The sequence below is a fragment of the Arthrobacter sp. GmRoot5-12 genome, from assembly GCF_059739365.1.
Map to the genome: position 1 here is coordinate 3228106 of NZ_AP046056.1, position 115343 is coordinate 3343448.

The following is a 115343-nucleotide window of genomic DNA, read 5'->3' on the forward strand; positions in this document are numbered from 1 at the left end:
GAGTCAGCTGGACTTCACTATTATTCGTGGAGCCGCCGATGTATGGCCTGGCGCTTGGAGGGATCAACTCGACAACGGTGATCCAGAGGCCTCCCGAAACCACAAGAACGAGCAGACCGAAACAGCTGGTTCGCAATTTTGTCCGCCACGCACCAGGCGCGCATACACTGAATGCTAGGGCCAGTGCAGGAAGGCACATTAATGCCTGAAGTTGCTTCGTCATGAAACCGAGCCCCAGCAGTAGCCCTGCACATGCGAGATGTCGGATCCGACCCGACTCAATTGAGCGGATCGTAAAGAGCGCTGCACCCACCATAAGTAGCAGCATCAACGGATCGGGATTGTTGTACCGAGAGAGCAACGTGACTATAGGGGTCGTGGCAAAAACGGCCGATCCCGTCAGCGCTGCAGTCGCCGAAAAGCCCCTGCGCATGAGCAAGTAGATCAAAAATGTCGTCATAACACCCATTGCTGCCTGCGGGGCGAGAACACTTTCGGGTGACCATCCAAAGATTCGGACCGAGAAGCCCATAATCCATAAACTCAGCGGCGGTTTATCGACCGTGATCGCGTTGCCCCAGTCAGATGAACCAAAGAAGAATGCTACCCAGTCCTTGGAACCTGACTGGACCGCTGCGGAGTAGAAAGAGTTAGCCCAACCGCTGCCTCCAATGTTCCCAAAGTAGAGAATCGAATTGGCCAGTAATAGCAACAGCAGCGTTGGCCGTTCCCACACAGGATCTTTCGGGCGACCACGAAGCGCCCACTTCCCCGCCCTCAAAATGCGCTGGCGGAAGCGGGTGCCAACGATGTTTTCCAGTTCGAGTTGATCGCTACGAGTACCGAAGGTCATAGATTTGAACACCGTCAACGGTCTGCTCCTTGAAGTTGTTTTTGACCCAGTGCGATATATCGATGGTGTCCTGGCTCAGTTCACCCCTATCCAGCAAGTCCTGCTGCCAAATGAAATAGCCAATTCGGTTCTGCGCCACCAATTCTTTGAATTGGTCGAAACTAGGTGCTGGGTCGGTGCCGAGCCAGCCACCAACAGGGATGACCGGGACTGCCGAATCGAGTTGGTAGAGCGCCGCGTTCTCGGCCGAATAGGTCGCCGCGCCCCACGTTTGATGGCCCCGCGTCTGGAGAAGCAAGTTCACCACAGTCGTTGAGGGCGGAGCGCCATAGGCCGTCTGCAGTGCCCAGGCAGGCGTTCCGCTTCTGGCTGCGAATAGGAGGCGCGTCATGGCCATGGGGTCGTTTGCTATGGGGCCCGACTGGGGGTTCGTACCGTTTTGGGCAATGTTCTGGGTGTAAAAGTTGGCCCCGATCGGACCTATCAGCAATCCCAAGGCCACGACGAGTGCCGTGATTCGTCGCAAATGGAAAGATGATGCCCCCAGCCAGCCTGTAGTGGCGACTATGCCGGCCACCAGAACGGCAGCGCGAAACCACATGGGCCATTCGTCGCTGTAATTGAGAACCTTGAGGGTCATAAAGGTGGCCGAGCCCACGATGACAGCGCCAATGAGACGGACGACCAGCCGGTCTCTCCCTCGCCAAAGTGTGGTCAGCCCAATAGGTATAACTAGAGAAACGGGTGCCGCCAGAGAAAAGGTGTAGTACGTGTGGACCATCGAGCCCATGAAGCAAAGCAGTAAGAAAGCAGTGGCAAACCAAACGAGCGAAAGGAGAATAAGCCTCTTCTCTGTTTCGGTGAACGCTAAACTTCGCTGGAGGACCACAAGCACGATAGTTATGGCGATGGCCGGGAAAAGGAGCCATGCAATTTCCGGAGCGAAATTGCCGTCAAAAAGTCGAGAGAAGCCTCCGTTGTATGGCGCCAGATCATCCGTTGACGTGGAACGCCCACCGGTCGTATTTAGCGGAAGCTGAATAAAGCGGGCGAGGCCGTTGTAGTCCAATGTCAATTCGATGGCACTGTTTGTAGTTGAACCTCCGATATACGGCCTGTCAGAAGGTGGAGTGAGCTCCACAGCAACAAGCCACCCGGCTGAAGTGACCAAAAGTGAGCCTGCTGCGATGAAAAGTTGCCGCATACGAGCAGCAATGCTTCCCTGACTGAAAATGAGAACGACGACGAAGAGGGACGGGACCACCACGAAGGCCTGGATCTGTTTGGCCATGAAGGCCAAACCCAGGAGAAATCCTGCTGTCGCAAAAAGCCCAGACTGGCCCTTATTGATGGCCTTCATGGTTACTACAACTGCGCTGAGCGTCAGTAAGCCCATTAGTGGCTCAGGGTTGTTGTACCGGGACATCAGGAACACGACCGGCGTTGTCGCATAGACGGCCCCGCCCAGCAAAGCTGGGGCGGTGCCAACTCCGGTTTTCAGCAGTCGATAAATGAGGTACGTGGTGGCCACTCCCATAAGGGCTTGCGGAACGAGGATTGACCAACTGTTAAGACCAAACAACCTGATGGACAGTGCCGCTACCCAAATGCTGAGGGGAGTCTTGTCCACCGATATGAGGTTGCCCCACTCAAACGAGCCGAAGAAGAAGGCTTTCCAGTCATGCGATCCCGCCAGGGCAGCAGCCGAGTAATAGGGGTTCGCCCAACCATTCCGATCGAGTCCCCATAGAAAGGATGTGGCTGTTGCTAGCAACAGGACAGGTAGTCCCGCTTTATCCCATGGAAAACGTCGTAGGACCGCACCTAAACCGCGGGGGACGGCGAGTATTGGGGCTTCTGCAAGGCTCATCGTGATACTCCGCCTAGTGGTGTCAGCGTCAGCACGCCGGCCACCCGATCCGCACGTTGTACCCGGAAGACCCACACACGGAGCAAAACAAAGCGCATCAAAGTTGCAAACACATTTGCCGCCGTAAGTGTGAGCAGTTCAGTGCTCGGAAGTGAGTCCGGGTTGACGGCATGCAGGACGATAAGGGAGGAAGACGTGATAGCCCACGCCAGCAGGAAGACGATCAATCCTTGAATCTGCTGCATAAACAGCCTTGAGGGCCCGCTTATGCCAAAGGTGAACCGGCGGTTGGCTGCAGTATTCCCAACCGCTGTCACCAGCAATGCCAGGAAATTGGCCTCCTGAGAGCTGAATGGCCCTTGAAGCACCAAATACAGCAAGGCGAACGCAATCGTTGATATAGCGCCTACGAGGCCGAACCGGATCACTTGACCGAAGAAGCTGGGACGGTCTGGAGGAACCATCGGTCGCCGTCCGAGCTCGGCGTAGATCGCCTGAACAGGAATTGTCCCCTTAACTAATGAGCCGGCCACTCGCACCATCCCCCGCAAATCTTCCAGGGCGGTCTGCGTGATGTCGACACGGCTGTCCGGGTCATCCACCCAGTCCACCGGGATTTCGTGGATACGAAGTCCCGAACGTTCCGCGATAATCAACAGTTCGGTGTCAAAAAACCAACCGTTGTCTTCTACATGGGGAAGCAAGCGCTTGGCCACGTCCGCGCGTATCGCCTTGAATCCGCATTGCGCATCAGAAAAACGCACTTGCATTGTCCGGCGGAGTAAGAAGTTATACGACCTGGAAATGAATTCACGTTTGGGGCCCCGGCTCACGCGGGAACTCTGCCCAAGCCTCGTGCCTATGGAGATATCCGAGTGGCCGGACAATAACGGAGCGACCAGCGGGGGCAAAGCTGCAAGGTCGGTGGACAGGTCCACATCTAAGTATGCGAAGACTTTGGCCTCCGAAGCGTTCCAGGCATCCCTGAGGGCATATCCTCGTCCTTTAACCTCAAGGCGGCGGTATGCAACGTTGGGCATGTGCTCGCTGAGGCGAGCGGCAATCACCGGGGTCCTGTCGGTGCTTGCATTGTCGGCGATGGTAATTTGCCATGTCGACGGCATTTCCTGCGTCAAGTATTCGGAGAGCCTTAGGATGCTGTTTTCCAGTACCGCTTCTTCGTTGTAGACCGGTACTACAATTTCGAGCGCCAAGCCCCCATAGCTAGGTGTCATGAATGGATCGTAGGGGCCGCCGAACAGGCGTGGCGAGGGTTCTGAGCAAAGACAGGTAGCAGCGGAAAAAAGCAGGTAGTCCCAGTAATTGGAGGAGGCAACAGGCAGGTACTGCACAAGTAGATCCGGGCCCGGGAGGGGTCGCCCTACGCAGATCTTGAGCAGACCATCCTCTACACTTGACCGGTGTCTAGATTATTTGGAACTGATGGTGTCCGGGGGCTGGCCAACGGCCTGCTGACAGCAGAACTGGCCCTGCAGCTGGCCCAGGCGGCCGCCGTCGTGCTCGGCCACGACCGCAACTCCAACGGCTCCCGGCCCCGCGCCGTGCTGGCCCGCGACCCGCGCGCCAGCGGCGAATTCATCGCCGCAGCCGTGGAAGCCGGGCTCTCCAGCTCAGGCATCGACGTCTATGACGCAGGGGTCCTGCCCACCCCCGCGGCCGCTTACCTGGTGGCGGACCTGGACGCGGATTTCGGCGTCATGATCTCCGCCTCCCACAACCCGGCACCGGATAACGGCATCAAGTTCTTCGCCCGCGGCGGCCAGAAGCTGCCCGACGAGGTGGAGGACGCCATCGAAGCCCAGATGGGCAAGGAAGCCGTCCGGCCCACCGGCGCCGACGTAGGCCGCATACAGCGCTTCTCCGACGCAGAGGACCGCTACATCGTCCACCTGCTCCGGACCCTCCCGCACCGCCTCGATGGCCTCACCGTGGTCCTTGACTGCGCCAACGGTGCGGCCAGCGGCTGCTCGCCCCAGCTCTTCAAGGACGCCGGAGCTGACGTGGTCGTCATCGGCGCCGATCCGGACGGACTCAACATCAACGACGGCGTCGGCTCCACCCACCTCGGCCCGCTCAAGGAAGCCGTGATCAAGTACGGTGCCAACCTGGGAATCGCCCACGACGGCGATGCCGACCGCTGCCTGGCCGTGGACCACGAAGGCAACGAGGTTGACGGCGACCAGATCATGGCCATCCTCGCCGTCGCGCTCAAGAACTCCGGCAAACTCAAGGATGACGTCCTGGTAGCCACCGTCATGAGCAACCTCGGCCTGAAGATCGCCCTCCGCGAAGCCGGCATCACCATCGTGGAAACCGCGGTGGGGGACCGCTACGTGCTGGAGGGCATGCGCGACGGCGGCTACAACCTGGGCGGCGAACAGTCCGGCCACGTCATCTTCGCCGACCACGCCACCACCGGCGACGGCCTCCTCACCGGCCTGCAGCTCGCCGCACAGGTGGCCCTGACCGGGAAACCGCTCAAGGAACTCGCCACCGTGATGACCAAGCTCCCGCAGGTCCTCATCAACGTCAAGGGCGTGGACCGCACCCGCGTGGGCAGCAGCGATGTCCTGGCCCAGGCCGTGGCATCGGCGGAAGCAGCGCTTGGGGAAACCGGCCGCGTCCTGCTCCGCCCATCCGGCACAGAGCCCGTGGTCCGCGTCATGGTGGAGGCCGCCGAGGAGGAGACGGCCCAGTCCATCGCCGAACACCTGGCCCAGGTGGTCCGCACCGAACTCGCGCTGGAGCTCGCCTCCAACTAGCCGGCGCGGCTCAAAACAACCGCAGCAAAAAGAGTGGCCCGCCTCCCAACAGGGAGACGGGCCACTTTGCGGTTGGAAAGGCTTAGACCCGGTCCTTCAATGCATCCCGGATCTCGGTCAGGAGCGCAACCTGCGGATCCTCTGCAGCGTCCTTCTTCACATCCTTGTTGATCCCAAGCCGGCGGTTGCGGCGCTCAATCATGATGTTCATCGGCATCACCACCACAAAATAGATGGCCGCCGCAATCAGCAGGAAGTTCACCACCGCGGTCAGCAGCACCCCGAACTCGATGGCGTTGCCGTTCAGCTCCACCCTTCCAAAGCTGTCGAAGTTGGGTGCACCCACCAGGCCTGAGACGAAGGGCATCAGCACTTTGTTGACCAGCGCCGTCACCACGGCGCCGAAAGCAGTACCCATGACGACGGCGACCGCAAGGTCAACCACGTTGCCCTTCATAATGAAGTTTTTGAATCCACTAAGCATGGAAACCAACCTAGCGCACCGGCATTACAGGTACGCCGGTGCCGCCTCCAGGCCGAAGTATTCCTCCAGCGTGCCAATGCCCCGGTTCAGCATGTCCGTGGCCGCCTCCACGCCCACGTACCGCAGGTGCCACGGCTCGTAGTAGTACCCAGTGATGGGGTGCAGCATCCAGGGATACCGCACCACGAATCCGAAGCGGTGGCCGTTGGCTTTCGCCCAGGACGCCGCTGGCTGGTCGGCAAAGCACGGCTGGAAGCTGCAGGCGCCCCCGCCGTCCGCGATGTCGAACGCCCACCCCGTCTGGTGCTCCGAGTGGCCGGGCCGGGCACTGGCCGTGTCGGCATCGGCTTGACCGCGCGCCGCGACGTACCCGTTGTAGGTGGTCACCTGCGTGCTGTACGAGCGGTAGCCGCTGGCCAGGACCAAAGCCACGCCATCCTGCGCGGCGGCCGCGAACATCGCTTCGGCCGCCGCAGCCGTCGTGCTGTTCAACAGCGCCGCCTCGCCCGCGGCGGAAATGGCGACGGCGGGACGCACCAGGTCAGCCGGCACAAAGTCCGCCGGCTTCAGGGGCCGGTGCTTGTTGACGATGACCCACTGGCTGGCCGGGTCATCAAGCGAAAACTGACGCGCCAGGGCCGCCGACGGCGACGGTGACGGTGCGGGGGACGGCACCTCCGGTGACTGGCCCACCGTGGCGGCTTCCGCCGTCGGGCCCGCTGAAGCGGTGACCGCAGCAGGGGAGGGGGCTGCGGAAGAAGCAGCGGACGACGCCGGCACGGCCTTGGGTGCCTCAGGCGTGCACGCTGAGAGGACAGTCAGCCCGGCCCCCGCTGCGAGGAACCGGGTGAAGCTGCGCCGGCTGGGGGACCCGCATTGGTAGCACACCTGTGCTACACCTTCCGGAGGAGCATGCGGCGAATGGAGTGGTCCGCTTCTTTGGTCAGCACCAGCTGCGCCCGCCCCCGCGTGGGAAGGACATTCTCCTCCAGGTTGGGCTCGTTGATCCGCTTCCAGATGTCGCGTGCCGTGGTTTCGGCTTCCTCGTCGGACAGCGTGGCGTAGCGGTGGAAGTAGGACTCCGGCTGCGCGAACGCGGTGCTGCGCAGCTTCCGGAACCGGTCCACGTACCACTCCTCAATGTAGGAGGTCTTGGCATCGACATAGATGGAGAAGTCAAAGAAGTCGCTCAGTGCCAGCCCCTGGCGGCCGTCATGCCGGGGCCGTGCCGGAGCCAGGACGTTCAGGCCCTCCACGATGAGCACGTCCGGGCGGCGGACCACAACTTCCTTGCCGGGCACGATGTCGTACGTGACGTGGGAGTACCAGGGCGCGCGCACTTCCTCGGCGCCGCCCTTGATCTCGCTCACGAAGCGCAGCAGCGCCCGCCGGTCGTAGGACTCCGGGAAGCCCTTCCGGTCCAGCAGCTGCCGGCGCTTGAGTTCGGCCAGGGGGTAGAGGAAGCCATCGGTGGTGATGAGTTCCACGTTGGGGGTGCCCGGCCAGCGGCGGAGCATCTCACGCAGCACGCGGGCGATGGTGGACTTGCCCACGGCAACCGAACCGGCCACGCCGATCACGAACGGGGTGCGCTGGGTCTGCTCGCCCAGGAACGTGGTAGTGGCCGCGTGCAGCTGCCCCGCCGCCTCAACGTACAGGTGCAGCAGCCGTGACAGCGGCAGGTAGACATCCCTGACTTCATTGATGTCCAGGGGGTCACCGAGCCCGCGAAGGCGCAGCACATCCTCTTCATTAAGGGGCTGTTCCATCTGGGCTGCGAGCCGGGACCAGGTTTGCCGGTCCAGCTCCACGAACGGCGAGGCACCCTCCCCGTTCGCTTCATTGCGTTGCGAAGTCACGCTAAAGATTCTGCCCCGCGCCCGGCCCATCACGAAATGAGCGCCCTGCTCAGCGCGGCGGAGCCCGTCACGCAGGCCCCCGTAAAAGCCCCGCCGGGTGGGCCGCCGGTTTAGAGCAACAGGCACGCTGCCGATAGTCTTGTGCCTATGTGTGGAATCGTGGGATACGTAGGCCGTCCGGTTGACGGTGCAATTAACGGTCACAGTGCCCTGGATGTTGTCCTTGAAGGACTGCGCCGCCTGGAGTACCGCGGTTATGACTCTGCCGGCGTGGCAGTGGTGTCCAAGGGCGCCATTGAGTCGCGGAAGAAGTCAGGAAAGCTGAGCAACCTGATTGCCGAGCTGGAGGCCCGCCCGTTGCCTGAGACGGTGACCGGGATCGGACACACCCGCTGGGCCACGCACGGCGGCCCGACGGACCGCAACGCGCACCCGCACCTGGCTGACGGCGGCAAGCTGGCCGTGATCCACAACGGCATCATCGAAAACTTCGCCGAGCTCAAGCTCGAGCTGCTTGAAAAGGGCGTCACGTTCCTGTCCGAGACGGACACCGAGGTCGCTGCCGCGCTGCTGGCCGACATCCTCCGAAACAAGCTGGGCGGGGACACCGCGAACGGTGGCCTGACCCGCGCCATGGAGCTGGCCTGCCAGCGCCTGGAGGGCGCCTTCACCCTGCTGGCCGTGCACGCGGACCAGCCCGACGTCGTCGTGGCCGCCCGCCGCAACTCACCGCTGGTGGTGGGCCTGGGCGAGGGGGAGAACTTCCTGGGCTCGGACGTGTCCGGGTTCATCGACTACACCCGCCGCGCGGTGGAGCTGGGCCAGGACCAGATCGTGACCATCACCGCGGACACGGTGGAGATCACCGATTTCTACGGCAACCCGGCCCAGGGCAAGGAATACCACGTGGACTGGGACCCGGCCTCCGCGGAAAAGGGCGGCTTCTCCTCCTTCATGGAGAAGGAAATCCACGACCAGCCCGACGCCGTGGCGCAGACCCTGCTGGGACGTTCGGACATCAAAGGCAAGCTGACCCTGGACGAGCTGCGGATTGATCCGGAACTGCTGAAGCAGGTCAACAAGATCATCGTGCTGGCCTGCGGCACCGCCGCCTACGCGGGCATGGTGGCCAAGTACGCCATCGAGAACTGGTGCCGGATCCCCACGGAAGTGGAGCTGGCACACGAGTTCCGCTACCGGGACCCGATCCTGGACCAGAACACCCTGGTGGTCTCCATCAGCCAGTCCGGCGAGACCATGGACACGCTGATGGCAGTCCGGTACGCCCGCGAACAGGGCGCCAAGACCATCTCCATCTGCAACACCAACGGCTCCACCATCCCGCGCGAATCCGACGCCGTGCTGTACACGCACGCCGGCCCGGAAATCGCGGTGGCGTCCACCAAGGCGTTCCTGGCGCAGATCACCGCCGCCTACCTGCTGGGCCTGTACCTCGCCCAGCTGCGCGGAAACATCTTCTCCGGCCAGATCAAGGACGTCCTCGCGGACCTGAACAAGATCCCCGCGAAGATCCAGACCATCCTGGACAACGCCGGGCCGCTGCGCGAACTGGCCCGCAGCATGGCGAACGAGAAGTCCGTGCTGTTCCTGGGCCGCCACGTGGGCTACCCGGTGGCCCTCGAGGGCGCGCTGAAGCTCAAGGAAATCGCGTACATCCACGCGGAGGGCTTCGCGGCCGGTGAGCTCAAGCACGGCCCCATCGCCCTGATCGATGAAGGCCAGCCGGTGTTCGTGGTGGTCCCGTCCCCGCGCGGCCGCGACTCGCTGCACGCCAAGGTGGTCTCCAACATCCAGGAAGTCCGCGCCCGCGGCGCCCGCACCTTGGTCATCGCCGAGGAAGGCGACGAAGCCGTCAAGGCCTACGCCGAGTACGTCTTCTACGTCCCCGAAACCCCCACCCTGCTCATGCCCCTGCTGACCACCGTCCCGCTGCAGATCTTCGCCGCGGAACTCGCGGCAGCCAAGGGCTACGACGTGGACCAGCCCCGCAACCTCGCCAAGAGCGTCACCGTCGAGTAACAGCCAGCCAATGAACAGCTGAAAGCCCCGGGCCCACTGAACCAGTCAGTGGGCCCGAGGCTTTCACCTTAACCCTGCCGTGCCAAAACCAGGTGTTTGCGCTGATGGCGGACAACCGCAATTTCCGGGGTCAAACCGCACCCTGCACCCGCTTCCGGCCAGGCGCGCCCCCGTAGAATGAAGCGCATGATCGTTGGCATCGGGGTAGACGTAGTAGACATCGAGCGGTTCGGCCGCCAGCTGGAACGGACGCCGGGCCTGAGGGACCGCCTGTTCGTGCCGGCGGAACGGGAACTGAACACCCGCTCCCTGGCAGCCAGGTTCGCCGCGAAGGAAGCCGTGGCCAAGGTCCTTGGTGCGCCCGCCGGCATGAACTGGCAGGACTGCTGGATCGGCCTCGACCATAACGGACCCACCGTCCAGGTCAAGGGGACCGTCCTTGCGGTTGCCGAGGCCAAAGGCGTCAAGCGCTGGCACCTGTCCATCAGCCACGACGGCGGCATCGCCACCGCCACGGTCCTGGCCGAAGGCTGACCAGGCAGCCGCCGCATGATCAACGCCTACACCGGAACGCAGGTCCGGGCCGCCGAGCAACCCCTCCTGGCCACCGGCCTGGGGGACGTGCTCATGCAGCGCGCCGCACACGGCCTGGCCGGCGCCGTCGTCCAGGAACTCAAGTCCCGGGGCCGCCGCCTGAGCGGTGCCCGCGTGGTGGTGCTGGTTGGCAAGGGCAACAACGGTGGCGATGGCCTGTTCGCAGCCGCCTTCCTTGCCGCCCGCGGAATGCGCACGACGGCGGTACTCACCGGCGATTCCGCCCATCCGGCTGGCCTTGCGGCATTCGAGCGCGCCGGCGGCCGGGTGCACCGGCTCACTGAATCTGCAATCCCGGGACTGGCGGCGGAAGCTGCCGCGGCCGACGTCGTCATTGACGCCGTGCTGGGGACCGGAGCGAAAGGCGGGCTGCGGGGCAGCGCTGCAGACCTGGTCCAGGCTGTCAGTGACGGCATCAGGAGCGGTTTGGTGGTGGCCTGCGACCTCCCGAGCGGCGTGGACGCCGATACCGGCGAGGCAGCCGGGCCGGTCCTTTCCGCTGACCTGACCGTGACGTTCGGGGGAGCGAAGGCCGGCCTGCTGGCGGACCCGGGCGCGGACCATGCTGGACGCGTCCTGGTGGTGCCGATCGGGATCGAGGAGCACCTGCCGCAGCCGTCCCTTCGCCGGCTGGAGGATGCCGAACTGGCCCACCTCCTGCCCCGTCCTGCACGGCGGGCCCAAAAGTACTCCCGCGGAGTGCTGGGAGTGGTGGCCGGATCCGAAGACTATCCCGGCGCCGCAGTCCTGGCGTGCCGGGGCGCCCTGGCCGCAGGAGTCGGCATGGTGCGGTACCTCGGTCCGCCGGCCGTGGCCGACCTCGTCCGGCAGTCCTGCCCTGAGGTGGTGTGCAGCACCGGGAGCGTGGCCGACAACCGGGTGCAGGCATGGCTGGTGGGCTCGGGCATGGGCCCGCAGGACCATGACCAGTTGACGCGTGCCCGCGATGCCATCGCGTCCGGACTTCCCGTCGTTGCCGACGCCGGCGCGCTGCCCGCGTTGCCGGCCATGCTCGCCCCGCACATGGTGCTGACCCCGCACGCCGGCGAGCTGGCGTCGCTGTTCCAACGCCTGGGCGGTGGGGAGGACCGGGCAGCCGTGGAAGCCGGAACCCTCGCCGCCGTACGCCAGGCCGCCAACCGTACGGGAGCCACCGTCCTGCTCAAAGGCGCCACCACACTCGTGGCGGCACCCTGGGGAGAGACCTTCAGCCAGGCGGACGGTACGCCCTGGCTCGCCACTGCAGGCAGTGGGGACGTCCTGGCCGGGGTCATTGGTGCGCTGCTCGCCCAGGCGGGGCCCGACGTCGGCCGCTTCAGTGAGGTGGGCATAGCGGCGGAGGGGCGGTGGGCCGCCATTGCCGCACTGGGCGCCGCGCTGCACGGGCGGGCAGGGCTGGCGGCGTCGGAGGCGGTGACAGGTGGTCCGATCACGGCAGGCGGCGTCGCGAATGCCATACCCGAAATTTGGGGTAAAGTCAGCATGCTTAGTAAATATGGAGCCTGGAAACGTAATAGTCACAGCCAACCACTACGGTAGGCATTAGTTCGCACCAGCAGCGGGGCGTTCCGATGCCCTCTGCTGCTGACCACAAAATGAGGAGCACGATGGAAGTCTGGCCTGGAACTGCCTATCCGCTGGGAGCGACCTTTGATGGCACCGGCACCAATTTCGCCCTGTTCAGCGAACGGGCCGAGCGGGTCGAACTCTGCCTCCTGGCTGATGACCTGACCGAAACGCGCATCGAACTGACCGAGGTGGACGGCTATGTGTGGCACTGCTACCTGCCGCACATCCAGCCCGGCCAGAAGTACGGCTACCGCGTGCACGGTCCCTACGACCCCGCCAGCGGCAACCGCTTCAACCCGAACAAGCTGCTGATGGATCCCTACGCCAAGGCCATCCAGGGCCAGATCGACTGGGACCCGGCCCTCTTCTCCTACGAATTCGGCGACCCCGACTCCCGCAACGACGCCGATTCCGCCCCGCACACCATGCACGGCGTGGTCATCAACCCCTTCTTCGAATGGGACGGCGACCGCCAGCTGCGGATCCCGTACCACGAGTCGGTGATCTACGAAGCCCACGTCAAGGGCCTCACCGAGCTCCACCCGGAAATCCCGGACGAACAGCGCGGCACCTACGCCGGCGTGGCCCACCCTGCGGTCATTGAGCACATGAAGAAGCTCGGGGTCACGGCCATCGAACTCATGCCCGTCCACCAGTTCGTCAACGACGGCACCCTGGTGGAAAAGGGGCTCAGCAACTACTGGGGCTACAACACCATCGGCTTCTTCGCCCCGCAGAACACCTACAGCGCCACCGGCGACGTGGGGCACCAGGTCCAGGAATTCAAGGCCATGGTCCGCGACCTGCACCGCGCCGGCATCGAAGTGATCCTCGACGTCGTCTACAACCACACTGCCGAAGGCAACCACCTGGGCCCCACGCTGTCCTTCAAGGGCATCGACAACCAGGCCTACTACCGCCTGGTGGACAACGACCTCAAGCACTACATGGACTACACCGGCACGGGCAACTCCCTGAACGTCCGACACCCGCACTCGCTGCAGCTGCTCATGGACTCCCTGCGCTACTGGGTCACGGAGATGCACGTGGACGGCTTCCGCTTCGACCTTGCCTCCACCCTGGCCCGTGAGTTCTACGACGTGGACAAGCTCTCCACCTTCTTCGAACTCATCCAGCAGGACCCGGTAGTTTCCCAGGTGAAGCTGATCGCCGAGCCGTGGGACGTGGGCCCGGGCGGCTACCAGGTGGGCAACTTCCCGCCGCAGTGGACCGAATGGAACGGCAAGTACCGCGACACCGTCCGCGACTTTTGGCGCGGCGAGCCCTCCACGCTTGGCGAGTTCGCCTCCCGGCTAACCGGCTCCGCCGACCTCTACGAAAGCTCCGCCCGCCGTCCAGTGGCCTCAATCAACTTCGTCACCGCCCACGACGGTTTCACCATGCGGGACCTGGTCTCCTACAACGAGAAGCACAACGAGGCCAACGGCGAGGGCAACAACGACGGCGAATCGCACAACCGCTCCTGGAACTGCGGCGTTGAAGGCGACACCGACGACGACAAGGTCCTGACCCTGCGCGCCCGCCAGCAGCGGAACTTCATCGCCACGCTGCTGCTCTCCCAGGGCGTGCCCATGCTGCTGCACGGCGACGAGCTGGGCCGCACCCAGCAGGGCAACAACAACACCTACTGCCAGGACTCCGAGCTCAGCTGGATCCACTGGGAAGCCATGGACCAGCCGCTGGTGGAGTTCACCGCCTTCGTGAACAAGCTCCGCCACGACCACCCGACGTTCCGCCGCAGCCGCTTCTTCGACGGCCGGCCGGTGCGCCGCGGCGAAGGCGAAAAGCTGCCGGACATCGTCTGGCTCAAGACGGACGGCACCGAAATGCTGCCGGAGGACTGGGGGAGCGGCTTCGGCCGCACCATCGGCGTGTTCTACAACGGCGACGGCATCCAGGAACAGGATTCACGCGGCCGGCGCATCACGGACGACAGCTTCATCATGGCCTTCAACGCCCACGACGATGCCGTGGACTTCTGCCTTCCCAACGAAGAGTACTCACAGTACTGGGAGGTCCTGATTGACACCGCGGCCCAGGCTGACGCGTATGAACCGCTCAAGGCGAAGGCAACGCTGACCCTGGACGCGAAGTCCATGGTGGTGCTGCGCGCCTACTCCGGCCCGGAAGCTGAAGTGGACACGTCCGCTGCCGCTTCACTGGCGTCCAGGGTAGAGCACGAGGAAGCCCAGGAGGAGATGGTGGAGGCCCAGACCAAGGCCGCGGAAGCGAGCGAGGCAAAGGCCGAGGAAACCAAGGCAGCCAAAGCCGAGGACGCCAAGGCTGCGAAGGCGGAGGAGACCAAGGCTGCGAAGGCAACCGAGGCATGAGGACGCCCGTCTCCACCTACCGTTTGCAGATCCGCAGCAGCTTCACCCTGTTCGACGCCGCCAACCAGGTCCCGTACCTGAAGGACCTCGGCGTGGACTGGGTGTACCTTTCGCCCATCCTCACTGCGGAAAAAGGTTCGGACCACGGCTATGACGTGACCGACCCCTCCGCCGTGGACCCGGACCGCGGCGGCCCTGAAGGGCTGCTGGCCCTGTCCAGGGCAGCGCGCGAGCACGGCATGGGCGTCCTGGTGGACATCGTGCCCAACCACGTGGGCGTGGCATCCCCTCCGCAGAACCCGTGGTGGTGGTCCCTGCTCAAGGAGGGCCGCGAATCACCCTACGCGGAAGCTTTCGACGTCGACTGGGACCTGGGCGGCGGAAAGGTCCGGCTCCCCATGCTGGGCTCCGACGCCGACCTGGACAAGCTGGAGGTCAAGGACGGCGAACTCCGCTACTACGATCACCGGTTCCCCCTGGCCGAAGGCACATACAGCGACGGTGATTCCCCGCAGGACGTGCACAGCCGCCAGCACTACCAGCTGATGGACTGGCGCCGCGCCGACGCCGAGCTGAACTACCGGCGCTTCTTCGCGGTCACCACGCTCGCCGGAATCCGCGTCGAAGAACCCTCGGTCTTCCAGGAAGCGCATGCCGAGGTGGGGCGCTGGTTCACCGAGGGCCTGGTGGACGGGCTCCGCGTGGACCACCCGGACGGCCTCGCCGATCCCACCGGCTATCTCCGCTGGCTGAAGGACCTCAGCGGCGGCGCCTACGTCCTGGTGGAGAAGATCCTGGAACCGGGCGAGGTGCTGCCGCAGGAGTTCGCGTGCGAAGGCACCACCGGATACGACGCGCTGGCGGACGTGGACCGGGTCTTTGTGGACCCCGCGGGGCAGCAGGCACTGGACGCACTGGACGCCAGGCTGCGCGGCTCCTCAGAGCCCGCGGACTATGCCGCAATGATCCGCGGCACCAAGCGCATGATCGCCGACGGCATCCTGCGCTCGGAAGTGCTGCGGCTGGCCCGACTGGTCCCGGAGTCCTACGGCCTCGCCCTGGACCAGGCAGCCGACGCCATCGCGGAGATTATCGCGTCCTTCCCGGTGTATCGTTCGTACCTGCCCGTGGGCGCCGATGTCCTCAAGGAAGCATGCGAATCCGCGGCAGCCCACCGGCCGGACCTGGAAGTGGCGGTGGGAACCCTCCTTCCGCTGCTGCTGGATCCGGCCAACGCCATCGCCATCCGGTTCCAGCAGACCTCCGGCATGGTCATGGCCAAGGGCGTGGAGGATACGGCGTTCTACCGCTACACCCGCCTTGGAACCCTGACCGAGGTGGGCGCTGAACCCACCGAGTTCGCCGTGGACCCGGAGGAATTCCACCAGCGGATGCAGCGGCGCCAGCAGGACCTCCCGCTGTCCATGACCACCCTGTCCACCCACGACACCAAACGCAGCGAGGATGCCCGGGCACGGATCTCGGTCATCGCCGAGCTGCCGCAGGAGTGGGCCGAAACGCTGGAGAGCCTTCGCGGCCTGGCGCCCATCCCGGACGGCCCGTACGAGAACCTGCTGTGGCAGGCAATCATCGGTGCCTGGCCGGCAAGCCGGGAACGGCTTCAGGGATACGCCGAGAAGGCGGCCCGGGAGGCCGGGAACTCCACCACCTGGACCAATCCCAATGAGGACTTCGAGGCCGCGGTGAAGGCCGCCGTGGACGCAGTCTTCGACGACGCCAAGGTCGCCAACGTGGTGACGGACTTCGTGGCCCGCATCGACTCCTTCTCCGCCGCCAACTCGGTTTCCGCCAAGCTGGTCCAGCTGACCATGCCCGGCGTGCCGGACGTGTACCAGGGCAGCGAGTTCTGGGAACGTTCGTTGACGGACCCGGACAACCGCCGGCCGGTTGACTTTGGTGCCCGGCAGGCTGAGTTGGCAAAGCTCGACGCCGGCACCTTGCCGGACGAGGGCACAGAGGCCAGCAAGCTCCTGGTCACCTCACGGGCACTCCGCCTGCGCCGGGACCGGCCGGAGCTGTTCCAGGGCTACACGCCAGTCCCAGCCACCGGCGCGGCTGCTGGGCACCTGCTCGCATTCACCCGCGGAACCGATGCCTCCTCCGGCGCCCTCACGCTTGCCACCCGGCTCCCCGCCGGACTGGAAGCCGGCGGCGGGTGGCGGGACACCGCCGTCGACCTTTCCACTGCCATGCGCGACGAACTTACGGGAGCCAGCTACGGGCCGGGCCCGGTTTTGGTGGCAGATGTGCTGGGTACCTACCCGGTGGCCCTACTGGTACCCGAAGATGGAGAGAAGGCATGACCCTGGTCAACGTTGGACCTGAGCGCTTCGATGTCTGGGCGCCGGACGTTTCATCGGTGGTTTTGTTGGCCGATGGCCGGCAATATCCCATGCAGAAGAAGGACACGGCGCCGGGATCGGAAGGGTGGTGGACGGCCCCCGACGCGCCCGCGGACGGCGACGTGGACTACGGCTACCTGCTGGACGGGGACACCACCCCCGTCCCGGATCCCAGGTCCCGCCGGCTTCCCGCCGGCGTGCACGAGCAATCCCGGACCTACGATCCCGCCGCCTATGCATGGCAGGATTCCGGCTGGCGCGGCAAGGACCTGCAGGGTTCCGTCATCTACGAACTCCATGTGGGCACCTTCACCCCCGAAGGAACCCTGGACGCCGCCGCGGAGAAGCTGGGCTACCTGGTGGACCTGGGCATCGACTTCGTGGAGCTGCTGCCGGTCAACGGATTCAACGGCACGCATAACTGGGGCTACGACGGCGTCCAGTGGTACACCGTGCACGAAGGCTACGGCGGGCCGGCCGCGTACCAGCGATTCGTTGACGCCGCCCATGCCGCCGGACTGGGCGTCATCCAGGACGTGGTCTACAACCACCTTGGCCCCAGCGGAAACTATCTGCCCAGGTTTGGCCCTTATCTGAAGCAGGGGGACGCCAACACCTGGGGCGACTCGGTGAACCTGGACGGGCCCGGCTCGGACGTGGTCCGCGAATACATCCTGGACAACGCCGCTCTCTGGCTGCGCGACTACCACGTGGACGGGCTCCGCCTCGATGCCGTGCACGCGCTGCGGGACGAGCGCGCGGTGCACATCCTGGAGGACCTGGGGGCTTTGGGCGACGCGATTTCAGCCGGGACCGGGCTGCCCAAGACGCTCATCGCGGAATCGGACCTCAACAATCCGCGCCTGCTCTACCCCCGTGACGTCAACGGGTACGGACTGGCCGGGCAGTGGAGCGACGACTTCCACCATGCCGTGCATGTCAGCGTCAGCGGCGAGACCACCGGCTACTACTCCGACTTCAAATCCCTGGCCGTGCTGGCCAAGGTGCTGAAGGACGGGTTCCTGCACGACGGCAGCTACTCCAGCTTCCGCGGACGCCACCACGGCCGGCCCATCAACGCCGCCCTGGTGGACCCCGCGGAACTGGTGGTCTGCAACCAGAACCACGACCAGATCGGCAACCGGGCCACGGGGGACAGGCTCTCGCAGTCCCTGTCCTACGGGCAGCTCGCCGTGGCCGCGGTCCTCACGCTGACCTCCCCGTTCACCCCCATGCTGTTCATGGGCGAGGAATACGGCGCCACCACACCATGGCAGTTCTTCACCTCCCATCCCGAACCGGAGCTCGGGAAGGCCACCGCGGAAGGGCGCATCAAGGAATTCGAGCGCATGGGGTGGGATCCCGCCGTCGTGCCTGACCCGCAGGACCCGGAAACCTTCCGCCGGTCCAAGCTGGACTGGGCCGAGGCCATCTCTGGCGACCACGCGCGGCTCCTGGAGCTGTACCGGGCGCTGACGGCGCTGCGGCGCGGGCATCCGGAACTGGCGGGGCTTGGCTTCGGCGGGACGGAGGTTTCGTTCGACGACGACGCGGGCTGGCTGCGGTTCCGGCGCGGATCCGTCGAGGTCCTGGTGAACTTCGCGGACTCGAAGGTCCGGCTGGACGAGGCCGCCGGCAGCGTGCTGCTGGCCACGGACAACGGAACCACACTGGACGGCGGGTCCCTGGAACTGGCGCCCTGGAGCGCTGCGATCCTCAAAGCCTGAACCGACGGAAGAGAGAAACTGATGACGTACATTGCAGCAGGCGACCGCTACGAATCCATGCCCTACCGCCGGGTGGGCCGCAGCGGCCTGAAGCTCCCGGCCATCTCGCTGGGACTGTGGCACAACTTCGGCGACGACAAGCGCTTCGAGGAACAGCGGGACATCCTCCGCCGCGCCTTCGACCTGGGCGTCAACCACTTCGACCTCGCCAACAACTACGGGCCGCCGGACGGGTCCGCCGAGACCAACTTTGGCCGGCACCTGCGGGACGACTTCAAGCCCTACCGCGACGAACTGGTCATCTCCACCAAGGCCGGCTACTACATGTGGCCCGGTCCCTACGGCGAATGGGGCTCGCGCAAGTACCTGATCTCCAGCCTGGACCAGTCGCTGCAGCGCATGGGACTGGACTACGTGGACATCTTCTACAGCCACCGGCCCGACCCGGAAACACCGATGGAGGAGACCATGGGTGCCCTGGACTACGCCGTCCGTTCCGGCAAGGCACTGTACGCGGGCATTTCCTCCTATACGCCGGAGCAGACCCTCGAGGCCGCCCGTATCCTCAAGGAACTGGGCACGCCGCTGCTGATCCACCAGCCCAGCTACTCCATGCTGAACCGCTGGACCGAGGACGGTTCACCCAACCTGTACGAGGTACTGGACCAGGTGGGCGCCGGATCCATCGCCTTCTCGCCGCTGGCGCAGGGCATGCTCACCGACCGATACCTCCACGGCATTCCTGACGACTCGCGGGCAGCCAAGGCGCGCTTCCTCTCGGAGGACTCCATCACCGAGGAAAAACTGGACCGGGTCCGCGGGCTGCGGAAGATCGCCCAAGGCCGGGGGCAGACCCTGGCTCAGATGGCCATCGCCTGGATCCTGCGCGACCAGCCCAAGGGCTCGCCCGTCACCTCGGCACTGGTTGGCGCCTCCAGCGTCCAGCAGTTGGAGGACACACTGTCCTCCATCAACAACCTCAGCTTCTCGGATGAAGAGCTGACCGCGATTGACGAGTTTGCGGTTGAGTCGGACATCAACCTCTGGAAGCAAAACGCCTGACGGTGATTCTCTTTACGCAGTGGGACCGGGTGCACTGCGCCCGGTCCCGCTGCGTTGGGTAGTATGAAAAGGCGCCGCGCGGCGCCGAGCCAGCCGGCCGCCGTCGTACTGTCTGCGAAGCAAACCCGGCCGGCTGACGTTTGTCCCCAAAGGAGTTCTGTGTCTTCACATCCCATCCGTGTTGCAATCGTTGGCGTGGGCAACTGCGCCGCCTCGCTGGTGCAGGGCGTCCAGTACTACAAGGATGCCGATCCCGCAGAGACTGTTCCGGGCTTGATGCATGTTGAGTTCGGGCAGTACCACGTGGGTGACGTTCAGTTCGTCGCCGCGTTTGATGTTGACGGCAAGAAGGTCGGCGTTGACCTTGCCGACGCCATCACGGCCAGCGAAAACAACACCATCAAGATCGCCGACGTCCCGCCCACCGGTGTCACCGTCCAGCGCGGCCACACCCTGGACGGGCTGGGCAAGTACTACCTCGAGACCATCGAGGAATCCACTGAAGAGCCCGTGGACGTGGTCCAGGCCCTCAAGGACGCTGCCGTTGACGTTATGGTCTGCTACCTGCCCGTCGGCTCCCAGGAAGCGGCCGAGTTCTACGCGCAGGCCGCGATCGACGCCGGCGTGGCGTTCGTGAACGCGCTGCCGGTCTTCATTGCCGGAACCAAGGAGTGGGCGGACAAGTTCACTGCCGCGGGTGTTCCGATCGTGGGCGATGACATCAAGAGCCAGATCGGCGCCACCATCACCCACCGGGTCATGGCGAAGCTGTTCGAGGACCGGGGCGTGACCCTGGACCGGACGTACCAGCTGAACGTTGGCGGCAACATGGACTTCAAGAACATGCTGGAGCGTGACCGGCTGGAGTCCAAGAAGATCTCCAAGACCCAGGCCGTGACCTCCAACGTTGAGGCCGAGCTGGCTGCCAAGGACGTGCACATCGGTCCGTCCGACTACGTCCAGTGGCTCGATGACCGCAAGTGGGCGTTCGTCCGCCTGGAGGGCCGCAACTTTGGCGACGCCCCCGTGTCGCTGGAGTACAAGCTGGAGGTCTGGGATTCCCCGAACTCCGCAGGTGTGATCATCGACGCGATCCGCGCCGCGAAGATCGGCCTGGACCGTGGCATCGGCGGCCCGCTGCTGTCCGCGTCGAGCTACTTCATGAAGTCCCCGCCGGAGCAGTTCAACGACGACCTCGCCCGCGAAAAGGTGGAAGCCTTCATCCGCGGCGACGTGGAGCGCTAGAACTCCACACCTCGTTGCCGGCGCTCCCTCACCCTCCGGGGTGGGGGAGCGCCGCCATTTAAAACGCCCCATCACTTCCTGCAGTTTTTCTGGCGACGCCCGCTCACTTTTGGCGGATTTTTCTACGACGCCCGCTCACTTTTGACGACTATTCTGGGGACGCCCGCTCGCATCTCACCGGCAAACGTTCAGTCGATCCCAGCTGAAAGTGAGCCCCGTTCAACTAGTCCCCGTTTGCGAACCCCGACGCCACCGTCGCATCCGCCACAGAGTTCTTCACGGCTCGCCTGATCTTTCTGATAGCGGCAGCGAAGCTGTCCTTCTGATCGGCCTTGTCGACGATGATGACAGTCCACCCGGCCGCTTCGAAGGCCTTGTCCCTGCGCCGATCGCTTAGTCGCTGGGCTTCCATAAGGTGATGGCCGCCGTCGTACTGGATAGCAATTCTTCGCTGCCGAAATCCGAGGTCGGCAGACGACGATCGAGGGTCTCCAGGATAAAGTGCCAGCTGCAGCTCTGGCTCCGGGAGACCAGCGTCAAACATGGCCAACCGGAGGAAGGTCTCGGGCGCGGAGTCCGATCCAACCCGCGCCAAGTCCAGTGCCTGCCGGGCACGCACAACCCCTTGAAGGTTTGGATGACGGGCAACCATGTTCCGTAGTTCCTCAATTGTTGAGTAGGCGCCCTCCCTGCCCTCCAGTTCAGGCCGGGGCAGCCGTACCAGTTGGTCCGCCATAGCCACCAAGTCTGCCAACGGCAGTAGCCGTGACATGTCCAGCCATGTCCGTGCCCGTGTGCTGATCCATATCCCCTCGACGAACTCCACCTCGCCAGGCTTCACAATGAGCCGGTGGCCGTGAATTCCTTTCCTGCGGGCTCCCGGAAGCAGCGTGGGCTTGCTTAGGTGAAGTTCATTGGAGTCGGACAACCAAGCGGGCAGGAGCGAACTCTGGAGGCGCGCCGCTGTCACATGGGAAATCCATGCGCCGGGCGTCGCCTCCGACAATGCGCGGGCAGCATGCTCGAGGCAGAAGTCCCATGCAGCAGGGCGGTAGAGGCCCCGGCTGATGTGTTCGACGTCGTTGTGACGCAGGCGGTTGTGGTCCAGTCCGGCGCTTCTTGAGCTTTCAAGCGTGAAGGGTCTGCCAGCCAGATGCACAGGCAAGGGAAGGCGGGATCGCATACTGCATTGTCATGCATATGTCGGATACCCGTGTTGAGTTATCCACAGGCCGTGCCGGTTCGCCGTTTTGCCCGACGCTCGCCGCGGAAGGGGGTGAGCGGGGGTTTGGTTTTGTGCTGCCAAAGGTGAGCGGGGGTTTGGTTTTGTGCTGCCAAAGGTGAGCGGGGGTTTGGTTTTGTGCTGCCAAAGGTGAGCGGGGGTTTGGTTTTGTGCTGCCAAAGGTGAGCGGGGGTTTGGTGTTGTGCTGCCAAAGGTGAGCGGGCGTGTCAGGTGAGGCCTACCGGGTTGCCGTCCGCGTCCACGTCCATGCGCAGGGCTGCCGGGACGGCGGGGAGGCCGGGCATGGTCATCACCGCGCCGGTCAACGCCACGATGAAGCCCGCACCTGTCTTGGGCAGGAGGTCCCGGACATGGATGGTGAAGCCCTTCGGGGCACCGAGCCGGGAGGCATCGTCCGTGAACGAGTACTGTGTCTTGGCCATGCAGACCGGGAGCCCGCTCCAGCCGTTCCGCTCGATATCGGCCAGCCGCTTCAACGCCGGAACCGAGAAATCCACGCCGTCGGCGCCGTAGATCTCCTGGGCAATGGTCCGGATCTTGTCCTCCACCGGCAGTCCCAGGGCGTAGAGGTGCCGGAAGCTGTTGGGCCCCTCCGCAGCCTGGAGGACCAACGCTGCCAGTTCGTCGCCGCCGTCACCGCCGCCGCCGCGACCCCACACGTCCGCCACGGCCGCCGCCACGCCTTCGGCAGCACACCAGGCCAGCAGCCAGTCCAGCTCCTCCTGGGAATCGGAGGAGAACCTGTTGATCGCCACCACCGGGGTGACCCCGAACTTCTCCACGTTGCGCACGTGCCGGCGCAGGTTGGCCACCCCTGTTTCGAGGGCCGCCAGGTCCGGCTGGGCCAGCCGGTCCTTGGCCACCCCGCCCTGCATCTTCAGCGCCCGCACCGTGGCCACTACCACCACGGCCGACGGCGCCAGGCCCCCGTACCGGGCCTTGATGTCCATGAACTTCTCGGCCCCCAAATCCGCGCCGAAACCGGCCTCCGTGACCACGATGTCCGCCAGCCGCCGGGCGGTCTGGGTGGCAATCAACGAATTACAGCCGTGCGCGATGTTGGCGAACGGGCCGCCGTGGACCAGGGCCGGGGTGCCGGCGATGGTCTGGACCAGGTTGGGTTTGACCGCCTCCTTCAGGAGCAGCGTCAAGGCGCCCTGCACCCCCAGGTCCGCCACCGTTACGGGTACCCGGTCGTAGGTGTAGCCGAAGGTGATCCGGCCCAGCCGGGAGCGCAGGTCCGCCAGATCCTTGGCCAGGCAGAAGACGGCCATGACCTCGGAGGCCACGGTGATGTCGAACCCGTCCTGCCGCGGCACCCCCTGCGAAGGCCCGCCCAGGCCAATGACCACTTCACGCAAGGCGCGGTCGTTCATGTCCAGCACACGCTTGAACGTCATGCGGCGGGGATCGATATTGAGCGCGTTGCCCTGGTAGATGTGGTTGTCCACCAGCGCCATCAGGGCGTTGTTGGCCGAGGTGATCGCATGGAAGTCGCCGGTGAAGTGCAGGTTGATCTCATCCATGGGCAGCACCTGCGAATAGCCGCCGCCGGTGGCGCCGCCCTTCATCCCCAGGACCGGACCCAGCGAGGGTTCCCGCAGCGCGATCATCACCTTCCGGCCGGCCCTGGCCAGGGAATCCGCCAATCCCACGGTGGTGGTGGATTTGCCCTCGCCGGCGGGCGTGGGGGACATGGCCGAGACCAGCACCACTTTGCCGTAGGGAGCCGGCGCATCGAGCTTGGCCGGATCGATCTTGGCCTTGAACCGCCCGTACTGTTCCAGGGCTTCCGGATTAACCCCCGCGGCAGCCGCGATGTCCGCAATGGGACGGATCCGGGCAGCCCGGGCTATCTCGAGATCAGAAGGGAGAGCAGACATCGTTGTCCTTTCCTGCGCAGCTTCATCCTGCCCAGTCCATTCCGGCGCCGGCAGGCGCCGGAGGCCTGCCCCTAAGCTAACAGCACCCGGGGCGCCCGCGAAGGAAAAGGAAAAGCCCATGACAGAAAAGCCGGGCGGGAAACCAGGGCAGGAACGTCACGAAGCGGGAACCACCGGGGCCAGGCGCCGGCCCACAAAATTCTCGACGGCGGCATGGTAGCTTTCCAGCGTGATGGCGGCTGTGCGCTGCCAGCCGGAGTTCTGGGCGCGGATGGCGGCGGCGCGGCCCAGTTCTTCGCGGGTGGCGGGGTCGTCGTACAGGGCTTCGAGGGCATCGGCCCAGTCGGCGGCATGGTGGCCATCCACCAGGAGCCCCGTCCGGCCGTGGAAGATGGCGCGGGACAGCCCGCCGACGCGGGTGGCCACGACGGGCGTACCGCAGGCCTGGGCCTCGAGTGCCACCAGCCCGAAGGATTCGCTGAAGGAAGGCATCACCACCACGTCCGCCGCGCGGAACCAGGACGCCAGCTCAGGTGCCTTAACCGGCGGAAGCTGCGTGACGACGTCGTCCATTCCTGCCTCCGCAACCAGGCAGCGCAGGTTGAATTCCTTGTTGCCGCTCAGGGCGCCCAGGATGGTGACGCGCAGGTCGATGTCCGGCCGGCGTTTGCGCAGCAGCGCCGCCGCCTTGACCAGGACCTGCGGGCCCTTCAGCCGTTGGATGCGGCCGGCGAACACCAGATGGAAGGTGTCCGGGCTGATGCCGTGCCGGGCCCGGGACCGCGCCCGGAATGCCGGCGTGAAGGTGGCCAGGTCCACTCCGGGCGGGGCGATGTCGATGCGGTCGTAGGTGGCGCCGTAGTGGGAAACGAGCTCGGCTGCCTCGGAGCTGGTGTTGGCGATCAGCCGTGCCGCGCCGTCCACGATGCGGTGCTCGCCCACCTCGCGCCGGCGCGGCTCCGGCTGTTCGCCTGATTCAAGGAGCAGGTTCTTGACCTTGGCCATGGTGTGCATGGTGTGCACCAGCGGCACGCCCCACAGTTCGGACAGTTCCAGCCCGGCGATCCCGGACACCCAGTAATGCGAATGGATGACGTCATAGCGGCCGTGGGGCTGCCGGCGGCGGATCTGTTCGATCTCGGCCACCATGGCGTGCAGCAACCCCGGCAGCTCCTCTTTGGGGATCTTCTTGGGCGGCCCGGCCAGGACATTGTGCACGCAGACGCCGGGATCGGGATGCTCGACAGCGGGCTGGTCGGCTGAGGTGGCGCGTGTGAAGATCTCCACTTCCACGCCCGCCTCGGCCAGGGCGGAGGCCAGCTCGCGGATATAGACGTTCATTCCGCCGGCGTCACCGGAGCCCGGCTGTTCCATGGGGGAGGTGTGGAGGGAGAGCAGCGCGACCCTGCGGATCAGTGCCACGGGACCTCCTTCCGGCCGCCGGCGGGTATCAGGGGAGCCGGCTCAGTGCGCATTCGATAAAACATTACTCCTTCCCCTAACGCCCGCCGCCCTCCCAGATCTTCCCCAAAGCCGGGAAAGCCTGCTCATAACCAGCCAGAAGCTTCGCGGCGAGGTCCGGCGAATCCACGAGCGGGTGCCGGGCGAAGGCTTCAAGGGCTGCCTCGCGGGCTCCGGTGCCGGCGGCCCGGACCACGAGCCGTTCCACCTCTTTGACCCGCTGGAGCAGCCGCAGCTGCGGGCCGTCCGGCGCCTGCTGTGGCAGGGGCACGGCGCCCCTGGCCGTCACCGTGCAGGGAACCTCGACGACGGCGTCGGCGGGGAGGCCTGGAATGGCAGGCTGGGGCGCGGGCGGGGCAGCCGTGGCGGAGGCGGGTGGGTGGCCTTCAGGTGTCCCGGCGGGTGCCGCCGTGTTCCGGGTGTTCAGGACCAGTTGGGTCTCCCCGCGGCCGGCCAGGGCCCGCATGGCCGCCAGCGCCACCCGCTCATAGCCGCCCCCGGCCAGGTCCTCCTCGGCGCGGCGCTCGCCGTCGTGCCGGGCCTCGGCCAGGTAGCCCTCTTCGCGGGAGCGCCGCGCCTCCTCCCACAGCCGGTAGGCGTCCGGCCCGGCAGCAGCCAGCCGCGGGTAGAGCTCCCGCTGCTGGCTGTGGATGGTCTCGCCCCGGGTCTGCGCCATGGCCTGCATCGCCTGCCGGGCTGCGTCGCGCTGGTAGTAGTAATACAGGTACTCGTTGGGAAGCATGCCCAGTTGGGCCAGGAACGGCTGCGGGAAAAGGCGGCCTTCCTCGAACGACTGCAGTGCGCCGGCATCCGCCAAAAGGCCACGCAGCACGTCCCGGCCGCCGGACTCCAGGCGGTACAGCCAGCCCAGGTGGTTCAGCCCGTAGTAGCCCACGCCGTCGAGCCTTCCCTCCGGCAACTGCACCCCGGCAGCGGCCGCCGCCCGCTGCACCAGACCGCCGGCAGAATCGCAGATCCCGATGACCCGGTGGCCCAGGACGGGAAGCAGCGCCTCAGTGACCATCCCGGCAGGGTTGGTGAAGTTGACCAGCCACGCGTCAGGGCAGTGCTCCCGCATCAGCCGGGCAAGGCCAAGCATCTGCGGAATGGTCCGCAAAGCGTACGAAATTCCCCCGGCCCCCGTGGTCTCCTGGCCCAGCAGCCCTAGGTCCTGCGCCACCTTCTCGTCCGCAACGCGCCCCGCTGTACCGCCCGGCCGGATCGCGGCGAACACCACGGTGGTGCCGGGCAGTGCTTCGGCAGGATCGGTGGTGGCGTGGACCGGAAGACGGGCACCATCACCCACCGGCATGCTCTCCAGCACGGCGGTGACGGCATCAAGGCGCGCGGGATCGACGTCGTACAGCACCAGCTCGGTGACCAGCCCGGCAAAGCGGCCGGACACCAGGGCCCGGTATATCAGCGGCACCCGGAAACCCCCGCCGCCGGCAATCAGAAGCCGCATACCATGCAGTGTAGGCGGGGTGTCCCGCGGCCTGTCCACGCCCGACCAAGGCCCCTACCGCAGCGGTGCGGCACGGCGTATCCTGCGCACTATGGACGCCATCCCAGCACGCCCCTACGACCCCTTGGCTGCCGTCCGTTCACCCGCCGAACCCGGATTCGACCTCTTGCTGGCCGGGACCGTGTTCCAGGACATCATCTTCACCGGCCTGCCCCACGGGCCCGAACCCGGCACGGAAATCTGGAGCGACGGCATGGGCAGCTGCCCCGGCGGCGTGGCCAACCAGGCCATTGCCGCTGCCAGGCTTGGGCTGCGCACCGGGCTGGCAGCTGCTTTCGGCGACGACGGGTACGGGGACTTCAACTGGAAGATCCTTTCCGGCCAGGAACACGTGGACCTCAGCCTTTCCCGACGCGTCCCGGGCTGGCACTCCCCGGTGACCGTGTCCCTCTGCGTGGACCAGGACCGCTCCCTGGTGACCCACGGGCACTCCGCACCGGTGACAAATTCCGAGCTGATCGGAGACCCGCCCAAGGCCCTCGCCGGAATCGCTGAGGTGGGCCTGGAAGTGGAGCCGTGGGCCCACGCAGCCCACGCCGGCGGGGTAAAGCTGTTCGGCGATGTTGGATGGGACCCCAGCGGGGAATGGGCGCCCGTCAGGCTCGACAACCTGCAGTACTTCTACGCCTTCCTGCCCAACCAGCGCGAGGCCATGGCGTTCACGGGCAAGGACAATCCGTGGAGCGCCTTGTACGCGCTGGCGGACCACGTTCCGGTGGCTGTCGTAACCCTGGGCCCGCAGGGCGCCATGGCCGTGGACTCGGAAACGGGCGAGGAAGAATGGGTCCCGTCGCTTCCGGTCAAGGCGCACGACCCCACCGGAGCCGGCGACTGCTTCGATGCAGCCTTCATCGTGGGCACCCTGGCCGGGTGGCCGCTGGGGGACCGGCTGCGCTTTGCCAACCTGTGCGCGTCCATGGCGGTGCAGGAGGTGGGCGGCTCGCTGGCGGCGCCGGGTTGGGGCGACATTGCCGACTGGTGGAGACGCGCCAACGCCCGCCCCGAACGGCAGACGAGCCAGTGGCTGCGGCGCTTCGGGTTCCTCGCTGACATCATCGACGACGTGCCGCTGTCAGCCCAGCGCAGGGCGGCCGCCACCATCGCGCACTTGTCGGATGCTTAGGCGGCGTTGGAGGCCCTGATTATTCGGCGCGAAGTGCCCGCACTAGAATCACTTAGGTGACCTACCCCGCAACAACCGGTGAATTCAGCGCTGCCTCCGGGCCGGACCCCCGCCACGAGCGGTCGGCCGTGATCGACCTGGACGCCATCCGGCACAACGTCCGCCGGCTTGCCGCCGCTGCCTCCCCCGCGAAAGTCATGGCCGTCGTCAAGGCGGATGCATACGGGCACGGCGCCTTCCCCGTGGCCCGCGCAGCCCTGCAGGCCGGCGCGGCCTGGCTCGGCGTGGCCCACATTTCCGAGGCCCTGGCGCTGCGCGCCGCCGGCATCGACGCGCCGCTTCTCGCCTGGCTGCACACCACGGACAGCAACTTCGGTGCCGCGGTGGCCGCCGGCGTCGACATTGGCTGCTCAGGGTGGGAGCTGGAACGCATCGTGGCCGCGGCCCGTGAGCAGGAGCGGCCGGCACGGGTGCATCTCAAGGTGGACACCGGGCTGGGACGGAACGGAGCCACCCCCGAGTCCTGGGACCGCCTGGTGGGGGAGGCCGTGGAATACCAGGACCAGGGCCTGCTGCGCGTAGTTGGCATCTTCTCCCACCTGGCCGTGGCCGACGAACCGGAGCGGCCCGAAACGGACCAGCAGGTGGCCGCGTTCCGGGAGGCGCTGGCCATTGCCGAGGACGCGGGCGTGGATCCCGAGGTCCGTCACCTTGCCAACACTCCCGCCACCCTGTCCCGCCCGGACACCCACTTCGACCTGGTCAGGGTTGGCCTGGGCATCTATGGGCTGTCGCCGTTTGACGGGCAGACTTCAGCAGAACTGGGACTCCGGCCCGCCATGACGCTGCGCACCCTCGTGTCGCAGTGCAAGGACGTGCCCGAGGGGCAGGGTGTCTCCTACGGGCTGCATTACCGCACCAGGACGGCGAGCACGCTGGCCCTGATTCCGGTGGGCTATGCCGACGGCGTCCCCCGGGTCGCCACCGGTGGACCCGTCCGCGTCGCAGGGAAGACCTATCCCGTGGTGGGCCGGATCGCGATGGACCAGATGGTGATCGACCTTGGGCCCGAGGCATCCGGAACTGACCTGCAGGGCGCGGAAGCGGAACTGTTCGGGGACGGCGCCGACGGCGGGCCCACCGCGGAGGACTGGGCACGCGCCGCGGGGACCATCAACTATGAAATCGTGACCCGCATCAGCCCCCGTGTTCCGCGCCGCTTCATCAACGAGGACCAGCCGGCGGGCACCGGCCACGCGGGTAACGGCCACGGCCTGGTGGGCGCGCCCGGCTCGGCGGGGGCCGCATGAGCGCGGCCGGACAGTTGGCTGCCAACTGGGAAAAGACGTTCACGGCGACGACGGCGGAACAGACGCACGCGTTCGGCGCACGTTTGGCGGAGGTGCTGCGGGCCGGGGACCTGCTGGTGCTTTCCGGTGAGCTGGGTGCCGGGAAAACCACCTTCACCCAGGGACTGGGCGAGGGGCTGGGTGTCCGCGCAGGCATCATCTCACCCACCTTTGTGCTGGTCCGGATCCACCCGAACCTGCCGGATGGTCCGCGTCCCGGCGGCCCCGACCTTGTGCACGTGGACGCCTACCGGCTGGGTTCCGCAGCGGAGATCGACGACATCGACCTTGAAAACACCATGGACTCGTCCGTGACCGTGGTGGAGTGGGGACAGGACCGGGTGGAGCACCTCAGCGAGAGCCGGCTGGAGATCGACCTCCTGCGTGCCATCGGGCTGGATGCCGCCGGCAGTGGAGGTGGAAGCTTGGACTTCGACGGCGAAGACACCGACGAGCCCCGCACCATCGTGATGCGCGGCTACGGGCCGCGCTGGGCAACTGCCCCCGAGCTGGGTGCCCCGGAACTGGGCGGGCCGGAGCTGGGTGGACCGGAAGGAAACGCCCCATGCTGATCCTCGCGATTGACACTTCCGCGGTGGCCAGCGCCGCGCTGGTGTCCGATGCAGCCCCCGAAGGCGTGGTGGCCAGCTTCTCCACGGAGGACACCCGCAGCCACGCCGAGGTGCTCGCTCCCGGCATCCACACCCTGCTGTCCGAAGCCGGCGTCACCGGGCAGGACATCGATGCGCTGGTGGTGGGCGTAGGCCCCGGCCCCTTCACCGGGCTGCGCTCGGGCATTGCCACCGCCCGGACGCTGGCGTTCGTCTGGGGCAAGCCGCTGCACGGCCTGATGAGCCTGGACGCGGTGGCCCTGGAGGTAGCCGAATCCACCGCCGCCGTCCCGGAGTTCCTGGTGGCCACCGACGCCCGCCGGAAAGAGGTCTACTGGGCGCGCTACAGCCTGGGTGACGGGCAGCTGCCGCTGCTGGAGGACGGCCCCCATGTTGGTTTCGCCGCCGACCTGCCGGACCTGCCCGCCTTCGGCGCGGGCGCAGGTCTCTACGCCGACGTCCTCCAAGCCGATCCCGAGTTCGCGGGGGAGCAGCCCGACGCCCTGTATCTTGGCCAGTTTGCCCTGGCGCGGCTGGCTGCCGGGGAGGCCCTGCTGGACACCACACCCCTGTACCTGCGCGAATCAGATGCCCAGGTACCCGGACCACGGAAGCGTGCACTGTGAGTACCACCCCGGAACCCCACATGGCAGGCGTCACCGTCCGCGACATGACCCTGGGCGATGTACCCGCCGTCGGCGCCCTGGAACACAAGCTCTTCCCCATCGACGCCTGGCCCGTGCAGATGTTCCTGGATGAACTCTCCCAGCCGGAAACCCGCCGCTACCTTGTGGCGGAGACCACCGACGGCATCGTGGGCTACGCCGGGCTGATGTGCATCGAGCCCATCGCCGACATCCAGACCATCGCCGTCGTTCCTGATTACGAGGGGCGGGGCATCGGCAGCAGGCTGCTCACCCAACTCATCGCCGAGGCCAGGCACCGCGGTGCCGCCGATGTCCTGCTCGAGGTCCGCGCCGACAACCCGCGGGCCCAGCAGCTGTACGTGCGGTTCGGCTTCGAACAGATCCACATCCGCCCCCGCTACTACCGCGACGGCGTGGATGCGCTCATCATGCGGCTCCAGCTGGCCGCACCGGAAACTGATGGCCACCAAGCAACGGAAGCAGGCCGGCAATGAACCGCTCACAGCCCCTGGTGCTGGGGATCGAATCATCCTGCGACGAAACCGGCGTGGGCATCGTCCGCGGCACCACCCTCCTGACCAACACCGTCTCCTCCTCCATGGACGAGCACGTCCGCTTTGGCGGCGTCATCCCCGAGATCGCCTCGCGCGCCCACTTGGACGCGTTCGTCCCCACGCTCGATCAGGCGCTGGCAGACGCAGGCGTGAGCCTTGACGAGGTGGACGCCATCGCCGTCACATCCGGGCCCGGGCTGGCCGGCGCACTCATGGTGGGTGTCTGCGCTGCCAAGGCGCTGGCCGTCGCCACCGGGAAGCCGCTGTACGCGATCAACCACCTGGTGGCGCACGTGGGCGTGGGGCTGCTGGATGACCGCGCCAACGGCCGGAAGCAGGAGCTGCCGGAGAACCTGGGCGCCCTGCTGGTGTCCGGCGGCCACACCGAAATCCTGCGGATCAGGACCATCACCAGCGACGTGGAGCTCCTGGGCTCCACCATCGACGACGCCGCCGGCGAGGCCTACGACAAAGTGGCACGCATCCTGGGTCTTGGCTACCCGGGCGGCCCTGCGATCGACAAGGTGGCCCGCGGCGGCAATCCCAAGGCCATCCGCTTTCCCCGCGGCCTCACCCAGCCCAAGTACATGGGCACGGCGGATGAGCCGGGGCCGCACCGGTATGACTGGTCCTTCAGCGGCCTCAAGACGGCAGTGGCCCGGTGCGTGGAGCAGTTCGAGGCCCGCGGCGAAGAGATCCCCGTGGCTGACATCGCGGCCGCCTTCCAGGAGGCCGTGGTGGACGTGATTTCGTCCAAGGCGGTGCTGGCCTGCCGCGAGTACGGCATCAAGGATGTCCTGCTGGGTGGGGGAGTGGCGGCCAACTCGCGGCTGCGGGAACTGACCGGGCAGCGGTGCGCGTCCGCCGGCATCCGGCTGCACGTGCCGCCCCTGGACCTCTGCACGGACAACGGCGCCATGGTGGCCGCCCTCGGCGCACAGCTGGTGATGGCCGGCGTCGAACCCAGTGGAATCGCCTTCGCCCCGGACTCGTCAATGCCCGTTACATCGGTGTCGCTGCCGGCCTGACGGCAGAGCGCCGGGGGAAAGCGAACCGTCGCGGGGCACTTTGGCGGGCTCCGCCGTCGTACATCACGATGGCGGCCGGCGTGTCCGTGCCGAAGTGCCCTACTTCGGCAGGAGCACGTTACGCGGTGGGGCCGTTCCGCATCTGCTTGACCAGGTCCAGCACCACGGCCTGGAGGTTCCCGCCATTTTCCTCGGCCACGCGGCGCTGTCGCTGGTACCCGGCGCCGCGGCGGATGATCTTCTCGACGTCGGCAAGCTCGTCGGCGCAGCGCAGCTTGGCCGCCACCGGCTCCAGCCGGTTCAGCGTCTCCAGCAGGTGCTCGGTGACCAGCTGTTCCCGCCCTGCGGCGTCCAGGATGATGATGGCGTCCAGGCCGTACCGGGCGGCGCGCCACTTGTTCTCCTGCACGTGCCAGGGCGGCATGGTGGGAATGGTGCCGCCGTTGTCCAGGGTGGTGGAGAACTCGTCCACCAGGCATTGGGTGAGGGCCGCAATGGCACCCACTTCCTCCAACGTGGCCAGGCCGTCGCAGATGCGCATCTCGATGGTGCCAAGCGCCGGCACGGGCCGGATGTCCCAGCGGATCTCAGAGATGGTGTCGATCACGCCGGTGGTGAACATGTCCTGCACGTAGGACTCGTATTCCTCCCAGGATTTGAACTGGAAGGGCAGGCCGGCGGTGGGAAGCTGCTGGAACATCAGGGCCCGCTGGGAGGCGTAGCCGGTATCCTCGCCGCCCCAGAAGGGGCTGGATGCGGAGAGCGCCTGGAAGTGCGGGAAGTAGTTGACCAGGCCATCCAGGACGGGGAGTGCCTTGTCCCGGCGGTCCAGTCCTACGTGCACGTGAACGCCGTAAATGACCATCTGCCGGCCCCACCACTGGGTGCGGTCGATGAGTTTGGCGTAGCGGGCCTTGTCCGTCACGGGCTGCAGCTGCGGCGGGCTGAACGGGTGGCTGCCGGCGCAGAAGAGTTCCACGCCCATGGGATCGGTGATTTCGCGGACGGCGGCAACGGACCGGCTGAGGTCTTCCTTGGCCTCGGCAGCTGTTTCGCAGATGCCGGTGACCAGTTCCACGGTGTTCAGCAGCAGTTCCTGCTTGATGTGCGGATGTTCGTCGTCTTCGTTGAGTTCCGGGTGGCGGGAAGCAACTCCGCGGAGCACCTGGTTGGCCACGGATGCGAGCTCGCCCGTCTTTCCGTCCACCAGGGCAAGCTCCCACTCAACACCGAGGGTTGACTGCCTCGATGGGGCGAAGTCGATCTTCACACGTTTCCTCACTGTCCGGTTTGCCGCTGGCTGATGCCGCTCACAGGCTGCTGCCGGCAGGCGAACGGGTGGTTCAAGTCTAGTGCAGGGGTAGCATCGTATTGATGGCCCCGTTCCCCACGCGTCACAGACCTGCCAAAACCACTCCCGCCAAATCCTTCCCGCTCCTCCTGGCCCTGTCGGCCCTGGCGCTGGCCTCCTGCACAGCCTCCCCAACCGCAGCCCCGCCGTCGTCGTCCTCCGGGCCCACCGGGGCCCCTTCGGCATCGGCAAGTACGACGACGGCGCCTCCCACCGCTTCTGCCTCACCTGACGCAGGCTCCAGCCCCCTGGGGTGGGGCCCGGAGCAGCGCGACCAGGACGCCGCCGTCGCGGCCGTGGCAGCCATGACTCCGGAGGAGAAGGCCGGGCAGGTTCTGCTCCCGTTCTTCAAGGGCAACCAGGTGGAGGCGCACGCCGCGCTCATCCAGCGGCTGCACCTGGCCGGATCCATCATCATGGGCGACAACGTGCCACGCGATCAGCAGGGGAACGTGGACGTTGCCGCCATGGGCGCGGTGAACCAGCGGCTGCAGCAGGCTGTCGCCGCCGGCGGCCGGCGGTGGCCCGGGATCATCGGCGTGGACCAGGAAGGGGGCGCCGTGGCACGCCTGGGGCAGCCCCTGACTGAATGGCCCACGCCCATGAGCTACGGAGCGGCCGGCAACCCGGCCCTGACCCGGGAAGCAGGAAAGGGCCTCGCCGGCGAGCTGGTGCCGCTGGGATTCGACCTCGACTTCGCGCCGGATACCGACGTGACCATCGGGCCCAGCGACCCCACCATCGGCGCGCGCTCCATGTCCGCGGATCCTGCCGCCGCCGCAGCCCACGGGGTCGCCTTCGCCCAGGGCATGCTGGACGCCGGCGTGCTTCCCACCGTCAAGCACTTTCCCGGCCACGGCTCGGTGACCGCGGACTCCCACCTCAGCCTCCCGGTCCAGCCGGCCGGCATCGACCAGCTCCGGGCCCGGGACTGGAAACCCTTCCAGGCGGCCGTGGCCGCGGGCCTGCCGGTCGTCATGACGGGCCACATCGCTGTGCCTGCGCTGGAGCCCGGTGTGCCGGCGTCGCTCTCCGCACCGAGCTACGCCGCGATGAGGGAGCTCGGATTCAAAGGTGTAGCCGTGACGGACGCCCTCAACATGGGAGCCGTGGACAAGCAGTACCCCGCCGGCGCAGCAGCCGTAAAGGCTTTGGGAGCCGGCGCCGACCTGTTGCTGATGCCCGCGGACGTGGAACAGGCGCACGCCGCCATCCTCCAGGCCCTGGCCGCCGGCACGCTTCCCGCCTCCCGGCTGGATGAGGCCGCGCAGCGGGTGGCCACCATGATGATCTGGCATGCCCGGACCACGCCGCCTGCCGGAACAGCCGGCACAGGTGCCCCGGCCGGAAGCGGTGCGGCGTTGTCGGCGCGGGTCTCGGCGTCGGCCGTGACGGTTGTCTCCGGTCCCTGCAGCGGGCCCCTGGTGCCCGGTGCGGTGCGCGTGGCCGGCGGGGGACCGGGGGACCGGGAGAGCTTCGAAGCCGCCGCCGCACGTGCCGGCCTCGCAGTTGGATCAGGACCGCTGGTGAACCTCATCGGCTTCGGCGGGAATCCAGCGGCCGGGGACATTGCCGTGGCCCTGGATGCCCCCTGGCCGCTCCAAAACTCCACGGCTCCGGTGAAGCTGGCGCTGTACGGCCGCACCGACGCCGCCTTTGATGCGCTGGTGGCCGTGCTGGCAGGAAAGGCGCCTGCTCCCGGGAAGCTGCCCGCCGGCGTCGGGCCTTTCCCCGCGGGAACCGGCTGCCCCTGACCTCTGACTCCTGCCCCGGACCGGGGACCCCGCACGATGGCTGGAACGCGTTTAATGGTCTGGTGCCCATTCTGAATAAAGACATGACCCTCTGCATCTCGCTGTCGGCCCGCCCCAGCAACAACGGGACCCGCTTCCACAACCATCTGTACGGGCAGCTGGGCCTGAACTGGATCTACAAGGCGTTCGCGCCCACCAACCTGGAACAGGCCATCGCCGGAGTGCGGGGCCTGGGCATCCGCGGCTGTGCCATCTCCATGCCGTACAAGGAAGACGTCATCGCGCTGGTGGACGAGATGGACCCGTCCGCCAAGGCCATCGACTCCGTGAACACCATCGTGAACACCGACGGCCACCTCAAGGCGTACAACACCGACTACACGGCCATTGAGCAGCTGCTGGCATCCAACGGGGTCCCCACCGACTATTCCGTGCTGGTCCAGGGGGCGGGCGGGATGGCCAAAGCCACCGTCGCCGCGCTCCGGGACGCCGGTTTCAAGGACGTCACCGTCATCGCCCGGAACGAGGCCGCCGGGCGTGCGCTCGCAGGCCAGTACGGTTTCCAGTGGCGTGCAGCGCTCGACGGCGGGACGGCGGACATGATCATCAACGTCACCCCCATCGGCATGGCGGGCGGCGCCGAAGCGGACAGCCTGTCCTTCCCCGCGGAGGCCATCGAGGCCGCACGCGAGGTCTTCGACGTGGTGGCACTGCCCGCCGAGACGCCGCTGATCCGGGCCGCCCGCGCGGCAGGCAAGCACGTCATCACCGGTGCGGAGGTTGCCACCATCCAGGCCCTGGAACAGTTTGTGCTGTACACGGGAGTGCGCCCCACCGCGGAACAGGTCCGGGCAGCCGAGGAGTTCATGCGCGCCCAGTAGGCGTTTACACCGGTTCCACCACGATGGCCACGCGGTCCTCGCCGATGCGAGTCAGGACCAGCGTGGCCGTCCTGGCGGAACCCTTTTTGGCGGCGCCCTTGCCCTGCGGGAGGAGCTGCTTCCGCAGCTCTTCCGGGGTCACCGCTGTGCCGCGCTTCTTGATGTCCAGCACGGTGATCCCCTCCTCCTTCACCCAGGCCTTGAGTGCCTTGACGTTGTAGGGCATGACTTCCAGGACCCTGTAAGCCTTGGCGAACGGGGTGTCCAGAAGTTCCGCGGCACAGATGTAGGCAATGTGTTCATCCACCAGGTGCCCGCCGAGCTGCAGCGCCACGTCGGCAACCAGCCCGGCACGGATCACGGCGCCGTCGGGTTCGTACAGGTAACCCTCCACGGGTCCCACCGGAGCGGCCGGGCCGGCGCCGAATTCCTCTGCGCTGGTCAGCTCGGCGGGCCCCTGGGACCCCAGGACCAGGGCCGCCCGGCGGACCCCGGGCCTGCGCACGGCGTTGAACCAGAGGGTCACCTCGGTCACGTCCCCGGCAACCGAAACCCACTGGGCTTCGCATCCCGTGGGCACGGACTCGTGGGGCATGCCGGGGCCCATCTTCACGCCCACCGCCTTCCCCCCGGCCGCCAGCGACTCCACGAAGGACAACGGCGGTGAGAACGCCTCCGGGTCCCAGATCCGCTTGGTCCCCGACGTGGAAGTGACGCGGCGTGCCGGATCCAGCCAGACGCCGTCGATCCCCTCCAGCGGGACCGATGCCGCGTCCGCGTGGACCACCGTGGCATTGGGGAAGGGGATGAGGTTCATGGTGGCGCAGGCGGCGGTGGTTTCATCCATCTCCACGGCGGTGACGGTGATGTCCAGGGAAGCCAGGGCCATGGCGTCGGCACCAAGACCGCAGCCCAGGTCCGCCACGTGCCGGATCCCGGCTGCGGCGAACCGCTGCGCGTGGTGTGCGGCGACGTTCAGCCGGGTGGCCTGCTCAAGGCCTGCCTGGGTGAAAAGCATCTGGCGGGCGAACTCACCAAACTTCGCCTCGGCCCTGGTCCGCAGCCTGGACTGCGTCAGGACGGCGGATACAAGTTCGCCCGGGTGGCCGGCTTTCCGGAGCGCCGAATTGAGCTCAAACGCGTCCTCTTCGCGGTAGGGGCCCAGCGATGCCAGCAACTCCCAGCCTTCGGGGGTCAACAGGGGTGCGATCTGGTCCTGGGGAGCGTGGGGCATGGTTTCCAGCCTAGTGGAGGACGGCTGCCGGGATGCGGATACTGTTGAAACCATGGATGACAGCGCAGCCCCAGGGGAGACCGGCGAACATCGACCCAGGGACCGCGGTGTGGCTAGGTTTGCCCGTCCAGCCCTGATCGCCGCGGCCGTGGTGGCCGTGGTGTGCATCGCCCTGTTGGTGATCATTTTCCTGCTGGACACGTTCAACGCCACCGTTTATTCGGTGGGCGGCAACGACATCCACGACAACACGCAGGAGGCGCGGGACATCCGCGGGTTGTACGACGGCGCACGGGCCGGGAGCATTTTCTTCCTCGTTGTTGCCGTACTCACCGCAGCCGGGGCCGGTTGGGTGCTCTACCGGAAACGTCAGCAGGGAGGCGGCGAGGCCGACGGTGGCGAGGACGTGGACTTCGACGACCTGGGCCGTTAGGGAAGCATGTTTGCCGGCCGGATCCGCCGTCGGCCGGAGCCCGAAAGGCTTACGCCGATGACGAAACGTTGGCACTCACCTTGACCGAGTGCTAACCCTTACATAGAGTCTTCATTAGCACTCTCCCTAGGAGGGTGCTAACACATGAAGAGCTGCCAGCCAGGCTGCTGCCGGCACCGCGACGACGGTTTGCCAGCCACGGCGGAAAGCTTTCCAGTCCACGAATTTTGCTGACGAAAAGGAGAGGTCCGAGTGTCGGTCTCTATTAAGCCTCTTGAGGATCGTATTGTTGTCCGCCCGCTCGAAGCCGAGCAGACCACGGCTTCAGGCCTGGTCATCCCGGACTCCGCCCAAGAGAAGCCGCAGGAAGGCGAAGTTGTTGCAGTAGGCCCCGGCCGCTTCGAAGACGGCCAGCGGGTTCCGGTTGACGTTGCCGTTGGCGACGTCGTCATCTACTCCAAGTACGGCGGAACCGAAGTCAAGACCGGCGGCACCGAGTACCTGGTGCTGTCCGCCCGCGACGTCCTGGCTGTCGTCGTCAAGTAACTCTTCCGGATCCCCGTGCCGCCGGCCATGCTCATGCTGGCCGGCAGTGCGGGGTTTCTGTCTTTGAAAGGACAAAACCATGGCAAAGCAGCTTGCGTTTAACGACGCTGCCCGCCGGTCCCTTGAGGCCGGCATCGATAAGCTCGCGAACACCGTCAAGGTGACGCTCGGCCCCCGCGGCCGCAACGTCGTCCTGGACAAGAAGTGGGGCGCCCCCACCATCACGAATGACGGCGTCACCATCGCCCGTGAAGTGGAACTTGACGATCCCTACGAGAACCTTGGCGCGCAGCTGGCCAAGGAAGTAGCCACCAAGACCAACGACGTTGCCGGCGACGGCACCACCACCGCCACGGTCCTGGCCCAGGCCCTGGTCAAGGAAGGCCTGCGCAACGTTGCTGCCGGCGCCGCTCCCGGCCAGATCAAGCGCGGCATCGAAGTTGCGGTTGAAGCCGTGGCTGCCCGCCTGCTCGAAAACGCCCGCCCGGTCGAAGGCACCCAGGTGGCTAACGTTGCCGCCATCTCGGCCCAGAGCGACGAAATCGGCGAACTGCTCGCCGAGGCCTTTGGCAAGGTGGGCAAGGATGGCGTCATCACCATCGAAGAGTCCTCCACCACCCAGACCGAACTGGTCCTCACCGAGGGCATGCAGTTCGACAAGGGCTACCTGTCCCCGTACTTCGTCACCGACGCGGAACGCCAGGAAGCAGTCCTCGAGGACGCCCTTATCCTGATCAACCAGGGCAAGATCTCCTCGATCCAGGAATTCCTGCCGCTGCTGGAAAAGGCACTGCAGGCTTCCAAGCCGCTGTTCATCATCGCCGAGGACGTCGAGGGCGAGGCCCTGTCCACGCTCATCGTCAACCGCATCCGCGGCACCCTGAACGTTGTTGCCGTCAAGGCTCCCGGCTTCGGCGACCGCCGCAAGGCCATGCTGCAGGACATCGCCACCCTCACCGGTGCGCAGGTTGTCTCCCCGGAGCTGGGCCTGAGCCTGGACACCGTTGGCCTGGAGGTGCTGGGTACCGCCCGCCGCATCACCGTCACCAAGGACAACACCACCATCGTCGACGGCGCAGGCTCGGCCGAGGACGTGGCCGCACGCGTTGCCCAGCTGCGCGCCGAGGTTACCCGCACCGATTCCGACTGGGACCGCGAAAAGCTCCAGGAGCGGCTGGCCAAGCTGGCCGGCGGCATCGGCGTCATCAAGGTGGGTGCCGCAACCGAGGTTGAGCTGAAGGAAAAGAAGCACCGCATCGAGGACGCAGTGTCCTCCACCCGCGCTGCCCTCGAAGAAGGCATCGTGGCCGGCGGTGGCTCGGCCCTGATCCACGCCCTCAAGGCACTGGATGAGGATGCCGCCGTCAACGCCCTCGAAGGCGACGCTGCCGCGGCCGTCGGCATTGTCCGCCGCGCACTGGTCCAGCCCCTGCGCTGGATCGCCCAGAACGCCGGCTTCGACGGTTACGTGGTCACCTCCAAGGTTGCCGACCTGGAAATCAACAACGGGTTCAACGCCAAGTCCGGCGAGTACGAGGACCTGATCGCTGCGGGCGTCATCGACCCCGTCAAGGTCACCCGTGCAGCCCTCCGCAACGCGGCCTCCATCGCCGCGCTGGTTCTCACCACCGAGACCCTTGTCGTGGAGAAGCCGGCCGAAGAAGACGAGCACGCAGGCCACAGCCACTGATCCTGCCCGTCTTCACATACAGAAAACCGGTCCAGCACCAGCTGGGCCGGTTTTCTGTGTTCCGGGTGCTACGTAGCCGCCATCTCGGCGGTTTCGACTCCGCCCGCAGGCTCGTAGACCAACGACACGGCTCCCTTGGGGTAGCTGCGTACCGGCTCGGCGAGGCGGAATGTTGAGGGGACCGTCCCGGCGTCGAAGAGCCGCTTGCCCTGCCCCAGGGTGACCGGATACAGCCAGAGATGAAGGCGGTCCAGCACTTGCGCCTCCAGCAGGGACCGGATGAGGACGCCACTGCCGAACATGTGCACCTGCTGGTACTCGTCCCGGAGCCCGCCCGCCGCCGCGGCATCCGGCAGCACGGTGGTGCCGGCCCATACCGGATCGGACAAGGAGCTTGACACCACAAACTTGGGTATCCGGTTGAGCGTGTCCGCGATGTCCCCGGACTGCTGGGGCCAGTAGGCGGCAAAGATGTCGTAGGTCTTCCTGCCAAGGAGCAGGGCATCCATCCGCGCTATTCCAGCCGCAATGGCGGCGCCGGATTCGTCGTCGGAGACGGGTGCCTGCCAGCCGCCAAGGTTGAACCCGCCTTCGCTGTCTTCCTCGCGGCCGCCGGGCGCCTGGTAGACGCCGTCCAGGGTGATGAACAGGTTCGCGACGATGTTGCCCATCCACCAAGTCTGGAACGGGGCTCCGGCCCTGTCCAGTGCCATGGCAGGATGGTGCCATGCTGCTCCTTGAGCTCGTCAACACCGCGGAGGCCGTCACCTCCACCCGCTCCCGGCTGGCCAAGGTGGATGCGCTGGCCCAGCTGCTGGGCCGGCTTGAGCCGGCGGAAATCCCGACGGCGGTGGGCTGGCTGGTTGCCAAGCCCCGCCAGGGACGCGTGGGCGTCGGATGGAGTGCCATGGCGGCGGCCAAGGAGGAACCCGCCGTCGAACCAACCCTCACCCTGGCCGACCTCGACGCTGCCCTGGACCGGCTGCTTGCCACGGCGGGTACCGGATCGGGCGCGGGGCGCGCGGCCACCCTCCGGACGCTGATGGCGGCAGCCACTGCTTCTGAGCAGGCCTTCATTGCAGGTGTCCTGCTTGGCGAGCTGCGTATAGGAGCCCTGGAGGGAGTGCTGACGGATGCCGTTGCCCGCGCTGCCGGGAAGCCCGTTGCCGCCGTACGGCGCGCTGCGATGCTTTCGGGCGACCTGGGCGGAACAGCCCTGCTGGCCATCACGGGCACCGAAGCCGAGCTGGACGCCGTCGGCCTGGTGGTTGGCCGCCCCGTGCAGCCCATGCTGGCGGCCACCGCGGCCAGTCCCAGCGCAGCCCTGGAGGCGACCGGGGAGGCCTCGGTGGAATACAAGCTCGACGGCGCCCGCATCCAGGTGCACCGGTCCGGCGACGACATCAGCATCTACACGCGCAACCTCGCCGACGTCACCCACCGGCTCCCCGAGGTGGTGGACCTGGTTCGCGGGCTGCCGCTGCGGGACGTGATCCTTGACGGTGAAACCCTGGCCCTGGACGAGGAAGGCGGCCCGCGGCCGTTCCAGGAAACCATGGCGCGCTTCGGTGCGGATGCCGCGCGTGAGACGGTGCTGCATCCCTGGTTCTTCGACGTGCTGCATATCGATGGGCGGGACCTGCTTGATGAGCCGCTGTCCGCCCGGATCAGTGAGCTCGAGCGGATCGCGCCGCAGCACCGGATACCGGGGGAGGTCACGGCCGATCCCGCCGTTGCGGAACGGGTGTCACAGGAGGCGCTTGCCGCAGGCCATGAAGGCGTTGTGGTGAAGGCGATCGGTTCCACCTACGCGGCCGGCCGGCGCGGAGCCAACTGGGTGAAGGTCAAGCCGGTGCTGACGTACGACCTGGTGGTGCTCGCCTGCGAATGGGGGTCCGGGCGCCGCACCGGGATGCTGTCCAACCTGCACCTGGGCGCCCTTGACCCCGCTGGGGAGTTCGGAGAACCCGGCGGCTACGTGATGGTGGGCAAGACCTTCAAGGGCCTCACCGACGAACTGCTGCGATGGCAGACGGAGAGGTTCCAGGAGCTTGAGGTGCGGCGCACGGCCGGCACGGTGTGGGTTGAGCCGGTCACGGTGGTGGAAATCGCCATCGACGGCGTGCAGCAGTCACCGCGCTATCCCGGCGGCATCGCCCTGAGGTTTGCCCGGGTCAAGCGCTACCGGGATGACAAGGCTGCGGCCGAAGCAGACACGATCCAGACCCTGCGCGCCCTGCTGCGGCCGTAGCGCACCGTGAATGCGGAGGCTCCTTAGTTGCGGGCCCCGCTCCGCTGGCGCCTCAGGTTCCGTGCCACCCCGTGCGGCACGCGCCTGGAAACCATGCGGTAGAAAAGCAGTACCGCGAGGGCGGCCACCACGATGCCCACGAGGTTGAGCAGCAACTGGAGCGCCGAGCCCGCAGCCTTCTGGTATTCCCCCAGGACCAGGGCCACCGCAACGTACCCTGCCGCCGGAACGGTGGTCACCGAGATGAAGACCCCGATCAGGGCCGCGGAGCGCCGGCCGATGATGGAGAGCATTCCCGCGATGCCGGCCAGGACGGCAACAATCAGCGAATACGGGCCCGGATGGTAGATGAATTCCACCGCGGAACCCTTGTCCAGGGCATCCCGCGGGAAGAGACCGAGGGGCACCGACAGCCACGCCGTCAGTGCCGCCAGCAGCATGGCCACGGGGAACCCGATACCCAGGGCAATGGCAGCACGGCGGCCAAGCTTCCACTGCCGGGTGGCAAGCGAGACGGCGAGGGCGGCCAGCGGTCCGAACTCGGGACCTACCGCCATGGCTCCCACAATCGCGATGGGGGAGTCCGTCACGATGCCGATCCCGGCAAGCTGGGTTGCGAGCACCAGGAAGGCGAGGAAGTTCCATGTCAGGCGGGAGTCCTCTCCGGTTTGCCGCGTCACGTCGTCCCAGATCACTGCGTCCGCACCGTCCCCGGGGGCGGCCCGTTCCGCCCGGTCGGCTTTCTTTGACAGGACTAATTCCGGCGTGGACATGGCAATGGATCCAACGTCCTGGACCTTCAGGATCTCCAGCTTCTCGAGGAGTTCCTCCACTGACTCCCGGGCGATCAGGACCTCGATAACGTCGCCTTCCGGGACCACCGACGCACCCGCAACCAGCGCAACCTCTGCCGCGCCCCGCTGGTCCCGGCACGTCTTCAGCGTCACGGCGGACAGCTCGCCGGGCACGCAAATCCGCAGTTGGACAACCACGCCGTCTCCCTTCGATGATTGGGCCCAGCATAGTCCGAACAGGTGCGTTGATTGGCCGTTGCTGACCGGCTTGGCTAGGCTTGATGCTTTGGCTGGTGGGCGTCCTGAGAGGTTCTAGTGTCGATTACGGAAACGTCGAAGGCACCTGAACCCCCGTGCAGTGCCGCGAACAGGAAACAGTCCAGTGCCGCGAACAGGAAACGGAAGCCCACTTTCCGCCCCGAGGTCCAGGGGCTCCGGGCCCTGGCTGTCCTGATGGTGGTGGCGTACCACGTGTGGCTGGGCCGCGTGTCCGGCGGCGTGGACATCTTCCTGCTGATCTCGGCGTTCCTGCTCACGCTTTCCTTCGTCCGCAAAGCCGAATCCGGCCACCCTTTCAAGCTGATGGCGCACTGGCTGCACCTTTTCAAGCGACTGCTGCCGGCCGCCGTCGTGGTGATCCTTGGAGTGCTGGCAGGCACCTGGCTGATCCTGCCGCAGGGCCGCTGGCCACAGGTGCTGGACCAGGCCTGGGCGTCCCTCCTTTACCGGCAGAACTGGCTCCTGGCAGACAATGCAGTGGACTACTACGCGCAGGACCACGCCGGAGCCAGTCCGCTGCAGCACTTCTGGTCCCTGTCCATCCAGGGACAGGTCTTCATCCTGTGGCCACTGATCTTTGCCGCGACCGCTGCGTTGCTGAACCGGCTGCGCCGGGTTCCCCGCCTGCAGGGGCTGACCTACCGAGGGTTGCTCGGCGCAGTCTTTGGAACGGTTTTGGCGGTGTCGCTTGCCTACTCCATTGACCAGACCGCCGGCAACCAGGCCTACGCCTACTTCGATACGCGCGCCCGGCTTTGGGAGTTTGCGTTGGGATCGTTGCTGGCACTGGTGCTGCCCTACGTCAAGCCCGGCCGCGTGGTGCGAGTGGCCCTGGGCTGGGCCGGACTGGCAGCCATGGTGTCCTGCGGGCTGGTCCTGACCGTCGACCGGTCCTTTCCCGGGTACGTGGCGCTCTGGCCCACACTGGCCGCGGCGGCCATCATCATCGCAGGGCAAACCGGCAGCCGGTTCGGCGTGGACCGGCTCCTCAGCAGCCGCCCCGCCGTCGCCCTGGGTGACAACTCCTACGCCCTCTACCTCTGGCACTGGCCGGTCCTGGTGCTGGCGCTCGCGGCCACCGGCGTGGAGGCACCCAACCTCAAGCAGGGACTGGGCATCGTCGCTGCCTCCATCGTGCTTGCTGTCCTGACCACCCGCTTTGTTGAAAAGCCGCTGCGCGACTGGCATTGGCCCAAGCTTCGCGCCTGGCGGACCGCCGTCGTCATTGTTGCCTGCGGTGCCTTGCTGGCTGGTCCCGTGGCGGTTTGGCAGACATCGCTCACCGCAGAGGAAAGCGCGACGGCGGCACAGCCCCGTGAGCTGACGCCGGGGGCCCTGGCGCTCACGCCGGAGAACGAAAGCACGCCCGCGCCCAGGGCCAGGACCATCCCCGGGCCCACCGCCCTGGACAACGACTGGGCCGGGATCGACTCGCCCTGCACAGGTGCCAACGCCACGGGCGATCCCATCCTGGAGGGGTGCCGGCAGGAGCTTCCGGAGGAACCGTCCACCCGGCGCATCGTGGTGCTGGGCGACTCCCATGCCCAGCAGTACCTGGCAGCGCTGGCTCCCGTGGCGGCCGCGCGTGGGTGGGAATTGGTCACCCTCCTGATGCCCGCATGCCGGTTCGGCGCCGAATCGGAGACCAGGAATGCCGAATGCAACGCCTACAACAAGGCCAGCTCCGCCTACGTCCTGGAACACCGCCCGGATGCGGTGTTCACCGTGGCAACGCTGACCCATGAGGATGCCCCGTTCGAAACGGAGGTGCCGGGGTACCTTGACGGCGTCAAGCCGTTCGCCGACGCGGGGATCGAGATCGTGGGAATCCGCGACAACCCGAGATTCACCTTCAACATGCCCCAGTGCGCCCAACGGAACGGCGCCGGCGCGGCTGCCTGCAATCCATCGCTCGCCGAGTCCCTGGTGGAGCCATCGCCACTGGAGAACTACCGCGGCAAGCTGCCCGGGCTGCACCTGATGGACATGAGTGACTTCATCTGTGCCCGGGGCGTTTGCCCTGCGGTGGTGGGGAACGTGTACGTCTACAAGGACGACAACCACCTGACCAGAACCTATGTGGAGACCATGATCCCCATGTTCGAGCAGCGGCTGCTGGCTGCAACCGGCTGGAGCTGAGCCGGCCCTAAGGGTGGGTGGGGGCGTGCGGTTGCTCACATTACCGGTGTGGAATAGGGGGATCGGCGCCGAGGTTCTAATATTTACTCAACACTTTCTGCCCCCGGAACGCCGTCCTGCACGGTGGTCCTGCAGGATCGTCTGCACAGGCCAGTTCCGTAATAACGGGCTGGTCATCGGCTGCAACCCCTACCCGTGACCCAGCAACCAAGGTAAGAGGCGCACTCATGACCGAGCCCGAACACAACCCCTTTGGCTTCATCGGCCTGACCTACGATGACGTCCTGCTCCTGCCGGGCCACACCGACGTGATCCCGTCCGAAGCAGACACCTCCTCGCGGATCTCCAAGCGGATCACGGTGCAGACCCCGCTGCTTTCCGCCGCAATGGACACCGTGACGGAATCCCGCATGGCCATCGCGATGGCCCGCCAGGGTGGCCTGGGCGTGGTGCACCGCAACCTGTCCATCGCCGACCAGGCTGACCAGGTGGACCGGGTCAAGCGGAGCGAGTCAGGGATGATCACCAACCCGCTCACCATCCGTCCCGAGGCCACGCTGCGGGAACTTGATGACCTTTGCGCCCACTACCGCGTCTCCGGCCTGCCCGTGGTGGACGAGGACAACCGCCTGCTGGGCATCGTCACCAACCGCGACACCCGCTTTGTCCCCGAGTCCGATTTCCCGCTGCGGCTGGTCAGCGACGTCATGACCAAGATGCCCCTGGTCACCGGACACGTGGGAATCAGCCGCGAGGAAGCCTCGCACAAGCTCGCAACCAACAAGATCGAAAAGCTCCCGCTGGTGGACGAGCAGGGCCGGCTCAAGGGCCTCATCACCACCAAGGACTTCACCAAAGCCGAGCAGTACCCGCTGGCCACCAAGGACGACGAGGGCCGGCTCCGCGTGGGTGCTGCCATCGGCTTCTTTGGTGACGGCTGGGAGCGGGCCATGGCCCTGGTGGACGCCGGCGTCGATGCCCTGTTCGTGGACACCGCCAACGGCCACTCCCAGGGTGTGCTGGACATGATCCGCCGGCTCAAGTCCGACCCCGTGGCCGCCCACGTGGACATCATCGGCGGCCAGGCTGCCACCCGCGAAGGCGCCCAGGCACTGATCGACGCCGGCGCGGACGGCATCAAGGTGGGTGTTGGTCCGGGCTCCATCTGCACCACCCGCGTGGTGGCCGGCGTGGGCGTCCCGCAGATTACCGCCATCTACGAATCCGCCAAGGCTGCCATGCCGGCCGGCGTGCCGCTGATCGCCGACGGCGGCCTGCAGTACTCGGGCGACATCGGCAAGGCACTGGTGGCCGGAGCCGACACCGTCATGCTGGGATCGCTGCTGGCGGGCTGTGACGAGTCCCCGGGCGAGCTGATCTTCGTCAACGGCAAGCAGTTCAAGTCCTACCGCGGCATGGGCTCCCTGGGCGCCATGCAGTCCCGCGGCAAGAACACGTCCTACTCCAAGGACCGCTACTTCCAGGCGGACGTGTCCGGCGACGACAAGCTGATCCCCGAAGGCATCGAAGGCCGCGTTGCCTACCGCGGGCCGCTGTCCTCGGTGGCGTACCAGTTGGTGGGGGGCCTGCGCCAGACCATGTTCTACACCGGCGCGCCGACCATCCCGGAGCTGAAGGCCCGCGGCAAGTTTGTCCGGATCACGTCTGCCGGACTCAAGGAATCGCACCCGCATGACATCCAGATGACCGTGGAGGCGCCGAACTACGGTTCGCGCTGATCCCGGTGGCTTAATGCTGCGGAAGGAGGTGGGGAATTCCCCGCCTCCTTCCGCATTCAAGCCCCTATACCGCCGGCTGCAGTTCCGACGTCAGCTCCTCAAGGGTGGGCGGATTGGCGCCCGGGCGGCTGACCGTAATCGCGGCAGCCTTCGATGCCATCCTGCCCAGGGTTTCCAGGACGGACGGCGCCAAGCCATCGGTGCTCCGGCAGAGCAGGCCGTAGATCAGGGCCGCCATATAGGAATCACCGGCTCCGATGGTGTCTGCCACTACCGTTTGGACGGACGGAATCTGCACCCGTGTGGCGGGTGTTGCCAGCAGCGAGCCGGCTGAACCCATGGTGACCACAGCCATGCCCGCACCAAGTTCCAGGATCCGCGCCGCGGCGTCCTCGAACGTCACCCCCGGGTAGAGCCACCGGGCATCCTCGTCGCTAAGCTTCAGCACGTCCGCTAAGGGGGCCAGGTCTTCGAAAACAGCGAGGGCTTCCGCGTGGCTGCCCAAGAGTGCGGGGCGGATATTGGGATCGTAGGAAACCAGGCATTCACGGTGCGCCCGTTCCAGGAGGCTCTTGACGGAACCGGCTCCGGGCGCCAGGAAGCTGGCGATCGAGCCGGTGTGGAGCACCTTGGGAAAGGTGGCGGGGTGCACCGGCGGCAGCTCCCAGGAAACGTCGAATTCGTAGCTGGCGGACCCGTCAGCGCCCAGCGTGGCGGTGGCGGAAGCCGTGCGGCCCGGTGATTTCGACCCTGGCAGCAGCGCAACTCCGGCGCTGCCCAGGTGACGCTCGATCAGGGCGCCGCGTTCGTCGTCGCCTATTGAGGTCAGGAGGCTGGTTCGCACGCCCAACCTTGCCAGCCCGTAGGCGACGTTGGCCGGGGAACCGCCGGGGTGCTCCGCCGTGCCTTCGGAGGTGCGGACGACGTCGACGAGTGCTTCGCCAACCACGATGACATCGGGAGTGGAGGCGCTGGTGCCGGAGCCACTGGTGTAGGGCATGGGAGCAAACTTTCGTGAAGACGGGCGCGGACCTGCCGCCCGGGGCAGGCGAGCAGGTCCGCGAACAGGAAGGGGGGTGAAGGAAAGCGGTCGTACGCGGATCAGGCCGTGGCGGCGCCGGTCATGATGGCCACCGCGTCGGTCATGCTGTGCGACTTCGGGGTGATCGTGGCGGCGCATTTGCCGAGACGCTGGATGTGGATCCTGTCGGCAACGTCAAACACGTGCGGCATGTTGTGGCTGATCAGGATGACTGGAAGGCCGCGGTCCCGCAGATCCCGGACCAGCTGTAGGACCTGGTTCGACTCCCGCACGCCCAGTGCCGCGGTGGGCTCGTCGAGCACCACCACCTTGGAACCGAACGCTGCTGCCCTTGCCACAGCCACGGCCTGGCGCTGTCCGCCGGAGAGGTTCTCCACTGGGACGGTGACATCCTGAAGGGTTGAAATTCCGAGGCGGGTGAGCTCCTCCTTCGCCTTACGGCGCATCCCCTTGGTGTCCAGGACCCTGAAGATGGACCCGAGCGGTCCGGCCACCCGTTCCTCCCGGCCCAGGAACAGGTTCGACGCCACGTCCAGGGCCGGCGAGACCGCCAGGTTCTGGTAGACCGTTTCGATTCCATGCGCGCGGGCATCCTGCGGACGCTTGAAGTGCACCGGCTGGCCGGAAACCAGGAGCTCGCCCGAGTCCGGAACCTCGGCCCCGGTGAGGCACTTGATGAGGGTGGACTTGCCGGCGCCGTTGTCGCCGATGATGGCCAGCACTTCGCCCGGATACAGCTCAAGGCTGACACCGTCAAGGCCAACCACCTTGCCGAAGGTCTTGACGAGGTTCCGCGCCTGGAGGATCGGCTGCCGGGTTTCGGTCTTGGGGGATTCAATCCCGGTGGAGGTCATGACTTCACCTTTCGGATCCACTGGTCGATCGACACAGCGATGATGATGAGGACGCCGACGGCGAGGGTTTGGAACAGCACGTCCAGCCCGGCCAGGGAAAGCCCGTTGCGGAAAACGCCCACGATCAGCGCACCGAGGAGGGATCCCCAGACGGAGCCGCGGCCGCCGAAGAGGCTGGTCCCGCCAATCACGACGGCGGTAATGGAGTCCAGGTTCAGGTCCACCCCGGCGTTGGGGCTTGCTGCGTTGGTACGCCCGATCTGGATCCACGCTCCGATCGCCAGCACCGCGCCGGCCGCGAGGTAGACGCTCATCAGGACGCGGTTGACGGGGATACCGGCCAGGCGGGCGGCTTCCTTGTCATCGCCGACTGCGTACACGTGCCGCCCCCACGCCGTCTTGCCCAGGATGAAGGCGACCGCCACATAGAGCAGGAGCATCATGACCACGCCGGTGGAGATGCGAACGGGCCCAACGGGGAACGTGCTGCCCATCCAGGTCAGGAGCCCCGGCATGCTCGAGCCACGGACCGTGGAGCCGCCCGAGTAGAGCAGGGTCAGGGCGATGAAGATGTTCAGGGTTCCCAGCGTCACGATGAACGGAGGGAGCCGGAACCTGGTCACCAGGAAGCCGTTGACAGCCCCGGCGGCAAGTCCGACGACGAGCCCCGCCACCAGTGCGATGGGTCCTGGCATGCCGTTGTTCACAGCCAACTGCGCCACCACCATGGAGGCCAGGATCATCACGGCGCCCACGGAAAGGTCGATTCCGGCGGTGAGGATGATGAGGGTCTGGGCGATGGCCAGGGTTCCGACGACGGACACCTGCTGGGTGATCAGGGACAGGTTCTCGAACCGCAGGAAGCGGTCATTGAGCAGGCCGAACACCACCACCGCCACAATCAGGACGATGGCCGGGCTCAGTGCCGGGTAGCGGTGCAGCACATTGCGGATGCGGCTAAGGGGAGTTTGGCGGTCGAGGAATTCCTCGGCCAGGTCGGTGGGCCCGGTAACCGGCGGGCCTGCGGTTTGTTGCTGGGTCATCGTTGCTCCTGTCACAGTTCCGGCTTACTTGCCCCAGCAGATCTGGGTGGCGTCCGTGGTCGTGATGCTCTTGACGCCGTCAGCCGCCTTGTCGGTGACCAGTTCGACGCCGGTGTTGAAGAAGTCCAGGCCGGCAGAGTTTTCGGGCTTCTTGCCGGTCTTGGCGAGGTCGACGATTGCCTTGACGCCCAGTTCGGCCATCTTGACCGGGTACTGCTGCGCGGTCGCACCGATGATGCCGGACTTGACGTTGTTCACGCCCGCGCAACCGCCATCAACGGAGACCACCAGCACGTCCTTTTCCTTACCTGCAGACTTCAGGGCTTCAAAGGCGCCCGCTGCGGCCGGTTCGTTGATGGTGTAGACGACGTTGATGTTCGGATTCTTGGAGAGCAGCGTTTCCATGGCGGTTCGGCCACCGTCCTCGGCGCCCTGCGAAGCCTGGTTGCCCACGATCTCGTACTCGCCGCCCTTGCCGCCGGTGTACTTTCCGGTCTTGGCTTCGTCGCCGTTCTTCTTCTTGTCGGCGGTGTCAACGCCCAGGCCGGTCAGGAAGCCCTGGTCGCGGTTGTAGTCAACCGAGACAACCTTGTCGTCGAAGAGGTCGATCAGCGCGATGGCGGCCTTCTTGCCGCCCAGCTGCGCCGCGGTCCACTTGCCGATCAGCTCGCCGGCGGCGAAGTTGTCGGTTGCGAAGGTGATGTCGGCGGCATCGGCCGGGTCCGGCGGGGTGTCCAGTGCGATGACGAACAGCCCGGCGTCCTTCGCCTTCTTCAGGGCGTCGACGACGGACGGGCCGTTGGGCGTGATGAGGATGCCTTTGTCGCCCTTGGAGATGGCGTTTTCGATTGCCTGGATCTGGGTGTCTTCGTCGCCGTCGGCCTTTCCTGCCGCGAGCTTGAGGTCGACGCCGTCCGTAGCAGCCGCCTTCTTCGCACCCTCCTGCATGGAGACGAAGAACGGGTTCGACGTGGTCTTCACGATCAGTGAGACACCGATTTTCTCCGAGGAAGTACCGTCGGTGGAGCCTGTTGCGGAAGAGTTGCCCCCGCAGGCCGAGAGGCTGAGGGCGCCCAGGGTCAGGACTGCGCCGATGGCGAGGGAACGAGTAACAGTGTGCCGCGGGGTTTTGGAACTCAACATTGAATCTCCTGGTCTCAGGGCACTTAGCGTGCCTGACAACGATGTCATCGCTCATGTAATCAATGTCACAGGGTAGAGTCAAGTGTGAATCGATGATGAAGAGCGAGGTATTGACAACGATGTCTAATCGTTACCAGTCCGAGGTCAGCACGAACCGACCTACCATGCGCCATGTGGCCGCCTTGGCTGGCGTTGGGATCAAGACTGTTTCCCGGGTGATGAATGACGAGCCCGGCGTTTCGGAGGCCACGCGCCAGCGTGTCCTGGGAGCTTCCCAGCAGTTGCACTACCAATTGGACATGGCGGCGGGGAGCCTGCGTCGCGCCGGCCGAAAGACCTTGTCCATTGGGTTGCTGCTGCCCAGCGTTGCCAACCCTTTCAGCAGCGAAATCCACCGCGCACTGGAAGACGCCCTCGGCGAGCGCGGAATCGCCGTGTTCGCTGCAAGCCTCGACGACGACCCCGAGCGGGAGAAGGCCCTGGTGGGAGCGTTCCTCGGGCGCAGGGTGGATGGCATGGTCCTGACACCCATTGCCAGGAGCCAGGCCTACGTCATCCCCGAGCACTCCCGGGACCTGCCCCTCGTCTTCATCGACCGCGAGCCGGTGGGGATCGAGGCCGACGCTGTGGTAACCGACAACGCTGCCGGCTCTGCGCGGGCTGCAGCCCATCTCCTCAAGCACGGCCATACCAAACTTGCCTACCTGGGTGACCGCCCTGATATCCAGACTGCCCGCGATCGCCGCAGGGGCTTCATGGAGGAACTCGGCCGGGCGGGCGTTGCCACCGGTTCTGTTCCGGTTCGCGATGGCCTGCACGACGAAGAATCAGCGCGGCTCGCTGCCCACGAACTCCTTGCGTCCGACAACCCGCCTACTGCCATCTTCTCCAGCCAGAACCTCGTGACGTTCGGCGTCATGAGGGCACTGCGTGAACGGGGAGCCAGCCACCGGGTGGCGTTGGTGGGCTTCGACGACTTCACGCTCGCCGACATGATGGACCCGGGCATCACCGTCATCGCACAGCATCCTGACCGGATCGGGAAGCTCGCCGCTGAGCGGTTGCTCGCCCGCATGGACGGCGACGACAGCGCTCCCCAGGCTTATGTTGTCCCCTCGGAACTGATCGTGCGCGGCTCGGGCGAGCTGCCGCCGTCGAACTGACCCACCCACAACAGAAAGAAGCAAGCCCATGACCAAAACACTGTATGCAGAATTCACCGTCAAGCCCGGAAGCGAAGGACGCGTCGCGGAGATGATGCGGGAACTGACGGAGCGCGTGCGCCGCGAGCCGGGCAACGAACATTTCCTTCCGTATACCCGGGAGTCCAACCCGCGTGAGTACTTCGTATTCGAGGTGTACCGGGACGACGACGCTTTCCAGGAGCACATCACCGCCGAATACGGAGCCACATTCAATGCCGAGCTGGCGCGGCACATCGAAGAGGACGGGTCGGTCCTGACCTGGCTGCAGCCGGTGGAATAGTTTCGCCGGGGGCTTCAGCATGCCCGGCCACCGGATGCCGCCGGCTGGGCATGCTGAAGCCTGCTTTCTCAGCCCCGGGCCTTCCCTCCGGCGTTGACCGCCTTGAGGGACGCCAGGAACATGGCCTGTTTCATCGGTGTGACGGTGAGCGACTTCAACTGCGCAACGCCGCCCTCGGCGAACAGCGCTACCTCCTTGGCTCCGTCCGCAGGGAAGACCTGATCGGTGATTGTCCGCAGTCCGCCTTGGGCGAAGACTTCCACCGAGGACCTGTCCACGTAGATCCGGAGGGTCACATTTCCCTGGGCATCCACGCTGACCGGTGCCGAATCGACCGAGGCAAACAGCGGATGGAAGCCGACATTGCCCGAATTCGCGCGATCGACATAGACCTCTTTTGTGGCGGCGTCGTAACCGACGGCTGTGGACGATGATCCGTTTCCGAATAGGGTGATCCCGGACTTGGCCGCAGTGCCGGGAGCGAAGGTCACATCGATCCGCTGCACATCCCCCGACGCCGCGGAAGGCAGGGCATGCGTTCCGGGAGTGATGGTCCCGCCTGCGGTATTCCGGTAACTGGGTGCAGAGGCCAGCCCGTCCACCTGCTTCACTGCCTGCTGCGTCAGCCGCGGGCCGTCCGGCGTTTGCGTCAGGCCGATCTCGCGGGGCAGCGACATCGCGCTGCGCCATGGGAAAGTGGGAATGCTGTTGGCGTAGTCCCAGTTGTTCATCCAGCCGAGCATGACCCGCTTATCTTCGGGCATGTTGCCGAAGGAAACCGAGGCATAGTAGTCGCGGCCATAGTCCAGCCAGTCATAACTGTTGAGGCGCGGCCGGGCCGGCTGCGGGGAAGCGGTGAACTCGTCGGCCAGGATGTGTCCCCAGCCGAACCGGTTGTTGTCCACGACCCTGATCTGCGCTTGGCGGCCGCGGAATTCCGCCACGTTCCACGACGCCCAGTCCAGCACCTCACTGTTCGCACCGGTAGCTGTGCGCACCACTTTGCCATCCACCACCAGGTTCACGGTGGTTTCGTCCGAGCGCGGCACCGCAGCCTGGTCGGTCAGCATGACATGGTCAGCGGTGAGGTGCCCCCAGCCGCCGGTCGCCTGGTCAACGACTCGAAGCCGGGCCTGCTTGCCCGCGAATTCGGAGACATCCCAGCCCTTCCAGTTGAGCGCGCCGGCGTCGTCCCCGGCCAGGGTGCGCACCACGTTCCCGTCCACCAGCAACTGGGCCTCCAGTACTTGCCCGGACTCCGGGGAACGGTGCCCGCCGCCCACCAGCATGCTCACAAAGTTCCGGGAGAGCGTGAACTCGGGGGAGGTCAGGCTGCCTTGCCGGTCGTCACCCGGGGCCGCGCCTGTTTCGAAGGTGTTGATGCGTTTAGCGCCGATGTAGTAGTCGCCTCCCGCCGTGGCGGGCTGATACGACGGCGCGAGGTCGCCCGTGCCGGTCCAGCCGGCTTCGGCGAGGGTAGTGCCGTCCGGGACCTCGAAGCCATTGAACAGCAGGTCTCCCGGCGGCGGCGTATTGTCCAGCTTGTCGGAGGCCCGCGGATGCTGGCCTCCACCCACCAGGAAGTTGATGTAGTCGCTGTCTACGGTAAAGCCAGGCGAGGACATGGACCCCAGGGGCCAGTCGCCGTCGTTGAAGGAATTTACCAAGCCCGCGCCTACGAACCCGCCAACGAGGTTTTGGCCCGGCAGGGTTCCGGCTGCCGGAGCGTCAGTGAAGGGTCCGTTCTTCCAGTTGCCGGGTTCATTGCTCACGGCCCACCCGTTGTATGTGCCGTCGTTGAATCCCGCCACGGGGGTTCCGGAGGGTAGCGCATCGCTGGGTTTCGTGGTCTCCGAGGTAAACGTGACGCCATCGAAGCTGCCCACGAAGTACTGACCCGCCGAGCCGCCAGCCACCCCGCCGGGATTGATATTGACCACCATGACCCATTTGACGTTGTTCGGGTCTCCGTCAACGGCCAGCGGGAAGAGGTCGGGGCATTCCCACAGTCCGCCCGTGGCATTGGCGGGCCCGAATTCGCTCAGGGCCGTCCAGTCCTTGAGGTTGGTTGACTTGTAAAGCAGTACTTTGTGGTCCAGGGCCTCAACGGCCGCCATCACCCAGTAGCCGCCTTCGGCAGTGCTGTACCAAAACACCTTTGGGTCCCGGAAGTTGGCGGAGTTCCGGTTCAGGACCGGGTCCGCACTGTATTTGGTCCAGGTTTGTCCGTCATCAAGGCTGTAGGCCAGCGACTGGGCCTGGAGCCCGCGGTGCGGCGAGGCGTCTTTGTAGGCACTGGTGTAAATCGCAATCAGCGGCGGGTTCTCCGTAGTCCCCAGACCGGATGTATTGTTCTTGTCCACCACAACGCTGCCCGAGAACACGTCCTCCTGGGTATCCGTGGAAATGGCGAGCGGCTGCTCCTGCCAATGAACGAGGTCAGTGGAGGTGGCATGTCCCCAGGACATGTTGCCCCAGGTGTTTCCGGACGGGTTGTGCTGGAAGAAAAGATGGTAGATCCCCTTGTGGTAGACCATTCCGTTGGGATCGTTCATCCAGTTCTTGGCCGGCGAGAAATGGTACGCCGGCCTGTAGGTTTCCTGGCCCAAAGTGCTGCCCGTGGTGGGCCCGGGGGGAGGATTCCCGTCCGACTTCCCTGCAATCGCAGGTCCAGCGCCGGCCAACGCTCCGGTCAATATCAAACCCGTCAGCGTCAGGGCCGAAAGGAGCCGCGTGCTTCCCTTTTGTTTTCTGTGCATTTTGAGGTCGCCCTTCATCGCGCGTTCAGTTAGACAACGATGTCAATACGTGACGGAGCGTAGGTTAAGTCCACGAGACAAGTCAACGAACTCCGGCGGCCGGGCATCGGCAAGGACCTGGCTGCTTTCGAGCCCGTCTGACCGGCACGGCGCTAGACACCGTTGTCATGACAGCGGGCAAGAGGTGGGAACGGACCTGCAGAACCAGCCCCAGCCGGCCTGCGGCAACGGTTGTTGGCTGCGCCGAACGCCCTTCCGGGCTACCGCAAACTTTCGGTGCGCGCCCTAGGCTTGAGGTATGCCCCCATCACGCCATCCGGCGGAACTGAGCCCGAAGAGCGAACCCCACCGGCGGCTTGCCATACGGCCTTACGCCCGCGCCGTGGCCCAGGTCTTGCGGGTCAGTTTCCGTGCATCCCCGGGCGCGGTGATCATGAAGGTGCTCGGCTCGCTGATCTCGGCCGTTCTTCCCCTGGTCACCACCTACTTTGCGTCCCTCACCACCACCGCGCTGGCCGCAGCCTACGCGGGCGACGCCGGAGCCGGACGCGTTGCGATCGTCTACGTCATTGTCACCGCGGCGCTGGGACTCTTCTGGGGCGCCTTCAACAGCGTTGACCGGTACATCCAGCAGTTGATGAGCTTCAAGGTGGGCGCCATTGTGGGCGACCAGATGTATCAGCGTTTCCTCGCCCTCGAATTCTGGCGCTATGACGACAAAGAAACCGTGGACCTCTACGACCGCGCCAAACGGTTCTCCGACTCCTATGCAAGGGTCCTGGACCGCATTGCCGCTATCTTTACGCAGCTCATCTCGGTCATCCTGGCCATCGGCGCCCTGCTGTTGGTCAGCTGGTGGATCGCCGTGATCGTCCTGGTGGCGATCGTGCCCAGCGTGTACCTGCAGTTCAAGCTGTCCAGGGAACAGATTGCGCACTGGAACACGCAGGTGGACTCACGCCGCCAACGCCGGATGATTGAAACCAACCTCCTCCGGCCGCAGCACATTGCCGAGATGCGGCTGTATGGCATTGTCGGTTTCCTCATGGACCTACGCTCCCGGCTCCGGGACGCAGACGAGCGGCGGCGCCTTGACTACCAGCGGCGCTACATCCCCAAGCAGCTGGCCGCCGATGCACTCCAGTACGGTGCGGAGGTGGTGTCGCTGATCTGGGTGGTGGGTCAGATCATTGCCCGTGCCCAGCCCGTGGGCCAGTTCCTCTATGTGCAGCAGATCGTCAGCCGCGCCCTGTCCACCGCGAACAACCTGGTGTCCTCCTTGAGCTCCATTGATGAAGACCTCGCCAACCTGAAGGACTACGAGTTGTTCATGGCAATGCCGGTTCACTCGGAGCACGCGCCGCCGTTGCTGGCAGCGCCGAAGGAAGTCGAGCTGAAGGACATCCGCTTCACGTACACCGGCAGTGACATCGAAGTGATCAGGGGCATCAGCCTGACCATCCGCCAAGGCCAGCACATTGCCATCGTGGGGGAGAACGGTGCCGGCAAGTCCACGCTGATCCGCATCCTGGCCGGCCTTTACCGTCCGGACTCCGGCCAGGTGCTGCTCGACGGCGTGGACCTCGCCGCCGTCGACGTCACCACCTGGCACCGCCACCTGGCGGTGCTGAGCCAGGAGTTCCTGAAATACGAGTTTGCCACCGCGGCGGAGAACATCTACTTCGGCGACGTTGACTCGCCGCGGGACGATGACCGCATCCGCAAGGCGGCCGCGGATGCCGAGGCGCTCGACTTCATCAATAAGCTGCCCAACGGCCTGGACAACCACGTCAGCAACTGGATGGAGGACCCGCGCGGCCGGAAGGGCAGCGGCCTTTCCGGCGGCCAGTGGCAGCGCCTTGCCATGGCCAGGAACTTCTACCGGGACGCGTCCTTCATGGTGATGGACGAGCCCACCTCTGCCATTGATGCCCTGGCCGAACACCGCATCTTCACCCGGCTCTTCGCGGACCGCAGCAGCACCATCATCGCCATCAGCCACCGGCTTGCCACCATCGAGAAAGCCGACATCGTGTACATGCTGGAGGACGGCGAAATCGTGGAGCAGGGCACGCACAAGGAACTGGTGGCCCTGCACGGCAGGTACTTCAGGATGTTCGAATCCCAGCTGACGGTAGAGGAACCTACAGCAAACTAAGCCTCCACTATGGTGGTGCGCACCCTCGCGACACTGGGCCTGGGCGGGACGCTGCTGAAACCGAAGGTCACGGCGGGCCGGATGGGGGCCAGCGCTCCGGCGTCGGCGCCTTCCCATGAAACGACGGCGGAGGTCACGTGGTGCAAGTCCGTCACCCCGTAAAACTCTGCCCTGCCGCTGCCCGCCGTGCCGTAGGTGCGGGCACCGCGGGCTGCCAGGGCGGCCAGCGGACTGACTGCGGAGAGCCAGCGTGGATGGACTGCAAGTCGCCTGGGAACTGCCTTCAGCGCGGAACCGAGGTAGGTCCTCGCCCCGGTGACTGCCTGGATTGCCAGCGGCCCGGCGTCGACCGCCAACGCGCCGCCGGACAGTCCGGCAGCAACGTCCACCATGCGCACCTCATCAAAGCTGTAGGTCGACGCTATGAAGCCGGCAACGTCGGCGGACGGCGCAAGCAGCAGGCGGTGACCTGAGGGTTCCTGCACCATGACGTCCGAGAAGGTCCCGAAAGGGGACTCCTGCCACATGCCAACCACCGCGCGCAGTCCGGATGTGGTGCCAATGCCGGCGATGTGCCCGTCGAAGATCCAGCGTCTGCCCATCATGCCACTGTAGCCACCGGCCGGGACCAACGGGGCTGCTGGGATAACCTAGAGCAGTGACTTATGAGATCGAGATCGGCCGTGGCAAGCGTGGGCGTCGTGCCTACTCCCTGGATGACATTGCAATCGTCCCCAACCGTCGCACCCGCGACCCCAAGGACGTTTCCGTCTCCTGGCAGATCGACGCCTACCAGTTCGACATGCCGGTGATCGCGGCCCCGATGGACTCCGCCATGTCACCGGCAACGGCCATCGCACTGGGCAAGCTGGGCGGACTGGGCGTCCTTGACCTCGAGGGACTCTGGACCCGGTACGAGGATCCGCAGTCTGTTCTGGATGAAATCGCTGCGCTCCAGGACGAAACCAACAGCCCAGCCGTCACTGGCAGGATGCAGGAGCTGTACCGGGCGCCCATCCAGCCGGAACTCATCACGTCCCGCCTGGCCGAGATCCGCGAGGCCGGCGTCACCGTGGCCGGATCGCTCACCCCGCAGCGCACCCAGGAGCACTACAAGACGGTCGTGGCCGCTGGCGTCGACATCTTCGTCATCCGGGGCACTACCGTCTCCGCCGAGCATGTCTCCAAGAACCACGAACCGCTGAACCTGAAGCAGTTCATCTACGAACTCGACGTCCCCGTCATCGTGGGCGGGGCGGCCGGCTACACCCCGGCGCTGCACCTCATGCGGACCGGCGCGGCTGGTGTGCTGGTGGGCTTCGGGGGCGGCGCAACCACCACCACGCGGCGCGCCCTGGGCATCCACTCGCCCATGGCGTCAGCCATTTCCGACGTCGCGGCCGCCCGCCGGGACTACATGGACGAGTCCGGCGGCCGCTACGTGCACGTCATTGCCGACGGCGGCATGGGCACCTCGGGTGACATCGTCAAGGCCATCGCCATGGGCGCCGACGCCGTCATGCTGGGCAGCGCGCTGGCGCGCGCCGAAGAGGCACCCGGCAAGGGCTGGCACTGGGGCCAGGAGGCGCACCACCTGGAACTGCCGCGCGGTGACCGCGCCAACGTCGGCACCGTGGGTCCGCTGGAGGAAGTCCTCTTCGGGCCCGGCCACCACACCAACGGCACGTCCAACCTCATTGGTGCGCTGCGCCGCTCCATGGCGACCACCGGTTATTCGGACCTCAAGGAATTCCAGCGGGTCGACGTCGTCGTATCGCCCTACGCAGGGAACTGACGCGTTGGACGGGGCAGGGTGGGCGCCGCCCACCCTGCCCAAAGCACGCCGCCAGCAAGTAGTGTGGGTTTACAACCGGCACTAGAGGCACTGGAGGCGTTCAATGAAGAGTGTTCCTGCAAACGGCGGAGCCCTTGGCCCCGAAGCCAGGGAAGCATCCATCCAGCGGTTGCGCGCCACGTCCGAACCCGGCCGGGAACTGGACATCCTGATCGTCGGTGGCGGCATCGTCGGAGCGGGAGCCGCTTTGGACGCCGTGACCCGGGGGCTGAGCGTTGGCATCGTCGAGGCAAGCGACTGGGCTGCCGGCACGTCGTCACGGTCTTCGAAACTCATCCACGGCGGCCTGCGGTACCTGGAGATGCTCGACTTCGCCCTGGTCAAGGAGGCCCTGCAGGAACGCGGGCTGCTGCTCTCCGAAATCGCCCCGCACCTTGCCCGCCCGGTGCCCTTCCTGTATCCGCTCACCAAGCCGTTTGTCGAGCGGCCTTACGTGGGCGCCGGCATCGCGCTCTATGACCTCATGTCCATCTCCAGCGGACACAGCCGCGGCGTGCCGTTCCACAAGCACCTGAGCAAGCGCGGCACCCTGCGCGCCGCCCCCAGCCTGAAGAATGATGCCTTCGTGGGATCCATCCGGTACTACGACGGACAGGTGGACGACGCCAAATACGTGGCAAACCTGGTGCGTACCGCTGCGTACTACGGCGCCCACGCCGTGAACCAGATGGCGGTGGTGGACTTCCTGCGCGAGGGCGAGCGGGTGGTCGGAGCCAAGGTGGAGAACCATGAGGACGGGACGCAATTCAGCATCCGGGCCAAGCAGGTCATCAACGCCACCGGAGTCTGGACGGACGAAACCCAGGCCATGGTGACCGACCGGGGCCAGTTGAAGGTCCGTGCCTCCAAGGGCATCCACCTGGTGGTTCCCCGCGACCGCTTCCAATCCACCGTGGGCCTGATCCTGCGCACGGAAAAGTCGGTGCTCTTTGTCATCCCGTGGGGACGGCACTGGATCATCGGCACCACGGACACCGACTGGCACCTGGACAAGGCCCACCCCGCGGCCTCAAGCAAGGACATCGACTACGTCCTGGAGCACGTCAACCAGGTGCTCAAGCGCCCGCTGACCAGGGAGGACGTTGAAGGGGTCTATGCCGGACTCCGGCCGCTGCTTGCCGGTGAAAACGATTCAACCGCCAAGCTGTCCCGCGAGCACGTTGTGGCACACCCTGTCCCCGGCCTGGTGGTGGTGGCCGGCGGCAAGTGGACCACCTACCGGGTCATGGCCAAGGATGCGGTGGACGAGGCCACCCGCACCATGGACGAACGGGTCCCGCCGAGCTGCACGGAAACCATCCCGCTGCTGGGCGCCAGCGGCTTCCGTGCGGCCTGGAACCGGCGGAACCGCACCGCGGAGGAATCCGGGGTCCATGTGGCACGGATCGAGCACCTGCTCAACCGGTACGGCTCCATGACGCCCGAGGTGCTGGCCATCATCGAGCAGAACAAGGAACTTGCCGAGCCCATCCCGGGAGCGGATGACTACCTGCAGGCGGAGGCGGTCTATGCCGCAACCCATGAAGGGGCCCGCCACGTGCAGGACGTCCTGACCCGGCGGACGCGCATTTCCATCGAGGCCTGGGACCGCGGCGTGTCCGCTGCCCCTGTTGTCGCTAAACTGATGGGTGACGTCCTTGGCTGGAGTGACGCGCAGCGTGAAAACGAGGTCCGCCACTACATTGCCCGCGTGGAAGCCGAACGCCTCAGCCAGCAACAGCCGGACGACGAATCCGCAGACGCCGCCCGCCTGGGCGCGGAAAACATCGTGCCCTTGCGCTGAGGGGCCGTTCGCCCTGCACTGCTGACAGAAGGGATACGCCTTGGCGGAACCACTGGACCCGTATGACGCCCACCTCACCACTGCCGACATGGTGATCCTGGAAATGGAAGCGAAGGACAAGACCGACGCCACCACCCAGTTGGCGGAACGGCTGCACGCAGCCGGGCGGATCTCGGATCTTGACGGGTTCCTGAAGAACGTCAATGCCCGCGAGCACCAGCTTGCCACGGGGCTCCCGGGCGGCATCGGGCTGCCGCATGCGCGCAGCGAGTTCGTCTCCCAGACCTCGATCGCGGTGGGGATCGCCAAGTACGGCCATGCCCTGGACTTCGGCGCCGCCGACGGTCCGGCCACGGTGATCCTGCTGATTGCCACCCCCGCCAGTTCCTTTTCGGACCACCTGGAAGTGCTGGCCACCCTGGCACGGTCGCTTTCCAAGGAATCCTTCCGCGAATCGCTGCGGCGCGCCTACGACGCCGAAGTGATCGCCGAACTCATCAACTCCAGCCTGGTGTTCTTCGACCACTAGGAACGCCCGGACCAGCATCCGGCCAGGCCCGTCTCCTCCCTGGGGCGGCCGGCCCCGGCGTTTAGTTGTTCTACAGAAGTACGAAGTACGGTTAAGACGTGTGGAAAACAGCCCTTAAGCCCCGATGGATCGCAGGCTTTATCTTCGCGATCGCGCTCTCCGGGGTCTTCGTGTTGTTGAGCCAATGGCAGTTCGGCCGCTCCACCCAACCCGAAGTGCCGGTCAATCCGGCCACCGAACAGGTCCAGCCGCTCACCAGCACGCTCCGGCCTGGCGAGTTCTTCCACGGCAGCGTCGCGGACCAGATGGTCACCGCCCAGGGAACGTACAGCGCTGACAAGCAGGTCCTGGTTCCGGGCCGGCTTCACGACGGCAAAAGCGGCTACTGGGTGGTGTCGGCGTTCGCCGTCAACGGCGCGCCCACACTGACGGGAGCCGCCGCAACACCGCAGACCTGGATCCCGGTGGCCCGCGGGTGGGTGGCTGACCCGCGGGACGCGGCAGCACCGCCGTCGGGCCCGGTTGAACTGACCGGACGGCTGCTGCCGTCCGAGGCGCCGGTGGCCGGAAAGGCGCCAAAGCCGGGGGAGGCGTCGGCGGTTTCCGTGGCCGAGCTCATCAACTACTGGGACGTGAGCAGCTACCCGGGCTTCGTCTCGGCCACCGCAGAGGTGGTGGGCGGCCAGGACGTGAGTGCCGCGGCCGTACCCGGCAACCTCTTGCCGCTGGACATCGGCCCCCAGCCGCCGGCACAGCACATCAACTGGCTCAACCTCTTCTACTCCATCGAGTGGGTCGTCTTCGCCGGCTTTGCCCTCTTCATCTGGTGGCGGCTGGTCAAGGACGACTACCACCGGGACCTCGAGGAGGCCCTCGATGACGCCGAAGGTTCCGAGCAGGACGAACCGCACCAGCTTCCCCCGCACCAGCCTGACCAGCACCAGCAGCCTGACCAGTCCCAGCAGAAGGTACAGCCATGATTGATCCGAAACCGGCCACCCCGTCCCCGCAGGCTCCCGGCGGCAAGACGTCCGGCAGGAAGCGCCGCTTCGGCGGCACCGAGGCCCAGATCCGGTCGGCCCTGAAGTTCTATAAGGTCATGGCCTACCTCACCGGCACCATGCTGCTCCTGCTGTGCGCTGAACTCGTGGCCCGGTACGGCTTCGGGCAGTACCTGTTCGCCGGCGGCACCAACGCCGTGACCGGCCAGCCGTTCGGTTTCGGGTTCGCGGACGCCGAGCCGCCGGGAGTACTGAACGGCGTGAACGTCTCCGTTACGGTCCTGATCGTGCACGGCTGGATGTACGTCGTCTACCTGATCTCCAACTTCCGCTTGTGGTCCCTGATGCGCTGGCCCTTCCTGAAGCTGGTCCTGCTGGCCCTTGGCGGCGTGGTGCCGTTCCTGTCCTTCATCGTCGAGAAGAAGTTCCACGCCGAGGCGGAGGCCGAATTCGCTGCCAACCCGCAGGCCCCGCAGCGGTACTAGCCCTCCGGGCTGCCGGCCGCTGAGGTGCCTGGCCCCTCGCGGCGGCCGCCCGCCGTCGTACGTCTGCTCCGTCACAGCACGGCGTCTCAAGGTGCGCCGGTGCAACGGCGCCAAGTAGGCTATTACGGTGACTACTCCCACTGCATCCCAAACTTCCCAGAAGCCGGTGCTGGTTGTTGATTACGGTGCCCAGTACGCGCAGCTGATTGCCCGCCGCGTCCGGGAAGCGAATGTGTATTCGGAAGTGGTTCCGCATACCTACACCACCGAGCAGCTCCTGGCCAAGAATCCCGCCGCCATCATCCTGTCCGGCGGACCTTCCAGCGTCTATGCCGACGGCGCCCCGAGCGTGGGTGCCGACCTCTTCGAAGCCGGCGTCCCCGTCTTTGGCATCTGCTACGGCTTCCAGGCCATGGCCAACGCCCTGGGCGGCAAGGTGGACAAGACCGGCCTGCGGGAGTACGGATCCACCGAAACCACCATCCTCGGTGACAGCCGCTCGGTGCTTGAGGGCATGCCCCAGCACCAGAAGACCTGGATGAGCCACGGCGACTCCGTCCATGAAGCACCTGCCGGGTTCGACGTCCTGGCCACCACGGCCGGCGCCGAAGTCGCTGCCTTCGCCAACGAGGAAAAATGCCTGTACGGGGTGCAGTGGCACCCGGAGGTCAAGCACTCGGCCTACGGCCAGCAGGTGCTGGAGAACTTCCTCTTCAAGGGCGCCAAGCTCGAACCCAACTGGACCACCGGCAACATCCTCGAAGAGCAGGTGGAGCGCATCCGCCAGCAGGTGGGGGACGCACGGGTCATCTGCGGCCTCTCCGGCGGCGTTGACTCCGCAGTGGCGGCAGCCCTGGTCCAGCGTGCCGTAGGCGACCAGCTCACCTGCGTGTTCGTGGACCACGGACTCCTGCGTGAAGGCGAAGCGGAGCAGGTGGAGCGCGACTTCGTGGCCGCCACCGGCGTGAAGCTGTACGTCGCCAACGAACAGGAACGCTTCCTCTCGGCCCTGGCAGGCGTCAGCGATCCGGAAACCAAGCGCAAGATCATCGGCCGCGAGTTCATCCGCGCCTTTGAGGAAGCCGAACTTGCCATCATCGCCGAGGCAGCTGCCCACGGCGAGAAGATCAAGTTCCTGGTCCAGGGCACCCTGTACCCGGACGTCGTCGAATCCGGCGGCGGCGAAGGTGCCGCGAACATCAAGAGCCACCACAACGTGGGCGGCCTCCCCGAGGACCTGCAGTTCGAGCTCGTTGAGCCGCTGCGCGCCCTGTTCAAGGACGAGGTCCGCGCAGTGGGTGCCCAGCTGGGGCTGCCGCAGGAAATCGTTGGCCGCCAACCGTTCCCCGGCCCCGGCCTGGGCATCCGGATTGTCGGCGAAGTGACCAAGGAGCGGCTGGACCTGCTGCGCAAGGCAGACGCCATTGCACGCGCCGAACTCACGGCAGCAGGCCTGGACAACGAGGTCTGGCAGATGCCCGTCGTCCTGCTGGCGGACGTCCGCAGCGTGGGCGTCATGGGCGACGGCCGTACCTACGGCCACCCCATCGTGCTTCGCCCCGTCTCCTCCGAGGACGCCATGACAGCCGACTGGTCGCGGCTGCCCTACGATCTCCTGGCCCGGATCTCCGGCCGGATCACCAACGAGGTGGACGGCGTCAACCGGGTGGTCCTGGACGTCACCAGCAAGCCGCCGGGAACCATCGAATGGGAATAGCATCCTAAGTGGCCGGCCTCCGCCAGCGGGGGCCGGCCGCTGCTTTTCCCGGATGAATCCCGGCAATTTCCCGTGCTCCAGTGTTGCGGTCGCTCAAGTCCGGCGCCGAAGCGGCTACTCTCGAATCTATGCCGGTATGGTCCAGGACGTCACGTGCAAGCGCAGAAAAGAAGGCAGAAGTGTCAGTTGGTCAAGGCCACCCGGAAGGCTCGGAAGAGCTTCGCAAATGGCTGTCCGGGCTTAAACCCGTTACCGGCGCGGACACGATGCTGCGCTTCACCAAGACACCCGAAGGCTCCATCGACCTTACGTCGGCACACCCCTCCGGGCTCGCCCAGCTCATGGCCGGGCGCCGCACACGCCTGTCCACCCTGATCCGTGACCGGCAGCAGTATGTGGTGGCGGCCCGCGCTTCGCGCAACATCCGGTCCAAGATCTTCGAGCTCGCCAACGACCGCGGCATCGATGCCGGCTACCTGTCCGCGGGCACTGTGGTATGGACGTCAGCCGTCGGCGGCAAACCCCAGCGGGTGTCCGCTCCGGTCATGCTGACCGCCATCTCCCTCACGGTACGGCCGGGGGAGGACGACTTCGAACTGCAGCTCACCGAGCAGGCGCACATCAACCCGGCCCTGGTGCGGCACCTGAAGAACATCCACGGGATCGTCTTTGACGTCAACGCCGTGACCCGCCTCGCCTACAGCACCGCCCGGTTCGACCCCCAGCCTGTCCTGGACCGGCTGGCCACCCTGATCCGGCCCATCCACGGCGCGGAAACCCAGCACAACCTGCTCGTTTCCACGTTCGCCGACCTCTCCGGCAACCTCGACGATCCCTGGATCAACGACTCCCATCCCCTTGTGTCCGCGCTGGCAACTGCTGCCGGCGGCGAAGTGGTGGACGTGGAGGAACCCGACCCCTCCCGCTTCCCCCACCTGGACAACAGGCACCCCAAGGACGAGCTGCTGCTGCTGGATGCGGACACTGACCAGCAGTACGTCGTGGACGCGGCCCGCGCCGGAGACTCCCTGGTGGTCAGCAGTCCGCCCGGCACCGGGCAGACCCAGACGGCCATCAACACCATCGGTGCCCTGGTGGACGCCGGCAAGACTGTCCTGGTGGTGGGCGACCGCCGCGCCAGCCTCAACGAGGTCTCCGGGCATCTGGAGTCGCTGGGGCTGGAGTCCATCCTGTTCCAGCTCTCCGGAAACGTCACGGCGCAGCAGCTGAAGGGCCAGCTGCTCCGGGCGATCGTGCGCAACGAAAAATCACTGGAACCCCAGCTCGGGAACCTCCACAACACCCTGGTGGAACACCGGCACGCCCTCATGGACCACGTGGCGTCGCTCCACAACGTTCGCGAGCGTTGGGGCTGCTCGCCCTACCAGGCCATGCAGTCACTCGCGGAGCTCACCTCCATCCACCCCGCGCCCGCCACCACCGTCCGGCTCAAGCGCAGCGTCCTGGACAGTATCCGGGACCGTGAGGAGCTGGCCGGCAGGCTCAGGCGCGCCGCGGAACTGGGCAGCTTCAGTAAGGCGGCCACCACCAGCCCCTGGCACGGGGCCCGGCTGCTGACCCGCAAGGAGACGGAGGAAGCCCAGGACCTGGTCCGCTCCGTCGCCAAGAGCCTTCCCCTCCTCCGCGACCGCATGGACGCCGTTGCGGAGCACGCCGAAATCCGCCCGGGCGAATCATTCGCCGAGTGGGGCGAGCAGCTGGAACTGCTGGTCGCCGTCCGCGGAAGCCTGGACAAGTTCACCCCGGACATCTTTGACCGGCCCGTGACGGACCTAATTTCCGCCACCGCGCCGTCCGCCTGGCGGCGTGAGCGCGGCATCGAGCTGACTGCCATGCAGCGCTCAAGGCTGCGCCGGGTCGCCAAGGAATACGTGCGCCCGGGCGTCCACATCGCAGACCTGCACTCATCCCTGGTGCTGGTGCAGGAGCAGCGCGCCCTGTGGGCGGGCTACGCCACCACGCAGCGGCACCCCGCCGTACCTTCCGGCCTGGCCGAAATGATTGCCATGTACCGGTCCCTGGACGGCGAACTGGCACAGCTGGGTGAGGCGCTGCGGCACACGGAAGGCGGCGGCTCGCTGTCCACCGTTCCCTACGCGCGGCTGATGGAACGCCTGGAGCGCCTGGTGGCGGACACCGACACGCTTAAGACCCTGCCCGAGCGCACCCTCCTGGTCGAGAACATGCGCGAACACGGCCTGGGCGAGCTCCTGGCCGACCTCGCCGAGCGGGAAGTCCCGGAGGGATCCGTTGCCGCCGAGCTGGAGCTGGCCTGGTGGCAGTCCGCGCTTGAGGCAATGATCAGCGGTGACGACTACCTGGCCATGTCCGACGGCGACGCGCTGCGCCAGCTTGAGGCAGAGTACCGGCTGGCGGACAACGCCCACGTTGCCAGCGGCGCCGCCCGACTGCGGTGGGACCTGGCGGAACGGTGGCGCACAGCCATCGCTGCCCAGCCCCGCCAGGCCGACCTGCTGCGGAGCCTGCTCAAGGACGGCCGGGTCTCCCTGCCGGCCCTTACCGCACAGGCTCCGGACCTGATCGGCACCCTGGTTCCCGTCTGGTCTGTCAGCCCGTACCTGATGACGGGCCTGCTTCCGGCGGAACAGCACTTCGACGCCGTCGTGATCCTCGATGCGGAAGCCACCTCGCTTCAGGCTGTCCTGCCGGCAATCGCCCGTGCACGGCAGGTGATTGCCTTTGGCGACTCGCGCATTGCCACGCCGCGGACCTTCACCGTCGGGGTGGAACGGCTGGCGCCCGGCGAGTCGGCCCACCACCGGGTGGAAAGTGCCTTCACGGCATTGTCTGCCGTGCTTCCGGTGTGGCGGCTCAACGTGGTGTACCGGGCGGTGGACGAGGACCTGGTCCTTCAGCTGAGCAAGAACTTTTACGACGGCGGCCTGCGCCGGCTGCCGGAAGGCCAGTCGGCCACGGGGCTGGACCGGTCGCTGCTGGTGGAATACCTGCCGGACGGCACGGGCCTGCCCAGTGCCGGCGACGAAGGCGTGGAGTCTGTGGTGGCCGAGGTCAACCGCGTGGTGGAGCTCGTCTTCGAACACGCCCGCCTGCGCCCGCGAACGTCACTGGCAGTGGTTACCGCAAGCCTGCGGCACGCCGCCAGGATTGGTGAATCCATCAGGCTCCAGCTGTCCAACCAGCCGGGCCTGGCCGGCTTCTTCGGCGCCGGGCCGGAATCTTTCCGGGTAGTTGACCTTGAACGCGCCCAGGGCCTGGTCCGCGACCACGTCATTTTCTCGCCCGGATTCGGGCGGACCCCGCACGGCCGCGCCCTGCACAACTTCGGGCCGCTCTCCGCGGAGGGCGGCCGGGAGAAGTTTGCCCTGGCCATGACCCGGGCGCGCCGTTCCATGCACGTGCTCACCTGCTTCCGGCCGGAGGACCTGGACCACACCAGGCTCACCCACGGGGCGGTGGATCTTTATACGCTGCTGGACCGGGAAATTTCCGGCAACACCGATCTCGGGACTCCCGCGTCCCGTGCCGCGGCCAGCGAGCAGGCACTGGGAGCGGACCCGCTGGTAGCGGACCTGGGGGACCGGTTGCGGGCCCGTGGCGCCAGGGTCTGGCACCAGTACGACGGCGCCATCGACGTGGTTGCCGCGGCGGATCCCCTGAACACCATGGGCCAGGACGACCCCGACCTCCCGCGGCCCGTGGCCATCGAATCCGACGGCACGGCCCAGTACCGCACCATGAGCGTGCGTGAGCGCAGCAGGCTGCGGCCGCAACTGCTGGAACGCCTGGGATGGCGGTACATGCCCCTGTGGACCATCGAGGTCTTCACGGACCCCTCGTCCTGCGCGGACCGCATCGCCGGTTACCTGGGACTTGAGAAGATGGTGCTTCCGGGCCGGACCGCGTCCAGCACAGGATTCCTGGACGATGACTTCAACCACGCACTTCACGGAATTGATGGGGCGCCTGCTGCCGGTGTTTCCTACCTGCCTTCCGAGGCTGTCAGCCAAGGGCCGGCGCGCCCAGGGGACAAGGGAAGCGGGTGCCACGACGAGAGAAGACCGGCCTGGGAAAGACAGGCCCGAGGAAGACATGCGCCAGAACGAGAACAACACCCGGAACACGAACGACCTGAACAGGAACGACGACCTGGATAAGAACGGCGGCTCGAACAGGAACGACGACCTGGACAAGAACGGCGGCGCGAACAGGAGCGGGGCCGCAGCCGGAACTGACCGCGGTGCCGCTCCCGCGGATTCCGCAGCGCCGGTGCCTTCTCCGGGGGCGCGGCCGGCAGCGGGGGGCACCGACGAGATCCTCCCGAGCAAGGCGGCGGAAGACGACGCCCGCAGCTGGGGTGACCGGGAGGACGATCACGATACCTGGTTGAAGGAACAGAAACCGCCGCACTGGGGCTGACCAACATCATCCGGGCCACGCTTGAGGTCAGGGCGGCCCGACCAGGACGAAGAACAGCCTGCCCTGGGTGGAGGCGCCGGCCAGGCGCAGTGATTGTTCGGCGGTGGCTGCCACCACGATCAGTCCATCGGTCTCGGTGGTGCCGAGCCATTGACCCCCTTGGCCGCCGTTGTTCGAGGTCCACAGCACCGGGACGGCAGACGCCAGGACCTCAGAGGGACCCTTCTGGTCGAACCCGTTGGCTGATGTCAGCACAATGTTGACCAGCTGGCCGGGGGAGACCAGCTGGATGGATGAGGCATCCGCCATCCGCAGGGGAACCGCGGCCGAACCGGGGGGCGTCCCTGCCAGGAGCCCGGGGCCCAGCAGCTGGGCGTCGGTGAGGAGCTGGCCCTTCCGCAGCGGCGCTGCGAGCTGCTTGCCTGCGGTTGCGGATCCATCCCGGAGGAAGCCGTCGGTCACCATCCCGGGCGGCACCTGGACCTGGGCCAGGTCTGCTGCCGTTACCGTTGTTCCCGCGGGCAGGTCCCGGGCAGCGGACAGCGCCGTGACGGTGGTGAGCGGGGCGGGAGTGAGTTGCTGGACAGCGATTGCTGCAGCTGCGCACAAGAGCAGGGCCGCTACGAGGCGTCGGTTGCGGCTTAGCCAGCCGGCAAACCGCGAGTGCAGGGGACGCCGTCCGGGGCGGCGGGGGATGTTACGGGCACCTGCAGCATGGACATGGCCGGGGAACCGGAGACCGTCGCGGCGACGTCGGAAGAGTACTGGCATGCGCCCACGCTAGGTGACGCCAAAGCGGCACGGGAGCCCGGACGGCGGCTATGTGGACAAAGGCGGCCGGACGCAGGGAGCGTCCGGCCGCCGTCGTAAAGTCCTGGGCTGCTTAGCTGGCGGCAGCTGCTGCCGGCGCCGACGCGGCGGGGGTGGCAGCGGGCGTCGCTGCGGGTGCGGGGGAGACGGAGCTGCCCTTGGAATCGCGGGAATCCGTGCGGTAGAAACCCGAGCCCTTGAAGACGACACCGACGCTGTTGAACTTCTTGCGCAACGTGCCCTCGCATTCCGGGCAGGACGTCAGGCTGCTGTCCGAGAACGACTGGACAATGTCGAAGGCGTGGCCGCAATCCTTGCAGGCGTAAGCATATGTTGGCACTGGTGCTCCTCCTCTTGGGCAAACGAGAGGTCCCGTGCTGCCACCGGGTAAACCGTTAGCAGTCGCAGGGCCTGAGTGCTAATTCTATCACTGTGCCCGAATGGACGGGCTCAGGCGTTGCCCGCCAATGGCCGGTATCCGGACGGGGCCAGGACGGCCGGGACCGGTCGGTCGAACTTCTCGGCCGGTATCCGGCCGGCGGGCAGCAATTCGTCATCGTAGATAACAGCGGCCAGGGGAATTTCCTTCCCTGCCGTAGCCAGGTGCCCCAGGAATTTGTCGTAGTAGCCTCCGCCCTGCCCGATCCTGTTGCCGGCGAGGTCCACTGCGGTGGCCGGAATAAAGAGCACCGCTGCGCCACCGGCCGTTTCCGGCCCGTGACGGTGCCCCGTGGGCTCCAGGATTGGTGCATATTTGCTGCGCTCGAAGCTGATCTCCGGCGTCCAGAACACCCAGCTCAATTCCCGGCCTTCCTCGCACACCGGAAGCAGTACCTGATGGCCGCTGCGATGCAGGGCGTTGATCAGGGGCAGGGTGGGCGGTTCGTGTCCCACGCCAAGGTATACGCAGGCTATCGAGGCGTGCTTCCCTGTGACCGTCCCCGCCCATGCTTCCCCATGGACGGCCAGGGCCGCGCCGGCAGCTTCGAGCTGCGCCGGCGTCAGCGCTGCCCGCCGCCGGCGGTGGGCGGCCCTGATGCCGTCCTTGACTGCGTTGGTCTCCTGCAGCATGGTGTCCTTCCTGCAATGCCCCGTATTGGGAGGTTCTTCCCGCACCGGCACGGGCTTGCCGCTCCGGTGGTTACTGAAATGCTTGACGCTGACGTTAGATTAGACCGGTGAACACCAGTAACCCCAGAGTCCGCAAAGCCGTCATTCCCGCCGCGGGCCTGGGCACCAGGTTCCTGCCAGCCACCAAGGCGATGCCCAAGGAAATGCTCCCCGTCGTGGACAAGCCTGCCATCCAGTATGTGGTGGAGGAAGCCGTCCACGTGGGCCTCCACGACATCCTGATGATTACGGGCCGCAACAAGCGGGCCCTGGAAGACCACTTCGACCGCGTGCCGTCCCTTGAGTCAACGCTCGAGGACAAAGGGGACACGGAGAAGCTGGCGTCCATCCAGGCGGCCAGCCAGTTGGGTGACATCCACTACGTCCGGCAGGGCGACCCCCACGGCCTGGGCCATGCGGTGCTCCGCGCAAAACAGCACGTGGGTGACGAAGCCTTCGCTGTCCTGCTGGGAGATGACCTGATTGACGCCCGCGACGAACTGCTCAGCACGATGATTGACGTTCAGGCCAAAACCGGTGGGTCCGTCGTCGCCCTGATTGAAGTGGAGCCGTCGGAGATCAGCGCCTACGGCTGTGCGGACATCCAGGACATCGACGGCGAAGACTACGTCCGCGTCAACCGGCTGGTGGAAAAGCCGTCACCCGAGGAAGCGCCCTCCAACCTGGCCCTGATCGGGCGTTATGTCCTGCACCCCGCCGTGTTCGGCGTCCTTGAACACACCGAACCGGGCCGGGGCGGGGAAATCCAGTTGACGGATGCCCTCCAGGAACTTGCCTCCGGTGATGGTGAAGGGCACGGGGTGTACGGGGTCGTGTTCCGGGGCCGGCGCTACGACACCGGCGACAAACTCAGCTACCTCAAGGCCTGCATCCAGCTCGCCATCGACAGCGACGACCTGGGCCCGGGCCTGCGGGAATGGCTGCCAGGTTTCACCTCGGACCTTTCCCGCTAGCGCCATGCGCAGTGGTCCCATCTGGCCGGTCACCCTGGAGTGCGGCGACTTGGTCCTGCGGCCCATCCGGTACCGCGACAAGAATGAATGGATGGAGGTGCGCTCGCGTAACAGTGAGTGGCTGCAGCCGTGGGAGGCCTCCAATCCGGATCCGGGCGGTGGGCTGCCCGATTACCGGCACATGGTCCGGTCGCTCAAAGTGCAGGCCGCGCAGGCCACGGCTTTGCCCTTCCTTATTACCGAGTGGAGGCCGGGCCTCAGCAGCCCCGCCATCGTGGGCCAGTTGACCGTGTCGTCAATCGTGTGGGGTTCGGCCATGATGGCAACCCTTGGCTACTGGGTTGACCAGGCACGGGCTGGACGGGGGATCGCCCCCACCTCCGTGGCGTTGGTGACGGACCACTGCTTCAGGACCCTCGGCCTGCACCGGATGGAAATCAATATCCGGCCCGAGAACGGACCCAGCCTGCGGGTGGTGGAAAAGCTGGGATTCCGGGACGAGGGGTACCGGCCCCGTTTCCTGCACATCAACGGCAAATGGGCCGACCACCGTTCCTTCGCCCTCACCGCGGAAGAAGTCCCGGAGGGCCTGCTGGGCCCCTGGCTGGCCTCGCGCCGGTCATAAATCCAACGGTTTGCCAGAGGGGGCACGACACACCGGGGCTAATGCGGCCTGAGCAGGCATGATGCTCATACGGTTTTGAGTGTGGACTTCCCCCTTAGCAGCTCAGTGATCCTCGTGGTTGCCGTCGCGCTCTGGATTGTATGGGTTGCCCCTTACGTCCTCCGGAACCGCCGGCACCAGTTCCAGCCTGCCGTCGACTTCCTGGCAGACGCCCCCGCCGATGAGGGGCCGGATCCGCACGCCGGCCTGGTCTTGAACGTCGCCGCCCAGCAGGAGAAAGCCATGGAACCCAGGAAGAGTCCGGCACCCGGTGCCGGCGCTGCCAGCACCCCGCCTCCGGCCCGGCTCCGCATCCGCTACGGCCGGACCGCGCTGGCCCTGGTGGGGCTGCTCTCCCTTGTCACGGCATTCATTTCCGGGATCCTGGCTGCCTTTGGCATCGGTTCGCCTGCCCTTCCGATCCTGTGCACGGTGCTGACTGTCGGGTCGGTGGCGCTGCTGCGTATGCTCGCCGTCCGCGACCGCAAGGCAAAGGTCAATGCTGCGTTCCGCTCGGCCATGAGTGCGCCTGCACGCCGCCCGGAGACGGCCGACGCGATTCCCCCAAAACCTGAGGCCGCCCCCGCGCGGCCGGACAGCCCGCTTTTCGATGCCGAGGCAGGCCAGGCCGGGATCAAGCGGCTCACGGCAGTTGAGCTTCGTGAAGCAGCCCTCGCCGTCGCGGTGGCTGCCGGCGATACCAGTGCTGCAGAGGCGGCCCCGGCCACTCCGGCGGGAACCCCTTGGGAGCCGGTGGAAGTCCCCAAGCCCGTTTACGTGGACGCAGCCAAGGCAAAGCGCCCGGAGCCGCAGCCTCTTGAACTTCCTGAGGCGCCCAAGGCAGTTGGCAAGCCGTCCCTGAAGCAGGGCGCTGCCGGGGTGCAGGCAGCGGAGTCCGCGGAAGCACAGCAGGTGGCCGATCAGCAGTTGACCAAGGCGCAGAGCGCGCTGAGCAACCTCGACGACGTTCTTCAGCGCCGGCGCGCGTAAAGTTTGGGCGGCGCGCCTTGGGATCCCGCGGCCGGCCGGAGCGTCAATTGGCGTTGGGCCGGGAAAATTTGTAGCCTAGGGACACCGGTTCCGCACCATCTTGGAACGCCTTGCAGGTTGCGGCCGATTCCGGGGCTATAGCTCAGTTGGTAGAGCGCTTCGTTCGCATCGAAGAGGTCAGGAGTTCGAATCTCCTTAGCTCCACCATTTGCAGGCGTGTTGCCAGAGCCAGAACACCTGGTTTGCCTTCCTTTTCAAATGCAGGTGCCCACCGCCGGGGCGATTCCTGTCCGCGGGTGGACTCCGCGGATCCTTCCCTCGCTCGTCCCTTCCCGTGGTCCTGATGCAACGAGCCGCTTCCGCAGACCGGGCAAAGGGCGCCTGGGGGCCCTGGTTGTGCGCCACGGTTCCTGGGCCTGGCTTGTAGGGAGCAGAGGGCGGGGACATCGTCAGGGGCCCTGGATGTGGCCTTGGCCGGCGGCAAGGGCGCCAACCTGGGCGAACTGCTGCGCGGAGGCTTTCCGGTGCCGCCGCATACGCTGGGCGGGTGCCTCACGGAAACCGGTGTCCTGGCCGGGCCCACGGATGTCACTCACCTGCGCTTCGAGGAACTTGCGGCAATGCCCGACGGCGGGGCGTTGCCGCCGGCGGAGAAAGAGCGGCACCGCCGGCGTGTGCTGGCCCGCGCCGCCAAACGCAGTGAGCTGGAAGGTAGGTCCGCAACCCGCACGCTCGTGAACGGGCAAACAGTGGTGGTGGACGGAACCGCGGGACGCGTTACCGTTCCCATAGGCAAAACGCCCCCGGATACAGGCCCGATCGGATGGGTGGGGGCCTAGAGTGGGCCTCATGGGAATCATCATCGGACTTCTTGTCCTCTGGCTCATCCTGTCCATCGTCGGCTTCGTCGTGAAGGGCCTTCTCTGGCTCGCCATCATCGGCCTGGTCCTCTTCGTCGCCACCGGCGTCTGGGGCTGGCTGAAGCGCAGAACCAACGCCTGACCGTCACCGCCTGCCCGGACCGGCTGTCACCGGCCCGGGTGGGCGGTGGGCGTTAGCGGTCGAAGGACCCTGTCTCTTTCCTCCTGCCGGCGTGATCCTTGCTCCATGAGCCTCACGAAGAAGGAAGGGCACCCCCCACAGCTGGCTCCGCCGGTCGTGCGCAACTTTGCCATCAACCGTGCCCTGCACCCCGACCGCCCATGGATCCGGGCCACCCGGATCAGCGTCGGTCTTGTCGTGCTGGCCGCAATCGTGCAAAAGACCTTCGACGCCACCCTGCCCGGCAACGACGTGGATGTCCCGCAGCTGTATTCGGAATTCACTGTGCAGGGAAATCTTGTCTTCGGGCTTGTCCTGATCATTTCAGGGGTGCTGCGGCGACGCCGGCCGCCGCTGTGGTGGGACCAGATGTTCGGCGCGCTGGTCCTGTACATGGTCATGACGGGCATCATCTACATCGTGCTCGTGGCTCCGCCGGAAGAGCCGTGGTGGACATGGGATTTGTATTGGCCGCAGGTTGCCCACCACCGCCTGGCCCCGCTGGTGGCGGCGCTTGACTGGATTCTCGTCACCCGGACGGTCCGAGGTCCCTGGTGGCGGCCCCTTGCCTGGCTGGGCTACCCGGTGGCCTTCCTTGCGTTTTCGTGGATCCGGGGCGGCCTTGACGGATGGTACGTGTACGACTTCCTTGACCCAACCCTCGATGGCGGATGGGTGAGGGTGCTGGGTTCCACCGGCCAGGTTCTGGTGGCATTCCTGGTTGTTTCCCTCATGGTGCACGCGGTGGGCAATATGCGGGTGGCGCTGGCCACCGGACGGCTGCCCGCGACGGTGATCCCGCCCCGCTAGATCCAGCCCTTCCTCTTGAAGATGCCGTACATGAGGCCGCCGGCAGCCACCATGAGGAGCAGCGCCAGGGGGTAGCCGAAGGACCAATGGAGTTCGGGCATGTTGTCAAAGTTCATGCCGTAGATCCCGGCCACGAATGAGGGTGCAAACAGGATGGCCGCCCAGGACGAGATTTTCTTGACCTGTTCGTTCTGCTCGGCGCTGGCCTCGTTCTGCCGGTTGGCTGTCAGTGTCCCGTCGAGGGTCAGGGCGTTCTGCAGCAAGTCCCGGAAGGAGTCCGCCCGGGAAATCACCCGCTCAACGTGGTCTTCCACGTCACGCAGGTTATGCCGCAGCTCGCTTTCCACTTCGTACTTCTCGAAGCCGCGCTTCAACTGGTCCAGCATCTCGGGCAGGGGGTGGATGGCGCGCTGGAACTGGATGACCTCCCGGGCCAGTTCGTAAATGCGGCGGGACACGGAGGAATCGCCGCTGAACAGCTGGTCCTCGATCTCGTCAATGTCGTTTTCCAGCCCCGCCACCACCGGGGCGTAGTCATCCACCACCCGGTCCAGCAGGGCATACAGCACCGCTTCGGGCCCGTGCCGCAGGAGATCAGGCCGCCCCTCCAGCCGCTGCCGCACCCTGGCAACGCCTGCCGTTTCCGCATGCCGCACCGTCACCACAAAGTTCTCCCCGGTGAACACGTGGAGTTCGCCGAATTCCACGGTTTCGTCCTCGTCCACGTACCGGGCGGGCCGCAGGACGGTGAAAAGGTTGTCGTCGTAACGCTCCAGCTTGGGCCGCTGGTGGGCCGAAACAGCATCCTCCACTGCGAGGGCATGGAGTCCGAACTCGCTGGCCACGGCCGCCATTTCCTCCGCCGTGGGCCGGTAGAGGCCGATCCATGCCATGCCGCCATGCAGGGACAGGGTCTCAAAGGTCTGCTCAAGACTGTCGGGCTCTGCATGGCGGACGCCGTTGACGTAGACGGCGTTATCAATGATGGTCATTCAGGAAATCCTAGCCGCCGGGGCTGCGGCACTGCTCAGGCCGCTGATGAGGGGCTCGGTCCGGTAGGGGATATGGGTGTGCAGGGCCAGCACGGTCTCTGTCCGGATGACACCCTTGATCCGCAGGACCTGCCGCAGGGACGACTGGAGGTTGTGGGTGTCCGTGGCCACCACCCGGCACCAGACATCGCCGCGGCCGGAGATCTCGTGGACTTCCAGGACCTGCGGGATGAGCCGCAGTGCTGCCACGACGCCGTCCAGCTCCCGGTGGGAGACCTCAATGGTCACAAAGGCCACCACGTCATAGCCCACCGCCTCCAGGTCAACCTCGCGCCCGCCCGGGCGCAGCACCCCGCTGCGCAGCAGGCGGCGAACCCGTGACTGGGCCGTGTTGCGGGCGATGCCCAAGGACTCGCCCAGCTCACCGATCTGGATGCGGGGATCCCGGATGAGGGCCAGCAGGATCTTCAGGTCCGTGGGGTCCAGTTTGTTCAAGATCGTCACTCTCCATCATTCGTGGATCCATAAGTTGATGATTTTGCTCAATTATCCCTGCAAGGTCGAAAGATATGGCGCAGCGGTACCGCATTCTTGAACCATCACAGTTGTATCCGCGCCGGGCTCCCACAAGGACCACCCGCCGCGGCGACCCCTAAGGCGGCACAATGACGGTCTTCAGCGAACTGCGCATGCGCCCGGCCACGGCCAGCGGATGGAATGCCACCACTACGGCGCGGCTGGTGATTTCCGGCGCGGTCATCTTCATGCTCCTGGTGGGCGCCAACCTTGCCACCCCGCTGTACCCCCTGCTGCAGGCCAACCTCGGGCTGTCCAGCCTCGACGTAACGGCGGCTTTCGCCAGCTACGTCCTGGCCCTGGTGGGGACGCTGCTGCTCGCCGGGCACTGGTCGGACCATATCGGCCGCCGGGCCGCCCTCCTGGTCGCTGTCCTGACCGGACTGGCGGGCGGCTGGATCTTCGCCGAAGCGGGCACGCTGGCTGCCCTGTGCGCCGGACGGGCGCTGCAGGGAATGGCCGTTGCGCTCGCCACGGGGGCCAGCGCGGCAGCCCTTCGCGAGCTGCTCCCGTCCCGGCCGGAGTGGGCATCGCGCTTTACGCTGCTGGCCTCCTCGGGGGGCGTAGCGGCGGGTCCCGTCATCGGCGGACTGCTGTCGCTGCTTCCCGGTGCCACCACGGCTCCGTACGTCGTCCATTCGCTGTTGCTGGCCGCGCTCCTTGTCCCGCTGTACCTGATCCGCGCACGCCCGGCCATCATGGTGCCGGCAGTGTCCCGCCCGCTGCACGTCCTTGCCCCGCGCCGTCCCTCCGTTTCACGGCAGGCGAGGGGCGCTTTCTGGCTGGCGTCCGGCGTCGGCTTCCTGAGCTTTGCCGTGTTTGGCTTCTCCCTGTCACTGGCCCCGGGCTACTTCGCGCAGGTCCTGGGCACGGACTCCCGGCCACTGATCGGCGTGCTGGCCGGCCTGCCGCTGGGGGCGTCAGCCCTGAGCCAGCTGGTGACCCTGCGCGGGCGCCTGGCCGTGCCTGCGGGGCTGGCCGTCCTGGGCGTCTCCGTCATCCTGCTGGGAGCCGCCGGCGCATGGCACAGCCCACTGCTGCTCGTTGGGGCTGCCGTTACCGCCGGCCTGGGGCAGGGCATGGCCTTCCGGATGGTTTTCAACGAGGTGGCGGGCAAGGTGGAGCCGGCACGCCACGCGCAGATCATCAGCACCGTGTACGTCATCACCTACCTGGGCAGCGCCGTGCCGGTCCTCGGCCTGGGCTGGGCCAGCGCCGTGTTCGGAATGGCGGCAGCCGTGCAGGGATTCGTCCTGCTGTGCGGCTCGGCGGCACTCGCCCTGTCAGCCGTCACCCTCACCGCTTCCATCAAAGCAGCGAAACAGGGGTCCGTCTGAGCGGGTGGATCTACAGCGGCGCTAGTCCGGAAGCGGGCCGTGGTTGCCTTGGATGTGTTCAAAGACCAGCGTGGTTTCGGTGTGGCCCACCACGGGATCGGTAGCCAAATTGTCCAGGACCCAGTCCCGCAGGTCTTCGGTGCTTCCGACGGCGATGTGCAGCAGGTAGTCCACCGAACCTGAGGTGTGGAAGGTCGACAGCACGGCGGGCAGGTGCGGCACGCGCGCAGTGAAACGGTCGATCTGGTCCCGGTCGTGGGCGCGGAGCCGTACGGCCACCAGGGCCTGCACCGACCGGCCGATGGCCGACAGGCTCAGCTTCGCCTCATAGCCCTGCACAATCCCGCGCTCCGAGAGGGCGCGGGTGCGCATCAAGGCGGTCGACGGCGCAATACCCACCATTTCGGCGAGCTGCTTGTTGGAAATCCTGGCGTCTGCCACGAGGGCCGCAAGGAGGCGCTCGTCAATGGCATCCAGCGGCTCCAGGTGCGCCCCGGGCCTGGTGTTCCTGGCATTCGTACTCACGGCGGTTCCTTCCACACGGTCCTTAGTTCATCCTAGACCGCAGAATCTCCACCATCGGCTCCACAGGCACGCGTCCTGCCGAACATCCGCTCTATCCTCGAAGCTGCTGGAGCGTGTTAATTCGAGTGCGGCACCGAGTCAGGCAGCGGCCGTTTCCGCGCGGGAATGGACGACCGCGACAGTTGCGGCAGTGAGGCACGCCAGGGCGATCACGGCTCCAGCCAGTGCGTTCCAGCCCCAGGCCTGGAAGACCAGGCCACCTGCCCAGCCCAGGAGGCTGGAGCCCAGGTAGTAGGCCAGGTTGTAAAGGGACGCTGCCTGCGCGCGGCCGGTGCTGGCGATGGCGCCCGTCCAGCCGGAGCCGATGCTGTGGGCTGCGAAGAAGCCGCCCGTGAACACCACCAGCCCGCACAGGATCAGCACCAGGGACGGGGTGAGGGTCAGGGCGAGGCCGCCAACAGCCAGGCCAAGTCCGCCCAGCAGCACGTTCCGGCGCCCGTATTTCGAGGTCATCCCCGCTGCCCAGCGGGAGGAGAAGGTGCCGGACAGATAGGCCAGGAAGATCAGGCTGATCACGGTGGCCGGCAGCCCGAACGGGGCGCCCGACAACCGGAACCCCAGATAGTTGTAGACGGCCACGAACCCGCCCATCATCAGGAAGGCCTGGGCATACAGGGCCAGCAGCCGGATGTTCCTAAGGTGGCCCCCGAGCGTCCGGACGGCGCTCCGGAGTCCGGCGGCCCGGGCAGGAACAAAACCCCTGGCCCGGGGCACCAGGACAAGGAAGGCGACGGCGGCAATCGTCGCCAGCACGGAAACTGCCAGGGCTGCCGACCGCCACCCCCAGAGTTCGCCGACAGGGCCGGCCACGAGCCGCCCTGAAAGTCCCCCCAGGGTGGTCCCGGCAACATAGCTTCCGGCGGCAAGCGCGGCGTGCGCTTTGCTGACCTCCTCGTTGAGGTAGGCAATGGCGATGGCGGGGATTCCGCCCAGCGCCATCCCCTCCAACAGCCGGAGGACCAGCAGCATGCCGAAGCTGGCGGACAGGGGCACCAGCAGTCCCAGCACCGTGGCCGCCGTGATGCCCCACATCATCGCCTTCACCCGGCCGATCCGGTCCGCCAGGAAGGACCAGGGGATCACGGTTGCGGCCAAACCCACGGTGGCCAGGGAAATGGTGAGGGCAGCCTCGGCGGCAGTGACGCGCAGATCGGCCGCCAGGAGGGGCAGGACCGCCTGGGTGGAGTAAAGCTGCGCGAACGTTGCAACCCCTGCGCATGACAGACCGGCCAGGATCCGCCCGTAGGCCCTGGACCCCTTGGGATGGCCGTTCCACGGAGGGGAAGCCGCCGTGCCGGAGCTCGCTTTCTGTGGCATCAAGCAAGCGTAGTCCCCGGGCAATGAATGCTTCCAATGCATATTTCATGCCAAACTGATAGCAATATCGGATTGCTTCCCGATTCCGGGAAAGCTCAGAACCGGCAAGGGAGCAGCCATGGAACCGGACCGGAAACAGTTGGCCCAACTGCTGCCCCTCATGCCGGTACTCGCCGAGCTGGGACGGACCGAACACGTCACGGAGACGGCCGAACTCCTCGGATTACCCCAATCGACGGTGAGCAGGGCAGTGGCAAGGGCCAGCGCCGCCGTCGGCACCGAACTCCTGGTCCGGGACGGCCGCGGTGTCCGCCTGACGCCCGCAGCCCGCACCCTGCTGCCCTACATCGAGCAGGCGCTCGCGGAGTTCCAGGCCGGCCTGGACCTGGTCCGGAACGAGTCCGAACTGGTCAGGGGCACCGTGTCCCTGTCTTTCCAGCACACCTTCGGCGAGGCCACCCTGCCCCTGCTGATCAGCGCCTTCCGTGCCCGGCATCCCGGGACCGGGTTCCGGCTCAGCCAGGGCGCCCGGAGCGCATGCCTTGAAGAGCTGTCATCCGGGGAAGCGGACCTGGCCCTCACCGCTCCCGTGGCGCCGGCGGGCAAAACCCTCGATTCGGCCCCGCTGTACCGGGAACCGCTCCGGCTGGTGGTGCATCACGCCCATCCCCTGGCCAGGCAGCGGATGGCCCGGCTGGCCGATATCCGGACGGAACCGTTTGTGGCGCTGGGAACCGGATACGGGCTGCGTTCGCTGACGGACGCCCTGTTCCGCGAGGCGGGATACCGGCCGCGGATCGCCTTCGAGAGCCAGGATTCACACACGGTCCGCGGACTGGTCTCGGCAGGCCTGGGCGTCAGCATCCTGCCGCCCGGCGGCGACGCCCCCGGCAGGACGCTGCGCCCGGAAACCGGAGACCTCGGCTGGGTGGAGGTGCCGCTGGACTCGGAGCTGGCCTTCCGGGAAGTCGGAGTGAGCTGGCGGCGCCGGAAACCCGAAACCGAACCCGTTCCCGCCAGGCTCTTCCGCGAGCTGGTGGTGGCCCAGGGGCCACGCTTGTTGGCCGGGCTGGTCACCAGGGCGGGCCGCTGACCCGGGGAACCGGATGACGACGGCGGGTGGCGGCAGCGCCTCCGCGGAAGGCAGGCGCGGCGCCCCAAAGCCAGGCCACGCAAGTACCCTTGTGACGTGACGAACACCCAGAACCCCTCCACCAGTCCCGACCAGCACGCCATAGACTCGCCAGGCAACCCACTGCACGGCGTCACGATCGGCCTGGACATCGGCGGCACCAAGACACACGGCATCCGCTTTGAAGACGGAGTGCCCGTCGCGGACGATGCGGCGGGGAGCTCCAACGTCCAGAACGTCAGCCGCGACCAGGCAGCACGGAACCTGGCGGAGCTTTTCGCCAGGATCGGTGGCGGCCGCGTGGACCGGGTGTACGCAGGGTCCGGCGGAATCGATACCGACGAGGACGCCGCCGCCCTGGCGGCCCTGATCCAGCCACTCGTCCCGGAGGCCCGCATCACCGTTGTCCACGACTCCCGCCTGCTGCTGGCCGCGGGCCGTGCCAGTACGGGAGTTGCGGTCATTGCAGGTACCGGCTCGGCTGCCTGGGGACGCAACGCCGACGGCGGCGAGGCCCGGGCGGGCGGATGGGGCTACCTGCTGGGGGATGAGGGCAGCGGTTACTGGCTGGGCAGGGAAGCGGTCCGGCACAGCCTGCGCAGGATGAACCAGGGCCTGCCGATTGACCAGCTCACGGCATCCCTCCTGGCATCCTGCGGCCTGGACCACCCCAACAAGCTGATTGCGCTGTTCCATTCCCCGGACACGGGACGGCGCTTTTGGGCCCAGCAGGCCAGGCATGTCGTGGAAGCGGCCGCTGCCGGGCACCAGGACAGTGCAGCCCTGCTGGAGCAGGCCGGCCGCGACCTTGCCGCCTTGGCCGGGCAGGTGCTGGGCCAGCTGAAAATTGAAGGTCCGGTGATCCTGGGCGGCGGCCTGGGCATGAACGTGGCACCGCTGCAGGAGTCATTCCGCCGGAACCTCGAAGCAGGCGGCATCACTGACGTGAGGGTCCTGGACCAGGAACCGGTGTTCGGCGTCCTGCAACTCCTGGCCGAACCGGCCTGACGGCCGACAGGAACCAAACCGCGCTTGCCCGTCAGCGGGCCAGGCGGCGCGCTTAGTCGACGGCGCGCTTACGGGGCGTCAACCGCACGCCGGGCAGCGGGGGAGCGGGAATGCGGCCGGCCTCCGCCCCGGCCTCCGGACCGTGGCCTGGCACCAGTCCATACCTGGCCGCAGCCGTTTCGGCATCCGGCAGCCCGGCCTGCGCTTCCCAGTCCTCCCGGGCCTGCTCCACTTCGTCGTGGGTGCGGCCCACAAAGTTCCACCACATCAGCAGTTCTTCACCGAACGGCTCACCGCCAATCAGCAGGAACCGCGTGCCGGGGCGGGCCTCCATCCGGAGTTCGCTGCGGCCGGTGCCCAAGTAGCCCAGCGGCCCCGCCGGCAGGTCCTGCCCGTCCACCGCCAGGCCGCCGTCGAGCACCAGGATGCCGTGCTCAAAGGCGGGGTCCAGTGGCAGTACCGCGTCCCCTTCGCAGGAAACGTCCGCGCCAACGATCGGCGAAAACATCGTCGCGGGGGACACGACGCCCGCAAACCCACCCACCATGACGGTGGCGGTGAAGCCGTGGCCGGCGACGCGCGGCAGTTCCCGGTGCTGTTCGAACGCCGGCTTCCGGTTTCTCTCCCCGTCGGGAAGGGCCACCCAGAGCTGCAGGCCCCGCTGCAGCGGCAACTCCCCGCCGTCGGGAAGCACGGCGAATTCAGAGTGCGAGACCCCGTGCCCCGCCGTCATGATATTCAGCTCCCCGGGGCGCACCACCACGTCGCTGCCAACGCTGTCCCGGTGTCGGATGTGCCCAGCCAGCGGCCACGTCACCGTCTGCAGCCCGATATGGGGATGGGGGAGGACAGACATGGCGGTACGGTCCGGCCCGAAGCTGTCCAGGAAGCACCACGCGCCGATGGTGGGCAGTCCGCGCTGGGGCAGGGTGCGCTTGACGTTCATGGCGCGCACCCCGCCCAGGGGCACCTCACGTTCGGGCCACAGCTGCAGGCACGGGCCCGACGTGCCTCCGGCAGGTGCGGGCGGACAAACTTCCGGCTGGGGTGAAACTTCCAAGTTGGTCACGCCTCCACTTTAGGCCTGCCCGGCTTCGGCTACCCATCCACGCCAAGCGGGGTACCGAATGATTACAGTAGGGATTCCTTTGCGGGGATTAGGGCCTCATCTGCTGAAGCCGGCCCCCGTTTGGGTTACCGTAACTATCAGCGTGCTGATGGCAATGTCGCGGTGCTGACAACAGCCCGTCCAAGAGAACAGGTAAGTCCGCACCATGGACCAGGCGATGATCGAGTTCCAGAGCGTTACCAAGCAGTACCCGGGCGGTCAGCCGGCGGTGGACGGGCTGTCCATGTCCATTGCCAAAGGCACTGTGACGGTCTTCGTGGGTCCTTCCGGCTGCGGTAAAACAACATCGCTCAGGATGATCAACCGCATGGTGGAACCAACGTCAGGGACCATCACCGTGGACGGCCGGGATGTCACCACGGTGCCGGCGGCCGAACTGCGCCGCTCCATGGGCTACGTCATGCAGTCGGCAGGTCTGCTGCCGCACCGCTCGGTCCTCGACAACATCGCCACCGTTCCTCGGCTGAACGGCGTCTCCAAAGCTGACGCCCGGAAGCGCGCAGAGGAGCTCCTGGACGTGGTGGGCCTGGCGCACTCCCTGGGCAAGCGGTACCCGTCCCAGCTGTCCGGCGGCCAGCAGCAGCGCGTTGGCGTTGCACGCGCGCTCGCCGCAGATCCGCCTGTTCTCCTCATGGATGAGCCGTTCAGCGCCGTGGACCCCGTTGTCCGGGACGAACTCCAGCAGGAACTGCTGCGCCTCCAGAAGGACCTGGCCAAGACCATCGTGTTCGTAACCCACGACATCGACGAGGCCACCATCCTGGGCGACAAGGTCGCCGTCTTTGCCACCGGCGGCAAGCTGGCCCAGTACGCCACCCCGGAGGAAATCCTGCGGGCGCCGGCCAACAACTTCGTCGCATCCTTCGTGGGGCGGGACCGCGGCTTCCGCCACCTGGGCTTCACGCCGTCCGACGGCGTGGCCATCCATCCCGTGCCCACGATCGTCCGCTCTCCGGACGGATATGAGTCTGATGCCAGTGCTGCCGGTGGCTGGCAGTTGGTGGTGGATGCGGACAAACATCCCCTGGGATGGTCGGCACCAGGGACCGAGACCGAGCTCGTTCCGGGTGGGTCGCTGTTCCGTCCGGGAGAGAGCCTGCGGCGGGCCCTTGACGCGGCCCTGTCGTCCCCGTCGGGCCTCGGTGTCGCCGTTGATACCGATGGCACGGTATTGGGCGTGGTCCGCGGCGGTGAGGTCCTGGCGCTGATCGAAGAGGCGCGCCAGTTGCGGCAGGCTGCCCTCTGATGGAATGGTTCCTGGCCAACACCGGCATGATCCTGGAACGCGGCGGCCAGCACCTGGTGCTGGCACTCGTTCCCATGGCCCTGGGCCTGCTGATTTCCATTCCGCTGGCGCAGTTGGCACGGCAGAACAGTGCACTCCGCTCCGTGGTCCTGACGGCTTCCTCCCTCCTGTACACCATCCCCTCGCTGGCGCTGTTCATCATCCTGCCCACCATCCTGGGCACCCGGATCCTGGATCCCCTCAACGTGGTGGTGGCCCTGACCATCTATGCCGTGGCACTGCTGGTGCGCGCCGCCCTGGATGCCTTCGATTCCGTGGACGCAGACGTCAGCCAGGCCGCGCAGGCCATGGGCTTCAAGCCGCTGGCCCGGTTCCTGCAGGTGGACCTGCCGCTCTCCCTGCCGGTCCTGTTCGCCGGGCTGCGGGTGGTGTCCGTCAGCAACATCTCGCTGGTCAGCGTCGCCGCCCTGCTGGGTGTCGGCAACCTGGGCATGCTCTTCACCGATGGCCTCCAGCGCGACTTCGTCACCGAGGTGGTGGTGGGGATCGTCGCCATCCTGATCCTCGCGCTGCTGATGGATGCCGTCCTCGTCCTGCTGGAACGCATCCTCACTCCGTGGGAACGGGCAGGAACGCGGCGGGGCCGCAGGGATGAAGGCGGCACTGCGCCCGCCGCTGCGGAGCGCGCCACCCTGGCGGGAGAAGCAGCGTGAGCAACGTCTTTTCAGATACCTTCGCCTGGCTTTCCGACCCCCTGCACTGGTCCGGAAGCATGGGCATCCCCGCCCGGCTGTTGGAGCATCTGCAGTACACCGGACTCGTCATGCTGATCGCCACTGCCATCGCCGTTCCTGTCGGGCTGTTTGTCGGCCACACGGGAAGGGGACGGGTGGCAGTCGTCGCCCTGGCCGGAGCCCTGCGCGCGCTGCCCACCCTGGGCCTGCTCATCCTGTTCGTTCTGCTGGCCGGCATCGGGCTGATGCCTCCCATCTGGGCGCTGGTGATCCTCACCGTGCCCCCGCTGCTGGCCGGGACGTATGCCGGCATCTCCAGCGTGGACCGGAATGTGGTGGACGCGGCCCGGGCCATGGGAATGACTGAACTGCAGGTCCTGTTCCGGGCCGAGCTGCCCAACGCACTCACCGTCATGTTCGGCGGTTTCCGGACCGGCGTGCTGCAGGTGATCGCCACCGTCTCCGTCGTTGCCTACATCAACCTAGGTGGCCTGGGCCGCTATCTCTTCGACGGCCTTGTCCTTAGTGACTTCCCCCAGATGCTGGGAGGTTCCCTCCTCATCGCGGCGCTGGCGATCGCCGTCGACCTTGTCCTGTCCCTGTTCCAGAGGCTGTTCCTGACCCAAGGGGCCTCGAAGCTGTCCTACCGCAGCCATGAGGCTGCGGTTGATCTCACAGACCCCGTTGTTGCGGAGACTGTTGTTCAAGGAGGTAAGTCATGAAAGATAGCCGTCCCCAGCGCCTCGGAAGGCGGGCGTTCAGCGGTTTGGCCGCCGGGCTTGGCCTGGCAGTGGCATTGTCCGCCTGCGGGGGGTCGTCCGATCCGCTGAAGAACCCGCCGGCCACCAGCGGCAGTGCATCGGGCGGGGCGACCTCCCTCGTGGTGGGTTCAGCCGACTTCCCGGAGAGCCAGATCATCGCCGAGCTGTATGCCGGTGCATTGAACGCCAACGGCATCACCGCCACCACCAAGCCGAACATCGGCTCCCGCGAGGTCTACTTCAAGGCCGTCCAGGACGGCTCGGTGGACGTGGTGCCGGACTACAGCGGCAACCTGCTGCTGTACGTGGACAAGGAAGCCAAGGAGGTCTCCGCCGGTGACATCGCCAAGGCACTGCCCGGCAAGCTGCCGGACGGACTCGGCGTGCTGGACGTGTCCAAGGCCGAGGACAAGGACGCCATGGTGGTCACCAAGGCAACGGCGGAGAAGTACCAGTTGAAGTCCATCGAGGACCTGGCCAAGGTCTGCAGCGAGATCGTAGTGGGGGCTCCGGCCACGTTCGCCGAGCGCGCGTACGGCCTGCCCGGACTGAAGAAGAACTACAACTGCGTCCCCAAGAAGCTGGAGCCCTTCAGCGACGGCGGCGGCCCGGTGACGCTCAAGGCGCTGCTGGAGAACCAGGTGCAGGTGGCCGACATCTACACCACCACGCCGTCCATCGCGGACAACGACCTGGTGGTGCTGGAGGACCCGAAGAACAACTTCATCGCCCAGCAGGTCCTGCCGCTGTACAACAAGGCCAAGATGACAGACAAGGCCAAGCAGGCGCTCAACTCCGTGTCCAGCACGCTCACGACGGATGACCTGATCAACCTCAACCGGGCAGTCAGCGGCAGCCAGAAGCAGGACGCCAAGGCGGCAGCAACCGCCTGGCTGAAGGACAAGGGCATCGTCAAGTAAATCGGTTCCCTGTCCGCACGGGCAGGGTACGGACTGGTGATTAACGACGGCGGCTGCCGGACCTGCGGGGGTCCGGCAGCCGCCGCCGGCCGTGTGGTGGACGTCTCAACGGGGATGCATCCTTCCTGTGGCATATTTGAGGGATGGCAGAATTCAGGCAGTCCACGAAGCTCAACAACGTCCTCTATGACATCCGTGGACCGATCCTGCAGGCCGCCCAGCAGATGGAGGCGGAGGGCCATCGAATCCTCAAACTGAACATCGGCAACCCGGCGCCGTTTGGCTTCGAGGCGCCGGACGCCATCCTGGTGGACATGATCCGCCACCTGCCCCATGCCCAGGGCTACAGCGACTCCCGCGGCATCTTTTCGGCACGCACCGCCGTCTCGCAGTACTACCAGACCCGCGGGATCCAGAATATCCACGTGGATGACATCTACCTGGGCAACGGTGTCAGCGAGCTCATCACCATGTCCCTCATGGCCCTTCTTGACGACGGCGATGAAGTGCTCATCCCCACGCCGGACTACCCGTTGTGGACCGCGTCCGTGGCGCTGGCCAGCGGCAGGCCGGTGCATTACCTCTGCGACGAGGAATCCGGCTGGCAGCCCGACCTTGACGACCTGGAAGCGAAGATCACGCCGCGCACCAAGGGCATCGTGGTCATCAACCCGAACAACCCCACGGGCGCCGTCTACCCGGAAGAGACGCTGAAGAAAATCGTCGCCCTCGCCGAGAAGCACGGCCTGGTGATTTTTGCCGACGAGATCTACGAAAAGATCCTGTACGAGGACGCCGTCCATGTGAACCTCGCCAGACTGACCGGTGACGACGTCCTGTGCCTGACGTTCAGCGGGTTGTCCAAGGCGTACCGCGTCTGCGGCTACCGGGCCGGCTGGATGGCCATCTCCGGGCCCAAGAAGGATGCCGCCGACTACCTCGAAGGCATCAACCTCCTGGCCAATATGCGCCTGTGCGCCAACGTCCCGGCCCAGCACGCCATCCAGACGGCGCTGGGCGGCTACCAGAGCATCAACGACCTCATCCTCCCCGGTGGCCGCCTGCTGGAGCAGCGCAACAAGGCATACGACATGCTGAACGCCATCCCGGGCGTCAGCACGCAGCAGGCCCGGGGTGCCCTTTACCTCTTTCCCCGGCTCGACCCGGAGGTCTACCACATCCGGGACGACGAAAAGTTTGTCCTTGACCTCCTGAAGGAACAGAAGATCCTGGTGTCCCACGGCCGTGCCTTCAACTGGGTGCGCCCCGACCATTTCCGGATGGTGACGCTGCCCAACGTCAAGGACATTGAAGAGGCCATCGGCCGGATGGGGGACTTCCTAACCAGGTACCAGGGGAACTAGCCTGTGCTCACGGGCCCACCGGTCCGTGCAACCTTGCGGAAAGGACTCCCATGGCCCGCGTCGTCGGCTTCGACCAGCATCCTGCTGAAACCCTTCGGGCCGGGGAGGGGTTCTCCCTTGCCGCAGTGGACCCGGACTCGACCCCCGGGTACAGCGGCAACAAGGCTGACGGCCGGCTGCTGCTGGCGGAGATGGACGATGAACTTTCCGGGTTGCAGGAAAAGCTCTTTGCCGAATCCCGGTTCGGGGGGACCAAGCGGATCCTGTTGATCCTGCAGGCCATGGACACCGCCGGCAAGGGCGGAATCGTCAGCCATGTCATGGCGGCGATGAACCCTCAGGGCGTCCAGTTCAAGGCATTCAAGGCGCCCACCGACGAGGAGAAGTCCTACGACTTCCTGTGGCGGGTCGAAAAGGAAGTGCCGGCGGCCGGAATGGTGGGTGTGTTCGACCGCTCCCACTACGAGGACGTTCTCATCCATCGCGTCCACGGATGGGCCACCCCGGACGAGATCAAGCGGCGCTACGTGGCCATTAATGAGTTTGAAACACGGCTGGCCGACTCGGGGACGAAGATCATCAAGGTGATGCTCCACATCAGCAGTGCGGAGCAAAAGGAGAGGCTGCTGGCCCGGCTGGATGATCCTTCCAAGCACTGGAAGTACAGCAGGGGAGACCTGGACGAGCGGGCCCACTGGGAGGACTACATGGCCGCATACCAGGCGGCCATCGACGAAACGAGTACGCCCAACGCGCCATGGCATGTTGTTCCGGCCAACAAGAAGTGGTTCGCCCGGATCGCGGTCCAGCAGCTGCTGCTCGGCGCCTTGTCCGGCCTGAAGCTGGAGTGGCCCAAGGCCGAGTTCGACGTAGCTGCCGAGCGGGAGCTGGTGGCCCGTTCCTGAGAGCCGTCCTTGGCCGTGGTCCTGCTTCAGCTTCCCTGTTTGGTTTTCCCCGCTTGCGGGTTTGCCTAAAGCGGCTGGTCCCGGGCTGCAGCCAGCCGCTTCCGGGCGCCCTCCAGCCACTCCTCGCAGCGTACCGCCAGCGCCTCACCTCGTTCCCACAGGGCCAGGGACTCCTCCAGGCTTGCCCCTCCTGCCTCCAGCCTGCCCACCACTGCTATGAGCTGCTCCCGCGCTTCCTCGTAGCTCAGGGCTGCGACGTCGGACTCAGGTTTCTGTTCGGTCATGACTTCTCTTCCAATTCCTGGTGGTGGTCGGGGTTTCCTGATTGTGACCCGCCGGCCCCGGTGGACATGGCCCCGGTGGACATGGTGCCGGTGGACGTGGCTCCGAAGCGCCCCTCTGCCACGCGGATGGACAGGGCGGCCCCCGCCGGCGCTTCGGCAGGACGGCGGACAACGGCGTGGCCGGCCTGGGCGATCCGGGCGGCCTGGTCGCCTGCCAGTTCGACGACGGCGTATCCCCGGTCAAGCGTCTTTTGGGGCGAGAGGGCCCGGACCTGGGCTTTCAGGTGTTCAAGCTGGTCCGCTGCCCGCACCACGGTGGAGCTCACGGCCGCAGAGGACCGCCGCAGCAGCCGCTCGATTTCCTCGGCCCGGACGGAGACCATTCCTTCGGGTGCCGCCATGACGGGCCGGGAATGCAGGGCCGCCAGCCGGTCCGACTCCCGGTCCACCAGCCGGTCCATGCACCGCCGCAGTTGTTCCCGCGCCTGGTGCACGCCGGCGAGTTCTTCCGAGACTTCGGGAACAATCCGCTTGGCGGCGTCGGTGGGGGTGGAAGCCCGGAGGTCTGCAACATCATCCAGCAGCGGCCGGTCGGCCTCATGCCCGATGGCACTCACCACGGGCGTGGCGGCGGCAGCCACTGCCCGGACCAGTTCCTCGCTGTTGAACGGCAAGAGGTCTTCCAGCGCCCCGCCGCCCCGGGCGATGACAATGACGTCCACCTCAGGCCGGGCGTCCAGTTCCCGCAGGGCGCGGACCACCTGGGCCACGGCGGTATTCCCCTGGACAGCAACCTCGCGGATCTCAAACTCCACCGCCGGCCACCGCAGGGCTGCGTTGCGCAGGATGTCCTTCTTGGCGTCCGAATCCCGCCCGGTGATCAGGCCGATGCGGTGAGGCAGCAGGGGCAGCGGTTTCTTCCGTGAGTCGGCAAACAAGCCCTCAGCCGCCAACGCCTGGCGCAGCCGCTCGATCCTGGCCAGCAAGTCGCCCAATCCCACGGGCCGAATGTCCCGCACCAGCATGTTGAGCCTGCCCGTCTTCAACCAGAACTCCGGTTTCAGCAGGGCCACCACCCGTGAACCGCGCTCCAGCGGCAGATTCTGCCGTTCCAGCACCTTGGTCCACACCGACGCGGGAAGGGACACCTCTGCGTCCACGTCGCGAAGCGTGAGGTAGGCGTTGGTGCCGCGGCGGTTCAGCTCGATGACCTGGCCTTCCACCCATGCCGACGGGGTGCGGTCGATATGCGCCTTAAGCTTCTGCGACAACAGCTGCAGCGGCCAGGGGTTGTCCGGGCTGGTTTCCGCCGCTGTGGCCGGCAGGGTAGTGGGCGCCGCACCCGGAAGGGAGGCCTGGTCAGACATGCGGACGCCGTTGGGAGGCTGCTGGTGCTGCGGGCATGCGGTCCTTCATCTGTTGTGGGCGGTCAATCAACCTTATCCATAAGGTGTAGCACCGGGCACTGACAGGGACGGCCCTTCCACCCTGCCTAGGATGGGGTAAGGCCCCCAACCCCGAAGGACCTGTTGTGCGCACTTTTGTTTCTGCCATCGCCACCGTGCTGGGCATCCTCCTGGCCGCCGTTGCGGTTCCCGCCATGTGGGTGGACCGGAACATTGTCCAGGAAGACGGGTTTGTCCGCCTTGCAGCTCCACTCGGCAAGGACTCAGACTTCCAAAGGAAACTCGCTGCGGCGGCGGTGGGAACGATCGATACCGGATCTGTCCCCGGTTTCCTGTCCGGGCTGGTCCAGCCGATGCTCGAGAAGGCGGCGGAGTCCCTGACCGGGCTTCCCGGCTATCCGGCGGCGTGGGAGGAGACGCTCCGCCGGAGCCACCGCCTAAGTTTCGCCGACCCGGCGGCCAGTCCGCAGGGCGGTGCCTCGGCATCCTCGTTAACCCTCGACGTCGCCCCGTTGGTTGCCCTCGGCTCGGAGGAGATCTCCCGCACCACCCGGCTTCCCCTCGACCCTCCGGAGCAAACGCTGATCAATGTCGGCCAGCCCGTTCAGCGGCAATGGACCGAGCGGCTGGCCACGTACGCACCCATGGGCTACATCCTGGCCATCGGTTCAGCCATAGCGTTCCTGCTGGCTCTCGTCGCGGCACGGCGCCGCTGGACCGTGCTGCTGGCAGCCGGACTCGGCGGACTTGCCCTTGCCGGGGCGTGGGGCTTGGCCTTACAGCTGGGTTCGGCCCGTGCCCAGGCCACGGACACCGGCAATGCGGTGGCCAACATGTTCCGTGACGAGTTCCTGGCCGCCGCAGGCACCGATTTCCAGACGTGGATCGCAGCGGCCACGGTGACAGGTGGCGTTCTTATGGCAGCAGGCGTTGTGACGTTGTTCGCATCCCGGAAACGGGCGCGGGCCAGCCGGTAGCATGGAGGAATGACCACCTCGGCTGTACCCCTCTCGATGCCAACCATTCCACGCAGGCGCCGCTCGCCTGAGGACGTAGCAGCGGCGGCCCCCGTGAACGGCACCAAGAAGGTGCTGTTGGCTGCCCCCCGTGGCTACTGTGCAGGCGTTGACCGGGCCGTGATCGCCGTCGAAAAGGCACTGGAACACTACGGGCCGCCCGTGTATGTCCGCAAGCAGATCGTCCACAACGTCCACGTGGTCAGCTCCCTGGAGGAAAAGGGCGCCATCTTCGTGGAGGAGACGGACGAAGTGCCCGAAGGCGCGCTGGTGATTTTCTCCGCCCACGGCGTTTCCCCCGCAGTGGTCGAATCCGCCGAAGACCGCGGCCTGCGCACCATTGATGCCACGTGTCCGCTGGTTACCAAAGTGCACAAGGAAGCCGTCCGCTTCGCCAAGGACGATTTCGACATCCTCCTGATCGGCCACGACGGGCATGAGGAAGTGGAAGGCACCTCCGGTGAAGCGCCGGAACACATCCAGATCATCAACGGTCCCCATGAAGTGGACAAGGTGACTGTCCGTGACCCCGAGAAGGTCATCTGGCTCTCGCAGACCACGCTGAGCGTCGACGAGACCATGGAGACCGTCCGGCTGCTCAAGGAGCGGTTCCCCACCCTGCAGGACCCGCCCAGCGATGACATTTGCTACGCCACCACCAACCGGCAGGTCGCCATCAAGAAGATCGCACCCAAGGCGGACCTGGTGATCGTGGTGGGCTCGGCCAACTCGTCGAACTCCGTCCGCCTGGTGGAGGTGGCACTTGAGTACGGCGCCAAAGCCTCCTACCGGGTGGACTTCGCCAACGAGGTTGACGAAGCCTGGTTCGAGGGCGTCGCTACCGTGGGCGTCACATCCGGGGCTTCGGTTCCGGAAGTCCTGGTCCAGGACGTCCTCAGGCTCCTGGCAGACTATGGCTACGGCGCGGTGGAGGAAGTGGTCACGGCAGAGGAAGACCTCCTGTTCTCGCTGCCCAAGGAACTCCGCGCAACCCTGAAGCAGGCCGGCGACGTCAGCCGCGCCCTTGGCGGACGCCGGCCCCGCAGCTGAGTCCCCTGCATTATCAGCAGCCGGACGCCAACCAGACGTAAAAGACGGGCCGGGCAGTCACACGACTGCCCGGCCCGTCCTGCATCCGCGGCCCGTTGTCAGGCGGCCTCGCCGTCGCCCTGGAGTTCGGGTGCCACCAGCGAGCGCGGCGTCACCTCCACAACAGGAGGTGTCACCAGGCCGGACTCCTCGAGCGTGTTGAGCTTCCGGGCAGTGGGCAGCACCCTGGCTTCCAGGGTGCCCACCATGGCGTTGTAACGGTCCACCGAAGACTTGAGGGAAGAGCCCAGTTTGGTGACGTTTTCACCCAGGGTGCCCATCCGGTCGTACAGCTGCCGCGCGAGCTCGAACAACTCACGTGCACTGTCCGTCAGTACGTCCTGGCGCCACGTGAATGCCACCGACTTCAGCACGGCCAGCAGGGTGCTCGGCGACGCAAGGACCACGTTGCGGGACAACGCGTAATCCAGGAGCCCGGCGTCGGCAGTCAGTGCTGCCGCCAGGATGGATTCGGCCGGAATGAAACAGACCACCAGTTCCGGAGAGTTTCCCGGGATGTCCCAGTATTTCTTGGTGCCCAATGCGTCAACGTGCGCCCTCAGGGCCTTGGCATGCGCCGCCAGCAGCGCCTGCCGGTTCCGCCCATCACTTACCGACTGGAGTCCGGAGGGCTGGCCGGCGCGCGGATCCACCGCACCCAGTTCCTGTGCCTCAAGGTAGGACGACAACGGGACTTTGGCATCCACCACCAGCTGCTTGTCGCCCGGCAACTGCACCACCAGGTCCGGGCGGACAGCCGAGTCCTGGCCGGCGCTGTGCACCTGTTCCACAAAGTCCACGTGGCGCAGCATCCCCGCGGCCTCCACTACACGCCGCAGCTGCACCTCGCCCCACTGGCCCCTGGCGCTGTTGGAACGCAGGGCCGATTCCAGGGCATGCGTGGACCGGATGAGCTGTTCATCGGAAAGCCTTGCCTCCTGCAGCTGCTGCGCCAGTTGGCCGTACTGTTCCACCCGGTCCCGCTCCAGCAGCGCCACCTGCTGCTGGACAGCGGACAGCTTCTCCGCCACCGGGGCCAGCGCGCGCAGGACACTGCCGTCCTGCGTCCTGGCCTCGCCCAGCTCACGGTTCTGCACCGCCAATAGCCGCCGCTCGGCGTCGGCCGCTGCCAGCTGCGCCGTGACCTCCGAAAGGCGGGACGACACCTGGTCAAAGTCCGCCTCCAAGGCATGCGAGTTCCTGCGCAGGGAGAAATAAGTGGCCGCGGCGCCGGCAAGCGCACCAAGCAGCAGCATGAGAAGGGCCAGAATCAAGGCAAAAGCATCCATGGCTTCACTGTTGCACGGGCCTCTGACAATCAAAGGCAATGACATTCCCCGGTAGGGGCTGCCGGGGCCGGACGGGTAGAATCAATGTTCGTGGCTCTAACTATTGGCATCGTCGGACTGCCCAACGTCGGCAAATCAACCCTCTTCAACGCGCTCACCCGCAACCAGGTCCTGGCCGCGAACTACCCGTTCGCCACCATTGAACCGAACGTCGGTGTAGTGAACCTCCCGGACCCCAGGCTCCAGAAGCTCGCCGGGATCTTCGGCTCGCAGCGTGTCCTGCCTGCCGCCGTGTCCTTCGTCGACATCGCAGGCATCGTCAAGGGTGCGTCGGAGGGGGAGGGGCTGGGCAACCAGTTCCTGGCCAACATCCGCGAGGCTGAAGCCATCGCCGAGGTTGTCCGGGTCTTCGATGACCCCGACGTGGTGCACGTCGACGGCAAGGTGGATCCCCGCTCGGACATGGAAACCATCAACACCGAGCTGATCCTCGCCGACCTGCAGACCATCGAAAAGGCCATCCCGCGGATCGAAAAGGAAGTCAAGATCAAGAAGCGGGAGGCCGCCGAGCTTGCGGCCATCAAGGCCGCGCAGGCGGTCCTGGAACGGGGTGACACCATCTACTCCTCCATCAAGAGCGACAAGCTGGAGATGGAGCACCTCAAGGAGCTGGGGCTGCTGACGGCCAAACCCTTCATCTACGTTTTCAATGCGGATGAAGCCATCCTGGGCAGCCCGGAAAAGCAGGAGGAGCTGCGCGCCATGGTGGCCCCCGCGGACTGCATCTTCCTTGACGCAAAGCTCGAAGCAGACCTCGTGGAACTCGACGAGGAAGAGGCCCGCGAGATGCTCGAGATGAACGGCCAGGACGAATCCGGCCTGGACCAGCTGGCGCGCGTCGGCTTCCACACCTTGGGGCTGCAGACGTACCTCACTGCCGGGCCCAAGGAAGCGCGGGCCTGGACCATCCGGCAGGGGGACACGGCACCGCAGGCCGCCGGCGTCATCCACTCCGACTTCCAGCGCGGATTCATCAAAGCCGAGGTGGTCTCCTTCAACGACCTCGTGGAGGCCGGCTCCATGGCTGAAGCAAAGTCCCGCGGGAAGGTCCGCATCGAAGGCAAGGAATACGTCATGGCCGACGGCGACGTGGTGGAGTTCCGCTTCAACGTCTGACCGGCCGGACGGCTTATCCTGAGTCTGTAGGGCGTGATCGTGGCGACCCAGTCCCCTCCGGAGAGGGAAAACACAAGGAGGCGGCATGCCGGTCCGGCGTCTGATGCAGTTGCTCATCGCCGTATTGGCGGCTGCCCTGGTTCTTTCAGGCTGCTCAGGCACCAGTGCCCCCTCGGTGGTGGTGGGGGAGGCGAAGCGCGGCGGCAGCGTGACGGTGGCAGAGGTCAATGCCTTCTCCTCGTTCAACCCCTACAGCGCCAACGGCAATACCGACATCAACTCGAAGATCGGTGCCATTACCCACTCCGGCTTCTACTACCTCGATGACAGCTCCAAAGTTGTCCGCAATGACAAGTTCGGGCACTTCGAAAAGGTCTCCGACCAGCCGCTCAAGGTGAAGTACACAGTCAACGAGGGCGTCAAGTGGTCGGACGGTGCGCCAATTGGCGCGGCCGACCTGCTACTAAGCTGGGCCGCCGGGTCAGGCTACTTCGACGACGTCGATCCAGCGGCCGGGAAGGGAACCAAGTACTTCTCCGTGGCGTCTGACACCACCGGGCTGGCAGGCACCCAGTTTCCTGAAATCGGCTCGGACGGCCGGTCCATCACCATCGAGTACGCAGCACCGTATGCCGACTGGGAAGTGGCGTTCGACGTCGGCCTCCCGGCCCACGTCGTCGCCGCCAAGAGCGGGCTGAACGATGAGGAGGACCTGGTTGATCTCCTCAAGGACACCCCGCGGGGCAATCCGGAAAAGCCGGCATCGAACCCCGCGCTCAAGAAGGTCAGCGACTTCTGGAATACCGGTTTCGATACAAAATCCATTCCCGACGATCCGGCACTCTACCTGTCCAGCGGCCCCTACATTGTCCGCGACATCGTCCCGGAGGTTTCAATGAAGCTGGTCCGGAACCGGGACTACGTCTGGGGTTCCGAACCCTGGCTGGACGAGATCAACGTCAGGTTCACCGGGGCAGTGCCGGCCGCAGTTGATGCCCTGCGCAACGGGCAGGCAGACATTATCTCGCCCCGGCCCTCGGCTGCCACGGACAATCTCCTCACGGGCCTGTCCGGCCAAGGCATCACCGTTGAACGGTACAAGCAGTCCGGCTACGACCACCTGGACCTCAACTTCGCCGGACCGTTCGCCGACAAGGACGTCCGGGAAGCGTTCCTCAAGACGGTTCCACGGCAGGCAATCGTGGACGCAGTGCTGGGAAACCAGGTGCCGGACAGCAAGCCGCTGGACTCGCAGGTCTTCCTGCCTGGACAGCCCAAATACGAAGAGACGGTAAAGAACAACGGCTCCTCAAACTACGCCAAGGTGGACATCGACGCCGCAAAGAGCCTCCTGAAGGGCGCAACCCCCACTGTCCGGATTCTCTACAACCGCGACAATCCCAACCGTGCCAGGGCGTTCACCCTGATCCGCGACTCGGCCGTCCTGGCAGGATTCCGGGTGGTGGACGGTGGCCAGGGGAGTGCCGACTGGGCAGCTGCCTTGAGCCGGGGCGGCTATGACGCCGCCTTGTCCGGATGGATTGGGACCGAGGCCGGCGTGAGCCGGGTGCCGCAGATCTTCCGCACCGGGGCAGGCAGCAACTTCACGGGCTATTCCGACGGCGACGCGGACAAGGTCATGGAACAACTGTCCCAGACCACGGATCTGGGCAAACAGGACGAACTCCTGGCCGAGATCGACAAGCACGTCTGGGAGGACGCGTACGGGCTGCCCCTCTACCAAACCCTCGGCACAACTGCCTTCAACTCCAGGGTGGCCGGCGTGAAGACCAGTCCCGGCCCCCTCGGTGTGTGGTGGAACGTATGGGACTGGCGTCTGTCCTGACGCAGCCGCGTTTCCTTTAGGTCTTCCGGCCCTTGCGGCTAGCCGCGCCAGCCGATTCGCCGTCTGGCTTACCGGCGAGTAGCATGTGACGTGCCTAACTATCCACTGTGGCCTGGGGCATTTGACTGCGCCGGTCACGGTTTGGCAACGGAGTACCAGTATCTGGACTTTGTGCGGTTAGGCTAACCCGTATATGTAGGTTTCGTCACAGCGGTGTGCTGCGTCCGGCCTGCAGGGAAGCACAAGATTCCCCTATACATCTCTCCCACAACTCATAGGAGGCGGAATGCGTTTTACGCGCACTTCCAAAGCACTGGGCATCGTGGCCATCACCGCGCTTGCCCTGACCGGGTGCGGCGCCGGCGGCGGCGGCAGCACCAACGGGTCCAGCAACGCTGCCGGCGACCCGAACAAGGTGATCACCGCTTACAACAGCGAACCGCAAAACCCGTTGCTGCCGGCAAACACCAATGAAACGAATGGCGGCCGCGTCATCAACCTGCTTTTCGAAGGCCTCCGCACGTATGATGCCGACGGCAAAGCAGTGAACTCGCTGGCCGAGTCCATCGACTCCTCCGACGCACAGAACTGGACCATCAAGGTCAAGCAGGGCCAGAAGTTCACCAATGGTGAAGCCATCACCGCCAAGACCTTCGTCGACTCCTGGAACTTTGCGGCCAACTCCAAGAACCTGCAGAACAACAGCTTCTTCTTCGAGTCCATCGCCGGCTATGAGGACGTCTCAGCCGTAACTACGGAGAAATCCGCGGACGGCAAGACCACCACCACGCCCGCTCCCAAGGCCGACAAGATGTCCGGCCTGGCAGCAACTGATGATTCCACGATCACGGTCAAGCTCACCCAGCCTGAGGCCGACTGGTCCCTGCGCTTGGGGTACTCCGCCTTCTACCCGCTGCCCTCGGCCGCGCTGGCGGACCCGAAGACCTTTGGGGAGAACCCCATCGGCAATGGTCCCTACAAGTTCGAAAAGCAGGGAGCCTGGGTCCATGACCAGTCGATTGCCCTGGTAAAGAACGCTGACTACAAGGGCCCGCGTGAGGCCAAAAACGGTGGTATCACCTTCAAGTTCTATACCGACCCGGGCCCCGCGTACACGGACCTGCAGGCCGATAACCTCGACATCACCGATGTTCTGCCGTCCAACGCCACAAAGACCTATGTCAACGACTTCCCGGACCGCAACGCCACCAAGCCTGTTGCCACCAACGCCACGCTGAATATTCCGGGCTACAACCCGAACTTCCAGGGTGAAGCCGGAAAGCTGCGCCGCCAGGCCCTGTCCTACGCCATCAACCGTGAAGAAATCACGAAGGTTGTCTTCAACGGCACCCGCACCCCGGCCAAGGCCTTTGCCCCGCCGGTCATCGATGGCTTCAAGGAAGGCCTTAAGGGCAGCGAAGTCCTGAAATTCGACGCCGCCAAGGCAAAGGACCTCTGGACGCAGGCTGAAAAGATCAAGCCTTACGACAGCTCCAAGCCGCTCCAGATCGCCTCCAACACCGACGGCGGCCACAAGGAATGGATCGACGCCGTCGCCAACGGCTTCAAGAACAACCTCGGCATCCAGGCTGAAATCCAGCCCTTCGCCAAGTTCGCTGAAGTTCTGAACCTCCGCAAGTCCCAGCAGCTGCCCGGCCTGACCCGCGCCGGCTGGCAGGGTGACTACCCGTCGCTGTACAACTTCCTGGGACCGGTCTGGGCAACGGGCGCTTCCTCCAACTACGAGAAGTACTCGAACCCCGAGTTCGACAAGCTGCTCAAGGAGGGCCTCGCCGCCAAGAGCACGGATGACGCGAACGCCAAGTTCAACCAGGCACAGGAGGTTCTGTTCCAGGACCTTCCGGGCCTGCCGCTTTGGGACTATGCCAAGGCAATTGTGTGGAGCAACAACGTTGCGAAGGCCGAGACCGGCTGGAACGGCGAAATTCTCTACTACAACATCACGGCAAAGTAGCTCCAGATCTAACTTGTTGTGAGGCGCACTGGGGGTCCGGTTACAGCCGGGCCCCCATTCGCTTGCCACGGCAGGAAGGCACTCATGAACCCGTTCTCCCCTCTACCGGAAGGCAGGTAATCCTGTGGTCCGGTTTATTCTTCGCCGACTCCTGCAGGTGATCCCTGTCTTCCTCGGCACCACGCTGCTCGTCTACTACATGGTGTTCGCCCTGCCCGGCGACCCCATCGCGGCGCTCTTCGGCGACCGACAGCCCCCGCAGTCAGTCATCGACACCCTGCGCAGCCAGTACAACCTGGACCAGCCGTTCTGGGTCCAGTACGGCCTGTTTCTCAAGAACCTTTTCACCTTTAACCTTGGCAATGACTTCACGGGACAGCCCATCGCGGCCACTTTGGCCCGGGTCTTCCCCGTGACCGCCATGCTCGCGGTCGAGGCGCTGATTATTCAGGCCGTCTTCGGAGTGGCGTTCGGCGTCTTCGCCGGTCTCCGCCGCGGCGGCTGGTTCGACTCCACCGTCCTCGTGGCCTCGCTGGTGGTTATCGCCGTCCCCACCTTCGTGCTGGGCTTCGTCTTCCAGCTCGTCTTCGGCGTCCAGCTCGGCTGGGCCAAACCCACAGTAGGAGCCAATGCGGACTGGGGAAATCTGCTGCTACCGGCAGTAGTCCTGGGACTTGTCTCGTTCGCCTATGTCCTCCGCCTGACCCGTGCGTCAGTCAGCGAGGGCATGAACGCCGACTTCGTCCGGACAGCCACCGCCAAGGGCCTTTCCCGGCCCCGGGTGGTCCTGGCGCACATCCTGCGCAACTCGCTGATCCCGGTGGTGACCTACCTGGGCGCCAACCTCGGCGGCCTGATGGGCGGCGCCATTGTTACCGAGGGCATCTTCAATGTTCCCGGCGTAGGCAACAAGCTCTACCAGGCTGTCCTTCGCACTGAGGGACCCACCATCGTCTCCATCGTCAGCGTGCTGGTGCTGGTGTTCGTGGTGGCCAACCTGCTTGTCGATCTCCTGTACGCCTGGCTTGACCCGAGGATCCGCTATGACCAGTAACAACAGCCACTTTGTGGCCCCCATCGACGAGACGCCGCTGCAGGCGACGGACGCCGTCAAGACTGACCAGGCCCCGCTCAGCCTTTGGGCAGACGCCTGGCGCAAGCTTCGCCGTCGTCCGCTGTTCATCATTTCGGCTTTTCTTATCCTGGTGCTGATCGTCGTAGCGCTGTTCCCTGGCTTGTTCTCGTCGGTGCCGCCGAACGAGGGCTGCGAGCTCGCAAACTCAGAAGGCGGACCTGCGCCAGGGCATCCATTCGGCTTCACCTTCCAGGGCTGCGACGTTTACTCCAGGGTCGTCCACGGCACGCAGGCTTCACTATCGGTAGGTATCCTTTCCGTCCTCTGCGTCCTGGTCATCGGGGTGACCTTCGGTGCCCTCGCCGGCTTCTATGGCGGTTGGCTGGACACCATCCTCGCGCGTCTTGGTGACATCTTTTTCGCCTTGCCTTTGATCCTCGGGGCGCTTGTCATCACACAGTTGCCCATGTTCAGGGAAAACAAGAGTGTTTGGACCGTGGTCTTTGTCATCTCGCTCCTGGCGTGGCCGCAAATGGCCCGCATCACCCGGGGCGCTGTCATCGAGGTGCGCAATGCGGACTTCGTGACAGCAGCCCGTGCCCTGGGTGTCTCGAAATTCGGAACGCTGGTGAAGCACGTCCTTCCGAACGCCCTCGCACCTGTGATTGTTCTTGCCACCCTCGAACTCGGCGTATTCATCGTGGCGGAAGCCACCCTTTCGTTCCTGGGGATTGGGTTGCCCGAGGGGGTTATGTCCTGGGGGCACGATATCTCCGCAGCACAGACGTCCATACGAACGCATCCGCAGATCATGCTCTACCCGGCCGCCGCGCTCTCCCTTACGGTGTTGAGCTTCATCATGCTGGGCGACGCCGTGCGCGACGCCCTTGACCCGAAGAGCCGTCAGCGATGAGAGATAAAGAGATGACAACTCCAGAAGTCCGCATCGATGAGGCCGGCACCACCGGCGTCAGGCCGCTGCTCGAAATCCGTGACCTGGCCATCACCTTCAAGACCGGCGGCGGTGAAGTCCAGGCTGTCCGGGACGCGCACCTGACCATCATGCCCGGCGAAACCGTCGCGATCGTGGGGGAGTCCGGCTCCGGAAAGTCCACCACTGCCCTGGCAGCCATCGGCCTCCTGCCCAACAACGGCAGGGTGTCCAGTGGACAGATCCTGCTCGACGGCGAGGACATCGCCCACGCCAGCGAGCACCGCATGATCGAACTGCGCGGCAACACCATCGGCATGGTCCCGCAGGACCCCATGTCCAACCTGAACCCCGTGTGGAAGATCGGTTACCAGGTGAGGGAAACTCTGAAGGCGAACGGCCGTCCCAGCGGGCCGGACGACATCGCCAAGGTGCTCTCCCAGGCAGGCCTGCCGGATGCCAAGCGGCGGGCCAACCAGTACCCGCACGAGTTCTCGGGCGGCATGCGCCAGCGCGCGCTGATCGCGATTGGCCTGTCCTGCCAGCCACGCCTGCTGATCGCGGACGAACCGACGTCGGCCCTCGACGTCACCGTCCAGCGGCAGATCCTGGACCACCTGGAAACCATGACCAACGAGCTGGGCACCTCGGTCCTGCTGATCACCCACGACCTGGGCCTTGCAGCCGAGCGCGCGGACAAGGTCGTGGTCATGTACCAGGGCCGCGTCGTTGAAGCGGGACCGTCGCTGGAACTTCTCCGCAACCCGCAGCACCCCTACACCAAGCGGCTCGTGGAGTCCGCTCCGTCGCTTGCCAGCCGCCGTATCCAGGTGGCCAAGGAGCAGGGCGTGGAGACGGCGGACCTCCTTGCGCCCGCCGCTGAAACGGTGAAGTCCGATACCTTCCTGCAGATCCAGGACCTGCGGAAGGTGTACAAGCTCCGCCAGGGGCTGGGCAAGACCACGGACTTCGCCGCCGTCGACGGCGTGAGCTTCGACGTCCGGCGTGGCACCACGACGGCGATCGTGGGGGAGTCGGGTTCCGGCAAGTCCACAGTGGCCAAGATGGTGCTCCAGCTTGAGAAGCCGACGGACGGCAGGATCCTGTTCGACGGCGTCGACACCTCCGCCCTGAAGCCTGCCGAACTGTTCAAGTTCCGCAGGCGGGTCCAGCCGATCTTCCAGGACCCGTACGGTTCGCTCGATCCGATGTACAACATCTACCGCACCATCGAGGAACCGCTGCGGGTCCACAAGATCGGCGACCAGGCCAGCCGGGAAAAGAAAGTCCGGACGCTGCTGGACCAGGTGGCGCTGCCCCAGTCCGCCATGCAGCGGTATCCGAACGAGCTGTCAGGCGGGCAGCGGCAACGCGTTGCCATTGCCAGGGCGCTGGCGCTGGACCCCGAAGTCATCATCTGTGACGAGGCTGTCTCTGCGCTGGACGTGCTGGTGCAGGCCCAGGTGCTCAACCTGCTTGCCGACCTGCAGGCCAACCTTGGACTGACCTACCTGTTCATCACGCATGACCTTGCCGTCGTCCGGCAGATCGCAGACCACGTGTGCGTGATGGAGAAGGGCCGCCTGGTGGAAACCGGGTCCACAGACGACGTCTTCGAAGCGCCTAAGCAGGACTACACCAAAGCGCTGCTGAACGCCATCCCCGGTGCGAAGCTGATGCTTCCTCCTGAGGTGGCGTAGCGGAACGTTTTCGCTGAACGGCTTGAGCCGGGATCTTCGGGTCCCGGCTCAAGCTGTTTCACTGCTCCACTGCCGGTTTCCGGTCCAGTCCCAGTTCGCGCAGCCTGTGCTCAAGAATCCCACCGAGCGCCACACGGCCTTCGGCGTTCATGTGGACGGCATCCGCCAGGTCTTTCGCCAGTCCGTACCGGGTGAGCCAGTCGCCCACGGAAACAAAGGGAAGTCCGTTGGCTGCTGCCACGGCACCCAGCAGAGCGTCCACCTCGCTGCGGCGCCCACCGCCGTCGTTTGCTCCCCGCGCCAGGGTGCCTATCATGGCAATCCTCGTGCCGGGATAGCGGGTCCGCAGTTCGGCAAGCAACCGCTGGGCGTTTCCTGCGATCTGCGCGTTGCCGGCGCCCCCGGCGGCGTCGTTCCCGCCACCCTCAATCACGATCAGTGCCGGCGTTCCGGCGGGAAGCAGCCAGTCCCCGCGCTGCAGGGCATCGATGTAATTGCCCGTGGAGCCGTTCGCCGCCACGAAGCCTGTGCCGCCGCGGCCGCAGAAGTAGACGTTGTAGCCGGCAGCGGCGAGGCCCAGGCGCGGCCAGCCATCCGCGGGTTCCGACTGTGAATCGCCAATCAGCAGCACGGTCCTGCTGATGTCCGGAACCACCGCCTCGAGCCGTCCGTTTCCGGGATTGCGGATCCGGGACGTGGCCACCACGGCCGGTTTCGCTCCTGCGCCGCCGGCTTGCCCCGCGGCCGCCTGTCCGTCCGCCGGCTGCCCGGCTGCCGCCCGTGCCAGGCCGCCCTGGGGAGAGTCCCCGGACAGTGCACAGCCGGCGAGTCCGAGCACTGCCGATACTGCGACCAGGCCGGACACAGCGGCGGCGGCAGCCCGGGCGGCACCCCGCGGTGTGCTGGCCTTGGCTGGGGGCATCGTTGGCTCCGGCGGTCTCGGAAGTGGGCTGTGTCACAGTCATCATGCCACGTACGCGGAAGTGGGAGTGAACTTAGTCACATGCCGGATCGGTTGGGCCTGATCGCGGCATTCCCGGCGCCGGCAAATCTGCCGGAATTTAGGCCAACAAATGGCTGGGCGGCTAGAATAGAGGAAGGCGCCCTGTGCCAAGGGCCTTGTCCGTCGTGCGTTCCAGTTGGAAATGTCGCGATACAACAGCTGACTCCACTGAATCGAGCCATTACGCATGTCTGAAACCACCACCAACACCGCGGTAGCCACTGCATCGCGCAGTGACCTGCGCAACGTCGCGATTGTGGCCCACGTTGACCACGGCAAGACCACCCTGGTCGACGCCATGCTCAAGCAGACCAACTCCTTTGCCGAGCACAACCACCTTGAGGACCGGGTGATGGACTCCGGTGACCTGGAGCGCGAAAAGGGCATCACCATCCTGGCCAAGAACACTACGGTGGCCTACAACGGTCCGTCTTCCAACGGCGAGACCATCACCATCAACGTCATCGACACCCCCGGCCACGCCGACTTCGGCGGCGAGGTGGAGCGCGGCCTGTCCATGGTGGACGGCGTCGTCCTCCTCGTTGACGCCTCTGAGGGCCCGCTGCCCCAGACCCGCTTCGTGCTGCGCAAGGCCCTTGCCGCGCACCTTCCCGTGATCCTGCTGGTCAACAAGACCGACCGTCCCGATGCCCGCATCGACGAAGTGGTCCACGAGTCCATGGACCTGCTCCTGGGCCTGGCCTCCGACCTTGCCGACGAGGTGCCGGACCTGGACCTGGACAAGGTCCTGGAAGTTCCCGTTGTCTACGCCGCCGCCAAGGTTGGCCGCGCATCGCTGGAGCAGCCCGCCAACGGTGCCGCCCCGGACAACGAGGACCTTGAGCCGCTGTTCAAGACCATCATCGAACACATCCCGGCTCCCACCTACAACCCCGAAGGTGTCCTGCAGGCGCACGTCACCAACCTGGACGCTTCCCCGTTCCTGGGCCGCCTGGCGCTGCTGCGCATCTACAACGGCACCCTGCGCAAGGGCCAGACAGTTGCCTGGGCCCGCGCCAACGGTGAACTCAAGAACGTCAAGATCACCGAACTCCTGGCCACCAAGGCGCTGGACCGCGTTCCGGCGGAATCCGCCGGACCGGGCGAAATCGTCGCCGTCGCCGGCATCGAGGAAATCACCATCGGTGAGACCCTGACCGACGCCGAGAACCCGCAGCCGCTGCCGCTGATCACCGTGGACGATCCCGCGATCTCCATGACCATCGGTATCAACACCTCGCCGCTGGCCGGCAAGGTCAAGGGCGCCAAGGTCACCGCCCGCCAGGTCAAGGACCGCCTGGACAAGGAACTGATCGGTAACGTCTCCATCAAGGTGCTCCCCACCGAGCGTCCGGATGCCTGGGAAGTCCAGGGCCGTGGCGAGCTGGCGCTGGCCATCCTGGTTGAGCAGATGCGCCGTGAAGGCTTCGAACTGACCGTTGGCAAGCCGCAGGTTGTCACCAAGACCGTTGACGGCAAGATCCACGAGCCGATGGAGCACATGACCATCGACGTGCCCGAGGAATACCTGGGCGCCGTCACGCAGCTGATGGCTGCCCGCAAGGGCCGGATGACCAACATGGCCAACCACGGCACCGGCTGGTGCCGCATGGAGTTCATCGTTCCCGCCCGCGGCCTGATCGGCTTCCGCACCCGGTTCCTCACCGACACCCGCGGCGCCGGCATCGCAGCGTCCATCTCCGAAGGCTACGAGCCCTGGGCCGGCCCCATCGAGTACCGCACCAACGGCTCCATGGTTGCTGACCGTGCCGGTGTTGTGACCCCGTTCGCCATGATCAACCTGCAGGAACGCGGCTCCTTCTTCGTGAAGCCCACCTCCGAGGTGTACGAGGGCATGATCGTGGGCGAGAACTCCCGCGCCGACGACATGGACGTCAACATCACCAAGGAAAAGAAGCTCACCAACATGCGTGCCGCTTCCTCCGACACCTTCGAGAACCTGACCCCGCCGCGCGAGCTCACCCTCGAGGAATCGCTGGAATTCGCCCGCGAGGACGAGTGCGTCGAGGTGACCCCGGAAGCCATCCGCATCCGCAAGGTCATCCTGGACACCAACGAGCGCGCCAAGGCCAACCGCGCCCGCGCCAAGGCATAGCAACGCCTGAACGCAAAGAATGCCACCGGTATTGCACCGGTGGCATTCTGCGTTAAGCCGGGCGGCGCGGCCAACCCAGGCCTCGATGCGCAGGGACGGCGTGGGCGCACTGGGCGCCTACTTCGGCGCCAGGGTCCGTTCTCCACATAGCCGTTTCCACCACCTGCGGATGCTCGCCGCGAGGCGCAGGCTTCAGACATGCGAACTATTTCTGAAGCGCTGGCTGCCTTGGGCGGCGTTGCGGGCACCCGAACACTGTTACTGGCCGGCGTCTCCCGCCGATGTCTGGAAGCCGGACTATCAGACGGCTCCGTCCAAAGGATCGCCCGCGGCGTATTCGCCCTTCCGGATGCTGACCCCATGCTTATCCATGCGGCGCGCCATCACGCCGCACCTGGTTGCGTCACGGCCGCAGTGGCATCCGGGTTATGGGTGATCAAGGTTCCGGATAGGCCGCATCTTGCCGCTCGCCATGGCAGGCCAATAGCCGGCTGTATGGTGCACCGCAGCGACCTTCCGTTGACTCCTCTGGACGTCGTCTGCCAGTCTCTCCGCTGTCTGCCCCCTCTTGAGGGACTGACTATCGCGGAGTCCGCCGTCAAGAAAGGCCAAATCCAACTCGCGGAGCTGCGGGCGCGGTTTCCGGCCGCCCGTGAAAAGGCCCTGCTGAACCTGGTTGGCAGAATCCGACCCCAGTCCGGCTCCATCATCGAAACCATCGCCCGGTATCTGCTTGAAGAAGCGGGGCTTACAGTCGAGTTGCAGGTGCACATTCCTGGCATGGGCCACCTGGATCTCCTTGTTGATGGGCTGCTGGGCATTGAGGCGGACGGCTATGCCCATCACAGCAGCCGGGAGGCCTATCGGGAAGACAGGCGGCGTTGGAATGTCACCGTCATCAGGGGTGTCCCAACTCTCCGGGTGACGTTCGAGATGCTGGTCCGCGACCCCGCGGAGTTCGTTGGAATCGTCCGTAAGGCACTTGCCATGTACGGGACGGCGCGATGAAGCCCGGGATCAGCGCGCAGGAGCAGTCCGGGCGCACCGGGAGCGGCAGTCAGCGCACGGCCGGGCGGCGCGGGGGAGCAGGCGGGACCTCCTTGGCGGCCACCACCTGCCCAAGGGGAATAACGACGTCGGCCTGCCGGGTGCGGACTGTACAGGAACCGGCGTCGCAGGCCAGCAGGTGACCCAGGGCGTCCGTGAGGCCTCCTTCGATCCGGTAACGCACCACCACGCGGATGCCGGGCGCAGCCGAGGCAAGGAAGCGGGCGGGTGCGGGTAGTGGCTGATTCACCAGTTCATACTAGGTGCGCCGGCTAGGTTCGCGGGAACGGGCTGGGGGATAATAGGCTCAGATGTCAACAGTCCGGCCGTGCTGCCGGATGCAAGAGCCGGCGGGAAGCCGGAACCCAACGTGGAGAGGCCAGGGACGTGACGTACGTAATCGCGCAGCCGTGTGTGGATGTTAAGGACAAGGCATGTATTGAGGAGTGCCCGGTCGACTGCATCTATGAGGGCGAGCGTTCGCTGTACATCCATCCGGACGAATGCGTTGACTGCGGCGCCTGTGAACCGGTGTGCCCGGTGGAGGCCATCTACTACGAGGATGACACCCCCGAGGAATGGGCCGACTACTACAAGGCCAATGTTGAGTTCTTCGATGACCTCGGGTCCCCGGGTGGCGCGGCCAAGGTCGGCAACACGGGCAAGGACCACCCCATGATCGCCGCCCTGCCGCCGCAGAACCAAGACCACTGACGCGGACGCAAGCCGTGACCGCAGCAACGAATTCGTTTGGCCTGGACCTGCCCGACTACCCGTGGGAGGCCATGGCGCCGTACCTGGCGAAGGCTTCGGAGCATCCCGGCGGAGCCGTGAACCTGTCGATCGGGACACCCGTCGATCCCACGCCGCAGCTGATACAGGATGCACTGAAGGCGGCCGCGAATGCCCCGGGATATCCCACGGTGCACGGCACCCCGGCGCTCCGGGAAGCCATTGCGGGCTGGTTCGAGCGCCAGCGCGGCGTGTCCGGCCTTGATCCCCGGAACATCATGCCCACGGTGGGGTCCAAGGAACTCGTTGCGTGGCTTCCGCTGCTGCTGGGCCTCAAGCCGGGGGACGTCGTCGTACGCCCCAAGGTGGCCTACCCGACGTACGATATCGGCGCCACCCTCGCAGGCGTCACCTCCGTGGCTACGGACAACCTGGACGAACTCGATGACGCCACCCGCTCGCGCGTCCGCCTCATCTGGGTCAATTCCCCCGGGAACCCCACGGGAAGCGTCCGGGGCATCGAATCCCTCAAGGCGCTTGTGGAACAGGCGCGTGAGCTGGGTGCCGTGGTGGCCTCGGACGAATGCTATGCCGAACTCGGATGGGGGGACTGGGACGTCCAGCGCGGCGGCCGGCGCGTTCCCAGCATCCTGGACCCGCAGGTGGCGGGCGGCTCCCACCAGGGCCTGCTTGCCGTGTACTCGCTGAGCAAGCAGTCCAACGTCGCCGGCTACCGCGCGGCATTCGTGGCCGGTGATCCGGACCTGATGCCCAACCTGGTCAACAGCCGCAAGCACGCGGGCATGATTGTCCCTTACCCGGTCCAGGAGGCCATGCGCGTGGCCCTGGGGGATGACTCCCACGTCGAGGCCCAAAAGGACCTGTACAGGGGCCGGCGGGAGCGGCTGGTGCCCGCCCTGCTGGACTTCGGCCTGGAGATCAAGGATTCCGACGCCGGGCTGTACCTTTGGTCGACGGCGGGGGAGGACACGTGGGACACGGTGGCCCGCCTGGCTGACCGCGGCATTGTGGTGGGACCCGGCGTCTTCTACGGGGACGCCGGCAACGGCTATGTCCGCGTTGCCCTCACCGGATCCGACGAGCGGATCGATGCGGCCGTGGCACGCCTGGCCGGATCAGGCTCCTAAGGGTACGTAATAATCGTGTGACTCGCCCCACATCCGGCGCGTTTTACGGTGCATTTGACGGCTGCGGATTAGTGACACCCGCCAAGGGGCGGTACTTTTTAAGTGACTATCAATGGTGGCTTTCTACAAGAAGGCAGCCCGGGTGTTGGAACCTGTCTCCTCAGGCTTCGTGCGCGGCTCACCTGATGTTGGATCAAGCTTTCGACAGAGGCCCAGAAGCCTCATGAAGGGGACTCCATGACTGAGACCAACAATGCTGCGACCCTGCTCCACGCAGGTGGCGAGCTGAAGCTCCCGCGCATCCAGGTTGTTGAAGGGAACGAGGGTTACGACGTCTCCAAGCTGCTGAAGCAGACCGGTGCCGTGACCTTCGACCCCGGCTTCATGAACACCGCAGCAACCACCTCGGCAATCACCTACATCGATGGCGATGCGGGCATCCTGCGCTACCGCGGATACCCCATCGAGCAGCTGGCGCAGCACTCCAGCTTCCTTGAGGTGTCCTACCTGCTGATCTACGGCAACCTGCCCACGCCCACCGAGCTGGACGAGTTCGACCAGAAGATCCGCCGCCACACCCTGCTGCACGAGGAGCTCAAGGGCTTCTTTGGCGGCTTCCCCCGCGACGCGCACCCCATGCCGGTGCTGTCCTCGGCCGTGTCCGCGCTGTCCACGTTCTACCAGGACTCGCTGGACCCGTTCAACGCCGAACAGGTGGAGGTCTCCACCATCCGGCTCATGGCCAAGCTGCCGGTCATCGCCGCCTATGCCCACAAGAAGTCCATCGGCCAGCCCATGCTGTACCCGGACAACTCGATGAACCTGGTGGAGAACTTCCTGCGCCTCAGCTTCGGCCTGCCCGCCGAGCAGTATGAGCTGGACCCGGTCATCGTCAAGGCCCTGGACCTGCTCCTCATCCTCCACGCTGACCACGAGCAGAACTGTTCCACTTCCACCGTGCGCCTGGTGGGCTCCTCCAACGCCAACCTCTTCGCGTCCGTTTCCGCGGGTATCAACGCCCTCTTCGGCCCGGCCCACGGCGGTGCCAACGAGGCCGTGCTCAAGATGCTCCGCCAGATCCAGGCCGAGGGCCTCAAGCCTGAGGACTACATGGAGAAGGTCAAGAACAAGGAAGACGGCGTCCGCCTCATGGGCTTCGGGCACCGCGTGTACAAGAACTACGATCCGCGCGCCAAGATCGTCAAGGCCACGGCGCACGAGATCCTCAGCAAGCTCGGCGGCAACGACGAACTGCTGGACATCGCCATGCGGCTGGAAGAGAAGGCGCTTAGCGACGACTACTTCATCCAGCGCAAGCTCTACCCGAACGTGGACTTCTACACCGGCCTGATCTACAAGGCCATGGGCTTCCCCGAGAAAATGTTCACCGTCCTGTTCGCCATCGGCCGCCTGCCCGGCTGGATTGCCCAGTGGCGTGAAATGATCAGCGATCCCAACACCAAGATCGGCCGTCCGCGCCAGCTGTACATCGGCGAGCCGGAGCGGGACTACCCGGTCCGGTGAAACCAGCCATAACGACGGCGGCCGCCCACCTTTCCAAGGTGGGCGGCCGCTTCGCGTTGTGCCACATTCAAGGGGACTACGAGGCGTAGCCCTGGGGGTTGTTTTTCTGCCAGCGCCAGTGGTCCTCGCACATTTGGTCCACCGTCTTGGTGGTGGACCAGCTCAGGTCCGCCAGGGCGGACGTGGCGTCGGCCCAGAAGGCGGGCAGGTCCCCTGCCCGGCGGCTGGTGATTTCGTAGGGGATGGGCTTGCCCACAGCCTTCTCGAAGGAGCGCAGGACCTCCAGAACGGAGGAGCCCTTGCCGGAGCCGAGGTTCCAGCGGAAGACGCCCGTCCGGCCGGCAATGTGGTCCAGTGCCGCGACGTGCCCTTCCGCCAGGTCCACCACATGGATGTAGTCGCGCAGGCAGGTGCCGTCCGGGGTGTCGTAGTCGCCGCCGAAGACCATGAGCTTCTCGCGGCGGCCCACCGCCACCTGGGCGATGAAGGGAACCAGGTTGTTGGGGATGCCCTGGGGATCTTCGCCGATGCGTCCTGAGGGGTGCGCGCCCACCGGGTTGAAGTAGCGCAGCAGTGCTATGTGCCAGCGGGAGTCGGCTGCGCCAAGATCGGAGAGGATGTCCTCGATCTGTTCCTTGGTGCGCCCGTAGGGGTTGTTGGCGCCGATTTCCATCTTTTCCACATAGGGGATGGGGTTGTGTTCGCCGTAGACGGTGGCGGACGAGCTGAAGACAATGGAGCGGACGTCGTGCCGGTCCATGACGCGGATGAGGTTGAGCGTGCCCACCAGGTTGTTGTAGTAGTACTTGAGCGGCTGCTGCACTGATTCGCCCACGGCCTTGAGCCCGGCGAAGTGGATGACGGCGTCAATGCCGGCGCCGGCGAAGACCTTGTCGACGGCGGCCTCGTCCACCAGGTCGACGTTGTGGAACTCCGCGGTCTTGCCGCTGAGCTCAGCCACGCGGCGCAGTGACTCCTCGCTGGAGTTGACCAGGTTGTCGATGACGGCCACGTCGTGGCCGGCTTCCTGCAGGGAAAGAACAGTGTGGGAACCGATGTAGCCGGTACCCCCTGTGACCAAGATTTTCATGCCTCAACGCTATCCCACGGGAAGCGGTCCCCGCCCCTGCGTCCCGGATGGCGGGCGTCGACCGGACGGTGGAGGCGGCAGTGGAAGCACAAGTGTGCTAATAAGAATGGTGCCCAAAATAGTAGACGCGGATGCCCGGCGTCAGGATGTTGTCCAAGCGGTTCTGCGCATTATCGCCGTCGATGGGCTGGAACGTGCCTCGCTGCGCGAAGTGGCGGACGAGGCCGGCCTGGCAGTTGGTTCCGTCCGGCACTACTTCGCTGGCAGTGATGAACTGCTGGCCTTCTCGTTCGGCACCGTGGTGGACCGGGTGGTCGGCAGGCTGGAGGCACTGCTGCCGGGCGTGCAGGAGGCTGCCCAGGCCAGCCCTGAACAGCGGCAGGCGGTTCTGACCCTCCTGGGCGGCATGCTTCCGCTGGATGAGGAATCAGCTGTGGAGGCCTGCGCCTGGCTTGCCTTCAAGAACGCGGCGCGGATCAGGCCGTTCCTTGCCGCCGAGGCCGACCGCAGCCACCGCGAGGTGGCCGCCATCGTGGGCGGAGTGGTTGCCTCCCTGCTCCCCGATGATGAACCGCAGGAGAACCTGGTGGTGGAGGCGGAACGCCTTCTGGCCACCCTGGACGGCCTGTGCATGCATGCCCTGCTGCAACCGGGCTGGATGACAGCGCAGATGTGCCGCGACGTGCTTGAGCGGCACCTGGACGGACTGGCACGGTAGGCGCCCGGGTCCAATCCTGCACTACCGGGAACTGGCTGCGGGAATAGACTGATAGCCGGGTACTGCAGAGCGGGTCATGCCGCCCGGCATGGGAAGGCCAGGGAAGGACTTTGGATGCATCACGCAAGCGGTTCAGGGTGGCAGATCACCACCGACACGTCCGGGCCAATGATGATCGCGCTGTACGTCCGGGATGCGGCCGGCTTGAACGGAGTGGGACAACCGATGCTGTCCCATGCGTCGCCGAAGGTCCGTTCGGCTGACCACTCCCACCTGACGGCCGACGTTGGTGGCATCAGCGCGCTGAAGACCGAGTGGGAGGCCTGGTGGGAGCAGCTGCTGAAGGCCCATCCGCACACATCGCCGGAACTCTCCCCGCCCAGTTTTGACGCGTTCGGCAACTCTCCGGCCCTGCAGCGGGTCCTGCAGGCCCATTTCGGCTCCGCCCTCACTTGGGCCAGGGAGCGCAGGAGCGAATACGCCGAGCTCGAGGCCGAACGGGTGGCATCCGGAACGGACCAGCTGCTTGAGGACATGGTGGACGACAGGCTGATGGAAGTGGGGCGGGACTCGCGGGACTTCAAGCTGACCATCATCGAGCTGCCGCTGGACGAGCAGCGGGCCTGGTACCTGGAGCCCGACAAGATCATCATGAGCCAGGATTTGATGGGGCAGCCGGACCTCCTCCGCAGTTACGTCCAGCCGGTGCTGGAAATCCTGGTCTAGCCACCCTTAAGGCAGGACGACGGCGGCCCTTCAGCTGCCGCCGTCGTCCTGACGTACGGTGATGCGCACCTGTCCCTCCGGGGCCCCTGAAGCCTGCCATCCGTCCCCATCGGGACGGTGCCAGGTCCGGCCTGCCACCTCCACCTGGGTGACGGCCAGGTCCTTGGCGTTGGCAACCGCCCACTGGGCAACCGACCATGCCAGCGCGCCGTCGGCGTCCACCACCAGGGTGGCGCCGTCAACCTGTGAGTCCACGCCGCCGTAGGCCTGGTCCAGGTCGGTGGCCACCGATGCTGTTGTCCCGCCGGCCGCCGGGGAGCGGAGCGTGCACTGCACTCCGGCCGGCGTCTGTCCGGTGAGTCCGGAGGCAAAGGCCCGGCCCATGTCCTCGTGCTGGGCATATGCCTTGGGGTAGGCCGACTTCTGGACCCGCTGAGCTGCATCGGTGATGTCGAGCGCCTCGTAGCCCGGAATTTTCACCAGCGCGTCATAGAAGGCATTGACGGCATAGTAGGGGTCCATGATCTCGGCCTCCGTGCCCCAACCCTGGGACGGACGCTGCTGGAAAAGCCCCCGCGAGTCCGGACCGGCCTGGTCGCCGTGCCCGATGTTGCGCAGCTTCGACTCCTGCATGGCAGTGGCGATGGCAATGGTGGCGGCGCGCGCCGGCAGTCCCCGCCTGACGGCCGCCGCGGTAATCAGCGCGGCGTTGGCCGCCTGGTCCGGCGCAAGTTCACCGGTCCGGTTGCCGGCCGCAGCGGTGCAGCGCTCCGAAACGAGGGTTTCGGAACGCTGCACGAAGAACACTGCTGTGTAAATTCCGCCCGCTGCCAGTGCGAGGGTGAGCAGCAGCACCGCCAGGCGGCGCAGGCCGCGTCTGCGTGCCACGAAGGGATCAGTTGGCGTGCAGGGCGTCGTTCAGTTCAACGGTCTGGCCCTTGCGGGGCAGGGCCTCCACCGCCCCCGTGGTGGAGTTGCGGCGGAACAGCAGGTTGGGCACGCCGGAGAGTTCGGCGGCCTTGACGATCTTGGTGGTGTCATCGCCCACCTCGTCCTTGGGGCCCGGAACGCGGACCCGGGTGCCTGCCGTGACGTAAAGCCCGGCTTCCACCACGGAATCATCCCCGATGCTGATGCCCACGCCGGAGTTCGCACCGAGCAGGACGCGCTCACCGATGGTGATCTTTTCCTTGCCGCCGCCGGACAGGGTGCCCATGATGGAGGCGCCGCCGCCAACATCGCTGCCGTCGCCGGCCACGACACCTGCGGAGATACGGCCTTCCACCATGGAGGTGCCCAGGGTGCCGGCGTTGAAGTTGACGAAGCCCTCGTGCATGACTGTGGTGCCGGCGGCGAGGTGCGCGCCCAGGCGGACCCGGTCGGCGTCGGCAATCCTGACGCCGGAGGGGACCACGTAGTCCACCATGCGCGGGAACTTGTCCACGCCGTAGACGGTGAC

100 protein-coding genes and 1 tRNA gene (2 of these 101 only partly in view) are annotated in these 115343 nt (G+C 66.0%); 65 read left to right on the top strand and 36 right to left on the bottom strand.

Annotation, left to right across the window (positions count from 1 at the left end; genetic code table 11):
* The 3 genes in view from AC6JAM_RS14980 to AC6JAM_RS14990 are tightly spaced (each overlapping or abutting the next) and all read right to left on the bottom strand, a layout consistent with a single transcriptional unit that may run on beyond the window.
* Window positions 1–865, bottom strand: partial view of a glycosyltransferase family 39 protein gene (locus AC6JAM_RS14980; protein WP_497935966.1) — the beginning only. 1091 nt of this gene lie to the left of the window's left edge; 865 of the gene's 1956 nt are visible here — the first part of the coding sequence; it begins with the start codon at window positions 863–865; the stop codon falls past the left edge of the window.
* Window positions 834–2723, bottom strand: coding sequence for an ArnT family glycosyltransferase (locus tag AC6JAM_RS14985; RefSeq protein WP_497935186.1), 1890 nt, complete (start codon window positions 2721–2723; stop codon window positions 834–836). The genes AC6JAM_RS14980 and AC6JAM_RS14985 overlap by 32 nt, the downstream gene beginning before the upstream one ends.
* Entirely contained in the window at window positions 2720–3958 is a 1239-nt protein-coding gene (locus AC6JAM_RS14990; protein ID WP_497935187.1) for a bifunctional glycosyltransferase family 2/GtrA family protein, read from the bottom strand. The genes AC6JAM_RS14985 and AC6JAM_RS14990 overlap by 4 nt, the downstream gene beginning before the upstream one ends.
* Before the next feature lie 186 nt (window positions 3959–4144).
* Between AC6JAM_RS14990 and glmM the strand changes: the two genes are divergently transcribed.
* Entirely contained in the window at window positions 4145–5506 is a 1362-nt protein-coding gene (glmM, locus tag AC6JAM_RS14995) for a phosphoglucosamine mutase (protein ID WP_497935188.1), read from the top strand.
* An 82-nt stretch (window positions 5507–5588) separates the two neighbouring features.
* Here glmM and mscL read toward each other — a convergent pair whose 3' ends face one another.
* Genes mscL through coaA form a run of 3 tightly spaced genes read right to left on the bottom strand, consistent with a single transcriptional unit; the run spans window position 5589 to window position 7879 of the window.
* Entirely contained in the window at window positions 5589–5990 is a 402-nt protein-coding gene (mscL, locus tag AC6JAM_RS15000) for a large conductance mechanosensitive channel protein MscL (RefSeq protein ID WP_056389022.1), read from the bottom strand.
* A 24-nt stretch (window positions 5991–6014) separates the two neighbouring features.
* Window positions 6015–6878, bottom strand: coding sequence for a M15 family metallopeptidase (locus AC6JAM_RS15005; protein WP_223992244.1), 864 nt, complete (start codon window positions 6876–6878; stop codon window positions 6015–6017).
* 5 nt (window positions 6879–6883) lie between these two features.
* Window positions 6884–7879 (bottom strand): type I pantothenate kinase, encoded by a 996-nt coding sequence (gene coaA, locus AC6JAM_RS15010; RefSeq protein ID WP_186447803.1) that lies wholly within the window; start codon window positions 7877–7879, stop codon window positions 6884–6886.
* Window positions 7880–7996: 117 nt separating this feature from the next.
* Between coaA and glmS the strand changes: the two genes are divergently transcribed.
* The 8 genes from glmS (at window position 7997) to AC6JAM_RS15050 (ending at window position 20800) form a co-directional block, all read left to right on the top strand.
* On the top strand, window positions 7997–9889 hold the full coding sequence (gene glmS, locus AC6JAM_RS15015) for a glutamine--fructose-6-phosphate transaminase (isomerizing) (protein ID WP_134163725.1): 1893 nt from the start codon (window positions 7997–7999) through the stop codon (window positions 9887–9889).
* Window positions 9890–10075: 186 nt separating this feature from the next.
* Window positions 10076–10423, top strand: a complete 348-nt coding sequence (locus AC6JAM_RS15020) for a holo-ACP synthase (RefSeq protein ID WP_013601780.1) — start codon at window positions 10076–10078, stop codon at window positions 10421–10423.
* Window positions 10424–10438: 15 nt separating this feature from the next.
* Window positions 10439–12022, top strand: a complete 1584-nt coding sequence (locus tag AC6JAM_RS15025) for an NAD(P)H-hydrate epimerase (protein ID WP_497935189.1) — start codon at window positions 10439–10441, stop codon at window positions 12020–12022.
* A gap of 68 nt (window positions 12023–12090) precedes the next feature.
* Window positions 12091–14403 carry a glycogen debranching protein GlgX gene (gene glgX, locus AC6JAM_RS15030; RefSeq protein WP_018769184.1) on the top strand — a complete coding sequence of 771 codons (2313 nt, stop codon included), beginning with the start codon at window positions 12091–12093 and terminating at the stop codon, window positions 14401–14403.
* The gene (treY, locus tag AC6JAM_RS15035; RefSeq protein ID WP_223992239.1) at window positions 14400–16727 is read left to right on the top strand and encodes a malto-oligosyltrehalose synthase; all 2328 of its coding nucleotides are present in this window, start codon (window positions 14400–14402) and stop codon (window positions 16725–16727) included. Before glgX ends, treY begins: the two co-directional genes overlap by 4 nt.
* Window positions 16724–18493 (top strand): malto-oligosyltrehalose trehalohydrolase, encoded by a 1770-nt coding sequence (gene treZ, locus AC6JAM_RS15040; protein ID WP_497935190.1) that lies wholly within the window; start codon window positions 16724–16726, stop codon window positions 18491–18493. Before treY ends, treZ begins: the two co-directional genes overlap by 4 nt.
* A gap of 21 nt (window positions 18494–18514) precedes the next feature.
* Window positions 18515–19555, top strand: a complete 1041-nt coding sequence (gene mgrA / locus AC6JAM_RS15045; protein WP_223992231.1) for an L-glyceraldehyde 3-phosphate reductase — start codon at window positions 18515–18517, stop codon at window positions 19553–19555.
* Between the two features lie 159 nt (window positions 19556–19714).
* Window positions 19715–20800 (top strand): inositol-3-phosphate synthase, encoded by a 1086-nt coding sequence (locus AC6JAM_RS15050; protein WP_018769188.1) that lies wholly within the window; start codon window positions 19715–19717, stop codon window positions 20798–20800.
* 223 nt (window positions 20801–21023) lie between these two features.
* Here the strand turns inward: AC6JAM_RS15050 and AC6JAM_RS15055 are convergent, their stop codons facing one another.
* The 4 genes from AC6JAM_RS15055 to AC6JAM_RS15070 all read right to left on the bottom strand — a co-directional run bounded on the left by AC6JAM_RS15055 (window position 21024) and on the right by AC6JAM_RS15070 (window position 26852).
* Window positions 21024–21626 (bottom strand): endonuclease domain-containing protein, encoded by a 603-nt coding sequence (locus AC6JAM_RS15055; RefSeq protein ID WP_497935191.1) that lies wholly within the window; start codon window positions 21624–21626, stop codon window positions 21024–21026.
* A 623-nt stretch (window positions 21627–22249) separates the two neighbouring features.
* The gene (locus AC6JAM_RS15060) at window positions 22250–23926 is read right to left on the bottom strand and encodes a formate--tetrahydrofolate ligase (RefSeq protein WP_223992222.1); all 1677 of its coding nucleotides are present in this window, start codon (window positions 23924–23926) and stop codon (window positions 22250–22252) included.
* Between the two features lie 156 nt (window positions 23927–24082).
* Window positions 24083–25348, bottom strand: coding sequence for a D-inositol-3-phosphate glycosyltransferase (gene mshA, locus AC6JAM_RS15065; RefSeq protein ID WP_223992220.1), 1266 nt, complete (start codon window positions 25346–25348; stop codon window positions 24083–24085).
* A 76-nt stretch (window positions 25349–25424) separates the two neighbouring features.
* Window positions 25425–26852: a family 4 glycosyl hydrolase gene (locus tag AC6JAM_RS15070; protein WP_497935192.1), complete on the bottom strand. Its 1428-nt coding sequence runs from the start codon at window positions 26850–26852 to the stop codon at window positions 25425–25427.
* A gap of 91 nt (window positions 26853–26943) precedes the next feature.
* On the opposite strand from AC6JAM_RS15070, the gene AC6JAM_RS15075 reads away from it, so the two are divergent.
* From AC6JAM_RS15075 to tsaD, 6 genes are read left to right on the top strand one after another with little or no spacing between them, the layout of a single operon-like run.
* Entirely contained in the window at window positions 26944–28035 is a 1092-nt protein-coding gene (locus AC6JAM_RS15075) for a PfkB family carbohydrate kinase (protein ID WP_134163733.1), read from the top strand.
* A 56-nt stretch (window positions 28036–28091) separates the two neighbouring features.
* Complete coding sequence (alr, locus tag AC6JAM_RS15080) at window positions 28092–29345, top strand: alanine racemase (protein ID WP_497935193.1); 1254 nt, start codon at window positions 28092–28094, stop codon at window positions 29343–29345.
* Window positions 29342–29956 carry a tRNA (adenosine(37)-N6)-threonylcarbamoyltransferase complex ATPase subunit type 1 TsaE gene (gene tsaE / locus AC6JAM_RS15085; RefSeq protein WP_144600007.1) on the top strand — a complete coding sequence of 205 codons (615 nt, stop codon included), beginning with the start codon at window positions 29342–29344 and terminating at the stop codon, window positions 29954–29956. The genes alr and tsaE overlap by 4 nt, the downstream gene beginning before the upstream one ends.
* Window positions 29950–30621 (top strand): tRNA (adenosine(37)-N6)-threonylcarbamoyltransferase complex dimerization subunit type 1 TsaB, encoded by a 672-nt coding sequence (tsaB, locus tag AC6JAM_RS15090; RefSeq protein WP_018769196.1) that lies wholly within the window; start codon window positions 29950–29952, stop codon window positions 30619–30621. Before tsaE ends, tsaB begins: the two co-directional genes overlap by 7 nt.
* Before the next feature lie 20 nt (window positions 30622–30641).
* Window positions 30642–31136: a ribosomal protein S18-alanine N-acetyltransferase gene (gene rimI, locus AC6JAM_RS15095; RefSeq protein ID WP_056394254.1), complete on the top strand. Its 495-nt coding sequence runs from the start codon at window positions 30642–30644 to the stop codon at window positions 31134–31136.
* Window positions 31133–32224 carry a tRNA (adenosine(37)-N6)-threonylcarbamoyltransferase complex transferase subunit TsaD gene (gene tsaD, locus AC6JAM_RS15100; RefSeq protein ID WP_018769198.1) on the top strand — a complete coding sequence of 364 codons (1092 nt, stop codon included), beginning with the start codon at window positions 31133–31135 and terminating at the stop codon, window positions 32222–32224. The genes rimI and tsaD overlap by 4 nt, the downstream gene beginning before the upstream one ends.
* 118 nt (window positions 32225–32342) lie before the next feature.
* On the opposite strand, the gene AC6JAM_RS15105 is transcribed toward tsaD, so the two are convergent.
* A complete protein-coding gene (locus AC6JAM_RS15105) occupies window positions 32343–33494 on the bottom strand; it encodes a glutamate--cysteine ligase (protein WP_497935194.1) in 1152 nt (383 codons plus the stop codon).
* Between the two features lie 386 nt (window positions 33495–33880).
* Between AC6JAM_RS15105 and AC6JAM_RS15110 the strand changes: the two genes are divergently transcribed.
* A complete protein-coding gene (locus AC6JAM_RS15110; RefSeq protein ID WP_497935967.1) occupies window positions 33881–35329 on the top strand; it encodes a glycoside hydrolase family 3 protein in 1449 nt (482 codons plus the stop codon).
* 62 nt (window positions 35330–35391) lie between these two features.
* A complete protein-coding gene (locus tag AC6JAM_RS15115) occupies window positions 35392–36210 on the top strand; it encodes a shikimate 5-dehydrogenase (protein WP_497935195.1) in 819 nt (272 codons plus the stop codon).
* 4 nt (window positions 36211–36214) lie between these two features.
* Here the strand turns inward: AC6JAM_RS15115 and AC6JAM_RS15120 are convergent, their stop codons facing one another.
* Entirely contained in the window at window positions 36215–37444 is a 1230-nt protein-coding gene (locus AC6JAM_RS15120; protein WP_495634622.1) for a THUMP-like domain-containing protein, read from the bottom strand.
* Between the two features lie 52 nt (window positions 37445–37496).
* Between AC6JAM_RS15120 and AC6JAM_RS15125 the strand changes: the two genes are divergently transcribed.
* From AC6JAM_RS15125 to groL, 3 genes are all read left to right on the top strand, one after another.
* On the top strand, window positions 37497–37877 hold the full coding sequence (locus AC6JAM_RS15125) for a DLW-39 family protein (protein WP_026265756.1): 381 nt from the start codon (window positions 37497–37499) through the stop codon (window positions 37875–37877).
* 252 nt (window positions 37878–38129) lie between these two features.
* Window positions 38130–38423 (top strand): co-chaperone GroES, encoded by a 294-nt coding sequence (groES, locus tag AC6JAM_RS15130; RefSeq protein WP_018769205.1) that lies wholly within the window; start codon window positions 38130–38132, stop codon window positions 38421–38423.
* Window positions 38424–38502: 79 nt separating this feature from the next.
* Complete coding sequence (gene groL / locus AC6JAM_RS15135; RefSeq protein WP_018769206.1) at window positions 38503–40113, top strand: chaperonin GroEL; 1611 nt, start codon at window positions 38503–38505, stop codon at window positions 40111–40113.
* Window positions 40114–40181: 68 nt separating this feature from the next.
* On the opposite strand, the gene AC6JAM_RS15140 is transcribed toward groL, so the two are convergent.
* A complete protein-coding gene (locus AC6JAM_RS15140) occupies window positions 40182–40784 on the bottom strand; it encodes a dihydrofolate reductase family protein (RefSeq protein ID WP_497935196.1) in 603 nt (200 codons plus the stop codon).
* Window positions 40785–40840: 56 nt separating this feature from the next.
* Here AC6JAM_RS15140 and AC6JAM_RS15145 point away from each other — a divergent pair, with 56 nt between their 5' ends.
* Window positions 40841–42364, top strand: coding sequence for an ATP-dependent DNA ligase (locus tag AC6JAM_RS15145; RefSeq protein ID WP_497935197.1), 1524 nt, complete (start codon window positions 40841–40843; stop codon window positions 42362–42364).
* Between the two features lie 23 nt (window positions 42365–42387).
* Here AC6JAM_RS15145 and AC6JAM_RS15150 read toward each other — a convergent pair whose 3' ends face one another.
* Window positions 42388–43356 (bottom strand): DUF389 domain-containing protein, encoded by a 969-nt coding sequence (locus tag AC6JAM_RS15150; protein WP_488315842.1) that lies wholly within the window; start codon window positions 43354–43356, stop codon window positions 42388–42390.
* Window positions 43357–43599: 243 nt separating this feature from the next.
* Here AC6JAM_RS15150 and AC6JAM_RS15155 point away from each other — a divergent pair, with 243 nt between their 5' ends.
* Together AC6JAM_RS15155 and guaB are read left to right on the top strand one after the other, a co-directional pair.
* Window positions 43600–45576, top strand: a complete 1977-nt coding sequence (locus tag AC6JAM_RS15155) for an acyltransferase family protein (protein ID WP_488315958.1) — start codon at window positions 43600–43602, stop codon at window positions 45574–45576.
* 227 nt (window positions 45577–45803) lie between these two features.
* Window positions 45804–47315 carry an IMP dehydrogenase gene (guaB, locus tag AC6JAM_RS15160; RefSeq protein ID WP_018769211.1) on the top strand — a complete coding sequence of 504 codons (1512 nt, stop codon included), beginning with the start codon at window positions 45804–45806 and terminating at the stop codon, window positions 47313–47315.
* Between the two features lie 64 nt (window positions 47316–47379).
* Here guaB and AC6JAM_RS15165 read toward each other — a convergent pair whose 3' ends face one another.
* The 4 genes from AC6JAM_RS15165 to AC6JAM_RS15180 form a co-directional block, all read right to left on the bottom strand.
* Window positions 47380–48315 carry a carbohydrate kinase family protein gene (locus AC6JAM_RS15165; RefSeq protein WP_488315843.1) on the bottom strand — a complete coding sequence of 312 codons (936 nt, stop codon included), beginning with the start codon at window positions 48313–48315 and terminating at the stop codon, window positions 47380–47382.
* Between the two features lie 101 nt (window positions 48316–48416).
* Window positions 48417–49211: an ATP-binding cassette domain-containing protein gene (locus AC6JAM_RS15170; protein WP_018769213.1), complete on the bottom strand. Its 795-nt coding sequence runs from the start codon at window positions 49209–49211 to the stop codon at window positions 48417–48419.
* Window positions 49208–50254 (bottom strand): ABC transporter permease, encoded by a 1047-nt coding sequence (locus AC6JAM_RS15175; RefSeq protein WP_018769214.1) that lies wholly within the window; start codon window positions 50252–50254, stop codon window positions 49208–49210. Before AC6JAM_RS15175 ends, AC6JAM_RS15170 begins: the two co-directional genes overlap by 4 nt.
* Before the next feature lie 24 nt (window positions 50255–50278).
* On the bottom strand, window positions 50279–51397 hold the full coding sequence (locus tag AC6JAM_RS15180; RefSeq protein WP_488315844.1) for a substrate-binding domain-containing protein: 1119 nt from the start codon (window positions 51395–51397) through the stop codon (window positions 50279–50281).
* A gap of 164 nt (window positions 51398–51561) precedes the next feature.
* On the opposite strand from AC6JAM_RS15180, the gene AC6JAM_RS15185 reads away from it, so the two are divergent.
* Both AC6JAM_RS15185 and AC6JAM_RS15190 read left to right on the top strand, forming a co-directional pair.
* Entirely contained in the window at window positions 51562–52560 is a 999-nt protein-coding gene (locus AC6JAM_RS15185) for a LacI family DNA-binding transcriptional regulator (RefSeq protein WP_056394177.1), read from the top strand.
* 28 nt (window positions 52561–52588) lie between these two features.
* A complete protein-coding gene (locus AC6JAM_RS15190; protein ID WP_018769217.1) occupies window positions 52589–52882 on the top strand; it encodes a putative quinol monooxygenase in 294 nt (97 codons plus the stop codon).
* A 68-nt stretch (window positions 52883–52950) separates the two neighbouring features.
* On the opposite strand, the gene AC6JAM_RS15195 is transcribed toward AC6JAM_RS15190, so the two are convergent.
* Complete coding sequence (locus tag AC6JAM_RS15195; protein ID WP_056394174.1) at window positions 52951–55659, bottom strand: GH32 C-terminal domain-containing protein; 2709 nt, start codon at window positions 55657–55659, stop codon at window positions 52951–52953.
* A gap of 280 nt (window positions 55660–55939) precedes the next feature.
* Here AC6JAM_RS15195 and AC6JAM_RS15200 point away from each other — a divergent pair, with 280 nt between their 5' ends.
* A complete protein-coding gene (locus AC6JAM_RS15200) occupies window positions 55940–57799 on the top strand; it encodes an ABC transporter ATP-binding protein (protein ID WP_018769219.1) in 1860 nt (619 codons plus the stop codon).
* On the opposite strand, the gene AC6JAM_RS15205 is transcribed toward AC6JAM_RS15200, so the two are convergent.
* Window positions 57796–58401 (bottom strand): hypothetical protein, encoded by a 606-nt coding sequence (locus AC6JAM_RS15205; RefSeq protein WP_478223425.1) that lies wholly within the window; start codon window positions 58399–58401, stop codon window positions 57796–57798. The two genes, AC6JAM_RS15200 and AC6JAM_RS15205, sit on opposite strands and share 4 nt — an antisense overlap.
* 56 nt (window positions 58402–58457) lie before the next feature.
* Between AC6JAM_RS15205 and AC6JAM_RS15210 the strand changes: the two genes are divergently transcribed.
* The 8 genes from AC6JAM_RS15210 (at window position 58458) to AC6JAM_RS15245 (ending at window position 69588) form a co-directional block, all read left to right on the top strand.
* Window positions 58458–59594: a GuaB3 family IMP dehydrogenase-related protein gene (locus AC6JAM_RS15210; protein ID WP_018769221.1), complete on the top strand. Its 1137-nt coding sequence runs from the start codon at window positions 58458–58460 to the stop codon at window positions 59592–59594.
* Between the two features lie 103 nt (window positions 59595–59697).
* Entirely contained in the window at window positions 59698–61437 is a 1740-nt protein-coding gene (locus AC6JAM_RS15215) for a glycerol-3-phosphate dehydrogenase/oxidase (protein ID WP_056394166.1), read from the top strand.
* Window positions 61438–61477: 40 nt separating this feature from the next.
* Window positions 61478–61966, top strand: a complete 489-nt coding sequence (locus AC6JAM_RS15220; protein WP_056394163.1) for a PTS sugar transporter subunit IIA — start codon at window positions 61478–61480, stop codon at window positions 61964–61966.
* A 98-nt stretch (window positions 61967–62064) separates the two neighbouring features.
* The gene (locus tag AC6JAM_RS15225) at window positions 62065–62946 is read left to right on the top strand and encodes an SURF1 family protein (protein ID WP_497935198.1); all 882 of its coding nucleotides are present in this window, start codon (window positions 62065–62067) and stop codon (window positions 62944–62946) included.
* Window positions 62943–63452, top strand: coding sequence for a DUF3817 domain-containing protein (locus AC6JAM_RS15230; protein WP_497935199.1), 510 nt, complete (start codon window positions 62943–62945; stop codon window positions 63450–63452). Before AC6JAM_RS15225 ends, AC6JAM_RS15230 begins: the two co-directional genes overlap by 4 nt.
* A gap of 127 nt (window positions 63453–63579) precedes the next feature.
* Window positions 63580–65169: a glutamine-hydrolyzing GMP synthase gene (gene guaA, locus AC6JAM_RS15235; protein WP_026265758.1), complete on the top strand. Its 1590-nt coding sequence runs from the start codon at window positions 63580–63582 to the stop codon at window positions 65167–65169.
* Window positions 65170–65297: 128 nt separating this feature from the next.
* Window positions 65298–69326 (top strand): AAA family ATPase, encoded by a 4029-nt coding sequence (locus tag AC6JAM_RS15240; protein ID WP_497935200.1) that lies wholly within the window; start codon window positions 65298–65300, stop codon window positions 69324–69326.
* Window positions 69262–69588: a hypothetical protein gene (locus tag AC6JAM_RS15245; RefSeq protein ID WP_497935201.1), complete on the top strand. Its 327-nt coding sequence runs from the start codon at window positions 69262–69264 to the stop codon at window positions 69586–69588. Before AC6JAM_RS15240 ends, AC6JAM_RS15245 begins: the two co-directional genes overlap by 65 nt.
* Window positions 69589–69615: 27 nt before the next feature.
* Here the strand turns inward: AC6JAM_RS15245 and cpaB are convergent, their stop codons facing one another.
* The 3 genes from cpaB to AC6JAM_RS15260 form a co-directional block, all read right to left on the bottom strand.
* Window positions 69616–70359 (bottom strand): Flp pilus assembly protein CpaB, encoded by a 744-nt coding sequence (gene cpaB, locus AC6JAM_RS15250; protein ID WP_081620190.1) that lies wholly within the window; start codon window positions 70357–70359, stop codon window positions 69616–69618.
* Between the two features lie 112 nt (window positions 70360–70471).
* Entirely contained in the window at window positions 70472–70738 is a 267-nt protein-coding gene (locus tag AC6JAM_RS15255) for an FmdB family zinc ribbon protein (protein ID WP_018769229.1), read from the bottom strand.
* A gap of 110 nt (window positions 70739–70848) precedes the next feature.
* Window positions 70849–71469, bottom strand: a complete 621-nt coding sequence (locus tag AC6JAM_RS15260) for a 5-formyltetrahydrofolate cyclo-ligase (RefSeq protein WP_497935202.1) — start codon at window positions 71467–71469, stop codon at window positions 70849–70851.
* Window positions 71470–71576: 107 nt separating this feature from the next.
* Between AC6JAM_RS15260 and galU the strand changes: the two genes are divergently transcribed.
* From galU to AC6JAM_RS15295, 7 genes are all read left to right on the top strand, one after another.
* Window positions 71577–72482, top strand: a complete 906-nt coding sequence (gene galU, locus AC6JAM_RS15265) for a UTP--glucose-1-phosphate uridylyltransferase GalU (protein ID WP_018769231.1) — start codon at window positions 71577–71579, stop codon at window positions 72480–72482.
* 4 nt (window positions 72483–72486) lie between these two features.
* Window positions 72487–73107 (top strand): GNAT family N-acetyltransferase, encoded by a 621-nt coding sequence (locus tag AC6JAM_RS15270; protein ID WP_018769232.1) that lies wholly within the window; start codon window positions 72487–72489, stop codon window positions 73105–73107.
* Between the two features lie 105 nt (window positions 73108–73212).
* On the top strand, window positions 73213–74136 hold the full coding sequence (locus tag AC6JAM_RS15275; protein WP_144600058.1) for a hypothetical protein: 924 nt from the start codon (window positions 73213–73215) through the stop codon (window positions 74134–74136).
* Window positions 74137–74267: 131 nt separating this feature from the next.
* Window positions 74268–74343 (top strand) — tRNA-Ala (locus AC6JAM_RS15280).
* A 257-nt stretch (window positions 74344–74600) separates the two neighbouring features.
* On the top strand, window positions 74601–74975 hold the full coding sequence (locus AC6JAM_RS15285; protein WP_497935203.1) for a hypothetical protein: 375 nt from the start codon (window positions 74601–74603) through the stop codon (window positions 74973–74975).
* Window positions 74976–74985: 10 nt separating this feature from the next.
* Window positions 74986–75138, top strand: coding sequence for a hypothetical protein (locus AC6JAM_RS15290; protein WP_018769235.1), 153 nt, complete (start codon window positions 74986–74988; stop codon window positions 75136–75138).
* Window positions 75139–75243: 105 nt separating this feature from the next.
* Entirely contained in the window at window positions 75244–75987 is a 744-nt protein-coding gene (locus AC6JAM_RS15295) for a Pr6Pr family membrane protein (RefSeq protein ID WP_223992190.1), read from the top strand.
* Here AC6JAM_RS15295 and corA read toward each other — a convergent pair.
* Together corA and AC6JAM_RS15305 are read right to left on the bottom strand one after the other, a co-directional pair.
* Window positions 75984–76979 carry a magnesium/cobalt transporter CorA gene (gene corA / locus AC6JAM_RS15300; protein WP_497935204.1) on the bottom strand — a complete coding sequence of 332 codons (996 nt, stop codon included), beginning with the start codon at window positions 76977–76979 and terminating at the stop codon, window positions 75984–75986. The two genes, AC6JAM_RS15295 and corA, sit on opposite strands and share 4 nt — an antisense overlap.
* Window positions 76980–77474 carry an Lrp/AsnC family transcriptional regulator gene (locus AC6JAM_RS15305; RefSeq protein WP_026265759.1) on the bottom strand — a complete coding sequence of 165 codons (495 nt, stop codon included), beginning with the start codon at window positions 77472–77474 and terminating at the stop codon, window positions 76980–76982.
* Between the two features lie 170 nt (window positions 77475–77644).
* On the opposite strand from AC6JAM_RS15305, the gene AC6JAM_RS15310 reads away from it, so the two are divergent.
* Complete coding sequence (locus AC6JAM_RS15310; RefSeq protein WP_018769239.1) at window positions 77645–78892, top strand: MFS transporter; 1248 nt, start codon at window positions 77645–77647, stop codon at window positions 78890–78892.
* A 21-nt stretch (window positions 78893–78913) separates the two neighbouring features.
* On the opposite strand, the gene AC6JAM_RS15315 is transcribed toward AC6JAM_RS15310, so the two are convergent.
* Together AC6JAM_RS15315 and AC6JAM_RS15320 are read right to left on the bottom strand one after the other, a co-directional pair.
* Window positions 78914–79417 (bottom strand): Lrp/AsnC family transcriptional regulator, encoded by a 504-nt coding sequence (locus AC6JAM_RS15315; protein ID WP_026265760.1) that lies wholly within the window; start codon window positions 79415–79417, stop codon window positions 78914–78916.
* A gap of 138 nt (window positions 79418–79555) precedes the next feature.
* Complete coding sequence (locus AC6JAM_RS15320) at window positions 79556–80794, bottom strand: MFS transporter (RefSeq protein WP_018769241.1); 1239 nt, start codon at window positions 80792–80794, stop codon at window positions 79556–79558.
* Window positions 80795–80912: 118 nt separating this feature from the next.
* Here AC6JAM_RS15320 and AC6JAM_RS15325 point away from each other — a divergent pair, with 118 nt between their 5' ends.
* Window positions 80913–81887, top strand: a complete 975-nt coding sequence (locus AC6JAM_RS15325; RefSeq protein WP_018769242.1) for a LysR family transcriptional regulator — start codon at window positions 80913–80915, stop codon at window positions 81885–81887.
* A 96-nt stretch (window positions 81888–81983) separates the two neighbouring features.
* A complete protein-coding gene (locus AC6JAM_RS15330; protein WP_497935205.1) occupies window positions 81984–82934 on the top strand; it encodes an N-acetylglucosamine kinase in 951 nt (316 codons plus the stop codon).
* A 52-nt stretch (window positions 82935–82986) separates the two neighbouring features.
* Here AC6JAM_RS15330 and AC6JAM_RS15335 read toward each other — a convergent pair whose 3' ends face one another.
* A complete protein-coding gene (locus AC6JAM_RS15335; RefSeq protein WP_497935206.1) occupies window positions 82987–84003 on the bottom strand; it encodes a pirin family protein in 1017 nt (338 codons plus the stop codon).
* A 205-nt stretch (window positions 84004–84208) separates the two neighbouring features.
* On the opposite strand from AC6JAM_RS15335, the gene AC6JAM_RS15340 reads away from it, so the two are divergent.
* The 6 genes from AC6JAM_RS15340 to AC6JAM_RS15365 all read left to right on the top strand — a co-directional run bounded on the left by AC6JAM_RS15340 (window position 84209) and on the right by AC6JAM_RS15365 (window position 89993).
* On the top strand, window positions 84209–85309 hold the full coding sequence (locus AC6JAM_RS15340) for an ABC transporter ATP-binding protein (RefSeq protein WP_134163749.1): 1101 nt from the start codon (window positions 84209–84211) through the stop codon (window positions 85307–85309).
* Complete coding sequence (locus AC6JAM_RS15345; protein ID WP_018769246.1) at window positions 85309–86022, top strand: ABC transporter permease; 714 nt, start codon at window positions 85309–85311, stop codon at window positions 86020–86022. The genes AC6JAM_RS15340 and AC6JAM_RS15345 overlap by 1 nt, the downstream gene beginning before the upstream one ends.
* Entirely contained in the window at window positions 86019–86765 is a 747-nt protein-coding gene (locus AC6JAM_RS15350; RefSeq protein WP_056394126.1) for an ABC transporter permease, read from the top strand. Before AC6JAM_RS15345 ends, AC6JAM_RS15350 begins: the two co-directional genes overlap by 4 nt.
* Complete coding sequence (locus AC6JAM_RS15355; RefSeq protein WP_056394123.1) at window positions 86762–87724, top strand: ABC transporter substrate-binding protein; 963 nt, start codon at window positions 86762–86764, stop codon at window positions 87722–87724. Before AC6JAM_RS15350 ends, AC6JAM_RS15355 begins: the two co-directional genes overlap by 4 nt.
* 143 nt (window positions 87725–87867) lie before the next feature.
* A complete protein-coding gene (locus tag AC6JAM_RS15360) occupies window positions 87868–89088 on the top strand; it encodes a pyridoxal phosphate-dependent aminotransferase (protein ID WP_056394120.1) in 1221 nt (406 codons plus the stop codon).
* 50 nt (window positions 89089–89138) lie between these two features.
* Complete coding sequence (locus AC6JAM_RS15365; protein ID WP_497935207.1) at window positions 89139–89993, top strand: polyphosphate kinase 2 family protein; 855 nt, start codon at window positions 89139–89141, stop codon at window positions 89991–89993.
* Between the two features lie 65 nt (window positions 89994–90058).
* Here AC6JAM_RS15365 and AC6JAM_RS15370 read toward each other — a convergent pair whose 3' ends face one another.
* Entirely contained in the window at window positions 90059–90277 is a 219-nt protein-coding gene (locus AC6JAM_RS15370) for an exodeoxyribonuclease VII small subunit (protein ID WP_018769251.1), read from the bottom strand.
* Window positions 90274–91644: an exodeoxyribonuclease VII large subunit gene (xseA, locus tag AC6JAM_RS15375; RefSeq protein ID WP_497935208.1), complete on the bottom strand. Its 1371-nt coding sequence runs from the start codon at window positions 91642–91644 to the stop codon at window positions 90274–90276. The genes AC6JAM_RS15370 and xseA overlap by 4 nt, the downstream gene beginning before the upstream one ends.
* Before the next feature lie 164 nt (window positions 91645–91808).
* Between xseA and AC6JAM_RS15380 the strand changes: the two genes are divergently transcribed.
* Both AC6JAM_RS15380 and AC6JAM_RS15385 read left to right on the top strand, forming a co-directional pair.
* Window positions 91809–92660, top strand: coding sequence for a hypothetical protein (locus tag AC6JAM_RS15380; protein ID WP_018769253.1), 852 nt, complete (start codon window positions 91809–91811; stop codon window positions 92658–92660).
* Window positions 92661–92669: 9 nt separating this feature from the next.
* On the top strand, window positions 92670–93749 hold the full coding sequence (locus AC6JAM_RS15385) for a 4-hydroxy-3-methylbut-2-enyl diphosphate reductase (protein ID WP_497935209.1): 1080 nt from the start codon (window positions 92670–92672) through the stop codon (window positions 93747–93749).
* 98 nt (window positions 93750–93847) lie between these two features.
* Here the strand turns inward: AC6JAM_RS15385 and AC6JAM_RS15390 are convergent, their stop codons facing one another.
* Window positions 93848–95077, bottom strand: a complete 1230-nt coding sequence (locus AC6JAM_RS15390) for a DNA recombination protein RmuC (protein ID WP_018769255.1) — start codon at window positions 95075–95077, stop codon at window positions 93848–93850.
* Between the two features lie 90 nt (window positions 95078–95167).
* Between AC6JAM_RS15390 and ychF the strand changes: the two genes are divergently transcribed.
* The 6 genes from ychF (at window position 95168) to AC6JAM_RS15420 (ending at window position 103780) form a co-directional block, all read left to right on the top strand.
* Window positions 95168–96253 carry a redox-regulated ATPase YchF gene (gene ychF, locus AC6JAM_RS15395; RefSeq protein ID WP_026265763.1) on the top strand — a complete coding sequence of 362 codons (1086 nt, stop codon included), beginning with the start codon at window positions 95168–95170 and terminating at the stop codon, window positions 96251–96253.
* Window positions 96254–96338: 85 nt separating this feature from the next.
* Window positions 96339–98099, top strand: a complete 1761-nt coding sequence (locus AC6JAM_RS15400) for an ABC transporter family substrate-binding protein (protein ID WP_497935210.1) — start codon at window positions 96339–96341, stop codon at window positions 98097–98099.
* A 286-nt stretch (window positions 98100–98385) separates the two neighbouring features.
* Entirely contained in the window at window positions 98386–100074 is a 1689-nt protein-coding gene (locus tag AC6JAM_RS15405) for a peptide ABC transporter substrate-binding protein (RefSeq protein WP_497935211.1), read from the top strand.
* Window positions 100075–100198: 124 nt separating this feature from the next.
* Complete coding sequence (locus tag AC6JAM_RS15410; protein ID WP_142117098.1) at window positions 100199–101128, top strand: ABC transporter permease; 930 nt, start codon at window positions 100199–100201, stop codon at window positions 101126–101128.
* On the top strand, window positions 101118–102062 hold the full coding sequence (locus AC6JAM_RS15415) for an ABC transporter permease (protein ID WP_497935212.1): 945 nt from the start codon (window positions 101118–101120) through the stop codon (window positions 102060–102062). The genes AC6JAM_RS15410 and AC6JAM_RS15415 overlap by 11 nt, the downstream gene beginning before the upstream one ends.
* An 11-nt stretch (window positions 102063–102073) precedes the next feature.
* The gene (locus tag AC6JAM_RS15420; RefSeq protein ID WP_497935213.1) at window positions 102074–103780 is read left to right on the top strand and encodes an ABC transporter ATP-binding protein; all 1707 of its coding nucleotides are present in this window, start codon (window positions 102074–102076) and stop codon (window positions 103778–103780) included.
* 58 nt (window positions 103781–103838) lie between these two features.
* On the opposite strand, the gene AC6JAM_RS15425 is transcribed toward AC6JAM_RS15420, so the two are convergent.
* On the bottom strand, window positions 103839–104702 hold the full coding sequence (locus AC6JAM_RS15425) for an SGNH/GDSL hydrolase family protein (RefSeq protein ID WP_268001695.1): 864 nt from the start codon (window positions 104700–104702) through the stop codon (window positions 103839–103841).
* 268 nt (window positions 104703–104970) lie between these two features.
* Between AC6JAM_RS15425 and typA the strand changes: the two genes are divergently transcribed.
* Both typA and AC6JAM_RS15435 read left to right on the top strand, forming a co-directional pair.
* Window positions 104971–106899 carry a translational GTPase TypA gene (gene typA, locus AC6JAM_RS15430; protein WP_018768610.1) on the top strand — a complete coding sequence of 643 codons (1929 nt, stop codon included), beginning with the start codon at window positions 104971–104973 and terminating at the stop codon, window positions 106897–106899.
* Window positions 106900–107097: 198 nt separating this feature from the next.
* The gene (locus tag AC6JAM_RS15435; RefSeq protein WP_497935214.1) at window positions 107098–107907 is read left to right on the top strand and encodes a putative endonuclease domain-containing protein; all 810 of its coding nucleotides are present in this window, start codon (window positions 107098–107100) and stop codon (window positions 107905–107907) included.
* A gap of 49 nt (window positions 107908–107956) precedes the next feature.
* Here AC6JAM_RS15435 and AC6JAM_RS15440 read toward each other — a convergent pair whose 3' ends face one another.
* A complete protein-coding gene (locus tag AC6JAM_RS15440; RefSeq protein ID WP_497935215.1) occupies window positions 107957–108196 on the bottom strand; it encodes a putative acetyltransferase in 240 nt (79 codons plus the stop codon).
* Between the two features lie 137 nt (window positions 108197–108333).
* On the opposite strand from AC6JAM_RS15440, the gene fdxA reads away from it, so the two are divergent.
* The 3 genes from fdxA to AC6JAM_RS15455 all read left to right on the top strand — a co-directional run bounded on the left by fdxA (window position 108334) and on the right by AC6JAM_RS15455 (window position 111350).
* Window positions 108334–108660 carry a ferredoxin gene (fdxA, locus tag AC6JAM_RS15445; protein WP_026265673.1) on the top strand — a complete coding sequence of 109 codons (327 nt, stop codon included), beginning with the start codon at window positions 108334–108336 and terminating at the stop codon, window positions 108658–108660.
* Window positions 108661–108674: 14 nt separating this feature from the next.
* Complete coding sequence (gene dapC, locus AC6JAM_RS15450) at window positions 108675–109826, top strand: succinyldiaminopimelate transaminase (protein ID WP_497935216.1); 1152 nt, start codon at window positions 108675–108677, stop codon at window positions 109824–109826.
* A gap of 237 nt (window positions 109827–110063) precedes the next feature.
* The gene (locus AC6JAM_RS15455; protein WP_018768605.1) at window positions 110064–111350 is read left to right on the top strand and encodes a citrate synthase; all 1287 of its coding nucleotides are present in this window, start codon (window positions 110064–110066) and stop codon (window positions 111348–111350) included.
* A gap of 76 nt (window positions 111351–111426) precedes the next feature.
* On the opposite strand, the gene galE is transcribed toward AC6JAM_RS15455, so the two are convergent.
* Window positions 111427–112440 (bottom strand): UDP-glucose 4-epimerase GalE, encoded by a 1014-nt coding sequence (gene galE / locus AC6JAM_RS15460; protein ID WP_134163758.1) that lies wholly within the window; start codon window positions 112438–112440, stop codon window positions 111427–111429.
* Window positions 112441–112549: 109 nt separating this feature from the next.
* On the opposite strand from galE, the gene AC6JAM_RS15465 reads away from it, so the two are divergent.
* Both AC6JAM_RS15465 and AC6JAM_RS15470 read left to right on the top strand, forming a co-directional pair.
* On the top strand, window positions 112550–113158 hold the full coding sequence (locus tag AC6JAM_RS15465) for a TetR/AcrR family transcriptional regulator (protein ID WP_026265671.1): 609 nt from the start codon (window positions 112550–112552) through the stop codon (window positions 113156–113158).
* 114 nt (window positions 113159–113272) lie between these two features.
* Window positions 113273–113884, top strand: coding sequence for a hypothetical protein (locus AC6JAM_RS15470; protein ID WP_018768602.1), 612 nt, complete (start codon window positions 113273–113275; stop codon window positions 113882–113884).
* A gap of 30 nt (window positions 113885–113914) precedes the next feature.
* On the opposite strand, the gene AC6JAM_RS15475 is transcribed toward AC6JAM_RS15470, so the two are convergent.
* Both AC6JAM_RS15475 and dapD read right to left on the bottom strand, forming a co-directional pair.
* A complete protein-coding gene (locus AC6JAM_RS15475; RefSeq protein WP_018768601.1) occupies window positions 113915–114772 on the bottom strand; it encodes a hypothetical protein in 858 nt (285 codons plus the stop codon).
* Between the two features lie 7 nt (window positions 114773–114779).
* Window positions 114780–115343: the 3' portion of a 2,3,4,5-tetrahydropyridine-2,6-dicarboxylate N-succinyltransferase gene (gene dapD, locus AC6JAM_RS15480; protein ID WP_018768600.1), read on the bottom strand. It continues 459 nt past the right edge of the window; 564 of the gene's 1023 nt are visible here — the last part of the coding sequence; the start codon falls outside the window, past its right edge; it ends in the stop codon at window positions 114780–114782.

Bases quoted from the DNA above. Each gene is read 5' to 3' on its own strand.
- AC6JAM_RS15420 (WP_497935213.1), top strand. From the start codon at position 102,074: ATGACAACTCCAGAAGTCCGCATCGATGAGGCCGGCACCACCGGCGTC.
- xseA (WP_497935208.1), bottom strand. From the start codon at position 91,644: ATGTCTGACCAGGCCTCCCTTCCGGGTGCGGCGCCCACTACCCTGCCG.
- AC6JAM_RS15405 (WP_497935211.1), top strand. From the start codon at position 98,386: ATGCGTTTTACGCGCACTTCCAAAGCACTGGGCATCGTGGCCATCACC.
- AC6JAM_RS14985 (WP_497935186.1), bottom strand. From the start codon at position 2,723: ATGAGCCTTGCAGAAGCCCCAATACTCGCCGTCCCCCGCGGTTTAGGT.
- AC6JAM_RS15180 (WP_488315844.1), bottom strand. From the start codon at position 51,397: ATGTTGAGTTCCAAAACCCCGCGGCACACTGTTACTCGTTCCCTCGCC.
- AC6JAM_RS15075 (WP_134163733.1), top strand. From the start codon at position 26,944: ATGGACGCCATCCCAGCACGCCCCTACGACCCCTTGGCTGCCGTCCGT.
- AC6JAM_RS15205 (WP_478223425.1), bottom strand. From the start codon at position 58,401: ATGGGCAGACGCTGGATCTTCGACGGGCACATCGCCGGCATTGGCACC.
- AC6JAM_RS15070 (WP_497935192.1), bottom strand. From the start codon at position 26,852: ATGCGGCTTCTGATTGCCGGCGGCGGGGGTTTCCGGGTGCCGCTGATA.
- glgX (WP_018769184.1), top strand. From the start codon at position 12,091: ATGGAAGTCTGGCCTGGAACTGCCTATCCGCTGGGAGCGACCTTTGAT.
- mgrA (WP_223992231.1), top strand. From the start codon at position 18,515: ATGACGTACATTGCAGCAGGCGACCGCTACGAATCCATGCCCTACCGC.
- cpaB (WP_081620190.1), bottom strand. From the start codon at position 70,359: ATGCCAGTACTCTTCCGACGTCGCCGCGACGGTCTCCGGTTCCCCGGC.
- AC6JAM_RS15470 (WP_018768602.1), top strand. From the start codon at position 113,273: ATGCATCACGCAAGCGGTTCAGGGTGGCAGATCACCACCGACACGTCC.
- AC6JAM_RS15360 (WP_056394120.1), top strand. From the start codon at position 87,868: ATGGCAGAATTCAGGCAGTCCACGAAGCTCAACAACGTCCTCTATGAC.
- AC6JAM_RS15320 (WP_018769241.1), bottom strand. From the start codon at position 80,794: ATGCCACAGAAAGCGAGCTCCGGCACGGCGGCTTCCCCTCCGTGGAAC.
- AC6JAM_RS15025 (WP_497935189.1), top strand. From the start codon at position 10,439: ATGATCAACGCCTACACCGGAACGCAGGTCCGGGCCGCCGAGCAACCC.
- typA (WP_018768610.1), top strand. From the start codon at position 104,971: ATGTCTGAAACCACCACCAACACCGCGGTAGCCACTGCATCGCGCAGT.
- tsaD (WP_018769198.1), top strand. From the start codon at position 31,133: ATGAACCGCTCACAGCCCCTGGTGCTGGGGATCGAATCATCCTGCGAC.
- AC6JAM_RS14990 (WP_497935187.1), bottom strand. From the start codon at position 3,958: ATGACACCTAGCTATGGGGGCTTGGCGCTCGAAATTGTAGTACCGGTC.
- AC6JAM_RS15290 (WP_018769235.1), top strand. From the start codon at position 74,986: ATGGGAATCATCATCGGACTTCTTGTCCTCTGGCTCATCCTGTCCATC.
- AC6JAM_RS15060 (WP_223992222.1), bottom strand. From the start codon at position 23,926: ATGTCTGCTCTCCCTTCTGATCTCGAGATAGCCCGGGCTGCCCGGATC.
- AC6JAM_RS15325 (WP_018769242.1), top strand. From the start codon at position 80,913: ATGGAACCGGACCGGAAACAGTTGGCCCAACTGCTGCCCCTCATGCCG.
- tsaE (WP_144600007.1), top strand. From the start codon at position 29,342: ATGAGCGCGGCCGGACAGTTGGCTGCCAACTGGGAAAAGACGTTCACG.
- AC6JAM_RS15200 (WP_018769219.1), top strand. From the start codon at position 55,940: ATGCCCCCATCACGCCATCCGGCGGAACTGAGCCCGAAGAGCGAACCC.
- AC6JAM_RS15370 (WP_018769251.1), bottom strand. From the start codon at position 90,277: ATGACCGAACAGAAACCTGAGTCCGACGTCGCAGCCCTGAGCTACGAG.
- AC6JAM_RS15365 (WP_497935207.1), top strand. From the start codon at position 89,139: ATGGCCCGCGTCGTCGGCTTCGACCAGCATCCTGCTGAAACCCTTCGG.
- AC6JAM_RS15230 (WP_497935199.1), top strand. From the start codon at position 62,943: ATGATTGATCCGAAACCGGCCACCCCGTCCCCGCAGGCTCCCGGCGGC.
- tsaB (WP_018769196.1), top strand. From the start codon at position 29,950: ATGCTGATCCTCGCGATTGACACTTCCGCGGTGGCCAGCGCCGCGCTG.
- AC6JAM_RS15125 (WP_026265756.1), top strand. From the start codon at position 37,497: ATGGATGACAGCGCAGCCCCAGGGGAGACCGGCGAACATCGACCCAGG.
- treZ (WP_497935190.1), top strand. From the start codon at position 16,724: ATGACCCTGGTCAACGTTGGACCTGAGCGCTTCGATGTCTGGGCGCCG.
- AC6JAM_RS15400 (WP_497935210.1), top strand. From the start codon at position 96,339: ATGCCGGTCCGGCGTCTGATGCAGTTGCTCATCGCCGTATTGGCGGCT.
- coaA (WP_186447803.1), bottom strand. From the start codon at position 7,879: ATGGGCCGGGCGCGGGGCAGAATCTTTAGCGTGACTTCGCAACGCAAT.
- mscL (WP_056389022.1), bottom strand. From the start codon at position 5,990: ATGCTTAGTGGATTCAAAAACTTCATTATGAAGGGCAACGTGGTTGAC.
- AC6JAM_RS15175 (WP_018769214.1), bottom strand. From the start codon at position 50,254: ATGACCCAGCAACAAACCGCAGGCCCGCCGGTTACCGGGCCCACCGAC.
- AC6JAM_RS15120 (WP_495634622.1), bottom strand. From the start codon at position 37,444: ATGCCCCACGCTCCCCAGGACCAGATCGCACCCCTGTTGACCCCCGAA.
- AC6JAM_RS15185 (WP_056394177.1), top strand. From the start codon at position 51,562: ATGCGCCATGTGGCCGCCTTGGCTGGCGTTGGGATCAAGACTGTTTCC.
- AC6JAM_RS15390 (WP_018769255.1), bottom strand. From the start codon at position 95,077: ATGGATGCTTTTGCCTTGATTCTGGCCCTTCTCATGCTGCTGCTTGGT.
- AC6JAM_RS15170 (WP_018769213.1), bottom strand. From the start codon at position 49,211: ATGACCTCCACCGGGATTGAATCCCCCAAGACCGAAACCCGGCAGCCG.
- guaB (WP_018769211.1), top strand. From the start codon at position 45,804: ATGACCGAGCCCGAACACAACCCCTTTGGCTTCATCGGCCTGACCTAC.
- AC6JAM_RS15145 (WP_497935197.1), top strand. From the start codon at position 40,841: ATGCTGCTCCTTGAGCTCGTCAACACCGCGGAGGCCGTCACCTCCACC.
- corA (WP_497935204.1), bottom strand. From the start codon at position 76,979: ATGACCATCATTGATAACGCCGTCTACGTCAACGGCGTCCGCCATGCA.
- glmS (WP_134163725.1), top strand. From the start codon at position 7,997: ATGTGTGGAATCGTGGGATACGTAGGCCGTCCGGTTGACGGTGCAATT.
- groL (WP_018769206.1), top strand. From the start codon at position 38,503: ATGGCAAAGCAGCTTGCGTTTAACGACGCTGCCCGCCGGTCCCTTGAG.
- AC6JAM_RS15355 (WP_056394123.1), top strand. From the start codon at position 86,762: ATGAAAGATAGCCGTCCCCAGCGCCTCGGAAGGCGGGCGTTCAGCGGT.
- AC6JAM_RS15435 (WP_497935214.1), top strand. From the start codon at position 107,098: ATGCGAACTATTTCTGAAGCGCTGGCTGCCTTGGGCGGCGTTGCGGGC.
- AC6JAM_RS15195 (WP_056394174.1), bottom strand. From the start codon at position 55,659: ATGAAGGGCGACCTCAAAATGCACAGAAAACAAAAGGGAAGCACGCGG.
- AC6JAM_RS15295 (WP_223992190.1), top strand. From the start codon at position 75,244: ATGAGCCTCACGAAGAAGGAAGGGCACCCCCCACAGCTGGCTCCGCCG.
- AC6JAM_RS15385 (WP_497935209.1), top strand. From the start codon at position 92,670: ATGACCACCTCGGCTGTACCCCTCTCGATGCCAACCATTCCACGCAGG.
- AC6JAM_RS15340 (WP_134163749.1), top strand. From the start codon at position 84,209: ATGGACCAGGCGATGATCGAGTTCCAGAGCGTTACCAAGCAGTACCCG.
- galE (WP_134163758.1), bottom strand. From the start codon at position 112,440: ATGAAAATCTTGGTCACAGGGGGTACCGGCTACATCGGTTCCCACACT.
- AC6JAM_RS15190 (WP_018769217.1), top strand. From the start codon at position 52,589: ATGACCAAAACACTGTATGCAGAATTCACCGTCAAGCCCGGAAGCGAA.
- AC6JAM_RS15415 (WP_497935212.1), top strand. From the start codon at position 101,118: ATGACCAGTAACAACAGCCACTTTGTGGCCCCCATCGACGAGACGCCG.
- AC6JAM_RS15240 (WP_497935200.1), top strand. From the start codon at position 65,298: ATGCCGGTATGGTCCAGGACGTCACGTGCAAGCGCAGAAAAGAAGGCA.
- AC6JAM_RS15260 (WP_497935202.1), bottom strand. From the start codon at position 71,469: ATGCTGCAGGAGACCAACGCAGTCAAGGACGGCATCAGGGCCGCCCAC.
- AC6JAM_RS15425 (WP_268001695.1), bottom strand. From the start codon at position 104,702: ATGCCCCCAGCCAAGGCCAGCACACCGCGGGGTGCCGCCCGGGCTGCC.
- AC6JAM_RS15245 (WP_497935201.1), top strand. From the start codon at position 69,262: ATGCGCCAGAACGAGAACAACACCCGGAACACGAACGACCTGAACAGG.
- AC6JAM_RS15345 (WP_018769246.1), top strand. From the start codon at position 85,309: ATGGAATGGTTCCTGGCCAACACCGGCATGATCCTGGAACGCGGCGGC.
- AC6JAM_RS15140 (WP_497935196.1), bottom strand. From the start codon at position 40,784: ATGGGCAACATCGTCGCGAACCTGTTCATCACCCTGGACGGCGTCTAC.
- rimI (WP_056394254.1), top strand. From the start codon at position 30,642: ATGGCAGGCGTCACCGTCCGCGACATGACCCTGGGCGATGTACCCGCC.
- AC6JAM_RS15310 (WP_018769239.1), top strand. From the start codon at position 77,645: ATGACGGTCTTCAGCGAACTGCGCATGCGCCCGGCCACGGCCAGCGGA.
- AC6JAM_RS15270 (WP_018769232.1), top strand. From the start codon at position 72,487: ATGCGCAGTGGTCCCATCTGGCCGGTCACCCTGGAGTGCGGCGACTTG.
- AC6JAM_RS15455 (WP_018768605.1), top strand. From the start codon at position 110,064: ATGACTGAGACCAACAATGCTGCGACCCTGCTCCACGCAGGTGGCGAG.
- treY (WP_223992239.1), top strand. From the start codon at position 14,400: ATGAGGACGCCCGTCTCCACCTACCGTTTGCAGATCCGCAGCAGCTTC.
- AC6JAM_RS15215 (WP_056394166.1), top strand. From the start codon at position 59,698: ATGAAGAGTGTTCCTGCAAACGGCGGAGCCCTTGGCCCCGAAGCCAGG.
- AC6JAM_RS15165 (WP_488315843.1), bottom strand. From the start codon at position 48,315: ATGCCCTACACCAGTGGCTCCGGCACCAGCGCCTCCACTCCCGATGTC.
- AC6JAM_RS15110 (WP_497935967.1), top strand. From the start codon at position 33,881: ATGACTCCGGAGGAGAAGGCCGGGCAGGTTCTGCTCCCGTTCTTCAAG.
- AC6JAM_RS15020 (WP_013601780.1), top strand. From the start codon at position 10,076: ATGATCGTTGGCATCGGGGTAGACGTAGTAGACATCGAGCGGTTCGGC.